Here is a 112,157-nt window from a genome sequence, read left to right on the forward strand (position 1 = left end):
CGCTGCGCGCGTGCGTGCCCTTGTCGCCGAAGACTTCGCCGATCAGTTCCGAGCAGCCGTTCGTGACGAGGTGCTGTTCGGTGAAGGTGGACGTGCTGTTGACGAGGCTCATCACCTTGACGATGCGGGTCACCGTGTTGAGGTCGCCCACGGCGGCGTGCAGCGTGCCGAGCAGGTCGATGGCGACCGCGCGTGCGGCGAGCTTGCCCGTGGCCGTGTCGACGTCCAGGCCCAGCTGGCCCACCCAGGGCTTGCCGTCGCGCTTGGCGATGTGGCCCGACAGGAACACGAGGTTGCCGGTGCGCACGAACGGCACGTACGCGGCGGCGGGAATGGCGACGGGCGGCAACTCGATGCCGAGGGCTTTCAGGCGGTCGTATACGGACATGGTTCTGCAGGGGATGGGCCGGGAGGCCGATCCTACACTCGCCCCCGCGGGCTGTCTGGGTCCGGGGAATCTCGTGGTGTGGACTCGGCTCTCCTTCTCCTGGCGTTTCGCTGCGCTCGGCCTCGCGTGGCTCGGCGGGGCCTTCGCCCACCTGCAGCTGGCGGTGCTGCCGGACCAGGGCACGCTGGCCACGCTGCTCGGCGCATCGCTGGCCGGTGGTGCGGTCGCCGCGCGGTGGCCGCACGCGCGCGTCCTGCTCGTGCCGGTGGCCGCGGTGCTGTCGTTCGCCCTGGCGTCGGCGCACGCGTCCTGGCGCCTGGCCGATGCCCTGGCGGCGTCGCTGGAGCGCGAAGACCTGGTGGTGGATGGCGTGGTGGCCTCGTTGCCGCAGGTGTCCGAACAGGGCGTGCGCTTCCGGTTCGAGGTCGAGTCCGCCCGTTTCGGGAACGAGGCGGTTCGGGTGCCGGCCGTCGTCCAGCTGGGCTGGTTCTCGGGTTGGGGCGGTGCGCCCCAGGATGCGCACGGCCGGCCCGCTCGTGCGGCCCCGGCCGACCCGTTGCCCGAGGTGCGAGCCGGTGACCGGTGGCGGTTCGCCGTGCGCCTGCGCCGCCCCCACGGGCTGCGCAACCCGCACGGCTTCGACCACGAGCTGTTTCTCTTCGAGCAGGGCGTGCGGGCCGTCGGCACGGTCCGGCCCGGGGCCGTGCGGCTGGGCGTGTCGTGGCGGCATCCGGTGGAACGGTTGCGCCAGCACGTGCGCGACGACCTGATCGCCACGGTGGCCGACCGGCGCGCGGCCGGGGTGCTGGCGGCGCTGGCCGTCGGGGACCAGTCGGCCATCGCATCGGACGACTGGCGCATCTTCCGCGACACCGGGATCAGCCACCTCGTGTCCGTGAGCGGAGTCCACGTCACGATGTTCGCGTGGCTGGCCGGGCTGCTGCTGAACGCGGCGTGGGCCCGCGCGGGACCGGCGAGCCTGTGGGTGCCGGCGCCGATGGCCGCGCGCGTGGGCGGGGTGCTGGCGGCCGCGGCCTACGCGCTGTTCGCGGGCTGGGGCGTGCCGGCGCAGCGCACGGTGCTGATGCTCGCCACCGTCACGGTGCTGCAGATGGGCGGGCGGCGCTGGCCGCTCGGGCTCACGCTGCTGGTGGCGGCCGTGGTGGTGTGTGCGGCCGACCCGTGGGCGCTGAACCAGTCGGGGTTCTGGCTGTCGTTCGCGGCGGTGGCGCTGCTGCTGGCCGCATCGCCAGAGGGCGGCGTGCGGCAGGGCGCGCCGCTGCGGCGAGCCTGGCTCGTGTTGCACGATGGCGCGCGCACGCAGGCCGTCGCCACCGTCGGGCTGGCCCCGCTGACGCTGGTGTTGTTCCAGCAGGTGTCGATCGTCGGGTTCGCCGCGAACCTCGTGGCCATTCCCGCCGTCACGCTCGTGGTCACGCCGCTCGCGCTGGGTGGCGTGGTCCTGGCGCCGTTGTGGTGGCTCGGGGCCTGGGTGATCCAGCAGTCGAACGGGCTGCTGCTCTGGCTCGCCCGCATGCCGGGTGCGGTGTGGACCGCGGCGGCCGCGCCGCCGTGGGCCCAGGTGGCGGGTGTGTTCGGCGCGGTGCTCGCGGTGATGCCGCTGCCATGGCGGCTGCGCCTGCTGGCCGTGCCGCTGCTCGTGCCGCTGGCGGCGCCCGCGGTGCCACGCCCGGCCGAGGGACGCTACGAGGTGCTGGCGGCCGACGTGGGGCAGGGCAGCGCGGTGCTGGTCCGCACGCGCACCCGGCTGCTGCTGTACGACACGGGGCCGGCGTACGGCGGCGAGGCCAACGCGGGCGAACGGGTGCTGGCGCCATTGCTGCGGGCGCGGGGCGAGGACCGCATCGACCGGCTCGTGCTGAGCCACCGCGACACCGATCACGTGGGCGGGGCCGGCCCGCTGCTCGACCGGTGGCCGGTCGGCGAGCTGCTCGGGTCGCTCGAACCAGGCCATCGCCTGCTGGGGCTCGCCTCGTCCGACCGGCGCTGCGACGCGGGCCAGTCGTGGACGTGGGACGGCGTGCGGTTCGATGTGCTGCATCCACCGGCGTCCGACCACGCCCGGCCGCTCAAGCCCAACGCCAAGTCGTGTGTGGTGCGGATCAGCGGCCCGCAGGGCAGCGTGCTGCTCGCCGGCGACATCGAACGTGCCCAGGAGGCGGGCCTCGTGGCCACGGGCGTGCCGCTCGCGAGCGACGTGCTGCTCGTGCCGCACCACGGCAGCCGCACCTCGTCCACCGCGGCCTTCCTCGATGCGGTGCGGCCGTCGGTCGCCGTGATCCAGTCCGGGCACCTCAACCGCTTCGGACATCCGGTGGCGGAGGTGCTGGACCGGTTGCGCGCGCGCGGGGCTAGGGTGGTCGAGAGCCCGTCGTGCGGTGCCTGGCACTGGGACGGCGACGGGCCGCCCACGACGGCCCGCTGCACGAGGCCCGGGACGCGGCGCTACTGGCACCACCCGGGCTGACCGACGAGGCCGGCCCGGAGGCCGTTCAGACCTTCAGCGTGCGCTCGACGTCCGTCAGCTTGTAGCGGGCCAGCGCGAGGTTGCCCTTGTTCTTGTCGAGCACGAGGTACAGGAACAGGCCGGCGTTGTTCGGCACGAGGCGGATCAGGTGGTACTGGTCGCCGAGGGTGATCAGGATGTCCTCGATGCCCTTTTTCAGGCCGAGGGACTCCATCGTCTGCAGCTTGGCGCGAACCACCTGCGAGTTGCCGGCCGCAGCCAGGTCGAGGTTGAGTCCGCTGCCGGCCTGGGCGAGGCACATGCCGCTACGGTAGTCGACGAGGGCGGCGGCGAGGGCGCCGTCGATGGACATGGCGGTGTCCATCGACTGCTTCAGGTTGGTGCTCATGGTGTCTTTCGTGCTGTCTTGCGAAGGTTGAAGAGAAGCGATTCCGTACAGGCTGGAGAGCTTGTTGAACTCTTCGATCAGCACGAACCACAGGGTTTCCGGGCTGCTGTCGGGCAGCCGGTAGGCATGCGCCACCGCGGCGTGCGCGGTGGCCATGGGTTTCAGCGTGACTTCCTCGACGATCGCGCTGGGCATCAGGAAGATGCGGATGCACGGGATGTTCGCGTCGAGGGCCTGCTGCAGCAGCCGCTCGGCCTCGCGGACCGAACCGGGGCCGGCGATGAAGACGAGCGCGCGCGGGCCGTCTTCGGCATGGAAGTCGTCGTGGGGGTGGGTGGGCCGGGTCCATTCGATCGCCGGCGCGCCGGGACCGCCGAGGGCAATGACCTTGATCGTCTCCGATGGGGACTGGATCACGCCGACCTGTGCGATCGCCTGTGAACCCAGCCGCGACGTCAGGTCGATGACCCGTACGCCTGTACTGCTCATCACTTGTTCCCGAAAAAAAGCCGCTCGTCGTTGAGCGGCGGACCGGGCAGTCTGTTTCGTGCGGCCCATCCTGACATCCCCGCACACGAGGGGGCATGGTCTTGCAATCAGGGGTTTCCCCAAATACCGCACGAAGTACCCGCCGGCGTCCGGCGTGATGTGTGACCGGTTCCATTCTGGCGACGGCTGGTGAACACCGGGCGCGCCGGATCAGGGAGAATTCCGGGATGTCGTTCGTTTCCTTCGATGCCCTCGTGCCCGTTGCCGGCGCCATCGCGGTCTCCGTGGTGGTTCTCGGCGTGTGGGGCTGGCGCCGGGCCACCGCCTCACGGCGCGAAGAGCGCCGCCGGGCCGCCGACCGGGCGCAGCGGCGCGCGCGCGCCGAAGCCTGGTGGCGCCAGCACAGCCTGAGCACCTTGCCGCATTCGCGGTTCTTCGAGTCGGTGCTCGACGATCCGCCGAGCATCTTCGCTTCCAGCCGCCCGGGCCGATAGGGCCCAGGCTAGCCGGGCTTCGGAATCCAGCGGTCGTGGTGCGGGCGGTCCTCGGCGCCGTCGAACCAGCGGGCCCGCGAGGCCCAGAAGGCGTGGGCTTCGACGTCGGCCGTGACCGGCTCGTCGAGCAGGCCCATGCGCAGCCGCACCACACCGGGCAGGTCCGTGCGTTCGCTGTAGAGCGGTGAACCACAGCGGCCGCAGAACCACCGGCGCTTGCCCGGAGTCGACTCGTACGCCGTGAGCGTGTCCGTGTCCGACGTGAAGACCACGTCGTCGCGGCGCACGGGTGCGTTCGTCGCGAACGGGGTGCCCTGGGCGCGGCGGCAGTCCGTGCAGTGGCACACCTGGACCGGGGCGAGCGGTCCGTCGATTCGGAAGCGGACGGCGCCGCAAAGGCATTGGCCGGTGATCATGGTGATGTCATCTCCTCGCTGATTTTTTTCCATTGAACCATGCGCCCCGCGTTGGACGCACCCAGGACTTCGGTGGTACACCTGTCCCCGGCGTGGTGCGCAAACGACCGTGGGACCTCCCGCTTCACCGCCACGGTTCCCTCCACGCCTGCAAGCAGTGCGCACCTCTCGTCGCGCACCATCCCGGTGATCGTGTGGCCTGGAATTTGCTAACCGTGATCTTCGAGGAGAGACCGCGAATGACTTCGAGCTTTGACGAGATGCAAGCGAGCCGCGAGGAGGTGCGCGAGCACTACCGGCTCTATGACCGTTGGCTGTCACAGCAACCCGGCGACGTGATGCGTTCACGCCGCGAAGAGGCGGAGATGATCTTCCGCCGCGTGGGGATCACGTTCGCCGTCTACGGCGCGAAGGACGAGGACGGCAGCGGCACCGAACGCCTGATTCCCTTCGACCTGATCCCGCGCGTGATTCCCGCGCACGAGTGGGCCGAGATGGAGAAGGGGCTGGTGCAGCGGGTCACCGCGCTGAACCGCTTCATCCACGACGTCTACCACGGGCAGGACATCATCCGGGCCGGCATCGTGCCCGGCGACCAGATCTTCAAGAACGCGCAGTTCCGCCCCGAGATGATGGGGGTCGACGTGCCCGAGCGCGTCTACTCGCACATCAGCGGCATCGACATCGTGCGCGCGGCCAACCCCGACGGCAGCGGCACCTACTACGTGCTGGAAGACAACCTCCGGGTGCCCAGCGGCGTGAGCTACATGCTCGAGAACCGCAAGATGATGATGCGGCTCTTCCCCGAGCTGTTCAGCCAGCACCGCGTGGCGCCGGTCGCGCACTATCCCGACCTGCTGCTCGAGACGCTGCGCGGGGTCGCCCCCGCCGCGGTCAACGACCCGACCGTCGTGGTGCTCACGCCCGGCATGTACAACAGCGCGTACTTCGAGCATGCGTTCCTCGCGCAGCAGATGGGCGTCGAACTCGTCGAGGGCCAGGACCTCTTCGTGCGCGACAACTTCGTCTACATGCGCACCACGCAGGGCCCGAAGCGCGTGGACGTGATCTACCGCCGCGTCGACGACGACTTCCTCGACCCGCTCGCGTTCCGCCCCGACAGCACGCTCGGCTGCGCGGGCCTGCTGAGCGTGTACCGCGCGGGCAACGTGACGCTGTCGAACGCCATCGGCACGGGCATCGCCGACGACAAGTCGATCTACCCGTACGTGCCGAAGATGATCGAGTTCTACCTCGGCGAGAAGCCCATCCTCAACAACGTGCCCACCTACCAGTGCCGCGAGGAGGAGGACCTCAAGTACGTGCTCGACCACCTGCCCGAGCTGGTGGTGAAGGAAGTGCACGGCGCGGGCGGCTACGGCATGCTGGTGGGCCCGGCCTCCACGAAGGAGGAGATCGCCGAGTTCCGCAAGGTGCTGATCGCCAACGCGGCCGGCTACATCGCCCAGCCCACGCTCGCGCTGTCGACGTGCCCCACCTTCGTCGACAGCGGCATCGCGCCGCGCCACATCGACCTGCGCCCGTTCGTGCTGAGCGGCAAGGACGTGCAGATGGTGCCGGGCGGCCTGACCCGCGTCGCGCTCAAGGAAGGATCGCTCGTCGTCAACTCGTCGCAAGGCGGGGGTACAAAGGACACCTGGGTGCTGGAGGCCTGAACAACATGCTGTCGAGAACCGCCGATCACCTCTACTGGATGGCGCGCTACATGGAGCGCGCAGAGAATACCGCTCGCATGCTCGACGTCAATTACCAGACGTCGCTGCTGCCCCAGAGCGCCGACGCCGCCGAGAACGGCTGGAAGGGCCTGCTCAGCATCTCCGAACTGACGGACGACTACACCTCGCGCTACGGCGCCGTCACCGACCGCAAGATCATGGACTACATGGTCGGCGACGAACGCAACCCGTCCAGCATCTACAGCTGCCTGATGGCCGCGCGCGAGAACGCGCGGGCCGTGCGCGGCACGCTCACCACCGAGGTGTGGGAGACGCAGAACCAGACCTGGCTCGAGTTCCAGCGCATGCTGCGCAACAAGAGCTTCCAGAAGGACCCCGGCGAAAGCTTCGAGTGGGTGAAGTTCCGCTCGCACCTGTCGCGCGGCGTCACCGTGGGCACCATGCTGCAGGACGAGGCCTTCCACTTCCTGCGCATCGGCAGTTTCCTCGAACGCGCCGACAACACCGCGCGCATGCTCGACGTGAAGTTCCACGCCGTCGAGAGCGAATTCTTCGGCACCACCAACGGCCAGAACGGCAAGGACCAGGAGTTCGACTTCTACCACTGGTCCGCCATCCTGCGCTCGGTGTCCGGCTTCGAGGTGTACCGCAAGGCCTACCGCAACGTGATCCGCCCCGAGAAGGTGGCCGAGCTGCTGATCCTGCGCGCCGACATGCCGCGTTCGCTCGCGGCGTGCATGGACGAGGTGGTGTCGAACCTGCACCACGTCGCCAACGAGCAGTCGGGCGAGACGCTGCGGCGTGCCGGCCGGCTGCAGGCCGACCTGAAGTTCGGGCGCATCGACGAGATCCTCGCGACGGGCCTGCATGCCTTCCTCACGCAGTTCCTCGACCGCGTGGGCACGCTCGGCATCGGCATCAGCCGCGACTTCCTCGTGCCTGTGGCCGCCTGACGGGTCGGTGCCGGATGAAACTGCACATCCAGCACGTCACCCGGTACGACTACAGCGCTCCCTTGCAGTACGCGCTGCAGTCCCTGTGCCTCACGCCGCAGGGCAGTGCCCACCAGACCGTGCACGCGTGGGCGGTGCAGGCGCCGGGCACGCTCTTCGAGGCGCGTGACGGGTACGGCAACGTCGCCCACACGTGCAGCGTCACGCGGCGGGTGATGGCGGGGGCCGTCAGCGCCATCGGCACCGTCGAGACCCACGGCGAGCCCGAGCTGGTCGACGACACCGTGCCCGGGCAGCTGTACCTGCGGCCCACGCCGTTGACGCAGCCCCACGTGCGCCTGGCCGAACTCGGCGGCCCGCTGTCGGGCGGCACCGCGCCGGACGCGGCGAAGGCGCTCGCGCTCGCGCGGGCGGTGCTGGCCCGCGTGCCCTACAAGCCGCGCACGACGACGGTCCGCACCACCGCGATGGAGGCGCTGGCCCTCGGCGGCGGCGTGTGCCAGGACCATGCCCACGTCTACATCGCCGCCTGCCGCGCGCACGGCGTGCCGGCCCGCTACGTCAGCGGCTATTTCCATGCCCCCGGCGCCGATCACCTCGCCAGCCACGCGTGGGTCGACGTGTGCGTGGACGTGCCGTCGCACCGCTGGCTGAGCGTCGACGTGACGCACGGCTGCCTCATCGACGAACGCCACGTGCGCCTGGCCGTCGGACCCGATTACGCCGCCTGTTCGCCCATCCGCGGCGTGCGCGAGGGCGGTGGCGCGGAGTCGATGCGCGTGCGCATCGACATCCGGGAAGACTCGAACGAACCCGCTTTCCCCCTGGAGCCCTGAATGTCCATCCACGTCGCGCTGAACCACGTGACCCACTACCGGTACGACCGGCCGATCCACCTCGGGCCCCAGGTGGTGCGGCTGCGCCCGGCGCCCCATTCGCGCACGCGCATCCTGAGCTACTCGATGCGGGTCGAGCCGGCCACGCACTTCATCAACTGGCAGCAGGACCCGCAGGGCAACTACCTCGCGCGGCTCGTGTTCCCCGACAAGACCACCTCGTTCCGCATCGAGGTGGACCTGGTCGCCGAGATGGCCGTGCTCAACCCGTTCGACTTCTTCCTCGAGCCGGCGGCCGAGAAGTTCCCGTTCGAGTACGCCCCCGAACTCGCCGCGGAACTGGCGCCGTACCGCATCAAGAGCGAACTGACGCCCGAGTTCAAGAAGTACCTCGACAGCATTCCGCGCACGCCGAAGGCCACCAACGATTTCCTCGTCGACCTGAACCAGCGCCTGCAGCGCGACATCGGCTACCTGATCCGCATGGAACCGGGCGTGCAGACCCCGGAAGTCACGCTCGTGAACCGCTCGGGCTCGTGCCGAGACAGCGGCTGGCTGCTCGTGCAGTTGCTGCGCCACCTGGGGCTGGCCGCGCGGTTCGTGTCGGGCTACCTGATCCAGCTCAAGAGCGACGTGAAGTCGCTCGACGGTCCGAGCGGCACCGAGGTCGACTTCACCGACCTGCACGCGTGGTGCGAGGTGTACCTGCCCGGGGCCGGCTGGATCGGCCTCGACCCCACGTCGGGCCTGCTGGCCGGGGAGGGGCACATCCCGCTCGCGTGTTCGCCCGATCCGTCGTCGGCGGCGCCCGTGAGCGGCGCGCTCGACGAATGCGAGACCGAGTTCGAGCACCACATGCAGGTCACCCGCATCTGGGAGGCGCCGCGGGTCACGCTGCCGTACACCGATGCGCAGTGGGACGACATCGTCGCGATGGGCCATGCGGTCGACCAGGATCTGCGCCGCCACGACGTGCGGCTCACGCAGGGCGGCGAACCCACGTTCGTCTCCATCGACGACCGCGACGGCGAGGAATGGAACACCGCCGCGCTCGGCCCGACGAAGCGGCTGCTGAGCGCGAGCCTGATGGACAAGCTGCGCCTCAAGTACGGCGAGGGCGGCCTGCTGCACTTCGGCCAGGGCAAGTGGTACCCCGGCGAGCAGCTGCCGCGCTGGTCGCTGAACCTGTACTGGCGCAAGGACGGCGAGCCGGTGTGGACCCGCCCGGACCTGTTCGCCGACGAGAAGAAGGACTACGGCGTCACCGAGCTGGAGGCCAGGCGTTTCCTCGACGGCGTGGCGCAGCGCCTGTCGCTCGACGCGAAACACGTGTTCCCGGCGTACGAGGACGTCTGGTACTACCTGTGGCGCGAGCGCAAGCTGCCCACCAACGTCGACCCGTTCGATGCCCGCCTGTCCGACGAACTGGAACGCGACCGCCTGCGCAAGGTGTTCACGCAGGGCCTCGAGAAGGTCATCGGCCACTCGCTGCCCGTGGCGCGCGACACCACGGGCGCGGCACGCTGGCGCACGGGGCCGTGGTTCCTGCGCACCGAACGCTGCTACCTCGTGCCGGGCGACTCGCCCATCGGCTACCGCCTGCCACTCGACTCGCAGCCGTGGGTGACCCAGGCCGACTACCCGTACACGCTGCCGCCCGACCAGACCCAGGCGTTTCCGCCGCTGCCGCCGTACCGCCGGCTGCGTTTCGCGTCGAACTTCGGCACCGAGGGGGCGCCGGCCGACACCTCGGCCGCCGGCATCGTCAGCAGCTTCGCGGAACGGTCACGGGCCGCCGCGCTGAAGGGGCATGCCGCGCCGTCGGCCGACGCCACGCCCCCGGCCCGCTTCGAATCGGCGCCGGGCATCGTGCGCACCGCGATGTCGGCCGAGCCGCGCGGCGGCCGCCTCTACATCTTCATGCCCCCCACGCAGGCGCTCGAGGACTACCTCGAACTGGTCGCCGCGGTGGAGGACACTGCGGCCGAGCTGAAGCTGCCGGTGATCCTGGAAGGCTACGAGCCACCGAAGGACCCGCGCCTGCAGGTGCTGCGCGTGACGCCGGACCCGGGCGTGATCGAGGTCAACATCCACCCCGCCCACAGCTGGGACGAGCTGGTCGACCAGGCCACGCACCTGTACCAGGCCGCGCACGAGACGCGCCTGTCCACCGAGAAGTTCATGGTGGACGGCCGCCACACCGGCACCGGCGGCGGCAACCACTTCGTGCTGGGTGGCGCGACCGTGGCCGACTCGCCGTTCCTGCGGCGGCCCGACCTGCTCGCGAGCATGGTGGCCTACTGGCACAACCACCCGGCGCTCAGCTACCTGTTCTCGGGCCTGTTCATCGGCCCCACGAGCCAGGCGCCGCGGGTCGACGAGGCCCGCAACGACTCGGTGTACGAGATCGAGATCGCGTTCGCCGAACTGAAGCGCGTGACCGCCGAACATGCCGGCCGCTGCCCGCCGTGGCTCATCGACCGGCTGCTGCGCAACCTGCTGATCGACGTCTCGGGCAACACGCACCGGGCCGAGTTCTGCATCGACAAGCTGTACTCGCCCGACGGCCCCACCGGCCGCCTGGGCCTGCTCGAGATGCGTGCGTTCGAGATGCCGCCGCACGCGCGCATGAGCCTCGCGCAGCAGCTGCTGATGCGCGCGCTCGTCTCGCGCTTCTGGCAGCAGCCGTACCAGCCTGCGCGCCTCAAGCGCTGGGGCACCGAGCTGCACGACCGCTTCATGCTGCCGCACTTCGTGTGGCAGGACCTGAACGACGTGGTCACCGAACTCAACGAGTTCGGCTACGGGTTCAAGGCCGAGTGGTTCGCCTCGCACCTGTCGTTCCGCTTCCCGAAGATCGGCGACTTCAACGCCGCGGGCATCCAGGGCGAGGTGAACCTCGCGCTGGAGCCGTGGCACGTGATGGGCGAGGAGGGCGCCGTCGGCGGCACCACACGCTTCGTCGATTCGTCGGTGGAACGCCTGCAGGTGAAGCTCACGGGCCTGGTGTCCGACCGCCATGTGCTCACGTGCAACGGCCGGGTCGTGCCGATGCACAACACCGGCAAGGTGGGCGAGTTCGTGGGCGCCGTGCGCTACCGCGCCTGGAACCCGCCGTCGGCGCTGCACCCCACCATCGGCGTGCACGCACCGCTCACGTTCGACATCGTGGACACCTGGATGGGCCGATCGCTCGGCGGCTGCCAGTACCACGTGGCGCACCCGGGCGGGCGCAACTACGAGACGGCGCCGGTGAACGCGTTCGAGGCCGAGGCCCGGCGCCTCGCCCGGTTCTTCCGCCTCGGCCACACGCCGGGACCGCTGACCGTGCCCCCGGAGGAGCGCAACCCGAACTTCCCGTTCACGCTGGACCTGCGGCGGGGCGTGGCGGGCTGACCGGCGCGGTCAGGCCGGGGCGATGGCGGGCAACCACGGGTCGCTCTCGTCGCCCCCGTAGCGCTGGGCGAGGAAGTCGACGAACGCACGGACCCGGAGGGGCAGGTGGCGGCCGGTGGGCATGGCCGCGTACAGGCGGTACGTGGCGGCCCGCCACTCGGGCAGAACGTGTTCGAGCTGGCCGGTGCGCAGGTCTTCCGCCACCGCCAGTGACAGCGCCCCGGTGATGCCCAGACCGTGGCGCACCGCGCCGATCACGAGCTCGGGGCTCGCGGAGGTGATGCGCACCGGGGTCGTGCCGAACGGCACCGTGCGCCGGTCGCCGTCGGCGCGGCGCTCGAATTCCCATTGGCGCCGCACCAGGGCCACGTCCGGGGCCAGCAACTGGTGTTTCATCAGGTCCTCGGGCGTCCGGGGGCGGCCGTGCGCGTCGAGGTAGGCGGGCGCGGCACACAGCAGCACTTCCGTGCGCGCGAGCGGCCGGGCGACGAAGTCGCCGTCGAGCGGTTCGGGGCCGTGGACCAGGAAGGTGATGTCGGCCTTCTCGTCGGGCTCCTCGAGCGGCGGCGACGCGTTCAGCTGCACCGTCAGCCGCGGGTGCAGGCGCTGGAACTCGGCGATGCCGGCCAGCAGGCTGTCGCCGAGGAAACTCGCCGGCCCGGTGAGCCGCAGCCGGCCCTGCACCTGGCCGGTGGCCGCGGTGGCGAGGGCGTCGGCGTCGTCGAGGTCGACCAGCAGCGGTCGAACGCGTTCGAGGTACTCGGCGCCGATGTCGGTCAACGTGAGGCGCCGCGTGGTGCGGTGGATCAGCCGGCAGCCGAGGTGGGTCTCCAGCTCGGCGATGGCGCGGGTCACCGCGGGTGGCGCCATGTCGAGCTCGCGCGCCGCGCCGGAGAAGCTGCCTTCGTCGATGACCCGCACGAAGATGCGCATTGCCCTCAGCTGGTCCATCGCCATCGTGTCGTTCCTGGTGACTGAAAAGAAAACGCCGCGAGGACCTTGCGGCGCTCGCGGCGTGATCGTAGCGTCAGGAGTGGATCAGCCCACCGCGACGGGGATCTTGCCGATCTTCGCTTGCCATTCTTTCGGACCCGTGTTGTGCACCGACGTGCCTTCGGAGTCGACGGCCACGGTCACCGGCATGTCGGTGATCTCGAACTCGTAGATGGCTTCCATGCCGAGGTCGGCGAAGCCGACGACCTGGGCGTGGTTGATGGCCTTCGACACGAGGTAGGCGGCGCCGCCCACGGCCATCAGGTACGCGCTCTTGTGCTTCTTGATGGCGTCGATGCCGGCCGGGCCGCGCTCGGCCTTGCCGATCATGCCGATGAGGCCCGTCTGGGCGAGCATCATCTCGGTGAACTTGTCCATGCGGGTGGCGGTGGTGGGGCCGGCGGGGCCGACCACCTCGTCGCGCACCGGGTCGACCGGGCCCACGTAGTAGATGACGCGGTTCGTGAAGTCGACCGGCAGCTTCTCGCCCTTGGCCAGCATGTCCTGGATGCGCTTGTGCGCGGCGTCGCGGCCCGTGAGCATCTTGCCGTTGAGCAGCAGCGTCTCGCCCGGCTTCCAGCTGGCGACTTCCTCGCGCGTGAGCGTGTCGAGGTTGACGCGCTTGCTCTTGTTGTAGTCGGGCGCCCACTTGACGTCGGGCCACAGGTCGAGGCTGGGCGGCTCGAGGTAGGCCGGGCCGGAGCCGTCGAGCACGAAGTGCGCGTGGCGCGTGGCGGCGCAGTTCGGGATCATCGCGACAGGCTTGCTGGCCGCGTGCGTGGGGTACGTGGCGATCTTGATGTCGAGCACGGTGGTCAGGCCGCCGAGGCCCTGGGCGCCGATGCCGAGCGCGTTGATCTTGTCGCACAGTTCGATGCGCAGTTCCTCGAGCTTGTTCTGCGGGCCGCGGGCCTTCAGCTCGTACATGTCGATGTCCTGCATCAGCGACTCCTTCGCGAGCAGCATCGCCTTCTCGGCCGTGCCGCCGATGCCGATGCCCAGCATGCCGGGCGGGCACCAGCCCGCGCCCATCGTGGGCACCGTCTTGAGGACCCAGTCGACCAGGCTGTCGCTCGGGTTCATCATGACGAACTTGCTCTTGTTCTCGCTGCCGCCGCCCTTGGCGGCGATCTGCACGTCGACCGTGTTGCCCGGCACCACGCTCATGTGCACGACGGCCGGGGTGTTGTCGGTGGTGTTCTTGCGCTCGAAGTGCGGGTCGGCCACGATGCTGGCGCGCAGCTTGTTCTCGGGGTCGTTGTAGCCGAGGCGCACGCCTTCGTTGACGGCGTCCTCGATGCTGCCGGGGAAGTCGGCGAAGCGCACGTCCATGCCGATCTTCAGGAACACGTTGACGATGCCGGTGTCCTGGCAGATCGGGCGGCGGCCCTCGGCGCACATCTTCGAGTTGGTGAGGATCTGCGCGATCGCGTCCTTCGCCGCCGGGCTCTCTTCCATCTGGTACGCACGCGAGAGGTGCTGGATGTAGTCGGCCGGGTGGTAGTAGCTGATGTACTGCAGGGCTGCGGCGACACTCTTGACGAGGTCGGCGTGGCGGATCGTGGTCGTCATGGCTTGCGGACGGTTGGCGGAGACCCGGAATTATCGCCCGTCGCGCGCGGTCCGTCTTGGTGCATGAGGCACCGGTGTGCGGCTGGCGCCGCGCCCCTGGCGAATGGCTTCGGAATCCCGAGCGGAATGCTCGGATGTGCGGCGAGTTCCCCTGGTGCGGGGAGCTCTCGCTGGACGGGTCTCGGCTCCGGACGCGGCCGCACGCCAGGTGAGTTCATCCAAGGTCCGGTGCACTACCAGTGGACCACGCAATCTCCCACCAGAGCGCTCGGGTGTGCCGCGGCGCCCGGTCGGGTGTCAGGTGGTGTAATCCGGTCGCCCCGCGCCCGTCGCCCACTTCCCGAGTGTTCCCATGATCGTCCGCCCGCGCCTGCACTGGCTGCGCATGCTCTTCATCTGGCGGGGGTCGCTGCTGCCCGACATCGCGCCGCGCCTCATCGGCCTGCTGCTGTTCTCTACGGGCGTGACCGTGCTGCACGGCCATGTCTTCGCGTGGAAGATCCCGCTGAACTTCGTGCCGTTTTCGCTGATCGGCCTCACGCTCGCGATCTTCCTGGGCTTCCGCAACAGCACGAGCTACGCGCGCTACTGGGAGGCGCGGGTGCTGTGGGGCGGCATCCTCAACGAGACCCGCTCGCTCACGCGCGGCGCGCTCACGCTGCTGGACGGTCCGGTGGAGGTGCGCCCGTTCGTGCACCGGCTGATCGCCTTCGTGCACGCGGCGCGCCACCAGTTGCGCGGCACCGACCCGCGGGCGGACTTCGCCAGGCTGCTGCCGGCCGACGAGGTGGAGCGGCTGATGGCAGCGCGCTCGAAGCCGATGGTGCTGGCCCTGATGGCGGGCGAGTGGCTGCGCGCGCAGCGGCAGGCGGGCCGGCTGGACGTGGTGCTGCTGGGGCGCCTCGACGAACACCTGAGCCGGCTGAGCGATGCGTTCGGCGGCTGCGAGCGCATCGCCGGCACACCCATCCCGTTCACCTACTCGGTGATCATCCACCGCACGATCTACCTCTACTGCGTGCTGCTGCCGTTCGGGCTGGTGGATTCGATCGGCGCGATGACGCCGGTGATCGTGGCGTTCATCGCGTACACGTTCCTTGCGCTGGAGGCGCTGGGCGCCGAGATCGAGGAGCCGTTCGGCATCGAGCCGAACGACCTGGCGCTCGACGCGATGAGCCGCAACATCGAGGGGTCGCTGCGCGAGATGCTGGGCGACCGGGACCTGCCACCGGCGCCGGAGCCGGTGGGCTGCATCCTGACCTGAGCAGTCGGCTCAGTGCCCGTTCGAGGGCACGTGGGCGGACGAGAGGATGCGGTCGGTCCAGGCGATGGCCAGCGCCGACAGCAGGAAGGTCAGGTGGATCAGCGTCTGCCACATCAGCACCTTCTCGGTGTAGTTGCCTGCGCTGATGAACGTCTTGAGCAGGTGGATCGAGCTGATGCCGATGATGGCGGTGGCGAGCTTGACCTTCAGCACCGACGCATTGACGTGGCTCAACCACTCGGGTTGGTCCGGATGGCTGTCGAGGTTCATGCGTGACACAAAGGTCTCGTAGCCACCGACGATGACCATGATCAGCAGGTTCGAGATCATGACCACGTCGATGAGGGCCAGCACCACCAGCATGATGACCGTCTCGTTGAGCTTGGGCGGCTGCACGCCGATCACCTTGCCGGTGGCGTCGAGGATCGGGGGCAGCTGGTAGCCGATGCTCGAGATCAGGGCCTCGAGCGCGGCCTTGCTGCCGAACACGGCCTCGATGAGGTGCAGCAGTTCCTGCAGGAAGTGGAAGACGTACACACCCTGGGCGAGGATCAGGCCGATGTACAGCGGCAGCTGCAGCCAGCGGCTCGCGAAGATCAGGTTGGGCAACGGGCGGAGCTTGGCGTTGACAGGGTCTTGGAGCTGGGCCATGGGTGGGGTGTCGGGAGCTGAAGCGGATGCAACGCGAAATTGTAGTGGGCGCGGTATGACAAACTGCCTTGCAGTCCGAGTAAGCGGATCGTAAGAGCCCGGCCTTACCGTGCGAGCCGGTGTGACCAACGGACCTTGGAGACTTTCATGAGCGACGCCACGACTGCCCTGTATCCCGCCCCCGATTCCGTCTCGAAGGGGGCGTTCGTCTCCGGCATGCCGGCGTACGAGAAGCTGGTCGCGGAGGCCGAAGCCGACTACGCGGGCTACTGGGCGCGACTCGCCCGCGAATTCGTCGAATGGAAGACGCCGTTCACGAAGACGCTCGACGAGAGCCAGGCCCCGTTCTTCAAGTGGTTCGAGGACGGCACGCTGAACGTCTCGCACAACTGCCTCGACCGCCAGGTGGCGGCGGGCCTCGGCGACAAGGTCGCCATCATCTTCGAGACCGACGACGGCAAGGTCTCGCGCCATACCTACAGCGACCTGCTCGCGCGCACCGCGAAGCTCGCGAACGCGCTGCGTGCGCAGGGCGTGAAGAAGGGCGACCGTGTCGTCATCTACATGCCGATGTCCATCGAGGGCATCGTCTCGATGCAGGCCTGCGCGCGCATCGGCGCCACGCACTCCGTGGTGTTCGGCGGCTTCTCGGCCCAGAGCCTGCGCGACCGCATCCAGGATGCCGGCGCCGTGCTCGTGCTCACCGCCGACGAGCAGCAGCGCGGCGGCAAGCAGCTGCCGCTGAAGGCCATCGTCGACGAGGCGCTCTCGCTCGGCGGCTGCGAGTCCGTGAAGAACGTGATCGTCTACAAGCGCACCGGCGGCAACATCGCCTGGCACGAGGGCCGCGACCTGTGGCTGCACGACGTCACCGAGAAGCAGCCCGACACCGCCGAGCCCGAATGGGTGAGCGCGGAACACCCGCTGTTCCTGCTCTACACGTCGGGCTCCACCGGCAAGCCGAAGGGGGTGCAGCATTCGAGCGGCGGCTACCTGCTGCACGCGGCGGTCACCACGAAGTGGACCTTCGACCTGCACCCGGACGACATCTTCTGGTGCACCGCCGACATCGGCTGGGTCACCGGCCACACCTACATCGCGTACGGCCCGCTCGCGCTCGGCGGCACGCAGGTGGTGTTCGAGGGCATCCCCACGTTCCCGGACGCCGGCCGCTTCTGGAAGATGATCCAGGACCACAAGGTCAGCATCTTCTACACCGCGCCCACGGCCATCCGCTCGCTGATCAAGGCGGCCGAGGGCAACGAGGCCGTGCACCCGAAGCGCTACGACCTCACGAGCCTGCGCATCCTCGGTTCGGTGGGCGAGCCCATCAACCCGGCCGCGTGGGAGTGGTACCACCAGCACATCGGTGGCGGCCGCTGCCCCATCGTCGACACCTTCTGGCAGACCGAGACCGGCGGCCACGTGATCACGCCGCTGCCGGGCGCCACGCCGCTCGTGCCGGGCTCGTGCACGCTGCCGTTCCCGGGCATCCAGGCGGCGGTGGTGGACGAGACGGGCAAGGACGTGCCATGGGGGCAGGGCGGCATCCTCGTGATCAAGAAGCCGTGGCCGTCGATGATCCGCACCATCTACGGCGATCCCGAGCGCTTCAAGAAGAGCTACTACCCGGAAGACTTCAAGGGCAAGTACTACCTCGCGGGCGACGGCGCCATCCGTGACGCCAAGACCGGCTACTTCACCATCACGGGCCGCATCGACGACGTGCTGAACGTCTCGGGACACCGCATGGGCACGATGGAGATCGAGTCGGCGCTCGTCGCGCACACCGACCTCGTGGCCGAGGCCGCGGTGGTGGGGCGCCCCGACGACACCACGGGCGAGGCCATCTGCGCGTTCGTCGTGCTCAAGCGCCCGCGTCCCACGGGCGACGAGGCCAAGGCCATCGCGAAGGAGCTGCGCGACTGGGTGGGCAAGGAGATCGGCCCCATCGCGAAGCCGAAGGACATCCGCTTCGGCGACAACCTGCCGAAGACCCGCTCGGGCAAGATCATGCGGCGCCTGCTGCGGTCGGTGGCCAAGGGCGAGGCGGTGACGCAGGACACCAGCACGCTCGAGAACCCGGCCATCCTGGACCAGCTGGGCCAGGCCTACTGATCCGGCCCCTCGCATGAAATAGGCCCCGCGTCGCGGGGCCTTCTCGTTCGTGGGCGACGGAGCCGCCGGGGATCACTTCGTGGTCATGATCCAGGTGACGAGCTGGCGCGCCTCGGCCTCGCTGACCGGCGGGTTGGCGTCCTTCATCGCGGGCATGAACACCGCGCCCCAGGCGCCGGAGCCCCCCTTGAGCACCTTCTGGGTCAGCTTGTCGACGGCGTCCTTCTGGCCGGCGTACTTGGCGGCGATGTCCTTGAACGCGGGGCCCACGACCTTCTTCTGCACGGTGTGGCAGCTCATGCAGTTTTTCTTCTGGGCCAGCTCCGGGCTGGCCAGCGCGGGCGTGCTCAGGCAGGCACCGGCCACCGCGGCCATCGAGATCGCCAGAGAAACAGCGGATGACTTCATGATTTCCTTACGTGTCGTGCGTCCGAGGTGAATTAAAGTCCGGTCACTGAACCTTCAACGCATTCTATGCGGGGGGGTTGACGCGGGTCCCGGGCGCCACAGCGGCGCGGTCGGGGACTGCCCATTAGGAGGTGGGTCCATGTATTTCGTTCTGATCGGTGTGCTGCTGCTCGTGATGAAAGTCGCGGAATTCGGTGCCGTGGCCAACTGGCCGTGGTGGGGCGTCCTGCTGCCGTTCGGCGCCGCGGTGCTCTGGTGGATGTGGGCCGACTGGAGCGGCTTCACGAAGCGCCGCGAGATGGACAAGATGGACGAGCGCGTGAAGAAGCGCCGCGAGGAGAACCTCGCCTCGCTCGGCATGGACGCCCGCGGGCGCCGCGGCAAGCGCCGCTGAAGCCCGCTCGCCCTGCAACGAGGCGGCCTGCGGGCCGCCTTTCGTTTGGGGCGTTCAGAACCGGTCGAGCACGGCGCCGGTGCTGGCGCCCGATGCGTTCTTCGCGAACTTGGCCAGCACGCCGCGGGTGTAGCGCGGTTTCGGGGCCTTCCACAGCGCACGGCGGCGCGCGAGTTCGTCGGCCGGCACGTTGAGCTCGAGGGTGAGGGTGGTGGCGTCGATCGTGATTGAGTCGCCTTCCTGCACCAGAGCGATGTTGCCCCCGGCATAGGCTTCGGGCGTCACGTGGCCCACGACCATGCCCCAGGTGCCGCCCGAGAAGCGGCCGTCGGTGATCAGGCCCACCGACTCGCCGAGGCCCTGGCCGATCAGTGCGCCGGTGGGGGCGAGCATCTCCGGCATGCCCGGGCCGCCCTGCGGGCCGAGGTAGCGCAGCACCATCACGTCGCCCGCCTTGATCTGCTGCGCCATGATGGCCGCGAGCGCCGACTGCTCGTCGTCGAACACGCGGGCCGGGCCGGTGATGGCCGGGTTCTTCAGGCCCGTGATCTTGGCCACGCAGCCATCGGGCGAGAGGTTGCCCTTCAGGATCGCCAGGTGGCCCTGCGCGTACATGGGCTTGTCGATGGGCAGGATCACGTTCTGGTCGGCGCGCGGGGCATCCGGAATGCCGGCGAGGTTTTCGGCGACTGTCTTGCCGGTGATGGTGATGCAGTCCCCGTGCAGCAGGCCGGCCTTCAGCAGCATCTTCATGACCTGCGGGATGCCGCCGGCCTTGTGCAGGTCCACCGCGAGGTAGTCGCCCGAGGGCTTCAGGTTGCACAGGACCGGGGTGCGGCGGCGCACGCGTTCGAAGTCGTCGATGGTCCACTCGACCTCGGCCGCGTGGGCGATGGCGAGGAAGTGCAGCACGGCGTTGGTGGAGCCGCCCGTGGCCATGATGACCGCGACGGCGTTCTCGATCGACTTGCGCGTGACGATGTCGCGCGGCTTCAGGTCGAGGCGCACGGCCTCCACGAGCACGCGCGCGGCCTCCTTCGCGTTCGCGACGATCTCGTCGTGCGGGTTGGCCATCGTGCTGGAGTAGGGGAGGGACATGCCCAGCGCCTCGAACGACGAGCTCATGGTGTTGGCGGTGTACATGCCGCCACACGAGCCGTTGCCGGGGATGGCCTTGCGCTCGATGGCGCAGAAATCCTCCTCGCTCATGTTGCCGGCGCTGAACTGGCCCACGGCCTCGAAGACGCTGACGATGTTGAGGTCCTTGCCCTTGTGGTGGCCGGGCAGGATGGTGCCGCCGTAGATGTAGATGGCCGGCACGTTCGCGCGCAGCATGCCCATCATGCCGCCGGGCATGTTCTTGTCGCAGCCGCCGATGACCACGACGCCGTCCATCCACTGGCCGCCGACGCAGGTCTCGATGCAGTCGGAGATGACCTCGCGGGACACCAGGCTGTACTTCATGCCCTCGGTGCCCATCGCCATGCCGTCGCTGATGGTGGGGGTGCCGAAGATCTGGGCGTTGCCGCCCGCCGCCTCGATGCCGGCCACTGCCGCATCGGCCAGGCGCTGCAGGCCGGCGTTGCAGGGCGTGATGGTGGAGTGCCCGTTGGCGACCCCGACCATCGGTTTCTTGAAGTCGCCTTCCTGGTAGCCGAGGGCGTAGTACATCGAGCGGTTCGGCGCACGCGCCACGCCCTCGGTGATGTTCTTCGAACGGCGGTTGATCTCGCTCATCGGAGTCTCCTGGCAACGGCTGGGAGGCCCAGTATCGGGGCTTCCGGGAATCCCCGTCGAATATACGCTTCGGGGCGTCGCGGGGGCGCGTTCCGCCAATTGAGCTATCGTTCGCCCTCGTCGTACCCGCTGCAACCTCCTGCCGCCCATGCTCGTTCACCCCGAAATCGATCCTGTCGCCTTGAAACTCGGCCCCGTGGCCATCCACTGGTACGGGCTGACCTACCTCGTGGCCTTCGGGCTGTTCCTCTGGCTGGCGTCGCTGCGCGTGAAGCAGCCGCAGTTCGCGTCGAAGGGCTGGACCCGCCGCGACGTGGAGGACCTGCTGTTCTACGGCGTGCTCGGGGTCGTGATCGGCGGGCGGCTCGGCTACGTGCTCTTCTACAAGGCGAGCTACTACGCCAGCCACTTCACCGAGATCTTCGCGGTGTGGAAGGGCGGCATGTCCTTCCATGGCGGGTTGATCGGCGTGATCACCGCGATGGCCGTCTTCGCGCTCACGCGCAAGCGCCCGGTGCTCGAGGTGTGGGATCTGATCGCGCCGTGCGTGCCCACCGGCCTCGCGTCGGGCCGCATCGGCAACTTCATCAATGGCGAGCTGGTGGGCCGTCCCGCGCCCGAGTCGCTGCCGTGGGCGATGGTGTTCCCGCGCGTCGACAGCGTCGCGCGCCACCCGTCCCAGATCTACCAGTTCCTGCTCGAGGGCCTGCTGCTGTTCGTGCTGCTGTGGTGGTATGCCAGCAAGCCGCGCCAGCGCGGCCAGGTGTCGGGCGCGTTCCTCGTGGGCTACGGCATCTGCCGCTTCGTCGCCGAATACTTCCGTCAGCCGGACGACTTCCTCGGGCTGCTCCAGCTCGGCCTGAGCATGGGCCAGTGGCTGTGCGTGCCGATGATCCTCGCGGGCGCCGTGATGTGGGCCTGGGCCAGCCGCCCGCAGGTGCAGGGAGCCGCGGCATGAGGCAGATCTTCCTCGACACCGAAACCACGGGCCTGAGCCCCGAGTCCGGCGACCGCATCATCGAGATCGGGTGCGTGGAGATGGTCAACCGCCGGCTCACCGGCGAGAACCTCCACTTCTACCTGAACCCCGAGCGCAAGAACCACGAGGACGCCGTCAAGATCCACGGCCTGACCGACGAGTTCCTCGCCGACAAGCCGCTGTTCTCGGCCGTCTCGGACGAGCTCATGGCGTACCTCTCCGGCGCCGAGATCATCATCCACAACGCCGGGTTCGACGTGGGCTTCCTGAACGCCGAACTGGCGCGCCTGGGCCTGCCCAAGTTCCCCGAGCACGTGGCGAACATCACCGACAGCCTGACCATGGCGCGCGAGATGTTCCCGGGCAAGTCGAACTCGCTCGATGCGCTGTGCAAGCGCCTCGAGGTCGACAACACGAACCGCACGCTGCACGGCGCCTTGCTCGACGCGGGGCTGCTGGCCGAGGTCTACATCCGCATGACCCGCGGGCAGGACTCGCTCGTCATCGATGCGGGCGATGCGGCAGGGCCGGGCGAGGTGGTCGTCGCCGCCGTCGACCTCACGCAGTTCACGCTGCCGGTGGTGCTCGCCACCGAGTCCGAGACCGAGGCACACGAGGGCGTGCTGAAAGATCTCGATAAAAGTTCAAACGGGAAGACAAAGTGGCATTTGCTTGTGGCATAATCTGAGGCTCTGCACACGACAGCAGTCGCAGCAGACCGGTGGAAGCCCAGATTCTTGGGTGGTTAGCTCAGCGGTAGAGCACTGCCTTCACACGGCAGGGGTCACAGGTTCAATCCCTGTACCACCCACCAGACAAGGCCCCGGAGTCGAAAGACTCCGGGGCCTTTTTCTTTTCCGGCGTCGTTCCGTGTGCGCATTCACGCGAACACAGGGGGGCGTACGGGCTCCCCCATTCGCAGTAGGGCCCGGGAGGGCCGACGCCCGAGCGATGGGGCCTTCCTCCAAGGGGTGTGCCATGAGCGGGCCGCCGCGAGACTTCTCCTCCAGGAACACACCGTGTCCCCGATCCCAAGGAGTTCTCATGTCCGACCCGTCCGACCTCGCGCGCCGCCATCTGTTGATCGGCAGTGCCGGCGCGGCCGCCTCGCTCGTCCTTCCCGCGGTGGCCGATGCCGCGACCAAGACCCCCTCCAAACCCGCCCACCCCGCTCACGGAGCCCCCACCATGTCCAACTATTTCACCACCCCCGACGGCACGCAGCTCTACTTCAAGGACTGGGGTGCCGGCCAGCCCATCGTCTTCAGCCACGGCTGGCCGCTGTCGTCGGACAGCTGGGAATCGCAGATGCTGTTCCTCGCGTCGAAGGGCTACCGCGTGATCGCCCATGACCGCCGCGGCCATGGCCGCTCGAGCCAGCCGTGGAACGGCAACGAGATGAACACGTACGCGGACGACCTCGCGGGCCTGCTGAACCACCTCGACGTCAAGAACGCCGTGCTCGTGGGCTTCTCGACGGGGGGCGGTGAAGTGGCGCGCTACATCGGCCGCCACGGCACCAAGCGCGTGGCCAAGGCCGTGCTCGTGAGCTCGGTGCCGCCGCTGATGCTCAAGACCGCCGCGAACCCGGGCGGCCTGCCGATCGAGGTGTTCGACGGCATCCGCGCCGGTTCCATCGCCGACCGCTCGCAGCTGTACCTCGACATCGCCGGCGGCCCGTTCTTCGGCTTCAACCGTCCGGGCGCGAAGCGCTCGCAGGGCATGGTGGATTCGTTCTGGATGCAGGGCATGCAGGGCGGCCACAAGAACACGTACGACTGCATCAAGGCCTTCTCGGAGACGGACTTCACCGAAGACCTGAAGAAGTTCGACGTGCCCACGCTGGTGATCCACGGCGACGACGACCAGGTGGTGCCCATCGACGCGGCCGGCCGTTCGTCGGCCAAGCTCGTGAAGGGCGCGAAGCTGATCGTCTACGCAGGCGGTCCCCACGGCATCACCGACACCCACAAGGAACGCCTGAACGAGGACCTGCTCGCCTTCATCAAGGCCTGATCCTCCACGCCTCCTGAACGGCCCTGCACGCGGTTGATCCGCGTGCAGGGCCGTCGTCCATCGTGGTTTCTCTCTGAATCGATCACTCGTTGTGTGCGTGCCGAAGCTGCGGGCGGCTTGAGGGTTTATCGGGATCTTTCAGATCATTACAGAAGATTAATATCGGGATCTGGAACCGGTTCCATGTTTTTCATCGATTTTTCGGTGGAAGTCGCGGCCCATCGGTCCCATGCGCTCGACACCGACATCCGGGGGGATGGCGGGAGAAGGGCGTCGTGCCCGGCGAGATCGGCCCACCAGGCCGGCCGTTCGGGTCGTCATCGCCGATACGGCGACAAGAAAACGTCACTACACACACGACGAGGAGTTACCCGTGAAAAAGAAGCGTCTGATCATTGCCCTGGGGCTGGCCGGCATCGGCACCGCCGCGATGGCCGCCCCGCCGGTCGAGTTCTCCGGCTACATGCGCGCCGGCGTGGGCGTGAACGCCCGTGGCGGCACGCAAGTCTGCTTCGGCCTGCCCGGAGCCGACACGAAATGGCGTCTGGGCAACGAATGCGACTACGTGATCGAGCCGAGCTTCAACTCGAAGATCGCCGAGTACGAAGGTTCGGACTGGCACGTGCACTTCATGCCCAGCGCGTACCGCGCCTGGGGCGACAACGAGTTCAACGTGCCCGCCGGCAAGCGCGGTGACGAACTCGTGACCCGCTTCGGCCAGGTCTACACCTACGGCAACAACATCTCGGTGCTGGGCAACGGCAAGCTGTGGGCCGGCCGCCGGTTCTACAACCGCCTGCAACTGGGCATCAACGACCAGTTCGTCGAGAACAACGACGGTGACGGCGCGGGCCTGGAAGACATCAACCTGGGCTTCGGCAAGCTGAGCCTGGCGCTGATGATGAACCCGAGCAACGCCTCGAACGACAACCGCCTGACGATCCCGCTGCGTCTGACGAACATCAAGACGAACCCGAACGGGGAACTCGCGGTGTACGTGACCGGCCAGGACAACGTCCAGACCGAGAACCAGCTGACGGGCGTGGACCCGGCCGAAGTCGCCAAGCGCGGCACGATCGGCGTGTACCACTCGCAGAACGGCGTGCTGGGCGGCAACCTGTGGCTGGGCGCGAAGTTCGAGAAGCAGGCCGACCAGAAGATCTGGCGCATCATCGGCCAGGAGCAGACGCAGTACGGCAAGACCGCGATCGACTTCATCACCGAGTACCGCAACAAGAGCGCGGACAACAACCTGGGTGACAAGTGGTTCTCGATCGGTGCGCGCACGGACACGTACATCTCGGGTCCGTTCCGCTTCCTGGCCGAGCTGGGCCACGACCAGATCAAGCCGGACGTGGGCGACACCCGCCGCCTGACGAAGCTGACGCTGGCCGGTGCGGTGTCGGCAGGCAACACGGCGGGCTCGCGCCCGACGATCCGCCTGTTCGTCACGCAAGGCTGGTGGAACGAAGCGGCCCGCCTGGCGATGGTGGCCGACAAGTCGCGCACCGCCGAGGTGTACGGCGACAAGAAGTCGGGCACGTCGATCGGCATCCAGGGCGAAGCCTGGTGGTGATCTGATGAGCGGGGCCGCAGGGCCTCGCTCATACACTGTTGAGGTGAATCGCCGGACGTGAAGCTGTTGCGGTTGGGGGAAACCAACGTGACTCTCCTCGTCTTCCGGCGCCGGCAGATCCCGGCGTCGTGATCGTCTGGCGATCTTGGGGCGAGGCCTACCGGCCTCGCCCTCTTTTAGGGTCCGCCGCGCCACCCGCGGTCGGACCCTTTCGCTTTTCTCGGGCCCGGTGAACGATGGCGGGCATGGCAAGATCGCGCCGAACTCCCGAGCGAGCGTGATGACCTCCCTGACCCTGCGGCCCGCCGAGGCCACCCGCGAAGAGCTGCCGGCGCTGGCCTGGTCGTTCCTCTACTTCTTCTCGCTGCTCGCGGGCTACTACGTCCTGCGCCCCATCCGCGACGAGATGGGCCTGCAGCTCGGCCCGAAGGCGCTCCAGGAACTGTTCACGTGGGTGTTCGTCTCGATGCTGGTGCTCGTGCCGGTGTTCGGGTGGCTCACGCGCGTGGTCCCGCGCCGCCAGCTGCTGCCGTGGCTCTACGGCTTCTTCATGCTGAACCTGCTGGCCTTCGCCTGGGTGTTCGACGCCGGTGGCCAGCAGAGCCCGGCGCTCGCCCGCGTGTTCTTCGTGTGGGTCTCGGTCTTCAACCTGTTCGTGATCTCCGTGTTCTGGAGCTTCATGGCCGACCTGTTCGACACGGGCCAGGCCAAGCGCTTCTATGGCTTCATCTCGGCCGGCGGCACGCTCGGCGCGCTGGTGGGGCCCACGCTGACGGCCACGCTGGTCGAATGGATCGGGCCGCAGTGGCTGCTGCGGGTGTCGGCCGGCTTCCTGGGCCTCGCGGTGGTCGCGATCCTGCGGCTGCGGGCCTGGGCGCGTGCCACCGGCGCCGCGGGACAGGCCGCCGACCCGGGCGAACACGAGGCGATGAAGGGCAGCATCTTCAGCGGCCTCGTCGACGTGGTGCGCTCGCGCTACCTGCTGAGCCTGTGCGTCTTCCTGCTCGGCTACACGCTGCTGTCGACCTTCCTCTACTTCCTGAGCGCCGACGCCATCCCGAAGGCGGTGACCAACAGCCTCGAGCGCACGAAACTGCTCGCCCAGGTGGACCTCGCGGTCAACGTGCTCGCGCTCGTGCTGCAGGTGGTCGCGTTCAAGGGACTCATCACGCGGCTCGGCACGCGTTTCGTGCTGGGGCTGCTGCCGCTGGTGTCCGTGGCGGGGTTCGTGGTGCTGGCGCTCGCATGGCCGGCGCTGTGGGCGCTGGTGGCGTTCGGGGTGGTGCGCCGCGCCGGGGAATACGCGCTGACGAAGCCGGCCCGCGAGACGCTCTACAACGTGCTGCCGCCCGACCAGAAGTACCGCGCGAAGAACGTGATCGACACGCTGGTGCACCGCACGGGCGACACGGCGTCCGCCTGGATCTTCGGTGGCCTGCGCGGCCTGAGCCTCACGGCGCCCCAGATCGCCTGGGTGTCGGCCGTGATCGCGGTGGGGTGGTGGATCGTGTCGCAGTCGCTCGGGCGGCGGGCCCAGGCGCTGCAGGCCGAGGCGGAGGCCCGGCCTGTTCCGAAGGCTACGACTGTTCCTTGTTGACGAGGTCGTGCAGGTTCATCGGGGTGCTGATGAGGTGCCCCATGCGCCGCGCCTTGGTGTCGAGGTAGCCGTGGTTGTGGGGGTTCTGCCCCACGATCAGTTCGACCCGTTCGGTGACCACGGTGCCGAGCTTGCGCAGCGCGTCCACCTTGCCCGGGTTGTTCGTCATCAGCTTCACGCTGGCCACGCCCAGGGCGGCCAGCATGTCGTGGGCCATGTGGTAGTCCCGGGAGTCGTCGGGCAGGCCCAGCAGGCGGTTCGCATCGACCGTGTCGGCGCCGGCCTGCTGCAGCGCGTACGCGCGGATCTTGTTCACGAGCCCGATGCCGCGGCCTTCCTGGCGCAGGTAGATCAGTGCGCCCCGGCCTTCCGCGGCGATGGCCTCGATGGCGCTCTGCAGCTGCGGGCCGCAGTCGCACTTGAGGCTGAAGAGGGTGTCGCCGGTGAGACATTCGGAGTGCACGCGGGTCAGTACCGGCTTGCCGTCAGCGACGTCGCCCATGGTCAGCGCGGCGTGTTCCTGGCCGGTGGAGGGGTCGGCCACGCCATGCAGTTGGAATTCGCCCAGCTCGGTGGGAAGCCAGCACGAAACCAGGCTCGGGAGGGTGCTCATGGAAAGTGTTCGAGTTGTGTCGCGTGGCGGGCCGGGGCACCACCACGGGCCCCGGGCAGTGCGGGGCGTGTGAAGCGGAAAATCGTGTCCAAGGTCGACATTGTCCACCCGATTGGGGCCGGGCCGCTCCGCGGTGGTGCAATCGCCCCGTACGGCGGGGGCGCTATGCTCTCGGGCGTCCTGCACCCCAGATGGAGATCGCCGTCCCATGTTCAAGCTCTTCACCGCCCCCGGCACCTGCGCGCTGGCCGTCCACATCGCCCTCGAGGAGGCCGCAGCAAAGCACGAGATCGCCTGGGTGGACCTGAGAAGCAACGCCCAGCGTTCTCCCGACTACCTGAAGCTCAACCCGAAGGGCCGGGTGCCCGCGCTCGCCACGCCCGAGGGCGTGCTGACCGAGACCCCGGCGCTTCTCGCCTTCATCGGCCAGTCGTTCCCGGATGCGCACCTCGTGCCCGCGTCGCCATACGAGTTCGCGCGCCTGCAGTCGGTCACCAGCTACCTGTGCTCGACGGTGCACGTGGCCCACGCCCACCGTCCCCGCGGCATTCGCTGGGTGGAGGCGGCCGACACCGAGGCGCTGGAGGCGATGCGTCGCAACGTGCCGCGCACGATGGGTGAATGTTTCGAGTACATCGAGAACGAACTGTTCGCCGGCCCGTGGCTGATGGGCGAGCAGTACACCGTGGCCGACCCGTACCTGTTCACCATCGCCGGCTGGCTGGAGTCCGATGGGGTCGATCCGTCGCGGTTCCCGAAGGTGCTCGGCCACACGCTGCGCATGAAGGAGCGCCCGGCCGTGGCGCGGGTGCTGGCGCAACTGCCCGCGTGATCCGGGCCCTGGCGGTCGCCGCGATCCGCGGCTACCAGCGGTTTCTCTCACCGCGCAAGGGGTTCCGCTGCGCCTTCGGCGTGCACACGGGTCGCGGCTCGTGCTCGGGCGTCGGCCTGCGGGCCTTCCGCCGCGCCGGGGTGTGGCGGGGCTTCGCCCTGTTGCGGCGCCAGTTCGACCGGTGCACCATGGCTGCAGCGGACCTGCGCGAGGCGGGCGTCTACCGCCGCCTGCGCCCGCTGGCCGCCCAGCGGGGCGACTGCGACGTGGGGTGCGACGGCTGCCCCGACAATCTGTGCGGCGACCTGGTGGCCGGGGCTTGCGACGTGCTCGACTTCGCCGACTGCTGTGATCGCAACCAGCGCCGCGAGGCCGATGTGAAGCGCCGCGCGGAGGCGGCCCGCGAGCGGGCGCGCCAGCGCCAGGCGGAGCGTGAGGCGCGGCGGCGCGCCGGAGGAACACGAGGATGACGAACGACGTCGATGCAGTGGTGGTGGGCGCCGGCGCGGTGGGCCTCGCGACGGCCCGCGCGCTCGCGCGCGCCGGGCTGGAGACGCTCGTGCTCGAGGCGGAGACGGCCATCGGCACCGGGGTCAGCTCGCGCAACAGCGAGGTGATCCACGCCGGCCTGTACTACCCGGCGGGTTCGCTGAAGGCCCGGCTGTGCGTGGCCGGCCGCGACCAGCTCTACGACCTCTGCGCCACCCATGGCGTGGCGCACCGGCGCTGCGGCAAGCTCGTGGTGGCCACCGACGACGGCCAGCTGCCGGCGCTGGAACGCCTGCTCGCGCAGGCGCGGCGCAACGGCGTGTCGGACGTGGTCCGCATCACCCGCGAGGAGGCCCTGGCGCTGGAGCCGGAGGTGTCGTGTGTCGCGGCGCTGTGGTCGCCGTCCACCGGCATCGTCGACAGCCACGGCCTGATGCTCGCGCTGCAGGGCGACCTGGAGCGGGCAGGCGGCTCGGTGGCACTGGCCTCGCCGGTCGACTCGGCCGTGTGCGGCGCCGGCCAGCACGTGCTGCACGTGGGCGGTGCCGAACCCATGACCCTCGCGGCCCGGTACGTGGTGAACGCGGCCTCGCTCGGCGCCGTGGCGCTGGCGCGCGCGGCCGCGGGGCTGCCGCAGCACGGCGTGCCGCACGCGCGGCGCTGCAAGGGCAACTACTACGCGCTGGCGGGCCGGGCGCCGTTCACGCACCTCGTGTACCCGCTGCCGCAGGACGCCTGGCTGGGCGTGCACCTCACCCTCGACCAGGGCGGGCAGGCCCGCTTCGGCCCCGATGTGGAGTGGCTGCCCGACGCGCCGGACGCCCCCATCGACTACCGCGTGGACCCGGCCCGCGCCGACGCCTTCTACGCCGACGTGCGCCGCTACTGGCCGGGCCTGCCGGACGGCTCGCTGGTGCCCGCCTACAGCGGCGTGCGCCCGAAGATCCACGGTCCCGAGGATGCGGCGCCGGACTTCCTGCTGCACGGCCCCGCGGACCATGGCGTGGAGGGATGGATCGACCTGTTCGGCATCGAGTCGCCGGGCCTGACCTCGTGCCTCGCGCTGGCCGACGAGGTGCTCGTGCGCCTGGGGATTCAGCCCGGCTGAACGTCCGTGGCGACCACCCAGCGGTCGTCGACCAGCAGCTCGTGCGGGTTGAACTGGGCCTTGTAGGCCATCTTCTGGCTCTCTCGGATCCAGTAGCCGAGGTAGGCGTACCGCAGCTTGAGCAGCCGCGTCTGCTCGATCTGCCACAGCACGTTGTAGGTGCCGTAGCTGGTGCGTTCCTCGGGCTCGTAGAACGTGTAGACCGCCGAGAGGCCGTCGTTCAGGATGTCGAGGATGGAGACCATCTTGAGCGCGCCGAGGCCCTGGCCGTCGGGCGAGGGCTCGCGGAACTCCACGAGGCGCGAGTTGACGCGGCTCTGCAGCAGGAACTGCGTGTACTGGTCGACGCTGTCGTTGTCCATGCCGCCGCCACTGTGCCGGCCGGCCTGGTAGCGCAGGTACAGGTCGTAGTGCTCGGGCACGAAACACAGGCGCAGCACGCGCGCCTTCAGGTTCCCGTGCGCCTTCCAGGCCCGGCGCTGGCTGCGCGACGGCTGGAAGGCCGCCACCGGCACGCGCAGCGGCACGCAGGCGCGGCAGCCGTCGCAGAACGGGCGGTACGTGAACATGCCGCTGCGGCGGAAGCCGTTGGTGACGAGGCCCGAGTAGGCGTCGGCGTGGATCAGGTGGCTGGGCGTGGCGACCTGCGAGCGCGCCATGCGCTCGGGCAGGTAGCTGCAAGGGTAGGGCGCTGTCGCATAGAACTGCAGCGACGACAGCGGGAGTTCCTTGGGGTGCGTCACGGGCCGGTGTCCTGGGGATGCAGGTCGGTGGGGCCGTCCAGCAGGTCCCACATCGCCGCATCATAGGACCAATCGGGGATCGCCGGTCCGCCCGTGCGGGGGGGGAGTTCGAGTTCGAAGGCCGCGCGGCTGATTTCCCGACCGCCCAGCGAGGCGAGGTGCCCGGTGCGCTGCTGGCAGTCGATCAGCCCGATGCCATGGGCCCGGCAGAAGCAGATCAGGGCCGCGAAGGCGATCTTGGAGGCGTCGGTGCGCCGCGCGAACATCGATTCGCCGTAGACCATGCGGCCGATGTTCACGAGGTACAGGCCACCGGCCAGCTCGCCGTCGATCCACGTCTCCACGCTGTGGGTGACGCCCAGGTGGTGCCAGTGGCAGTAGGCCTCGATCATCTCCGGCACGATCCAGGTGCCGGCCTGCCCCTCGCGCGGGGCGTGGGCGCAGGCGGTGATCACGGCGCGGAAGTCGCTGTCGAAGCGCACCTCGCGGCCCTTCGTGCGGGCGAACTTGCGCACGGTCTTGCGCAGCGTGTGCGAGAGGTGGAACTCGTCGACGTACATCACCATGCGCGGGTCGGGCGACCACCACAGCACCGGCTGGTCCTCGCCGTACCAGGGGAACACGCCCTTGCCGTAGGCCTCGCGCAGCCGCGCCGGCGTGAGTTCGCCGCCGGCGGCCAGCAGGCCCGGTGCCTCGGACCCTTTCGGCAGGGCCTGGTGGGGGTCGGGCAGCGGGTCGGCCGCGTCGTGCAGCCACGGGATCATGGCGTGGCCTCCGTCAGGGGGCGCCGTCGCGCGAGGGGCGAGCCATGGCGGACGGCGACGACTTCGGACATCACCGACAGCGCGATCTCGGCCGGCGTGCGCCCCCCGAGGTCCAGGCCGATGGGGCCGCGCAGGCGGGCGATCTGGTCCGCGGACAGGTCGAACTGCCCGAGCCGCTCACGGCGGTCGGCATCGTTGCGGCGCGAACCCAGCGCGCCCACGTAGAACGCGGGGGACTTCAGCGCCTCCAGCAGCACCAGGTCGTCGAGCTTGCGGTCGTGGGAGAGGGCGGCCACCGCGGTATGGGCATCCAGGCCCAGCGCCAGGGCGACGTCGTCGGGCATGCCCCGGTGCAGCGTGGCGCCCGGGATGCGCCAGGCGGCGTGGTAGCTGTCGCGCGGGTCGCAGGCGTGCACCTCGAAGTCGAGGGAGAGGGCCATCGTGGCCACGGCCTGGGACAGCTGCCCCGCGCCCACCACGAGGAGGCGCCAGCGCGGGCCGTGCAGGGCCCGGAGGGTCGAGCCGTCGAAGGAGAAAGTGTCGTCGCGACCGGCGGTGGCGAGCGAGACCGATCCGTCGGCGAGCGACAGCGTGCGCCGCACCCGCTCGTGGCGGCTCACGCGGTCCATCACCTCGGTCACCCACGTGGTGTCGCGCAGGGGTTCCACCAGAACCCGCAGCCGCCCGCCGCAGGCGAGCCCGGCGCGGGCGGCCTGTTCGGACGTCACGCCGTAGGCCAGCACCTCCGGCCGATCCCCGTTGCCGCCGGACCGCACCCGTTCGACCAGGTCGTCCTCCACGCAGCCGCCCGAGACCGACCCGGCCACGGCCCCGTCGCCGCGCAGCACGAGCAGCGCACCCGGCGGGCGGGGCGCCGAGCCCCAGGCGTCGACGACGGTGACGAGCCAGACGGCATGGCCGGCAGCGAACCAGTCGCGGGCCAGCGAGAGGGCGGAGAGGTCGAGGGAGTCCATCCGTGACGATGGTAGCGCGTCACCTCATTCCGGCAGTTCGGAGCAGAACTCGCCGTCGTCGACGAGGCACTGGCCGTTGCTCTCCACCGTGTCGCCCGCGGCCGCGCCCCGTGTGACGAGGCGGCTGCTGGAGAGACGCGCCGCCTCGGCGTTCGGCAGCATCACCCACATCTGGCCGCGGTGGCGGGTGCTGCGGGCCATCTGGCCGGCCTCGGCGCCGAAGCCCCAGAAGTAGTCGGCGCGCAGCGCGCCGCGGATGGCTCCGCCGGTGTCCTGCGCGAACACCAGGCGCTGCACCTGCACGCGCGAGCCGCTCGGGGGCGGCGCGCTCAGGTACATCGGGTAGCCGAGCGGCGTGACCCGCGGGTCCACCGCCACCGACCGGCCGGCGGTCAGCGGCACGCCCAGGGCGCCCGGCGGGCCCTCGCTGTTCGGGCGGCGGTCGGCCGAGACCTTGAAGAAGACATAGCTCGGGTCGGTGTTCAGCCGCGCCGGGGCGGGCGGGGCGCGCCGGGGTTCGACGGCGGCGGACTGCGGCCGCGCAGCCGGGGCCGGGGTGGTGGCTGCCGGCGTGGAGGGTTTCGCCGCCGGCTTGCGGGCGCCCTTGAGCAGTTCGTCCACGAGCGGGTCCCCGGCGGCGGACGCCTGGGCCGGGGCGGCGGCAGGCCGGCCCCCGCGCGTGACCACGGCGCCGTCCACCGGCGCCTCGTCGTCGCCTTCGATCACGAAGGTCTCGGGCGTCTCGCCCGCGGCCCCGCGGGTCACGGGTTTGGCCTTCGGCACCACGCGCAGCGGCCGGAACGGGTGGCCGTTCTGCTCGGCGTACTGCACGCGCAGCACCGAGGTGTCGGGCATCAGGATGCGGCCGGAGCCCTGCACCTGCATCGCGTACAGGGCGAGCGGGTCGTTGACCCACGCGAGCACCGGCGCGTCCACGCCGCCGGGCAGGCCCAGTGCCTCGAGCTCGGCACGGGTGTAGTACGGCTCGACACGCGCCTGTGCGCCATCCACCAGTCGCAGGCGCAGCTTGCGGTCGCGGTCGTCGAGCACGAAGCGGCGCAGGTCCATCGCATAGGTGCCCGGCCCGGTGCCGGTGGTCAGCACGAGGCGGTCGCCCTGCGGGCGCACCCGCACGATGCCGCCGCGCTGGGCCGCGGGCACCTGGCCCCAGTCGAGGCTGTAGAGGCCGCGCGGCACGCCGAGCACGGGGTAGACGTACTCGCCGCCGCGCGTGGCCTGGCCCTCGAGCAGCGGTTCGAAGTAGCCGGTGACGTCGCCCTCGGGCGTGGCGTCGGTGTTGAGGATGCGCAGCACGGTGAAGTGCGCCTCGAAGAAGGCGCGCATCGCCTTTTCGGTGGGGGGCACGGCGGCGGAGGCGGCGCACAGCTCGCGCCATTCGGCGCGCTTCTGCAGCGGGCCGCACGAGTTGCGGAAGGCGCCCCAGCCGGCGCGGATGTCGTCCTGCTGCCAGCCGGGCAGTTCGTCGAAGCCCGAGAGCTTGAACATCGCGTTGCGGGTGCGCACCTCCTTCGGCACGGCCCGGGCGGTCTTGGCGGCCGGGGCCTTGGCCGGGGGGCGGGCGGACGGGGTGGGTGAGTCCGGGGCGACCGCCACCGCCCGGGGGACTTCGGCGGGCGCGGTCGCCGGCGCGTCGCCGGTGGGCGCGGGCGGGGCGGCGCAGCCGGCCAGCACGAGGAGCAGGGCAGGGAGCAGGGCTCTGTCGGTCATGGCGCGGCCGGGCAGTCGGAAGATCCCGAGTCTGGACCGGCGCCACGCGCGGGCCAACTGACCTTCGTCAATCCGTGCCGCGCGGGGTGGCACGGCTGTGTCGTCGGCGCATTACCTAAGTCACGCGCCGCCCCGTGGGGGCCCCGGTATTCTCCATGCGGCTCGATCGCGTCCGCCCCGGGGCGGGCCTGCGCGCCGCCGAATCCGAACCGGTCCCGGACCCCATGCCCATGCAACGCCTCGCCTCCACCTTCCGTTCGACCCGCGCGCGCCTGGCCGCCGCCGCCGTGCTGGCCGCCGTGCTCGCCGGCTGCGGCTCCGCCCCCGTGATCCTGCCGCCGGCCAAGACCACGCTGGTGTCCACCGCCATCGTCGGCCCGAACGTGAACCCCGATTCGCGCAAGCGCCCGTCGCCGGTCATCGTGCGGGTGTACGAGCTGAAGTCCACCGCGCTGTTCGAGTCCACCGACTTCGTCACGCTCTTCGAGAAGGACCAGGCCACGCTCGGCGCCGAGCTGCTGTCCCGCGAGGAATTCGTGCTGCGGCCGAACGACGTGAAGGCCGTCAACAAGACGCTCGGGGCCGACGCCAAGTTCATCGGCGTGGTGGCCGCGTTCCGCGACCTCGAGCGCGCCCGCTGGCGCGTGGCCGCGCCCGTGGTGGCCGGCAAGACCAACACCATGAAGATCAAGATCGACGACGTCAACGTCACCATCACCCGCGACGAGTGAGCGGGGCCGCTCTTTCCCGCACGTCGTTCCGAAATTCTCTTCCGGGCACAACAACATGAGCTGGCGCGCCAAGGTCGTCTGGTCTTCGGGGATGTTCCTGCAGCCCCACCATTTCCAGCAGGAAACCCGCTACCTCGAACGGCTGGTGGACGCCCGCGTGCGCACCCTGTCCCCGTTCGCCTGGGGCTTCGCCGAACTCGAGCTCGACGAGGGGCTGCTGGCCCTGGGCAAGGTGGGCCTGGCGCGCGCGTCCGGCCTGCTGCCCGACGGCACGCCGTTCGCGATGCCGCTGCTCGATCCGCTGCCGTCCCCGCTCGAGGTGCCGCCCGACTCGAAGGGTGAGGTCGTCTACCTCGCCGTGCCGCTGCAGCGCGAGGGCCTGAACGAGGTCGACTTCGGCACGGCCGACGCCGGTGAACTCGCCCGCTTCGACGCGGCCGAGGAAAACGTGCGCGACAACACCGACGCGTCCGACGAACCCACCACCATCCAGACGGGCCGCCTGCGCGCGCGCCTCGTGCGGGCGAAGGACGCCACCGATGCCTACGCGCTGCTGGGTGTGGCCTTCGTGGCCGAGCGCCGCAGCGACGGCCAGGTCACGCTCGACCGCCACTACATCCCGCCGCAGGTCAACCTCGACACGTCGGCCCAGCTCTCGGCCAGCAGCGCGCTGCTGCACGGCCTGATCCAGCAGCGGGCGCAGGCACTCGCCGCGCGCATGGGGCAGCTGAGCAGCGGGGTGTCCGAGCTGGCCGATTTCCTGATGCTGCAGACGCTCAACCGCAACGAGCCCATCTTCAGCCAGCACACCGCCACGCCCAATGCGCATCCGCGCGAGCTGCACCGCGACTGCCTGCGCCTGGCCGGCGACCTGGCCACGCTCGCGAGCAACACGCGCCGCCCGCCGGTGTTCCCGCCGTACCGCCACGACGATTTGCGCGGCACCTTCACGCCGGTGTTCGACGAGCTGCGGCGCATGCTCACGTCGGTGCTCGAGCAGAACGCCCTGCAGATCGAGCTGGTCGACCGCAAGCACAACGTGCGCACCGCCGTCGTGTCCGACCTGGAACTCGTGCGCAACGGCACCTTCGTGCTGGCCGTCAACGCCCAGGTGCCCGGCGAGCAGCTGCGCCAGCGTTTCCCGGCCACCACCAAGCTGGGCCCGGTCGACAAGATCCGCGACCTCGTGAACCTGCAGCTGCCCGGCATCGGCCTGCGGCCGCTGCCGGTGGCGCCGCGGCAGCTGCCGTTCCACGCGGGCTTCTTCTATTTCGAACTCGACCGCTCCGACGACCTGTGGAAGCTGATCGAGACCAACGGCAGCATGGCGATGCACATCTCGGGCGATTTCCCCGGGCTGGAACTCGAACTGTGGGCCATCCGCAAGTGACAACCGGCACGGCGCGGCCGCGGGCCCGCCGGTGACCTGAAAGCCTCCCGATGAGTACACCGACACCGGATGACCCGTTTGCCGACCTCGACGGCGGCCGCACGTTCATCATGCCCACCCCGGGCGGCCGCGGCGCGCCGCCGGCCACCACCGCCGCGCGCGGGCCGCTGCCCACCGGCGCCGACGTGGCGCCCGACATCGGCCTGCCCGAGAGCGGCCTGAACCCGCTCGTCGCGCTCGCGAACCCGCTGCTCGCGCTGGTCCCGCAGATCCGCTCCACCACGCGGCTGGCCGATCCCGGTGCGCTGCGCGAGTCCATCGCCCAGGGCCTGCGCGAATTCGAATCGCAGGCCCGCGCGCGCAACATCGCACCGGAACGCGTGCTGGCCGCGCGCTACGTGCTGTGCACGCTGCTCGACGAGGTGGCCGCCACCATGCCGTGGGGCGCCTCGGGCCAGTGGGGCCGCCACAGCCTGCTCGCGATGTTCCACAACGAGACGGGCGGCGGCGAGAAGGTCTTCCAGCTGATGGCCAAGCTCGCGGAGAACCCGCAGGCCAACCGCGACCTGCTCGAACTCATCTACGCCGCGCTGTGCCTCGGCTTCGAAGGGCGCTACCGCGTCGTCGACGGCGGCAAGGCGCAGCTCGAGGCGGTGCGCGAGCGCCTCGCCCAGATCCTCGGCAAGGAGCGCGGCGGCTACGCCCCGGCGCTCGCGCAGAACTGGCGAGGCGAGAAGCCGCCGCGCCGCACCATGCTCACGTGGCTGCCGCTGTGGGTCACCGCGGCGGTCGTGGCGCTGCTGCTGCTGGCCGTCTACTGGTTCCTGTCCGCGCGCCTCAGTTCGGAGTCGGACCCGGTCTTCGGCCAGATCCAGGAGTTGCGCCTGCTGCCACCCACGCCGCCGGTGAAGCTGCCGGCGCCCACGCCGCGCCTGGCCCAGTTCCTCGTCAGCGAGATCAAGGCCGAGCTGGTCACGGTGCGCGACGAGGTGGACCGCAGCGTGGTCATCGTGCGCGGCGACGGGCTGTTCGCACCTGCGAGCGCCACGCTCACGAAGGAACGCGAGGCGCTGATGAAGCGCATCGCCGACGCGCTCACGAAGGTGCCGGGCCAGGTGCTCGTCACCGGCCACACCGACAACGTGCGCATCCACACCGCGCAGTTCCCGTCCAACTGGCACCTGTCGGAAGAGCGTGCGAAGACCGTGCGCGACATCCTCCAGGCCGACGGGGTCACGCCCGACCGGCTGAAGGCCGAAGGCCGCGCCGACGGCGAACCCGTGGCGGCCAACGACACCGCCGCCAACCGCGCGCTGAACCGGCGCGTCGAGATCACCTTGTTCGTCCAGCGGGGCGGTGCCGCCGCCGCTGCCGCCGCGGCCCAGGGAGCCGGTTCATGAAGAAGATCCTCGGTGTGCTGTTCAACCCGTGGCTGCTGCTGGTCCTCGGGCTGGTGGCGCTGTCCATCGTCATCTGGATCGTGGGCCCGCTCGTGGCCATCGGCGCGGTGCGTCCGCTCGAGACCCCCACCGCGCGCTGGCTGCTGATCGGCGCCATCGTGCTGCTCGTCGTGCTGCGCAAGCTGTGGCAGTTCTGGCGTGCGCGCAAGACCAACGACAAGGTCGTCGACCAGTTGCTCGCGCCCGCCAAGGCCGCGTCCAACGACCCGGCCGACGCCGAGCTGAAGACGCTGGGCGAACGGTTCGCCACCGCGCTGCAGACGCTCAAGCGCGCCAAGTTCGACCAGGGCAAGACGGGCCTCGCCGGCGCGTGGAGCGGCCTGTCGTCGCGCGTGGGCAAGCGGTACCTCTACGAGCTGCCCTGGTACGTCATCATCGGCGCGCCGGGTTCGGGCAAGACCACCGCGCTGATCAACTCCGGGCTCAAGTTCCCGCTCGCCGAATCGATGGGTGAACACGCCGTGCGCGGCGTGGGCGGCACCCGCAACTGCGACTGGTGGTTCACCGACCAGGCCGTGCTGATCGACACCGCCGGCCGCTACACCACGCAGGACAGCCACAAGGCCCAGGACAGCAAGGCCTGGGAAGGGTTCCTCGACCTGCTCAAGAGCGCCCGCCCGCGCCAGCCGCTCAACGGCGTGCTGGTCACGGTCTCGGTCACCGACCTGCTCACCCGCAATGCCGCCGAACGCGCGCAACACGCCGCGGCCGTGCGCCAGCGCGTGCAGGAGCTGCACCAGCAGCTGGGCATCCGCTTCCCCATCTACCTGCTGGTCACCAAGTGCGACCTGCTGTCCGGCTTCATGGAGACGCTGGGCGAGGTGGACAAGGACACCCGCGCCACGCCGTGGGGCATGACCTTCAAGCTCGACAAGAACCAGCACACCGACCTGTCGGTGTTCGGCACCGAGTTCGACGCCCTCGAGAAGCGCCTCACCGACGGCCTGATCGACCGCCTGCAGCTCGAGCGCGACCCGCAGCGCCGGGCCCGCATCTACGGCTTCCCGCAGCAGTTCGAGGCGCTGCGCGGCTTGCTGAAGGACTACCTGGAGCAGGTGTTCTCGCCGTCCCAGTTCGAGGCCCACCCGCTGCTGCGCGGCGTGTACTTCGTCAGCGGCACGCAGGAAGGCACGCCCATCGACCGCATGCTCGGCCGCATCGCGCGCACGTACCGGCTCGAACGCACGGTGGTGCCGCCCAACCTCTCCAGCGGCCGCAGCTTCTTCCTGTCGCGCCTGCTGAGCGAGGTGGTGTTCGCCGAAAGCGCGCTCGCCGGCACCGACCTGAAGTGGGAACGCCGCCGCGGCTGGCTCGCCGTGGGCGCCTATGCGCTGGTGGCGGCCGTGACCGCCATCGCGCTGGTCGCGTGGGGTGTCAGCTACGTCAACAACCAGACCTACGTGGCGAAGGTGGGCGGCACCGTCAACGACGTGCGGACGCTGCTGCAGTCCACGCCCAACCGCGCCTCGCCCGACCTGCTGGTGCTGCTGCCGGCGTTGGAGGCCACGCGCGACCTGGCCCGCGCCAGCATCGGCGACTCGGTGCCGGTGTCGTACGGCTTCGGCCTGTACCAGGGCCGCAAGCTCGATTCGGCGTCGCAGCAGGCCTACCGCCGCATGCTGGTCGACGCGGTGCTGCCGCGCATCGCGCTGGGCATCGAGGACCGGCTCAAGACCGGCCTCGACAACCCCGAACTGCAGTACGAGGCGCTCAAGGCCTACGTGATGCTGTTCGACCCGTCGCGCTTCGATCCCGCCGCGCTCAAGCTGTACGTGATGGCCGACTGGGAGACGAACCTGCCGCGTTCGGTCACCACCGAGCAGCGCGCCGCGCTCGAATCGCACCTCGACGCGCTGCTGGCCGAAGGCCAGGCGGTGTCGCCGCTGCCGGAGGACAAGCAGCTCGTCGCGCAGACGCGCGCGCGCCTCGTGTCGTCGCCGCTCACCGAACGCATCTACCGGCGCCTGAAGCGCCAGGGCGTGGGTGGCGACTTCCCCGAGTTCACCGTGGCCAAGGCCGCCGGCCCGGGCGCCGCGCTCGTGTTCACGCGGGCCAGTGGCCAGCCGCTGACGAAGGGCGTGCAGGGCCTCTTCACGTACGACGGTTACCACAAGGGTTTCCAGCGCGAAGTGGAGCGCGTGTCGCGCCAGCTCGCCGACGAAGAAGGTTGGGTGCTCGGCGTCAACGACACCGGCCGCCAGAACACGTTGCGCAACAGCGAGGTGCAGGAGCAGCTCACCGACGAGGTGCGCCGCCTGTACCTGACGGACTACGCCGCCACGTGGGAGCAGTTCATCGCCGACGTGCGCATGCTGCCCACGCCGAACCTGGCGCAGGCGGTGCAGATGTCGCGCGTGCTGTCCGCGCCCGACAACCCGCTCGTGCCGCTGCTGCGCGGCATGTCGCGCGAAACCACGCTGATCGACAACCGCGACGTGGCCGCGGCCGCCGAGAGCAAGGCGCGCGACGCCATCCAGCGGTCGCGCGAGGAACTGCTGCGGCTGCTGGGCAACCGTGCCTCCACGGCCTCGCCGCTGCCCCCGGGCGCGAAGATCGAGAGCCTCGTCGACGACCGCTTCGTCGCGCTGCGCAACCTCGTGTCGCCGTCCGGCGGCGAGAAGGGCGGTCCGGCCCCCATCGACCAGACCATCGGCCTGATCGGCGAGGTCTACACGCTGCTCAACGCCTCCGACACCGCGGTGAAGGGCGGCAACGTGCCGCCGCCGTCCGACGTGCCGAACAAGGTGAAGGCCGAGGCCGCGCGCCTGCCCGAGCCCGTGCGTTCGCTGCTCAACACGCTGTCGGTCAGCGGCACCAAGGCCGCGCTCGACATCACGCGCAGCAACCTCGGCAACGCGCTGAACGCCGAGGTGGGTGACTTCTGCCGCCAGGCCATCAACGGGCGCTACCCGTTCGAGCGCAACGCCAGCCGCGACGTCACCACCGAAGACTTCGCCCGCGTGTTCGCGCCGGGCGGGCTGTTCGACGCGTTCTTCCAGAAGAACCTCGCCAACTTCGTCAACACCACGACGAAGCCGTGGAGCTTCAAGTCGATCGACGGGGCTTCGATGGGCGCCGACACCGCCACGCTGGCGCAGTTCCAGAACGCGGCCGTCATCCGCGACACGTTCTTCCGCGCCGGCGGCAACGTGCCGGGCCTGCGCCTCGACTTCAAGCCGCTGGAGATGGACGCCACCATCACGCAGTTCACGCTCGACATCGACGGCCAGGTGGTCAAGTACGCCCACGGCCCGCAGATCCCGATGTCGGTGCAGTGGCCGGGCCCGCGCGGCACGGGCCAGGTGCGCATCGCGCTCACGCCCGTGTCCACCACGGGCGGTCTGTCGGGCACGGTGAACGAGGGCCCGTGGGCGCTGTTCAAGCTCTTCGACAAGCAGCAGATCGAAGGCGCGGGTGCGCCCGAGCGTTTCAAGGCCACGTTCACGGTCGACGGCCGCAAGGCGGTCTTCGTGGTGTCGGCCAGCAGCGTGCGCAACCCGTTCCGCCTGCCCGAGATCGACAACTTCCACTGCCCGGGGCGCCTGTGAGCAGCACGGGCTTCGGCGATCTGCTGGTGGGGGCGGGCGAGGGCAGCGGCGCGGCCGGCTGGTTCGGCAAGCTGTCGGTCCTCGGCGACTTCGCCCACCGGCGCCTGCCGCAGCCCTTCGTCGACGTGCTCGACGACTGGCTCTCGCGAGGCATGGAAGCCAGCCGCGCGCAGCTCGGAGACGAGTGGCTCGACGTCTACCTGACCGGGCCGCTGTGGCGCTTCGCGCTGTCGCCGGGCGTGGTCGATCCGCAGTGGTGGTTCGGCGTGATGATGCCCAGCGTCGACAAGGTCGGGCGCTACTTCCCGCTCGTGGTGGCGCGGTCCGCGGCCATGGCGCCGGAGTCGGCGTCCGGTGTCGCCGGCCTCGACCGCTGGTTCCACCACGTGTCGGCCGCCGTGCTGGGCACGCTGCAGCCCACGGCCACGCTGCAATCGTTCGACGACGCGCTGACGGCCGCCCCGGTGTGGCCCGACGCGCTTCCCACGCGCCGCCCCGACGTCGCCCACCTGCCGGGCCGCGACCGCTATTCGCTCGACGGCGAGGCGGTGTTGGCACAATGGGTGGCCGGAATGGGCCTGCGCGAAGCCATGCAGGTCTGCGCCGGCAAGAGCCTGTGGTGGCCCGACCATGCCAACACACCCGACACCAGCCTGAGCATCACCGCGGGCCTGCCCGAGCCCACGCACTTCGCGTTGATGCTCGAAGGCGAGTGGTGAATCCGCAGCCGTAGCCGTACCGACCATGAGCGATCCGTCCGCGCCCGTCCCTCCGACTCCTCCGGCCCCCGGAGAGGAGCCCACGATGGTGCTGGCGCGCGACGCCGCGGCCGTGCCGCCGCCACCCCCCGGCGACAACCCGCTGCCCATCGGCCACAAGCTGCAGGAGTACGTGATCGAGGGCCTGATCGGGGAGGGCGGCTTCGGCATCGTCTACCTCGCGCGGGACACCCAGCTCGGCCGGGTGGTGGCCCTCAAGGAATACATGCCGTCCTCGCTCGCGTCGCGTGCGCACGGCGGCGTGGTGTCGGTGCGGTCCGAGCGCCAGCGCGAGACCTTCGAGCTCGGCCGCCGCAGCTTCGTGAACGAAGCCCAGCTGCTGGCCGCGTTCGACCAGCCGTCGCTCGTGAAGGTGTACCGCTTCTGGGAGCAGAACGGCACGGCCTACATGGTGATGCCGTACTACCAGGGCCCCACGCTCAAGCAGTGGTTGCTGGAGCACGGCTCACCGTCGGAATCGTGGCTGCTCGCGCTGCTGGCCCCGGTGATCGACGCGCTCGAGGTGATGCACCACAACCGCTGCTACCACCGCGACATCGCCCCCGACAACATCCTGCTGCTGCAGCAGCAGGGCACCCAGGTGGGTGGCACCGACGCCGTGCGCCCGGTGCTGCTCGACTTCGGCGCCGCGCGGCGCGTCATCAGCGACGCCACGCAGGCGCTCACGGTCATCCTGAAGCCGGGCTACGCGCCCATCGAGCAGTACGCCGAGTCGTCGTCGATGAAGCAGGGCGCCTGGACCGACGTCTACGCGCTGTGCGCGGTGCTGTACGCCGCGGTCACGGGCCGCGCGCCCACCCCGTCGGTGAGCCGCATCGTCAGCGACGAACTGGTGCCGGCCGTCGAGGCGGGCGCCGGGCGCTTCACGCCCGAGTTCCTCGCCGTGATCGACGCGGGCCTGGCCGTGCGGCCGGAGCACCGCCCGCAGGACATGGCCGCGCTGCGCGCGATGATCACGTCCGTCTCCCCGCCGGTGGCCCGCCGCGCGAGCGACCGCGGCGGTGAACGCAGCGCGCCGCTGCCGCTCGTGGACCTGCCACCGCCGCCCGCCCCGAAGCCACCGCCGTCCGACGGATTCTTCGACAAGACCGTGGTGGTGGATCGGCCGGACAGCCGGCCGGCGCCGCTGAGCGCACCGGCGCCGCTGGCGTCGCCGACTCCGTCGCCCGCGTCCGCGCCGTCTTCCTCGTCGAAGACCCCCCTCGTGGCCGGTGGCGCCGTCGCGCTGCTGCTCGCCGCAGGCGGCGCGTGGTGGGCGATGAGCCCGAAGCCGCAGCCTCCGGCCCCCGCGCCCGTCGTGGCTGCGACCCCTGCACCCACGCCGGCCCCCGTGGCCCCGCCGCCTCCGGCCCCCGCACCGCCTCCGGCCGAACCGTTCACGGTGGTCGCCGGCCTGCAGGACATCGTCCGGCACGCCGACCCGCTGCTGGGTGTCAACGTGCTGGCCGACAAGTCCTCGCTGACCATCGGCCGCGACCGCCTGCAGTTCCGGGTCAAGTCGAAGGAGGCGGGCTACCTCTACGTGTTCCTGAGCGGCACCGACAAGTCCCACTTCTACCTGCTGTTCCCGAACGAGATCGACAAGAACAACCGCATCGAGGCCAACACCGAGGTGGTGCTGCCACGAAAGAGCTGGGCGATCACGGCGGGTGGTCCCGCAGGCACGAACCACATCGTGACCGTGGTGTCGCGCCACCCACGCGACCTGGGGGCCGTGGGGCTGCGTGGGGCGGGCGACGAGATTCCGGAGTTCGATCTCGCGAAGGCCGAGCAGCTGTGGGCCGCACGCCAGCCGGGCGAGAGCCCGTTCGTGGGCAAGGCGGTGTGTGATGCCGGGGCCGCGTGCGACTCCGGATATGGCGCGAGCCTGCTCGAGGTGGACGAGGTCGCCAAGGGCAAGTGACGCGGGTTGCCGCCCGCGCCCTTGCGTTGCGTCCCGGCGAACGCCGGGATCCACCGGATGCAGTCGCCCCCCCCCCCGATGAAGGGCCGCCTCCAGTCGCCAGGCCCGTGCCCCGAATGGAAATCCATGAACAGGCCTGAAGACTTCGAGCTGATCTCGTTCTTTGGTGTTGAACCCGTTCTTCGAGTTCGCGCTGTACCCTGGGACTTCAATGGCTTGACTTTCAAGGCCGTCCGAGGTGTCGAGCAGGTGGAGTGCCACATCGAAATGGACGTCGGCGCCGTCTCGATCCGATGGCATTCCGGTGACATCGAACGAGTCGCCGTGGAACTCAAATGGGTCGACAGCATCAGCCTCTTTCGATCCATCACCGGCGAAGTGCTGCTGATCAACGGGGTCGCGCAGAACCCCGACGTGTCGATCGAGTTGCAACTGGATCCCACCGTCTTCGTCCGTGTGCATGCTCGACCGAAACATCCTTGATCGCGCTGGGTGATGCGGCTTCCGTGAACGCGGACATCGCGACCCGAACGGGACGGGCAGAAAAGCGGAGCGGGGAAACAAAAAGGAGGAGCCTGGGCTCCTCCTTCAAAGCGCGGGTCAGAACGGGAAGTCGGCCTTCTTGATCTTCACCATGCGGCCATCTGCGTGATGCCACACGATGCCTTCGATCGGCTTGTCCCGCAGGTACGCCATCAGGCCGGCGAAGTTCCGCGGCGCGTCCGCGAGCACATCCTCGCCGTGCGGGATGAGCACGTGCTCGGTGAGGTTCTCCGGATTCGCGCCATGGCGGGTGCCGATGCGCGGTCCGCAGACCTCGTAGGTGCCGTCCGGGACGCCTTGCGGGTACCGCACGACCGCCGCGTCCACCGCCTCACGGATGTAGCGCGAGTCCGGGCCATCGGTCGCCACCCAGCCCGGCCAGTGTCCGCTGACCGGATCCGGGCCCGGCTGAGCCGGGATGAACCCTGCCGGTGGCGTGCGACCGGCCTTGGCGTCGTACCGCTTGAACACCGAACCGTCCTTGACCATCACGGCAAGCCCATCCCACTTGCGGGTGGCCTTGCCTTCACCGTCGAGCACCCACTGCGCGTCGGGAACGACTTCGTCCCGGACCTTGCGGTTGCCTTCATGGTTGCGCTGGAACAGCGAGATGATTTTCTTCATGGGATCCCCTTGACTTGGTTGATGATTTTCGAATCCCACCGCCCGCCATCAAGGTGCCCGCTCCTGGAAAGCCGAGATTCACCCGGCCTTCCAACGGCGGACGTGGAGTGTAGCCATGACACGGAAAAGACGCACCTGGGACCTTCGCGGTCGCAGGAGAGCGTGGCGTTCCGGGCTGGTTTGCGCAGATCGATTCGGGGTGGCCCGGTTCAGCGCAACGCCTGAACCTCCTGCGCCGCCGGTGCCGCCGGCGTCTTCTGCAGCAGCCACACGAGGCCCAGCGCCACCAGGGAGGCTGCCACCACCACGTACCCGACCACATCGAAATGCTGCAGCCGCCCGTCGGCCCCCTGCACGACGATGTGCCCGGCGATCACCGAGGCGATGCCCCCCGACAGCTGCTGGATCGACGCGCTGATGGCCGTGAACGCGCCCCGCTGCGCCGTCGTGGGGATGCCGGCCACCATGGCCTGGAACGGGATGACGCGGGAGAAGATGCCCACGAACATCACCGCGTTGACGAGCACCAGCATCGGCAGCGAGATGGGGCCGAGGTGGGTGTAGAGCAGCACCATGACCAGGGTCACGGCCGTGCCTGCTGCGAACACCTTGAACTTGCCGACGGCGTCGGCGGCACGGCCGATCAGCGGACCGAAGCCGATGGTGCACAGCCCGGTGATGAGGTAGACCGTGGGCAGGCTGTGCATGCCGATGCCGAGGTTGTTCACGGCGAAGGCGCTGCTGAAGGGCATCAGCATGAAGCCGCCCGTGGCCACGAGCGCGGTGGTGGCGAAGGCCACGAGGTACCGCGGTTCGGTGAGCGTGTGGCGCAGGTGCACCCACGGGCTGCGTGACTGCGGTTCCTTCAGGTGGTCGGCCACCGGTTTCATCTTCCAGGCCACCACGAGGCCACCCACGGCGCCCAAGGCCGCCATCGCGAGGAAGGGGACCTGCCAGTTCCAGTGGTTCGAAAGGTACAGGCCCACCGGGATGCCCAGCACCTGGCTGGCGGCGAAGGCCGTCTGGATGATCCCCATCACGCGGCCGCGCATCGAGGGCGGGAACAGGTCGGCCGAGATCGCGAGCACCACCGACCCGATCACGCCGCCGAACAGGCCGGTGACGATGCGGGCGGCCAGCAGGCTCTCGAAGCTGGTGGCGAGGCCGCACCACGCGGTGCCCAGCACGAAGCCGCCGTAGAAGAACAGCAGCAGCTTCTTGCGGTCGAAGCGGTCGGCGAAACCCGCGGTCAGCAGGCCGGCGGCGCCGGCGCTGAAGGCGTAGCCGGAGACGATCAGGCCGAACTGCCGCGGGTCCACCGACAGGGCCGGCATGATGAGCGCCCCCAGGGGCGCCATCAGCATGAAGTCGAGGATGACGGCGAACTGCAGGAAGGCCAGCATGCCGACCACGAGCTTCTGGTAGCCCGTGAAGGTCGACGAGGGCGAGGGCAGGGTGGGGGTCATTCGGTTCTCGGTTGACGCTCGGTCTCGGGGCGACCGCAACGGCCGCGTCCGCCGCGGCGGAACTGGGCGCGCTCTTCCTCTGTCATCGCGTCCCACCGGGCCCAGGGGCCTCGTCGTCCGCGCCAGCCGCCGTGCCCGCGGAAGCCGCCGAAGAGGATGCGGCACAGCACGAGCAGCCCGAGGGCGTGAGGGTAGTCGATGGTGCCGGCGTCGGGTAGTGCCACGGGCACCACCGCGTTCCACAGCAGCATCACCATGCCGCCCAGCGCGGCCACGCCCGCCACCACCAGCACCGCGCCGCCCAGGTACCTCACCTTGAATCGCATGATGTCGCTCCTTCAGAAATCGAGTTCGTCGTAGACCACCTGCAGGCGCGCCCGCAGGTGAAGCACCGCATAGCGCTTGCGCGCCAGCAGCGTGTTGATGGAGACGCCGCTTTCGGCGGCCATCTCCTTGAAGCTCCAGCCGTCGAGTTCGTGGGCCACGAACACCTCGCGCTGGTTCTCCGGCAGTTCGTCGAGCGCCGCGTCCAGCGCGGTCAGCAGCACCGATCGCGCATAGGCCGCTTCAGGCCCCGCCTCGGTCGAGGGCAGGGCCAGGTCGAGTCGGCAGTCGGCGTCGTCGTCCTTGACGTCGCCATGGCCCTCGCCGGGCAGTGCCAGTTCCTTCTTCTTGCGGAACCGGTCGATGATGCGGAACCGCGCGACGCGGTAGAGCCAGGCGGTCGCCTGCTCGACGGGGGCGGGCAGCCGGTACGCCTCCACGAACTGGTGGAAGACGTCCTGCAGGATGTCCTCGGCCTCCGCCGGATCGCGCACCCGGCGCCGGATGAAGTTCCCCAGGCGGGAACGTTCGCGCAACACCGTGGCGGTGAGGTCGTCGGTGTCTCGTCGGGTCATCGCGGGTGAGGGCGCTGGCAGCTCCATGCCGCTGAAGACGTTTCAGGCGCGGCGATATTGTGGGGCGGCCGAAAAGACTATGCTCTCCGACGTCCAAGGAGAAATCTCGTGGTCAACAACACCTTCAAGCCCGGCTACCTGAATTCGCTCATGACCGCCGGAGCGAACCTCGAACTCCCGTACAACGACCTGGCCTCCCACGCCAACGACCGGATGGCCGCGGCGCTGGAGATGGCGAAACACGCGCGGGAGACCCAGCGGCACCTCAAGTTCACCGGCATCAGCGCGGGCCTGCCGGGCATCAAGCACCTCGCCGAGGAAGGCGCCGGCTACGTCACCTTCGCCCTCGTGTACTGACCTCGGACCGCCGGCACGGTGCCGTCGTCAGTCGGGCAGCACGTGCCCGAAGAAGTAGCGGCGCCCCGGCTCGTACCGGCCGGTGCCCCCCAGGTCCTCGAACTCCTCGATCACGGCGAGCGCCTGCAGCGGCTGCAGGATGCCGTCCTCGTAGAAGCCGGAACAGTCCACCCCCGTGGTGGCCTCGAACCGGTGCCGCCAGTACGGATCGAAGCGGCCGCCCTCGGCCAGCCGCTGGCGCATGACCGCCACGAGCCGCTCGACGGAGAACACGTCGCCGAACATCACGACGGCATCGGGCGAGCCCGTGCGGGCCGCGACCACGGCCGCCTGCCGGCGCACGTGGTCCGCGTAGGCCTCGACGTCGTCCAGTCGGCCGATGTCGCCCAGCGCGCCGGGCTCCGGCTCCAGCATCACGGACAGCATCTGCACGAGCGCGGGCGCGTCCTCGAAATCGGCCAGCTTGACGAGCGCCTCCAGCAGGACCGGCACGCTCGACAGGTGCCCCGCGATCGCGAGGGTGCGTCCCAGGTCGACCGAGTAGGTGGGGTCGAGGATCGCCGTCACGGCCGGGTGCAGGCTCTCGAGGACACGCCGGTCTCCGATGTCGCCCATCAACTCGGCGCACGCCGCGCCCAGCATCCAGTCGGCCTCTTCGTAGATCGCCGGCAGCTGGCCGACACCCGAGAAGTCGCCTTGCTTCGCGCGAGCGAGGACCTGCTCGAAGCCCGACCACGCGTCCGCTTCGTCCTCCGACGCGTCGCCGCCGGGGAAGCCGTGGTAGCCGGCGCCTTCCCAGTCGAGTTCCATGAAATCGTGTCGCATCGCGGGCTCTCGGTCCTCAGGTCACGCCCAGCGCCGCGCGCCCGGTTTCCAGTTCTTGTCCGTTCCTGGTGTCGAGCATGCCGTCCACCTCCTTGCGGTTCGCGCACTCCCGGAAGTGCGACTGGGGGCGACGGTGCCTCGGCATTGGAGGTCCGAACCCGCAAGCTGCCAATCCCCACGTTGATCGACGTCTGCGGCGGGGGCGCCGCCGGAGCGCCTTCGCAAGTTTGTTCGACAAAGAAACGAACTCCGGGTTTCCCCCGGCGGCGAAATGATGGGCGCACCTCATACTGCGGCCGGGCCGGAGATCACGGCCCGGCCGCGAGCGTCGAGGCGGGTGTCGGCGCGATCCAATCTCCTGGGGAAACGACATGAAGAACGTGCGACAACTGTGGGCCGGCGTGGCCCTGAGCGTGGTGGCGAGCGCGGCTTTCGCCGAGACGACCGTCGGGGTGAGCTGGTCCAACTTCCAGGAGGAACGCTGGAAGACCGACGAGGCCGCCATCAAGGAACAGCTGGCGAAGCTGGGCGCGAAGTACGTCAGCGCCGACGCGGGCGGTTCGCCCGAGAAGCAGCTCTCCGACGTCGACAGCCTGCTGGCCAAGGGCGCCAACGCGCTGATCATCCTGGCGATGGACAAGGACGCCATCGTGCCCGCGCTCGCCAAGGCGAAGCAGCGCAAGGTGCCGGTCGTCGCGTACGACCGCCTGATCGAGCAGCCCGGCGTCTTCTACATCACCTTCGACAACAAGGAGGTGGGCCGCCTGCAGGCGAAGGCCGTGCTGGCCGCCAAGCCCAAGGGCAACTACGTGATGATCAAGGGCTCGCCCACCGACCCGAACGCCGACTTCCTGCGCGCGGGCCAGCAGGAAGTGCTGGCCGACGCCATCAAGAGCGGCGCGGTGAAGGTGGTGGGCGAGGAGTACACCGAAGGCTGGAAGCCCGAGGTGGCACAGAAGAACATGGAGCAGATCCTCACGCGCAACGGCAACAAGGTCGATGCGGTGGTGGCCTCGAACGACGGCACGGCCGGCGGTGTCGTGGCGGCGCTGTCGGGCCGCGGCATCCGCGGCGTGCCGGTGTCGGGGCAGGACGGTGACCACGCCGCGCTGAACCGCGTGGCGCTCGGCACGCAGACGGTGTCGGTCTGGAAGGACGCCCGGGTGCTGGGCAAGGAAGCCGCGTCCGCCGCGGTCGCCCTGGCCGGCGGCAAGAAGGTCGACGGCGCGGTGACGTGGGCCGAAGGCGAGAAGAAGGTGCCGATGACCTCGAAGTTCCTGAAGCCCGTCGCGATCACGTCGGCCAACCTCGGCGACGTCGTGACGGCCGGCTGGATTCCGAAGGCCGACCTGTGCCGCAACGTGGCGGCGGCCACCGCGCCCGCGGCCTGCAAGTGATCGTCCCGCGGCGGACCTCGTCGGTCCGCCGCCCCTCACGCCCATGCTGAACCAACTCCAGATCAGCGCGCTCGACCTGCGCCTGAGCATCATGGCGGCCGTGCTCGTCGCGATGGCCGTCGTGTTCCATGCGCTCAGCGGCTCGTTCCTGACGCCCGAGAACCTCTACAACCTCGCCCAGCAGACGGCCGTGGTGGGCATCGTCGCGACCGCGGTGGCGCTCGTCATCGTGGCCCGGCACATCGACCTGTCGGTGGGCTCGGTGCTCGGGTGCGTCGGCGTGCTGATCGCGTTCCTGCAGTACAGCAAGGGCTGGCACTGGGTGCCCGCGTCGCTCGCGGGGCTCGGCCTCGCGCTGCTCGTCGGGCTCTATCACGGATGGCTCACGGCCTACATCGGCGTGCCGTCGTTCGTCGTCACGCTCGGCGGCCTGATGTCGTTCCGTGGCGCGGCCTTCCTGGTGGCGGACGGCAAGACGCAGCCGGTCACCGATCCCGCGTTCCTCGCGCTGGGTGGCGGCCTGGACGGCGCGCTCGGGCCGGCCTGGAGCTGGGCCCTCGGCGCGGTGCTGGCCGCCGTCATCGTCTGGAACATCGTGGCGCGACGCAGAAGACGCGCCGGCCACGGCTTCGAGATGCGTCCGCTCTGGTTCGACGTGGTGCTGGGCGCGCTGTTCGTCGGCGTCGTGTTCGGCTTCGTCGGCATCACCTGCGCGTACCAGCTGGACGGCAAGCCCGAGGCGCAGGGCATCCCCGTGCCGGTGGTGATCTGGGGCGCGGTGGTGATCGGCATGGCCTTCCTCGTGCGGCGCACGCGCTTCGGCCGTTACGTGTACGCGATCGGCGGCAACCCCGAGGCGGCACTGCTGGTGGGCATCCCGGTCCGCCGCGTGATCCTGAAGCTCTTCCTGCTGCTGGCCGCGCTCGTCACGGTGGCGGCGGTGGTGTCGGTGGCGCGCCTGAACGCCGGCACGAACTCGCTCGGGACGAACATGGAACTGTACGTGATCGCCGCGGCGGTCATCGGCGGCGTGGCGCTGTCGGGCGGCAGCGGCACCGTGCTCGGTTCGGTGCTGGGCGCGCTCGTGATCCAGTTCCTCGAGAGCGGACTGCTGCTGCTCGACGTGAGCATCGGCACCCGCATGGTCATCATCGGGCAGGTGCTCATCGCCGCGGTGGTGTTCGACGTGTTGTACCGCCGCTGGAGCGGCGAACGGATGACCTGATGACCGCAGCCACTCCCCTGGTCGACCTGCGTGGGATCCACAAGGCCTTCGGCGGCGTGCGTGCCGTCGACGACGTGTCGCTGCAGCTTCGCGCCGGCGAGGTGGTGGCCCTGCTGGGCCACAACGGCGCTGGCAAGAGCACGCTGATGAAGATGCTCGCGGGCGCCTACCCCATCGACACCGGCGAGATCCTCGTGAACGGCACGCCGGCCCGCATCGGCAGCCCGTCCGAATCGCAGGCGCTCGGCATCGAGACCATCTACCAGACGCTGGCCCTGGCCGACAACCTCGACAGCGTCGCGAACCTGTTCCTCGGCCGCGAGCTCGTGACCCGCTGGGGCACGATGGACGACGACGCGATGGAGGTGGCCGCGCGCGAGGTGTTCCGCAAGCTCAACCCGAACTTCACGAACATCCGCGTGCCGGTGCGGCTGCTGTCGGGCGGGCAGCGCCAGGTGGTGGCGATCTCGCGGGCGCTGTACTTCAACGCGCGCGTGCTCATCATGGACGAGCCCTGCGCCGCGCTCGGCCCGCACGAACGCTCGATGGTGGCCGACCTCGTGCGGCGGCTGAAGGCCGACGGGGTCGGCATCTTCCTGATCACCCACGACATGTCGGAGGTGTTCGATCTGTCCGACCGCTACGCGGTGATGAAGAACGGCCGCCTCGTGGGCGAGGGCCGGTCGGCCGACACCCACGAGGACGAGTTGCTCGCGCTGGTGATCACCGGCAAGCGGCCGGGGAACGGCCGCGCGCCGGTCTGACGGTCACTTCGCCACGAACGCGTCGCGGGCCAGCACGGCCAGGTCGCTGTAGTTGCTGAACATGCCGTCCATGCCCATGTCGAGGTACTTGCGGTACTCGGCCGGGGCTTTCGTGGCGTCGGCCACGGCGAAGGTCCAGCCGTGCACCTTCAGGCCGGCGGCGTGGGCCTGGTCGATGAACTCCTTCGAGATCGGGTAGCCGGCCGCGTCGTAGTTGATCGCCGGGGCGATGCCATCGGCGAAGCTCTTCACGTCCTCGAACGTCAGCAGCTTGATGCCGGTGCCGCTGATCACGCCCATCTTCGCGACGCCGTTCTCCATCTTGGCCACACCCAGCAGCATCAGCGGCACCTTGATGCCCTGCGCGTTCTGCTTGACCTTGAGGCTGCGCACGGTGGCATCGCTGAACGACTGGATGAACACCTTGCTGCCGGCCGCCGTGTAGCCGCTGGCCTTCAGCGAGGCGAGGATCGCGTCCTCCATCGCCGGGTCTGCCTGCTTGGCCTCGGGGTAGATGCCCACGGACGCGTGCGTCTTCGCGAACGCGAGGAATTCGTCGAACGTGGGCACGCGGTACGGTTCGGCCATCGACGGCGTGAAGCCGGGGTAGGTGGCCGACGCGGTGCCGGCGGGCACCACGGTCAGCGTCTTGATCTCGGCCAGCGTGAAGTCCGAGACCTTGTAGCCGCCATTGCGGGCCGTGAAGAGCGTGGCGACGTTGGTGGTCCGGTTGAGTGTGTCGTCGTGCATCGCGACGAGCTTGCCGTCCTGCGTGAACTGCAGGTCGGGTTCGATGTAGTCGGCCTTCAGCTTGATCGCGAGCTCGTAGCCGCCGAGGGTGTGTTCGGGCAGGTAACCGCTGGCGCCGCGGTGGGCGATCACGAGCGGGGCCGGCGTGGTGGCCACGGGCGTCGTGGTGGCGGGAGTGTCGTCGCCGTCACCGCCGCAGGCGGAGAGGAGGGCGGTGCCGAGGACGAGGGCGAGCAGGGTGGGGTACTTCAAGGGAAGGTCTCTTCTCAGGGAGGAAAGCCCGCGAGGTTAGGCAGTGGTCGTGACCGCGCCGTGACGGTTTTTGGTCAGGACGTGACACCGCACGCGGATTGGGTCACCATCGCGCGGAACCGTTTCCTTCCGAAAGCCACGCCATGCTCGACAACCAGCAACAGTTCGCCAGCGACAACTACGCGGGCATCTGCCCCGAAGCGTGGGCCGCGATGGCCGAGGCCAACGCCGGCCATGCGCCCGCCTATGGCGACGACACCTGGACCCAGAAGGCCTCCGACGCCTTCCGCACGCTGTTCCAGCGCGACTGCGAGGTGTTCTTCGTGTTCAACGGCACCGCCGCGAACTCGCTCGCGCTCGCGTCGCTGTGCCAGTCGTACCACAGCGTGATCTGCGCCTCGACCTCGCACATCGAGACCGACGAGTGCGGCGCCCCCGAGTTCTTCTCCAACGGCTCGAAGCTGCTGGTGGCGCCGTCGGTCGACGGCAAGCTCACGCCCGAGGCCATCCGCACGATCGCCACGCAGCGCAGCGACATCCACTTCCCCAAGCCGCGCGTGGTGACCGTCACGCAGCCCACCGAAACCGGCGTGGTGTACCGGCCCGAGGAACTGCAGGCCATCTCCGACGTGTGCCGCGAGCTGGGCCTCGTGCTGCACATGGACGGCTCGCGCTTCTCGAACGCCTGCGCGGCGCTCGACTGCGAGCCGGCCGACATCACCTGGCGCGTGGGCGTCGACGTGCTCTGCTTCGGCGGCACCAAGAACGGCATGGCCGTGGGCGAGGCCATCCTCTTCTTCAACCGCCCGCAGGCGGAAGACTTCGACTACCGCTGCAAGCAGGCCGGTCAACTCGCCTCGAAGATGCGCTTCCTGTCGGCACCCTGGGTGCGCATGCTGGAGACGGGCGCGTGGCGCGCGCGAGCCGGCCACGCCAACGCGTGCGCCCGCCGCTTGGTCGACCAGATCGCCGACATTCCCGAGCTGCCGCTGATGTTCCCCGCAGACGCCAACGGCGTGTTCCTGAAGATGGCGCCGCCACTCGTGGACGCGCTGCGCGCGAAGGGCTGGAAGTTCTACACCTTCATCGGCGGCGGCGTGAGGCTGATGTTCGCGTGGGACACGCTGCCCGAACGGGTGGACGCGCTGGCGGCGGACCTGAGGGCGGTGGCGGAGGCGTCGCGGGACTGACGGCGCGCCACCGCACCGAGGCAGCCCTTGACCGGCTTCCGTCGAATAATTAATATCCGTCTGGTCGGAAATTAATTGAAACGGAAACACGCGTGGGCCGGACCAGAGTCATCGATCGGGACCTGCTGCTGGATGCCGCAGAGGTGGTGGTCGCCCGCGACGGGGCCGCGAAGCTGACGCTGGAGTCCGTGGCGGCGCAGGCCGGTGTCAGCAAGGCCAGCGTGGTGTACGACCACAAGACCAAACAGGCGCTGATCGGGGCCCTGGTGACCCGGGCCCTCGAGCGCGACAACGCCTTCAACCACGCCGCTGCCGAGCAGCTCGGCGACGTCGATGCACGAGTCGTTCGTGGCCGCATCGTCGCGGCGGCCGATCCTTTGCCACCCCAGCAGCGTGCGGTCGCGCTGACGCTGTGCGCGGCGCTGGCGCAGGACGTTTCCCTGCGCCAGGCCATGCAGGCCAACCAGGCGGCGGTCATCGATGCACTGCAGCGCGACGCCGCGGAGCCCCGCAACGCGTTGCTCGCCTACCTGGCGCTCGAGGGCCTGAAGCTGCTCGAGAGCCTCGACTTCCATACCTTCCCGACAGCGGAGAGAGACCGCCTGCTGCGGGAGATCGGCGGGCTGGTGGATGGCATGCCGCCGGCCCCCGCGCAGGCATCGGCCAAGCGCCGGCGCTGACTCCCCTCCGCGTTTTCTTCCCTGCCGGACGACGGGTCGCCCGACACGTCCGCGCCTTTCCACGCCCATTCCGGTTTCCATGAACAACAGCACGTCCTCGCTTTCTTCCGCTGCATCGCTTCCAGCCCGTCTGTTCCTGACCGGGGGCAGCGGGTACGTCGGCCGCAACCTGATCCGGCATTTCACCGCACTTGGCGTCGACGTCCGCGCGCTGGTGCGCAGTGCCGAGGCACGCCGGGTCGTCGAGGCTGCGGGCGCCCGTGCCGTCGAAGGCGACCTGTTCTCGCCGGACCTGCGGGCCGGCATGGCCGGATGCCCGGCGCTGGTCCATGCGGCGGCCGACACCCGGCACGGCCTGCCTTCGGCCGCCCAGCACCGGACGAACGTCGACGGCACGCGGCACGTGCTCGTCGCGGCGCGCGAGGCGGGCATTCGGCGCGTGGTGCACCTGAGCACGGAGTCGGTTTTGCTGGATGGCGGGGCGCTCGTGCAGGCGCGTGAGGAGTCCGTACCTCCGCGGCGTCCGGTGGGAGGCTACTCCGCCAGCAAGGCGGAAGCGGAGCGCATCGCCCTCGCGATGAGCGGCGAGGGGTTCGACGTGGTCGCGGTCCGTCCCCGCTTCGTCTGGGGTCGTGACGACACCACGGCCTTGCCGCAGTTGCTGGACGCGGTCGATGGGGGCAGGTTCGCCTGGATCGATGGCGGGCGCTACCGGACGTCGACGACCCACGTTGCCAACCTGGCCCACGGCATCGAGCGCGCGTTGCTCGCGGGCGTGCCGGGCGAGTCGTACTTCATCACCGATGCCGACGACGTGGAGTTCCGTGCCTTCGTCGGGGCGATGCTGGCCACGCAGGGACGGACGGTGCCGGACAAGGTGGTGCCGGGCTGGCTGGTGCGAGGGATCGCCGCTGCGGGCGAGGGGGTGGCGCGGCTGACCGGGGGGCGGTGGCAGCCGCCCGTCACCCGGCAGGTGCTCGCGACCTCGGCGGTCGAGGTGACCCTCGACATCGGCAAGGCCCGCCGGGAACTGGGCTATGCGCCACCGGTCAGCCGGGAGCAGGGACTGCTGGAACTCCAGTCTGCCCGCGCCGGCTGATCCGTGCGATCAGATCGCCACGCCCTGCACCGACTCTGCAAGGGGCTCGAGGGCGGCCATCGTGTCGGCATCGAGCCGGATCGCGGTCGCCGCCACGTTCTCCTCCAGTCGAGTGCGTCGGCGGGTGCCGGGGATCGGCACGATGGTGGCGTGCATCTGCGCCGCCTTCTGTTGGAGCCAGGCGAGCGCCAGCTGCGCACTGCTGACGCCTCGGGCGGTGGCCATGGCGTCGAGTGCAGCCACGAGCCGCGCGTTCGCGGCGCGGTTCCCGGGCTGGAAGCGCGGGAAATGCTGTCGGCTGTCGTCGGGCGACAGCGTGGTGGAGAACGCCTGGCCGGTCAGCAGGCCCCGGCCCAGCGGGGCGTAGGGGACCAGGGTCACGCCGAGCGACACGGCCGTTGGAACGACCTCGTCTTCGATGTGCCGGCTGAACACCGACCATTCCGACTGCAGCGCCGCGATCGGGTGGATGGCGTGGGCCTCGCGCAGTTCCGTCGCGCTGACCTCGCACAAGCCCAGCGCCCGAACCTTGCCCGCCGCGACCAGCTCGGCCATCGCACCGACCGACTCCTGGAGCGGAACGTCCGGTGCGCGCCGGTGCATGTAGTACAGGTCGATCACGTCGACACCCAGGCGCTGCAGGGAGCGGTCAACGGCGGCACGGATGTACTCCGGGCGGTTGCAGAGGCTCCAGTCGTCGGGATGCTCCGGCGTGCGGGTGTAGCCGAACTTGGTGGCGATCACCACGCGGTCGCGGTTCGCTCGGACGAAGGGTGCGAGGAACGATTCGTTGGCGCCGAGGCCATACATGTCGGCGGTGTCGAACAGGGTGACGCCGAGGGACAGCGCCCGCGCCAGTGTCGCGCTCGCCTCGGCGGTGTCCGTGACACCGTAGAACTCGCTCATGCCCATGCAGCCGAGGCCTTGGCTGCCCACCCAGGGGCCGTCCTTGCCCAGGCGGGTTCGTGTCAGTTCGAAAGAGGGGTTCTGCATCCGATGGACTCCTGTCTTGAAAGTCCACGGTTATAAGTACGCAGTGCGCTACAGGGTCAAGGGGGCCAGATGTTGATGTCCGAGTTTGCCCGGGCCACCGGGCTGTCGCCGGAGACGGTTCGTTTCTATGTCGGCCGCGGGCTGCTCAGGCCGAGCCGCAGCGCTGTCGGGGGCTCCAATCCCTACCAGGTGTTTTCGGCCGACGACGTGACGACGGCGAGGATGATCCTGCTGCAGAAATCGCTGGGCTATTCGCTGGCCGAGATCGCCGAACTCAACGAGGCGTACCGGTCCGGGGCACGCTCCGCCGCACGCACGGCGGAAGTGCTCCGCGCGCAGATCCGCAAGCTGGAGGGCCGGCGTACCGAGCTGGACACCGCGCTGGATTTCCTTCGAGAGAAGCTGGCCTGGACGGAGGCCGGGAAGCGGGGCAAGGCGCCACGGCTCGGATCGCTCGACGGCCACTGTCCGGACTGAGCTCCCGGGGCAGGCCGCCCGCAGTGGTTACGATGCGGGGTGCACCGTCGTGCGTCACCCGGAGTCCGAACCATGTCCACCTACGAAAATGCCACCGTCGTCCGCGAGCGCATCATCGTCCATGGCCACCCGGGTGAACTGCACATCCGCCTGTTGCACGGCGAGAACGGGGACGCCGGGCGCAAGTGCATCCATCGCATCCAGATGGGGCCGGGCGGGCGGCTGCAGTCCGACATCGTGTACCTCTACGACACCACGGTGCCGGCCGAGAAGGTGGAACTCGACTTCGAGGTGCTGGCCCGCGGTGGCCTGGTCTCGGTCGGGCAACTGCACCACACCGAATTCATGCTGAACCGTGGCGTGCGCCACGCGCGTTCGCAGGGCTGACCGGCTCACGCGATGCGCCGCGGGTAAAGTACCGCGGGTCGAACAGGCCGGAGGCCCATGAAGAAGAACAGGCAATGGACCGCGGCGGGTGCCGCGGTGATGGCGGCAGCGCTGTCGGGGTGTGTCACCGTGGAGGTGCCCAACGTCGTGTCGGACACGGCCAAGGTGGGGAAGGACGTGTACCAGGCGTACCGGGCTTCGAAATCGGACGCGCCGAAAGCGGCGTCCGCTGCGGCCACACCTGCGTCCGCCGTCGCGGTGCCGGCGCCCGCCGAGTTCGTGCAGAACACCTATGTGGGGCGCGACGACCAGACGATCGCCGAGATCAAGCGGCGGTGTGTGGAGGAGGCCGGTGCCAAGCTCGAAGCGCTGGCGGGCCGGCCCGCGGGCTACACCGTGGTGGAGAACACGGTGGTGACCATCCAGCAGGCCACGGTGGCGAACTGCCGGCTGGTGGTGACGCGCGGCTGAACGCCGCCGCGCGCGAGGACGCTCAGCGCAGGTTCGTGACGATGGTGACGCGCCGGTTCTCCGGCGCGGACGGCACCTTGCGGTTCAGCAGGTCGCGGTCGCCGCGGCCTTCGGCCTTCAGGCGTTCGGCGGCGATGCCGTGGGTGTTGATCAGGTACTCGCGCACGCTGTCGGCGCGCTGCTGCGACAGCGTGAGGTTGCCGTCGGCGTCGCCGCGCGGGTCGGCGTGGCCTTCGACGTTGAAGTTGTACTCGGCGAGGCGGTCGTTCTTCAACGCGGCGGCCACCACGTCGAGCTGCTTCTTGGCGGGCGCGGTGAGTTCGGCCGAGTTGGTCTCGAACGTGATCAGCAGCGACGCACTCGGCTTGCGTGCGGGCACGGTGGGTGCGCCGTCGCGCGTGACCTTCAGGCTCCGGGTGACCACGGGTTCGGGGTCGGGCGTGAGCGCGTCGACCAGGTTGGTCTCGGTGACCTTGTTGCCACGCAGCACCTGTTCGCCGGCCGGGGTCTCGGCGGCGGCCGTCGCGGCGCACAGGACCAGCGCCAGCGCGATCACGGAAGAGGGGGAACGGTTCATGATGGATGCCTCCAGAAAGCTGCCGGGCGCGTCGAGGCCCCGTGCAAAGGGAGATTGTCGCCTGCCTGCGGTGCATGGCGCGTGACACCGGCGATCATCGGGTGAAACCGCATCACAGCGGCACCCCCACTCGGGTGGTCTCGGCCGGATCGCCGATCCAGACCGCGATGGCGCTGTAGTTGTCCTGGCCCTTGAGCCGGGCCTGCTGCACGTCCTCGGCCATCAGGTCGAGCCAGTGCTGCGGCGACCGGGCGCTCGCGAACGCGGTCTCGATGTCGTGCGGCTCGAAGTGGTCCCACCAGCCGTCGGAACACAGCAGGAAGGCATCGCCGTCGGCGATGGGCACGAAGGTCTCGACCGTGTTGGGCTCGACGGCCTCGACCGTGCCCATGGCGCTCAGCAGCTGGTTCTTGCGCGGGTGGTCGCGGGCCTCCGCACGCGACAGGTAGCCGGCGTGCACCATGCGCTGCACGACGCTGTCGTCGTCGGTGACGTCGCACACCTGGCCGTGTCGCAGGTGGTAGAGGCGCGAGTCGCCCACGTGGGTCCACAGGGCCTGGGCGCGGCGGGTGTCGATCCACAGCGCCACCAGGGTGGCGTGCATGCGCTCGTGCCCCTTGCGGCCTTGCTGCTGGTCGCCGAGGGCGGCGTGGGTGTCGGTCACCAGGTGGGTGAGGTAGTCGGGCGAGGCGTGGGGCGCCGACTGCAGCCCGTGCGCGACCAGGCGCACGACGAGGTCGGACGCGATGGCGCCGCCCCGGTGGCCTCCCGCGCCGTCGGACAGCACGGCGTACCAGAACGAGCCCGCACGCCCGTGGCGCAGGTCGTCCTCGTTGTGGGCGCGGTCCCCGACTTCGCTTCGCGAAGCGATCTCGACATGCAGCATCAGCGGTCCTGGTGAAGGCTTCTCAGACGTCCGGGTGGCGGGCGCTGTCGAGCCGGTCGAGCTGGTCTTCGTAGGCACGCACGAAGGCCTTGCCGAACAGTTCGTGGAAGTCTTCCTCGGCGTCGCCCTGGATGCGCTTGAAGTGCTGCAGGTACAGCTCCCAGAGCTTCGCGCGGCGGTTCATCGGGAGCAGCGTGTCCATCATGCCGCCGGCGCCCAGCTTGTTCTCGAGCTGGGCCGGCTCGAAGCGGGACAGCACCCCCTCGAGCGCGGCCCGCATGCCGGCCATGGTGCCGATGGCGTGGCCCAGCAGGTCGTCCATCACGTCGTTCACCGCCTGCGGGCCGACCATGAAGCCGCGCATCGGCGGCTGCAGCAGCTGCTCGATGGCCGCGCCGGCGTCGGGCGAGAACTTCAGCGGGTTGTTGTTGCGCGACTGGATGGTGGTGACCTGGGCGCGCAGCTCCTGCTTCGCGGCCGCACGCACGGCCACGAGCTTGAGCGTGCCGTCGACCGAATGCCGCAGCACCTGGCCGATCATGCGCATCTGCTCGGGGTTCAGGCCCTGCGGCAGTTTCATCTGGATGCCGGCGCCTTCGCAGAACGCGGCCCACAGCGCATCGGGGGCCGCGGCGGGGCCGGCGGCCACCGGTGCGACGGGCGCGGACGGCGGCAGGGACGTGGGCATGCGCGCGTGCGCGGGCGGCGTGGGTGCGACGAGCGGGGTCAGCGGCATCGGGGCCGAGATCTCGGGGTCGTCGTCGTCACCGGGCAGCGGGCGCGACACCCGCATGGCCGGCATCGTGGTTTCGGCCAGCTCCGGCGGGAACGGCGGACGGCGCGGGGGCGCGGCGCCACCGGCCGGGGACACCGGGCGCGGGGCCGGGGCGGGTGGCGGGATGCCCGGGCGCGGCGGCGGTGCGTCGCGGCCGATGGGGCGCATGCCGGGGATGGTGCCGGGTTCGTCCTTCACCGCGGGCGGACGGTAGGCCCCCTTCAGCTCGGGCGTGTGGTCGGGCGCGGCGGAGCGGGCCGGCGGCGGCGGGGCGGCCGGCGTGTTGAACATCGCCAGCGGATCCTGCGACGGGGCGCTGCCGCCGGGGGCCGCGGCGGGCGACAGGAAGTCGGCCAGCGGGTCCTTGCCGGCCGAGGGCGACTTGCCGAGGCCGAACATGTCGTCGAGGCTGTTGCCCGGCGCGGGACTCGGGCTGCCGAAGAGGTCGCCGAACGCGGAGTCCGGGATGTGGGCGGACGGGGCGGGCGAGGGCGACGGCGTGCCGCCCATGAAGCCGCCGACGCCGGCGCCACCGGCGGGCGGGGGCGGCGTGAGGTCGGCGAACGGGTCGAAGTCGTCGGGCAGGCGGGCCGACGGCGCCGCGGGCACGGGGGCCGCGTAGGCGGGGGGCGTGGGCGAGGCCATGGGCGCCGGCGCCGGCGCGGGCGTGGCCGGGCCGAGCAGGTCGGCGAACGGGTCGCTCGGCGAAGCGGCGGCGGGTGGCGCGCCGAAGAGGTCGGCGAACGGGTCCGCCGTGGGCGACGCGGTGGGCGGGGCGGGCATCGGCACGGGGGCCGGGGCCGGTCGCGGCGCGGGACGCGGCTGGGGCGGATTCGTGCGCGATTCGCCGGCCGACGAGCGGATCACGGTGCGGCCGTCGACTGCAGGCGGGCGCGACTGGGTGGGGACGTTGAACGTGACCCGCATGGCGTAGGCGCCGATCACGAGTTCGTCGCCCTCGTTGACCGCGGAGCCCTCGCCGGGCGCGATCGGGCGGCCGTTCACGAGGATGGCGTTGGCGCTGCCGACGTTGCGGATGGAGAACGCACCATTGCTGAACCACACCTCGGCGTGGAGGCGCGAGATGTGGCGTTCGGGGTCCGGGAGCGCGAGCGTGTTGGTGTCCGACCGGCCGATGGTGCCGCCGCGTTCGTCGAATCGCCCGGTGATGGGCTGCGAGAGCGGCTCGTTCTTCAGGGTGTGAGCTTGGATCACCAGGTTCATGAGAGGCTCCGAATACCGGGGGGCGCGATCTGTTCTGTCGCACTCGCCCGAGGTTCGTTTATCCCGGCAAACGCCGCTCCCGGCAATCAACGAAAGTCATACCGCGACTCAGGGTGTGAAATGCAGCCAGAGTGCCACGGCCGAGAAGATGCCGCCGAGCAACAGCCAGGTGCGCCCCTGGGGATGGAAGCCTCCGGCCCGCACGCAGCGGACGATGCCGAGCACGAGGAACAGCGGGCCGAGGATCGCGAAGAGGGTGGGGACGTGGAGCATGGGCAAGGGGGGGCTGGGAGGTGTCAGGCGCCGGACAGGTCGGCGACGAGCCGCTGCTGGCGCCACGCGGGCGCGGCGGTGTTGAACCGCGGCGAGCCGGGCTGGAGCAGCGTGAGGAGTTCCGCCGCGTGCACGCGCTGCCGCTGGAAGCCGTCGCGCAGCACGTCGAGCGCGTGCCGCCGCGTGGCCGGCGCACCGACGAAGTGGGGTGTGCCGGCCGCGAAACGCGCGGCGTGGGTGGACCACCACGCCGCGATGCGTTCCGGCACCGGCCAGGGCAGGCTTTCGTCCTCGTCGAGGGACACGTCGGCGTCCTCGGGGTCGTCGTCGGGACCGGCAAACCCTTCCGGCGCATGGCCGTCGAGGTCGAGCGCGGCCAGGTCGGCGCCGGTGATCGACGAGAACGATTCGCCAGCGAGGCGTGCAAGTTCGGGGACGGCCATCTGCCGGATGAGCCACGGCACGTAGAACGGGTCGCCGCAGAGGCCGGCGCAGCGCACCAGCAGCCGCTGCGAGGCCGGGTCGCCGCTCAGCGCCTTGAGGAGCGCGTGGACGTCGGCCGAGGCGGCCACCTTCACCCAGCACGACAGTGCCGGCTCCCGCCAGGGGCCGGGCGCGGTGGCCAGCGTGCGCAGGGCGTCGAGGGTCGCCTGGCGGTCGCCGAGCCGCAGCGCGGCCCGCGCGGCCTCGAAGCGCACGCGCTCGTCCGGATCGGCGAGCGCGCGCAGCGCGGCCGGCAGCAGGTCGGTGCGGCCGAGCGCGCCGGCCGTGCGCCAGGCCGTGGCGCGCAGGCCGGGGTCGACGTCCGAAGTGGCCAGGTCGAGCAGGCCGCCCGGGTTCACGCCATGGCGCCGGCACGCCTCCAGCCCCGTCGCGCGGCGCATCGGCACGTGCGAATCGAGCAGGGGCTTGGTGATGCCGCGCAGCTGCGCGGCCGGCACCCAGCCGAAGGCGGCATCGAGCGCGTCGCGCGTGCCCGGCTCGGCTTCGGCCAGCGACAGCAGCCGCTCCAGGAAGGCCATGTCCCGCTGGCCCAGCGCCTGCACCGTGGCCGTGAACACCTCGCCGGGGAAGGGGGACGAGAGGGCCTCCTCGCAAAAGCGGGTGCCGGCCGGCCCGGCGATCGACAGCCCGTCGACGTGGGCGCGCAGGCGTTCGTCGAGGCGGGCGAGCTGGTGCAGGCGCGCGTGAGGCGCGTCGAGCAGCACGGCCCGCTGGCCGTACAAGGTGGCGGCCATGTCCTGATGCTGCATCACCACGGCGGGGATCACGGGTGTCTCGGGAGGCATGGGTCGGTGAGGGAAAGGTCGGGCGCGTTCACGCGGGCTCAGGTGTTGTCGGGGTGGATGATTTCCTTCCACGACTGGCCGTCGAAGACCAGGATGTCGGCGCGGCCGACGGCCCACAGCAGGCCGTCCTTCGCGTGCAGCCGGTGCACGGTGAATTCGCGGCCGAGTCCGGTGTCGACCGGGCGGACGGTATCGCCGTCGAGCCAGGCCAGCACGTCGCTGCCGGCGAGCCAGGTCTTCCCGCCGAACACCTCGATGCTGTACCAGTTCCCGGTGAAGGACGGGTCGGCGATGAGCTGCCACGCGTTGAAGCGGCCGTGCAGGATCACGCCCTTGTCCCCCGCGATCCAGACCTCGTCGGCGGACACGCACCGCACCGCGCCGAGGTGCACGGTGGTGGGGCTGTCGTCCTGCTGCCAGGCCTGGCCGTCGTGGAACCAGATCTCGCCTTTCCAGCCCACGGCGTAGACGTGGCGCGCATCGACGCCGTCGAGGTCGAAGAAGCCGGTGCCGGTGTCGCGCGTCAGGATGTCGTCGGCGATGGACGTCCAGCCGGCGCCGTCCTGGCGGTACACCTGCCGGCCATAGCCGCAGACGAACAGATCCCCGTCGATGTTCTTGATGGCCTCGACGTAGCCGAGGGTGGGCTGGAAGTTCAAGCCGGCCCCCGGGATCTGCTCGACCCTCACCTGGCCGCCGCTGATGTGCGCCACCTCCCCGTTCTTGCCCAGCACCCACCAGCCGCGCCGGGCGGGGTCGTCCGATGTGCGGTGGGTGATCGACTTGCACTGGAACTCGAGGTCGTGCGTGCCCCACGTGCCGTCGAGGTAGCCGTACATGCGGCAGAACATCGCCTTCGGGTCGAGCATGTCGGGGAACGAGAGCAGGCCGAGCAGGCCCTTGCGGCCGGAGTAGCCGGTGAGGAAGGTGACGGCGGTGGAGGTGGATGGCATGGGGATCTGCGGGAGAAAGGTCAATCGGGCGCCGGACCGCTGACGCGGGACTTCGGCACGAAGCCGGGCGGCGTGCGGTTGCCGCCGGAGTCGGCGCGCAACATCAGCTTGTCGGACTTGCCGGGTCCCACGTCGAGGCCCATCTGCTTGTGGGCGGCCTCGCTCTGGGCCTTCAGGCAGCCCTTGTCGCACTGGGTCACCTGGGACACGGCCTCGCTGCCGGCGTCGTTCGCTTCCTCGAAGCTCCACGAGCCGGCGCTCTTCTTCTCGACGGGAACCCCCGCCTTCATCTTCTGCTTGCCGCCGGGCGTGAGCGCCGGCGACTTGTCCATCTTGTTGTCCTCGAGCACGTCGACGATGGCATGGATGCGGCCGTGCTGCATCAGCTGCCCGTCCGCCTGCTTCTCGCTCTTGGTGCCGCCGCTCACGCAGATGCAGGGCGCCTTCATGTCGTCGTAGTTGTCGGTGCCGGGGTAGCGGTCGCCGGAGCCGCTCTTGCGTTCGCCGGACGGCAGGAAGCAGTGGGCGGGCACGATGTGGTGCGGGGTCTTGTCGGCGCAGCAGCCGAAGTCGAACGGCACGAGGCTGCAGTCGAACTGGTCCTTGCAGTCGTCGTCGTCGCACATCTTCGACGTGGCGCCGGACTTGTTGTAGAACGCGTTCTGGCCCGCATCGGCCTTGATCACCGCGTCCCAGTCGACGAGGCTGTCGTCCTTCAACGCGGCCGCCTGCGTCGCGCCCGGCTTGCGGTGGTCCTTGCGGGTCTGCTGCGTGGTGTTCGCCTTGACGTGTTTCTCCACGCAGTCCTGGGTCTTCTTCGCCTGGTCCTGGCAGGCCTGCGTGGCGGTGCTCATCGCCATTGCATCGAGGTGGACCCACGGGGGCGTGTTGGGGCCCTGCGACGCGTGGTTGTGTGTGGTCAGGTCGAGGTGCCGCACCACGTTCTCGCCCTCCACCTTCACGTCCATCGACCACATGGTGAAGTACACCTTCCCCATGATCTTGCTCGTGACCACGCCCTTCTTCGGCGCCGAGCCCGCCTCGTCGCCCGTGCTCTTCTTGAAGTACGACTTGTTCTTCAGCATCACCTCCTTGCCACTGATCTTGACCGTGGTGGAGCCGTCGCTGGTGTCGCTGGCCATCCCCGTGTTGGGGTAGGGGATGGGCACGCCGGGCGGGGTGGCGGGGGTGAGGGGCGGCGTGAAGCACACGTCCGGGAAGGCGCAGATGGACTTGCCCGCCGCGGCCTTGCACGAGACCTCCATGTTGTTGGCGTAGACCTGGTTGCTCATGGCGCCCCCGCGAATCGCAGCACGGCCGCGGCGCGCTGGCCGCGGTCGCCGGTGAACTGCGCGATGACGTTCGGCCCGGGGGCGTAGCGCTTGCGGCACGCCGCGTCGGCCACCACGAGCGTGGCGATGCCCGCCGCGCTGCCGGTTTCGCCGAGGGACTCGGCCGGATGCCAGAGGTCGAAGTCGGCCTTGCGGCGGCGCAGCGTGCGCGACAGCGCGAGCGCGGCTTCCTTGAAGTAGTACTGCTCCCCGGAAATGTCCGTGATGCGGAAGTCGAGATCGTGCATGTCGCAGCCTGCCGCGGCGAGGGCGTCGGTGATGGCGCGTGTCAGGCCGTCGGCCCGCAGCGGTTCGCCGGAGTCGATGGCGGCACGCTCCACGCCGAAGCCCACGCCGGTGCAGCGCAGTTCCGCCTGCGGTCCGGGGGCGCGCAGCAGCACGGCTGCGCCGCCCTCGCCGGGCATGAAACCGTTGGAGTTGTAGGCCGTCAGCAGGCGATCGGCCTCGTTGAAATGGCGCATCGCCGGCGCGGTGAGCAGGCTGTCGGCCGCGACCACCAGCACCTCGGGACAGGCGGGGTCGGCCAGCAGCCGCGACGCGTGGGCCAGCGCGATGGCGGCACCCACACGGCCATGGGCCACGACGGCCGAAGCCTCGGCGAACTTCATGCCGAGCAGGTCCTGCACGGCCTCCAGCAGGTGGGTGTCGAGGTCGGGCGGGCGGCCGGGCCGCTCGGGTTCGGCCACGCACAGCAGCACGGGCAGGCGAGACCACGCCGCGCGCGGCGTGTCGCGCAGGCAGTCCCCGATGGCGCGGGCGGCGAGGTGGGCGAGCCGGGTGAGGCCGCGCCAGGGGGCGCCGAGCGGCACCTCGTGGCCCACGATCCAGTTGCCCGCGTTGTCGGCGAATCGGGTCTCGTGAGGGTTCGTGAGTTTCGCCCGCAAGGCGGCGCACGAGGCCTCCGCGCTGAGGCCGACACTGGAGACGAGGCCCGTGCGGTGCACGGCGAGGGGAGGGAACGCCATGCTCACGCGCCCTCCCGGGTGGCGGCGGGTTCCATCGGCACCATGATGACCGGGATGGGGAAGGCGACCTTGTCGCGCTGCTGCCACCACTCCCGGCCCTTCTTGCCCACCAGGATCTGCGACACCTCGAACATGTTCTTCTTCAGCGGGCGGGTGACCCGCCACGTGAGGGTGAAGCGCTGGTGGTCGGGTTCGATCAGCACGGTGTCCAGCACGGCCGTGTGGTCCTCCCGTTCGCCGCGTTTCGGGAAGACGTGCACCGGCGCCACGAGCGGCGGGATGGTGAAGCGCGTCAGGCCCTCCGGGGTGAGGTTGGACAGCACCACCTCGACGGGCCCGTCCTGGAACAGGGACTTCGGCACCTGCTGGTCTTCCGGCGCGGCCTGGTAGTGGCGTTCGTCGAAGTCGGGCGGCAGGAACGGGAAGTGTTCGTCGCGCCAGGCCTCGTCGTAGGTGCCGGCCAGCGCGGCGCGCGGGCTCCAGCCGCGGCCGACCGGACCGAACGACATGGGCCGGTAGTCGCCGTCGGGATCGGTCACGCCGCGCCCCGATTCCTCGGTGAGCGGCAGCGGCTGGCCGTTGACCCATTCCTTCTGGAGGTGCTTGTGGAAGCCCCGCCCCGCAGGGTTCGCCATGAAGGCGGCGTGTTGCGCGGGGTCGTCGTGGCGCAGGTCGGTGCCGCCGTAGGCCACGTCGTACGAGATGGGCTGCGAGACGAACGGCTGCGGCGCGGTGGCCCGGAGTGTCGCGACGCCGCAGTCCCAGTGCCGGGGCCCCACGACGGAGAAGCTCTTGCTCCACGGCCCCACCCGCACGCCCACGTCCACGCGCGGTGCGGGCCGGCCGTACGGGGCGTAGGCGGTGCCGAGCAGCAGGATGTCGCACCGGGGCTTACGCGGCGCGAAGTCGGCCTCGAGGACGGGCGACGAGCGGCCGGGCTCGCCGGTGAAGGTGTCGGCCATCACCAACGGCATCTGCTGCTCGTGGAGCGCGAAATGCCCGGCGGGTTCGTCGGGCCGCGGAAAGCGGAAGGTGCCCTTGACCACGACCACGAGCAGCTCGCGGCCGCTCGGCTCCAGGCCCATGTTGTAGCCCGCGACCATGCGGGTGGCGTTGATCAATTGCATGAGACGGGCACGGGCCTCAGTTGAGCTGCACGGAGCCGCCCTTGACCCGGTTCACGCCCGTCGAGTGACTCGACACGTAGGTGCCGCGGATCAGCACCTTGCCGGCCTTCGTGAGCGTGATGCTGGCGTCACCGCACTGGAGCACCAGCTGGTTCGTGGCGCGCACGACCAGGCGTTCGCCATCGGCATCCACCTGCACGCGGCCGGCGGTCTCCGCCGGTGGTGTGGCGGCCCCGCGCAGCACGCCCGTCACGATCGGGCGCAGCGGGTCGCCGCCCTCGAACGCCAGCAGCACCTCGCGGCCGACGTGGGCCGCATGCAGGTCGGGCACGCAACGCGCAGGCAGCGCGGCCGTGCCCGGCTGGCCGGGGTAGCGCACGAGCGGGGTCTGGCCGCCGTCCACGATCGCGACGAGTTCGCCCACGATTGCCTCGGGCAGCGGCGCGGTCGTGCGGACGGGGCGTGCGAGGAGGAGCGGCGCCAGCGTGTCGTCGGCCTCCAGCAGGGTGGAGATGGGGGTGTCGATCGAGTCTCGAGGGCCCATGGTGGTTTCGTTCCTCCGGTCACGGGGTGGCCGTTCAGGCCGACAGGTCGGCCGCCAGCCAGCCCTGCGGATCGTCGAAGCGCCGCAGCCAGGCCTCGAGCACCTCCGGCCGCGCCAGCGGGCCGGCCAGCGGCCGGTGCGTGGCGAGGCGGAGCGGGGCCAGCAGGCGGTCGAGCTCGGCGTACGGGGCGAGGTCGTCCTGGCCGTTGATGTCGCCGGTGAGGGGGCGGGGGCCTGCGGCAAGCGCGAGCCCGTGGAGGCCCTGCCGCGCATAGACGCCGCTGCGGGCGCGGGGCTCCACCGCGTTCGCCAGGGCCTCGATGGACAGTCCGGCCTGCGTGAGGAACGCCGGCCCGAGCAGCACGAGCCAGTTGACCGACGGCATGCCGGCGAGGGCGTCCCACTGCAGCGAGGACAGGTGCTGGACCTGGGTGGCCCAGTGCCGTTTCGCGAGCACGGCCATGCGCTGGCCGCCGGCGTCGGGGCTGCCGCCGGTGAACTCGAAGGCGTAGCCGCCCGCGCCCCACCACACGGGCAGGTGCTGCAGCACGAGGTCGCCCAGCGCGGCCAGCTCGGTCGCGGACACGGGGTCGTCGAACACGAAGCGCAGGTGGCTCGCACGCTCCAGGCCCCGCACGGGGGGCAGGCCCAGCCAGTCGAGCGTGGCCCCGGCCGAGGGCGAGCCGGGTTGTTCCGCGAGGGCCAGGGGCCAGGGGCCGGGATGGTCCGGGACGAGGCCGAAGCGCTGCGACAGCGGCGGCGTGTCGGCCGCGCCCAGCGTGCGCCACTTGTCCTCCGCGCCGAGCCGGTAGGCCTTCAGGCGCTGGCCCGCGGGGAGTTCGCGCAGGCGCGCCCACAGCGTGTCCAGCGCCGCGGCGTGGGGCGCGAGCGGCCCCCGCACGAAGACGAGCAGCGCGGGGCGCATCGCCACGTCGGCGCGGGCCGGGGCGATCTCGTGGCGGATCTGCAGCGCGTCCACGGGCAGCGTCTCAGTAGTCCATGCCCCACCACGCGTCGTCCTCGCCCAGGCGAGGGTCGTGCACGATGTAGTTCGGCACTTCCTGCGCGGGTTCGATGAAGAACACGCGCCCGCGTCCGGGCGAGATGCTGGCGGTGGAGAAGGTGTCGCGGATCATCCGCACGTCGTTGCCGAACAGCTCGGCCACGCCGTCGCCGGTGGCGAACAGCAGGCGGTCGTCGAGCGGTGCCATGTCGATCAGTTCGATGGGGTAGCGGCCGAACTCCGAGAAGCCCGCGCGCGAGCCGTGCAGCAGCCGGCCATCGTCACCCGCGGTGGAGATGAAGACGGTGCCGTCGGGCAGGGCGTGCACTCCGGTCAGCGATTCGTTCCCGTTGTCGGGGCCCGGTGGGCGCAGGGGCGTCCACCCGTGGCCGTCGAAATGCAGCAGCGTGCCGAGCGGACCCACCGCGTAGACGTCGTTCGCGCCGGTGCCACCGAACGCCTCGATGGAATCGTTGCCGGCGGCCGATCCGTCGTGGTCCTGGGACCAGGCCTTGCCGTCCCAACGATAGATGTCACCGTCGTAGGTGCCCGCGAAGACCTGGTCGTCCGATGTGCCCCAGAGCGCGGTGATGTTGGGAAACAGTCCGTTGCTGCGCTGCGCCGGCAGTGAGGTCGCGGTCCACTTGGGGCCGGACAGCGTCTTGAAGTCGACTCCGGTGCCGGCCGCCGGCCAGCGCACCTTCGCGGTGGTGCCGACGTTGCCATCGGCGCTGGCGACCCACAGCTTCCCTGCGGGCGATTGCCAGAGCACGCGCAGCGTGTCGTTGGTGGCGAGCAGCTGGGTGGGGCGCGCTTCCTCGTCGCTGCGGCCGGTGGCGCTGTAGACATGACCGATGGCACTCGCGATGTCGGTCTCGTCGTACATGATGAACAGCATCGCGATGCCATCATCGGTCTCGACGACGTCCAGGATTTCGGTCTTTTCCATGGGATCTCCGGATGAGGGTGTTCTGGGCCGCATCAGCGCTTGCGCTTCTTGCCGACCTGCTGGGCCGCGGCAGCCGCCTCGGCCTTCTGTTCCTTGGTCGCCTTCCACGGATTGCGCAGCATCGTGTCCTGGCTGACCTTTGGGTCCATCTTGTCGAAGGACTCCGCGGCGGCCGAACGGATGCACTTCGCCGCGGCGTCGATGAGGCTGTTGCGGTCCAGCTTCTTGTCCTTGATCTTGCGCTGCGGCTTGGCCTTCTTCAGTGCGTCCTTGGCGCCTTTCTCGTACTCCTTCAGCCAGTCCTTCAGGGGGGCTTCCTCGCCGGCGAGGTCCTTCATCTGCGAGAACTGGCGCATCGGGTCGGTGAGCCGCTTGTGCTCCTGGCCGGCCTTCTGGCCGTCGCGCACCATCCAGGTGGTGGCGCCGGACGTGGAGTATCCCTCGCAGCCCTTGACCTTCTTGCCGCCACGTCCGCTCTTGTGGAAGGCGGAGGTGGGCACGATGTGTTCCGCCTGGAAGCCGTCCAGCGAACCCACCAGCTCGGCGTGCGAGCCGAACTTGATGGGCGGGTCGAACTGGGCGCAGATGGCCTCGCAGGACATGCTCTTGCCCGCGCCGCCCCCCGCGCTCTTGACCACCACCGCCTTGACCATCCCTGCCGTTGCTGTCATGGGCGTCCTACATCTGGTTGCCCATGCCCTGGCTGCCCGTGTAGACGACGCCCTTGCCTTCCATGATCACGTTCGGGCTGCCGTCCAGCATGTAGGCGCTGGAGCTGGTCTTGAAACTGACGACTTCCTTCTGCGAACCGGGCTCGTTGCCGACGCAGCTCGACACCACCGAGTCGAGGTTGAAACACGGCTTGCCGCCGATCTGCACGGATCGGGTGTCGGTGTTCAGCGACCCGGTGCCCGTGGGCGTCATGATGGGGTAGGGGATCGGCACCGGGCTCGGCGCGGCCGGCGTGATGCACACGCTCGGGTTCATGTAGATGATCTTGTGGCCGGTGGATTCGCCGGCCACGTCGCGGTTGTTGGCGGTGACACTCATGCGGGGATCTCCGTGGGACGCGACGCCAGCAGCATCGCGCCGCGCGCGCCGCGTTCCGAGCAGCCGGTGATGATGGCCGTCTGGTCGCAGGCATGGCCGGTGTGCCACGACTGCGCGGCCAGCGTGGCCAGCAGCGGCATCGCCGCGGCGCCCGCATCGCCCAGTTCCTTCAGGGGCATGTGCAGCTCGGCCTCGAGCCCGAGCACGTCGCCGAAGCGCGTGATGACGTTCTGCAGCGCCTGCGTGGCGTACACCTCGTGGGTGTTGTCGAGCAGCCAGTAGTTGCTGCGCACGATGGCATGGCGCAGCGGCTCCACGGCGTTGTCGAGCGCGGTGCAGAGGCCGGTGGCCAGGCTCTGCGTGTCGCTGCCGACGGGGTGCGGCTCGCGGGCCAGGCCCACGCTCAGCAGGTTGACGAGGGCGTCGCCGCCGGCCGGCGCCAGGGCCACGAACGCGGCGGCTTCGCCCGGGCGGATGCCGTCGACGTTCTCGGCGGTCAGCAGCCGGTCGGCCTGTTCGAGGGCCTGGAGCACGTCCCAGTCGTGCTGGCTGTCGACACCCCCCCACACCACCCGCGTGCCACGCGACAGCAGGTCGAGGGCGCGGCGCAGCGCGAGCGCTCCCGCGGCCCGGCCGAACGGGAAACACTCGATCTCGGCGTGCGCCAGTTCGACGGGCAGCGCGCGGCGCAGCCCGTCGCGCACGGCCTGTCCCTCGGGGACCAGGTCGAAGCCGTTGTCCACCGCGGCCAGGCGTTCGGGCAACGCCAGCAGGATCGTGAGCGGGGCGTCGCCGGCCGCGGGCAGTTGCGGCAGCAGCCTGAGCAGCGCGTGCGCGGCCAGGGCCACGAGGCGGTCGGCGCCGGCCAGCGTGGCGGGCAGCGCCGGCGAATGGCACAGCATCACGCGTCCGCCGGCCGCGTCGATGAAATGGGAGAGGCTGACGTTGACGACCCCCGCGCGCAGCAGCAGCGCGGTCTCGGCAGCGCTTTCGCCGAGCGGGGTGATGGCCTCCCAGGCCACGAGGCCGGCGAGGGGCGTGATGCCGCGGTAGGCCGTCACGAGAGGAACTCCTTCGCACGCACCCGCACGGCGGTGAAGCGGTCGCGCATCTTCGCCGGGCAGCGGTAGAGGCCGCGCCAGACCAGTTCGAGCACCATCGCGTCGGTGTCGAGCACCACGGTGTCGAGGTGCGGGCGCTGCGGCAGCCACTGGCCATCGATCTGCGCCTCGATCAGCACCAGCCATTTCGGCAGCAGGAAGTCGAGCGCGCCGCCGGCGTGCACGCCGGCGGCGCGCACGCGTTCGCCGCCGCGCAGCGGGGTCTCGAAAACGAGGCCGGGGGCGGCGAAGTGCTCGTGTTCCTCGCGGTAGTCGGCAGGCCGTGCGGGGTACACCGACTTGAGCCACGCGGCGTCGTACGTGCCGGCGCTCAGCCGGCGCGGTTCGAAGTGGCGGCCGATGGCGCCGCAGCCGGCCGGCGTGGTCCGGGTGCCCGCCGCCGTCACGGGTTCGTCGGGCGATTCGATCTGCGGGGCCGGCTGGCCCACGAGGCGGTCGACCTGGTGCGCCACGCCGGAGCCGACCGGATTGAGCGGGTCTTCGAGCGGTTTCGCGGGATCGGTGACATCGAGCCCGCCGTACGCGCGGGACCAGGCGAGCGGCACGGGCACCATCGGGCCGCTGGGGCCGGGCACCACGCTCATGCGCGACCGCTCCCACACGCGGGGGCCGTGCACGCGGAGCACCTTCACGCGGTCGGCGATGCCCACCGCGACGTTGACGAACCGGTCGGTCTGGCCGGGGCGCGGCACCGCGTGGCCGCTCAGCACGAAGTCGGTGCCGGGCTTGGCGGGGTAGAAGTCGCCCGGCAGGCGGATGTCCGCGACCTCGGGGGCGCCCCACAGTTCGTCGCCGAGCCGGATCTCGCGCGGCACCTCGGCCGGCCGCAGGCCCACGCCCGGCACGATGTCCCAGGAGGCCTTGACCCCCACGAACCGCGCGTGCGCGCCTTCGCGGTCGAGGATGGGCAGCACGCTCGCGTGGAAGCCGCTCTCGTTGAAGAGGATGGGCTCGTCCATGGTCAGTGCAGGGCCTCGGTGGTGGCGGCCTGGCCGTCGGGCGAGGCGCACCAGGCCTCGAGCCGGTCGAGCGAGCCGGCCTGCACCGCGACGAAGTCGTACGCGCTGAAGCGGGGAGCGGCGGACGCGGTGGCCGCGCCGAGTTCGAGGTAGACCTCCTGCCGTGCCAGCCGCTGCACGGGGCCGCTGCGCAGCAGCGCGACGAGCACCGCGGGATTCAGCGGTCGCCCGCCGCGGTAGCGCAGGTGCGGCGAGAAGTGGGCGGCGCGCCGCTCCCACAGCGTGCGGGCGACCGAGGCGCCCTGGCCGTCGGCCAGGGCGATGCCGGCGATCTTCCACAGGGACATGCGCGCCTCGGCGGCATCGGCCGGTGCGAGGCCGGGCCGCTCGAGGGCGGCGATCAGGTCGGGCACGAGGGCGATGTGGCCGAGGGTGCCGGCGGCGCGCAGCGCGGGCAGCGGTGCGGGCGACACGAGCGCGGCGGCGATGCGCTCGGCATCGCTGGCGAAGCCGAACATCGCGAGCAGGTTGAGGGCGTCGGCCCAACCGGGCCGGTCCTCGGCGAGTTCCGCGGCGCGCCGGTACGCGATGCGAAGCCGGTGGCCGAGGCCCGCGCGCAGCACCGGGATGGCGATGGGTTCGTGCGGGCTGTGCAGCAGCGGGGCCAGTGCGGCCTCGGCCTGGCCGAGGGGCAGGCGCGGCATCGGGGCCCATGCGGCGGCGGCGGCCACCCCGGGGCTGGGATCGGCCAGCGCGGCCTGCCAGTCGCCGGCAGCCAGCGCGCCGCGAAACGACAGCACCCGCACCGCGGCGGCCCGCACGCGCGCCTCCGCGTGGGTCAGCAGCGGGGTCATCGCGCGGTGCAGGTCGGCGTTCGGGCCGAGGCTCAGCGCCTCGATGGCTGCCGACATCTCCTCGGGGTGCCGCGTGGTGGCCGTGACGAACAGCGTCTGCAGCGGCTTCAACCAGCCCGGCCCGTCGACGGAGCCCAGCACGAAGAGCGAGGCGAACACGCGGGCCGGATCGGGCACGTCGGGGTCGAGGGCGAGGTCGACCGCCTGGGCGAGCGCCGTGGGCCCGAGGCCCACGATGGCGTCGACCTGGGCCAGCAGCCGGCGTTCCGAGGCGAGTGGGGTCTGCCAGGTTTCGCCCGCGAGCGGTTCGCGCGCCGAACGCAGGGTGCCGAGCGTGCCGAGGCATTCGATGACGGCGCGGCGCCGGAAGTCGGCGGTGCCACCGGCCCGTGCCGCGGCCCCGAGGCCGCGCTCGGACGCCGTCGCGAGGGCGAGCGCCTGCCGGGGCGGGCCCACGTCGACTTGCTGGACGTCGAGGGCGCGGGGCGCATCGAGGGGGCGGATGGGCACGTCGGCGGCTCAGTTCAGCTTGATCAGCGGCGACAGCAGGCGCAGCAGCCGCTGCGTGCGTGTGGTGAAACTGGTGCCGGTGATTTCGATGTCGCCGTCGGCGGTGAGACGGATCTTCGCGTGGCGGTTGCGCAGCACGATGTCGTCCTGGGCCTCGAGCACCAGGGTGCGCGGCCGCGCGGCGAGGGCGTCCGCCGGCACCACGCCTTCGGCGCCGGGCCGCGGGGTGTACACGACGCCCATCACGAGCGGGCGGGACGGATCGCCGCCGTCGAACATCAGCACGACGGGCCGGCCCGCCATGGACGGCAGCAGCTCGACGACGGACCGCGCGGGCACCGGCGCCGGGTGGTGGGGCGACGTGACGAGCGGGGACCCGTCGAGTTCGTCGAAGCCCGCCAGCTCGCCGGTCACGGCGCCGTGGAACAGCTCGGGCGAAGGGCCGAGCGAACGCGCCGCGAGCAGCACCTGCAGCGGCGCGTCGGCCGCGGACTCGACGGCGGGGGCCGCAGGCACGGTCTGGAACGGAAGGCGGTCTCGGCTGCTCATGGGATTCCTCCGGGGCGGTGGGGGCCGCCGGTCAGTTCTGCAGGATCTTCGAGCCCTTCATCACCACGTCGCTGCTCGCCTTGACGGTGATCTTTCCCGAGCCCTCGAGGGTGATGTCCTTGCCCTTGATGACGATGGTGCCGTCCTTCTTCATCACGATGCTCGCGCTGCCGGTGGTGATGGAGATGGAGTCCGCGGCGTTGATCGCGAGGTTCTTGCCGACCTTCAGGGTGTCTTCCCCGCCGACGGTGGTCGCGCGGTCCTTGCTGATGTCGCGCTTCTCGCCGCCGCCCACCTGGGTGCCGAGGTTCTTGCCGACGTCGAGCGAGCAGTTGACGCCCACGCTCGTCGACTGGTTCGCCCCGACCGTGATGGACTGCATCGCGCCGATGGCGACTTCCTGGGCGGCGCCGATGGCGATGGTTTCGTTGATGCCCACCGCGTGCGTGCGCTGCAGGGCCACCGTGGCGGTTTCGCTGGCGCCCACGGTGATGGTGCGGTTGGCGCCGATCGAGATGGTCTCGTTCGCCCCCACCGTCTCGGTGCGGTTCACGCCGATGGTGATGGTCTCGTTGTTGCCGACCATCTCGGTGCGGTTGACCCCGATGGTGATGCTCTCGTTGTTGAGCACGGTCTCGGTGCGGTCGTGCTTGACCGTCACGGTCTCGTCGTGGTCGATGGTCTTCGTGCGGTCGTGGCCCACCGAATGGGACTCGTCGTTCTCGACCTCGATGCGCTGGTCCTTCTCGGCGTGGATCCAGACCTCTTCCGAACCCTTCTTGTCCTCGAAGCGGATGGCGTTCGCGTTGTCGTACGCGCCGCCCTTCGACGAACGCGTCAGGATGCCGCTCTGCGTCGCGTTGGCCGGCAGGTCCCACGGGGGCATCTGCTCGGCGTTGTAGACGCGGCCGGTGATCAGCGGCTGGTCCGGGTCCCCCTCGAGGAAGTCGACCACCACCTCCTGGCCGATGCGCGGGATGTGCATCATGCCGAAGTTCTTGCCGGCCCACGGCTGCGACACGCGCACCCAGCACGAGCTCTTCTCGTTCTTCTTGCCGTAGCGGTCCCAGTGGAACTGCACCTTCACGCGGCCGTACTTGTCGGTGTAGATCTCCTCGCCGGACGGGCCCACGACCACCGCGGTCTGCGGCCCCTGCACGAAGGGGCGCGGCGTGCGGCGCGGCGGACGGAACTGCTGCGCGTCGGGGATCGCGGAGAGGTCGCACGTGAAGCTGCCGGCGTCGCCGCCGGAGTCGAAGTTGCCCACGTGGGCCTGCACGTCCATCGACGTGACGAGGTACTTGATGTTCTGGTCGTCGCGCGGGTGGTCCTTGAGCTCGACGTTGCAGCCCACCGCGAGGCCCAGCGCATTGGACGTGCCGCCCACGCGCAGGTAGCGGGCCTGGTGCTCCTCCATGCGGTTGTCGACGTACTGGGTGCCGTCGGCCTTCTGGATGTAGTCGCCCTGGAAGTCGAAGACCTCGTAGTCGCCGAGTTCGTGGCTGCGCTTGTGGGTCGTCTCGACCTCCAGCGACGTGGAGGGGCGTTCGAAGTCGTAGCTGGTGAGCACCGTCTTGCCGGTCTTGACCGCCTCGGCGAACGACCAGTTGGAGATGTACTCCTTGTCGGGGGCGCTCGCGGCGTTCTCGACATAGGACATGGTTTCGTAGCCGGGCGCGGCGTCGTGGGCGCTGGACGAATCGACCAGGATCAGCTTGTGCGCCCCGTCGGTGTGCTCGAAGTACCAGTAGATGCCTTCCTGCTCGAGCAGGCGGGCGACGAAGTTGAAGTCGCTCTCGCGGTACTGCACGCAGTACGTGCGGGGCGTGTACGTGCGGAACAGCTTGGTCTCGAAACTCGCGATGCCGTGGTCGCCGAACACCTTCTTGACGATGTCGGGCACGGACATCTCCTGGAAGATGCGGCAGTCGCTCGTGCGGGTCAGGAACCACAGCCAGGGGCGCACGGTGGCGCGGTAGCCGTGGTACCGGCCGCGGTGGGCGCCGAGGCCGAACCGGGTGACGTAGCCGTTGAAGTGGCGCTTCGCGCCGTCGCGCATCTCGACGTTCACCGTCACCAGCTGGCCCAGCAGGTCCTGCGGCTTGATGTCGGACTTCTCGCTCAGCAGCGACAGTTGCATCTCGCCCAGCGCGCTGAGGCCGGCCGAGACCGACATCGACTCGAAGAACAGGTCGGCGCCCGGCAGCGGCGTGGTGATGGTGATGGGATTGGCCATGGGTGCGGCTGCGGGGACGCAGGGCAGTGCGTTATGCCGGTCAGGGTACGGGAGGGGCCGGGCCCGGAAAAGCGACGAAAGTCATGTGGCGGGTGCCCGGGATCGCCCGCCTGAAGGGGGGGCTCAGCCCGGGACGGCCAGCCGCGCCTTCACCGCGTTCCAGTCGTCCTCGAAACCGGCCATGCGCACCCGGTGGAGGAGCGGCCGCAGGGGGCGCGCGAGGCGCGCGACCGCACCGTCCTGCCGGGCGAGGTGCGCGGTCACGAGGCGGCGCACCTCGTCGTCCGTCCAGCCGGTCCAGTTGCCCGCGAACACGTTGGCGTGGAAGACCGGAGCCACCTCGTCGCGCAGGATGCGGTCGAGCGTGGCGACCGGCAGTCCGGTGGCACGCAGTGCGTCCGCCATGCGGTCGCGTGCGGCGTCGTCGAATTCGGTGTCGACGAACAGTTCCGACAGCGCGCACCAGGCCGGCAGGCGCGCCGCGACATCGGCCTCGGACAGCATGGGGTCAGCGGCCCGGCGAGGGCCACAGTTCGCCGAACGCGAGGTCGGCCCCGAAGGCGAACGCCATCGCGCCGACGATGGCGAGGGCGCCCACGCAGACGGGCGCGGTGGCCGCGCAGACGCCGGTCGCCACCGCCGCGGCGCCCACGGCATAGCCGCCGGCCGCGCCCGCGGCCATCAGCGTGCCCTGGCGGGTGGTTTCGCGGGGCTTGTCCTCTGCCGCGGCGATGTCGGACAGGGCCAGCGCGAGCGACAGCACGAACAGGCCGCGGCCGGCCGTGCGCAGCGTGCGCGCCTGGGCATTGATGCCCGCGTTGGGTTCGCCGGACTTCTGGATGATCTTGAGCCACACGCTCGACTGCTGCTGCTCGGAGAGCTGCGCGAACGGCCGGGAGAACAGCTCGCCGGCGTACTTCTCGCACAGTTCGGCGAGGGTCTTGCCGTGCTGCTTCAGCGAGCGTGCGTACGCGAGCACCGTCGGGCTCGTGCGGGCCCGCATCATGTCCATCGCGGCGTTGCGCAGCAGGTTCGCCTGCGCCGCGCCCTGGCCCGGGGTCATCGTGCCGCGCCGCACGGCGTCCAGGATCTCCTGGGCCGCCTTGCGTGTGGTCTCCTGGTAGGCGACCCGCACGCGGGCATCGACCTGGGTGCTGAGCCCGAAGTGCGCGGCGGTGGCCTGCAGCGCGTCGAGGGCGCGTTCGAGTTCGCGCATCTCGCCGGCGCCGCTGCTGCGCTGCGACGGGCCGTGGACCAGGTCGGGAGAGAAGAATCCGGGCATGGCGGCGGGCCTCGCGGGGGTCAGGCGCGGCGGCGGGCCGCCACCAGCCAGCCGACGACCGGGTTGCCGCCCTCCTGGCGCAGGGTTTCGCGGGTGATCTCGAGCACGTCGAAGCCCGCATCGGCCAGGGTGCGCTCCAGGTGGTGCCGCGCATGCGCGTACCGCCCGTTCGGCAGGATGCGGAACGGCGTGTCGCCCGCGTCCTCCAGCGCCTCGACGGTGAACACGAGCGTGCCGCCCGGGCGCACCGACGTGCCGCTCGCGCCCATCAGCGCGGTGAGGTCGCCGAAATAGCACAGCGTGTCGGCCGACAGCACCACGTCCCACTGCCCCGGGGACTCCCGCAGGAACTCGGTCAGTTCGGCCTTGTAGAGGTCGGTGTAGACGCCCTTGGTCTTCGCGTGGTCGATCATGCCGCGCGACAGGTCGACACCGCCCAGCACCCGCGACCACGGCGCGATCAGCGGGCCGCACAGGCCGGTGCCGCAGCCCGCGTCGAGCACGACGAACTGGCGCGCCGGGGGCGGCAGGTGGCGCGCGAGCATGTCGGCGCACAGCTGCGGGGCCCGGTACTGCAGGCGCTCGTTGAGCTGGGTCTCGAAGCTGTCGGCGAAGCGGTCGAACGTGTACTCGACGTAGTTGTCCGGCGCGCGGTCCGGCACGTCCTGGCCCGAGCAGGCCGCATGCATGTGCCGGGCCATCGGATGGTCGGGCTCCTCGTCGAGCCACTGGCGGAACACCTCGGCGGCCTCGTCGATCTTGCCCATCGTGTAGTAGGTCATGCCGAGCAGCTTGCGGCCGTCCGGATGGCCGGGCATCAGCTCGATGGACCGGCAGTAGTACGTGATGGCGCCCTTCACGTCCCCGAGGTCGGAGAGCAGCAGCCCCATGTTGTTGTGGGCGTTCAGGTGGTTCGGGTCGAGCTCGATGGCGCGCAGGTAGGCCTGGCGGCCTTCTTCGTGCCGCTTCTCGGCGCGGTACAGCGCCCCCAGGTTGTTGTACAGGTCGGCAGACCCCGGCGCGAGCTGCAGCGCGCGCTCGTAGGCGAGGGTGGCGCGCGCGTTGTCGAGGTTGCCCGCGTGGATGTTGCCCAGGTTGAGGTGGAAGCCCGGGAAGTCCGGCTGCAGCGCGATGGCGCGTTCGATCGACGCGACCCCTTCCTCGCTGCGGCCGGTGGCGTGCATGGCCATGCCGAGCAGGTGCAGCGCATCCGGATGGTCGGGTGCGACCTCGAGGATGCGCCGGTAGAGCTGCTCCGCCCCCTCCAGCTGCCGGTTCTGGTGGAGTTCGATGGCCATCCGGAGCGCCTCGTCGAGGCTCACTTCCTTCGGCGTGTCGGTGGCGGTGTCGTTGGTCATGCGGGTTCCGGTTCAGTCGAACGTGTAGGCGAAGTCGTTGCCGGCCACGTCGACCTTCACGCCGCCGATGGCCTTGCCTTCCATCATGCGCGTGAGGAACTCGCGGCTGATGTCCGGCAGCATCGTGTTGGTCAGGATCGAGTCGATCATGCGGCCGCCCGACTCGCTCTCGGTGCAGCGCGACACGACGAGCTTGACCACGTCGTCGGTGTACGTGAACGGGATCTTGTAGCGGGCCTCGACGCGCTTCTTGATGCGGTTGAGCTGCAGCTTGACGATCTGGCCCAGCATGGCATCCGACAGCGGGAAGTACGGGATCGTGACCAGGCGGCCCAGCAGCGCCGGCGGGAAGATCTTCAGCAGCGGCTCGCGCAGGGCCTTGGCCAGGCCTTCCGGCTCCGGCATCAGGTCCGGGTCCTTGCACATCGTGGCGATGAGGTCGGTGCCGGCGTTCGTGGTCAGCAGGATCAGCGTGTTCTTGAAGTCGATGAAGCGGCCTTCGCCGTCCTCCATGAAGCCCTTGTCGAACACCTGGAAGAACATCTCGTGCACGTCCGGGTGGGCCTTCTCGACCTCGTCGAGCAGCACCACCGAGTATGGCTTGCGCCGCACGGCCTCGGTCAGCACGCCACCCTCGCCGTAGCCCACGTAGCCCGGGGGCGCGCCCTTGAGCGTGGAGACGGTGTGGGCCTCCTGGAACTCGCTCATGTTGATGGTGATGAGGTTCTGCTCGCCGCCGTACAGCGCCTCGGCCAGCGCGAGCGCCGTCTCGGTCTTGCCGACGCCGGACGTGCCGGCCAGCATGAACACACCGATGGGCTTGCTCGGGTTGTCGAGGCCGGCGCGCGAAGTCTGGATGCGCTTGGCGATCATCTCCATCGCGTGGTCCTGGCCGATCACGCGCTGGCTCAGCAGGGAGGCCACCTTCAGGATGGTCTCCATCTCGTTGCGGGCCATGCGGCCCACGGGGATGCCGGTCCAGTCGCCCACGACGCTCGCCACCGCCTGGTAGTCGACCGTGGGGAGGATCAGCGGGGTTTCGCCCTGCAGCGTGGTGAGTTCCTGCTGTACCTGCTGCAGTTCGGCGAGCTTGGCCGCGCGTTCGGTGTCGGAGAGTTTCGGCAGGTCGGCGGCGGCGGGGCTCGCCTCGGCCGACTGCTCGAGCTTGCTGCCGGTGCCCTCGACGTGGCCCGCGGCGCCTCGCAGTTCACCGCGCAGCGCGAGCAGCTTGTCGACGAGCGCCTTCTCGGCCGCCCAGCGGGCGTTCAGCTTCTCCAGGCGGTCGCGTTCGATCGCCAGCTGTTCGGTGACGGTGGCGGCGCGTTCGGTGGTCTCGACGCCGATGGCGGCCTCGCGGCCGATGATGCCCTGTTCGGTCTCCAGCGCCTCGATGCGCTTGCTGCAGTCGTCCACCTCGGCCGGCGTGGCGTGCAGGCTCACGGCCACGCGCGCGCAGGCGGTGTCGAGCAGGCTGACGGACTTGTCGGGCAGCTGTCGTGCGGGGATGTAGCGGTGCGAGAGCCTGACCGCGGCTTCGAGGGCCTCGTCGAGGATCTGCACCTTGTGGTGCTTCTCCATCGTGGACGCCACGCCGCGCATCATCAGGATGGCCTTCGGCTCGTCGGGTTCGTCGACCTGCACGCTCTGGAAGCGGCGGGTGAGGGCGGGGTCCTTCTCGATGTACTTCTTGTACTCGGCGAAGGTGGTGGCGCCGATGGTGCGCAGCTGGCCGCGCGCGAGCGCCGGCTTGAGCAGGTTGGCGGCGTCGCCGGTGCCGGCCTGGCCGCCGGCGCCCACGAGGGTGTGGGTCTCGTCGATGAACAGGATGATGGGCTTGGCCGAGGCCTGCACCTCGTCGATCACCGAACGCAGGCGCTGCTCGAACTCGCCCTTCATGCTGGCGCCGGCCTGCAGCAGGCCCACGTCGAGCGCGCGCAGTTCCACGTCCTTCAGCGACGGCGGCACGTCGCCGCGGGCGATGCGCTGCGCGAACCCTTCGACCACGGCGGTCTTGCCGACCCCGGCCTCGCCGACGAGGATGGGGTTGTTCTGGCGGCGGCGCATCAGGATGTCGACCACCTGGCGGATCTCGTCGTCGCGGCCGACGATGGGGTCCATCTTGCCGCCGCGGGCCTGTTCGGTGAGGTCCGTCGTGAAGCGCTTGAGGGCTTCCTGCTTGCCCATCGCGGCCGGGGCGATGGCGTCGCTGGCTTCGCCAGGGGCCGCACTGCCGTCGGTGGCGCGCTGGCCCTGTTCGGGCGACTGCGCGAGCAGCGTGCCGAACTTGTCGGCCAGGTCGTCGAGCTTGATGCGCTCGAACTGCTTCGAGATGGACAGCAGCGCGTTGCGCAGCGAGGGTGTCTTGAGCGCGCCGATGACGAGGTAGCCGGTGCGCACCTGCGAGTCGCCGAACATCAGCGAGCCGTACACCCAGCCGCGCTCGACGGCGTTCTCGACGAAGCTCGACAGGTCGGTCACGGACGAGGCGCCGCGCGGCAGCTTGTCGAGGGATTGGGTCAGGTCGGCCACCAGCTGCGCGCCGTCGAGCTCGTAGTGCTTGACGATGCGGTGCAGGTCGCTGTCGTTGCCGTTGAGGATCTGGTAGATCCAGTGCTGCAGTTCGACGTACGGATTCCCCCGCAGCTTGCAGAACACGGTGGCGCCTTCGATGGCCTTGTAGGCGAGCGGGTTGAGCTTGCCGAAGAGGGTGGTGCGACTGATTTCAGCCATGGTGATGTCCCTGGGTTGGAGAGTTCGTCGAACGTCGTGAGGGGTTCAGGTGAAGGTCGCCCCGGTCGACCGGCGGGCCCTTGCGGCCGAGCCAGGCCGTGCGGCCGAGGGCCGCGTCGCGGCCCAGCTGCAGCGGCGGCACCTCGGTGCCTTTCAGCACGAGGTGCACGTCCCACAGCATCTCGAAGCCGAGCAACTGGCGCATCCAGTCGCGCAGCGCGATGAGCGAGGGCTGTCCGGGCAGGAAGGACCGGTACTGCGCGAGCGACAGCGGGCCGATGTGCAGCCGCACCTTGTACTGACGGTCCCACACCTTGCTGCCGGCCACCACGTTGACGCCGAGCGCGGCGCCGCGGCGGTTGCCGGGGCTGCCGAGGCGCGTGCGGTCGGCCTGGCGCAGCGGCATCCAGTGGCCCACGTGCGATTCGAGCGTCATCGGCACCTGGAAGTACTGGCGCAGCACCTTCGTGACGGCCTCGGGGTGGCGGGTGGCGCGGCCGAGGTGGCCGGCGGCGAAACGGCGCGCCCGGTCGGGCACCGCGTCGAGGCCGCGCAGGGCCTGCGGGGCCTGGCCGATCAGCGCGCTCACCCACTTGGCGAACTGGTCGTCGCGTTCGCGGTCGGCCTGCACGGTGGGCTGCGCCTGCGACCACGCGCGGTAGAACAGCAGCAGCATGCGGTGGTGGAACACGTCGGCGAACCGGGCGAGCGTGGCGTCGCCATGGTTGCGCAGCCGGTCGCGCGTGTACTCGGTCAGGTGCAGCGGCATCGGGCCCATGGGGCCGAAGAGACCGAAGAAGCGCACGCCCATCCGCGGGCGGCCGCCCGCGGCGGTGTCGAACGACATGATCGCGGCCGGCGCGAAGTCGAGTTCGGGGTTCTGGCCGAGCCGCACGGGCTCGGCGCTCGGGCGCAGCGCGGTGCCCAGGCGGGCCTCGTCGGGCCACAGCGCGTCGATGCGGCGCAGCGCGGCGAAGAAGTCGTGGTGCCACGGCTCGCGCGCGAGGTCGTCGAAGAACCGCGCGCGGCGCTCGTGCAGCGCGCGGGCGTCGTCGGCTTCGGGCGCGAGGGTGCCGTCCATGGTCAGAGCACCGTGCGGGTACCGATGCGCGGGGCGTTTCGCATGATCTCGCCGCGCGAGGCCGAGCGCACCACGGTTTCGCAGAAGCTGTTCGTGGACGCCTGGCGCGCGAAGAAGCGGTCGAGCACGTGGCCGAGCAGGAAGGCGCTGGTGCCCTGGAAGCCCAGTTCGTCCACGGTGACCACCACCTCGACGCCGCAGCCGAACGTGAGCGGGCCGGGGAAGGGCAGGCGGCGCACCACCGTCTTCGCCTCGACGGCCTGGATGCCTTCGACCTGCTTCTGCCAGGCGACGTCCTGGTCGGGACCGTGCAGCGCGAGCAGGCTGCGCAGCGCCGCGGCGGCGCGGGCCGGGTCCTCGCCGGCGATGCTGAGGTAGTTGAGCGTGAGCAGGCTCACGAGGGACCAGCCGATGTCGCCGCGGGCCAGGCGCTGCACCGGCCGCGTGGGGCCGCGCAGCGTCTCGATGCGGCCGGCGGGGCCGGCGGTGTCGAGGGTCCAGGTGGTGGCCGCGCCGGGCAGCATCGTGGGCAGGTCGCGGTTGGTCACGAGCGCGGACAGCGACAGCTGGCGCACCTCCTCGCGGTACGGCGCGTGCGATGCGTCCACCAGCGACAGGAAGGCCTCCTGGCCGATGTAGGCCGAACGCGGCCCCTCGACGCGCTGCTTCGACGACAGCAGCCGCGGTTCGCGCAGCACGGTGTAGTAGGCCGAATGGCGGTGGGCGGCCTCGTGGAAGGTGGCGTACAGCGGCAGGAAGCGCTGCTCGGCCACCTGGCCGGTGCCGAAGCCGGTGACCGACTCGAGGGTGTGCACCTCGTAGTCCATCGGCCGCGTGCGGTCGGGCACGGCGTGGTGTTCCCAGGCGCCGGGGCCGAGCTGGATGCGGTCGAGGCGCTTCGGGAAGAGGTTGATGGCCGGGGTGCAGTAGAGCGCGAAGCTCTGCGCGTCGACGAGCGATTCGAGGGCGGCTTCGCCGCGGTTGAACAGCACGACGACCTCGACCTCGGACGCGTCGACCTTCGCGAGGCGGCGACGCAGGTCGGTCAGTTCGACGAACAGGAAGCGGTGCGGCATGGCCGCGTACTCCTGCAGCAGGCGGTAGCCGCTGAAGCCGCGCACGGTTTCCGGCAGCAGGGCCTGGTCGTCCTCGTAACCCACCGGCTGGACGGACGAGCCGTCGGAGAAACCCTGCAGCGCGCCGCGCGACGGGTGGCCGATCCAGGTGCCGTGGGTGGCGCCGAGCAGCAGCTCGTGCAGGCGGAACGCCACGTCGTCGGGCGCGGAGATGTAGAGCGGCAGGCGGTCGAGCCCGAGCTGGCTGAACTTCGCGCCGCCGTGGGCCTTCAGGCGCAGGCGCAGGCCGCCGCGCACGGCGCGCGGGGAGGGCAGCTGCGAGAGCGGCAGGTCGGGCGCGTGCGTGAAGTACTGCACCGTCTCGATCTGCACCGGCCACAGCGTCACGTCGTGGGCCGAGCGGAACTCGCAGCGGGTGTTCTGGCCGCGCACGGTCTCGCTCGTGAGCAGGCTGTGCCGCTTCACGGTGAAGCCACGCGACAGGTTGGGGTCGAGCGGGTCGGGCCGCAGCCGCGCGATCATCATCGACGGCACGGGCGACAGGAAACCCGGGTACACCGTCTCCAGCAGGTGCTGGATCAGCTGCGGGTACTCGGCGTTGAGCTTGAGCTGCACGCGCGCCGACATGAAGGCGAAACCTTCGAGCAGGCGTTCGACGTAGGGGTCGGTGACCTCGACGCCGTCCATCGACAGGCGCGCGGCGATCTTCGGGAATTCGGCGGCGAACTCGGCGCCCACCTCGCGCAGGTGGGCGAGCTCGTCGTTGTAGAGGCGCAGGAGGTTCGGGTCCATCGCGTGGGGTCAGGTCTTGCGCTTGAGGGACGAGGGGCTGGCGTCGCGGACCTGGATCTGGCCCGCTTCGAGGTCCACCTGGGTGCGCAGCAGCAGTTCGAGCGGCACGGGCTGCGCCCACATCAGGCCGCGGATCTCGAACTCGATCACGTTGTGGGTGTCGAGCACGCTCGACGCGTCGAGCGCCTTCACCTCGAGCGAGTCTTCCATCACGCGCGGCTCGAAGCGCACGATGGACTGCTTGATGGTGCGCTCCAGCAGCGGCACGTCGATGCGCGAGGCGAGGCTGCCCGACATGGGCGGCAGACCGAAGTTCAGCACCGATTCGTCGACGTGCGGGAACCGCGAGCCGATGCCCGGCATGGGCTTGACCGAGTTCAGCAGCCAGGACAGGTCGCGGAGCACCGCCTCGCGGATCTGAGCCTTGGTCATCACGCGGGTGTCCTCGGCCTCGACCGAGGACAGCGGCGCGAGGTCGGTCAGGCGGTCGAGCAGCGTGGGCTGCAGGCGGTCTCGGGCATCCTGGGAGGCCATCGGCGTGGGCGTGATGAAGGGGTCAGGCCGCGGCGTCGGCCGTGGGTTCGTCGTCCTCGGCCACCGGCGCGGGCTGCAGCAGGATCTCGCGGGCCTGCAGGATGCCGGTGTCGCCGTTGTCGGTGGTGAAGACGCGCTGGCCGAGGCCCGCGAAGTGCGGCTCGGCGAGTGGCAGCCAGTCGGTGCGGCGGGCAAGGCGGATGGCGCCGTCGGCGTGCGTGGCGCTGCCGGGGTAGCGCGTGGGGATCAGCGCGACGGTGGAGCCGCCGTTCACGAACTCGAGCTGTGCGGCGGCCCAGACCAGGTCGCGCAGGTCGGCGGGTTCCTCGATGACGATCTTGACCAGCGCGTTGAGCGGCACCCACGAATAGCGGCCGTTGATGACGGCCTCGAGCACCGGGCCGAGGCGGGAGTCGCCGTCGGCGATCCATTCGAACGGCGTGCCGTCGACGGTGCCGGGCGTGGCCGGGGCGGCTTCGAGCGCCTCGTTGCGCAGGCGGGCAGCGCCGGCGGCGTCGCCGCGGGCCTCGACCTGCAGGGCCTCGACGAGCAGCGCGACCCACATCGCGGGACGGCCGAACACCATGGGCGTGTTCTTGCCGGCGAACACGGCCTCGCGCAGCGACTCGCACTTGAGCGCCTCGCGGTAGGTGCTGACCATGGGCAACGTGGACGGATCGAGTTCCATGCACACGTCGAGCTGGTTCAGCGCGCGCGGCCATTGGCCCAGCACGCACAGCAGCTGGAACAGGAACACGCGGAGCTTCGGATCGTCGGCCTTGGCGCGCACGGCGTCCTGGAGGCTCTTGAGGGCGGCGTCGACGTTGCCGTCGCGCAGGGCTTGTTCAGCAGTCTGGACCGGGGTCATGGGGTGCTCCGTGGAGGGATCAGGCGGGCAGGACTTCGGTTTCGAAGGTGTTGACGCCCTTGCCGCCGCCGGTCTTGTCCTGGGCGCGGTACTCGACCTGGACCTTGAAGAACGCGAGGCGCACTTCCTCGAGCAGCACGGGGATGTCGTCCTTCTCGCTGCCGAGGCGGTGGGACACCACACGCGCCTTCTCGATGGTGATGGTGAGGAACGAGACGGGCGAGCTGCCGCCGGCCTTGCGGACGGTGAGCACGGCCTTCTTCAGCACCTCGTTGTTGCGCAGCGCGGACATCAGCCCCGTGGAGGCGCTGTCGACGCGCTTGCGGATGACGAGCTCCTTGAGCGTGGTGCGGGCGGTGCTGGCGCCGAACGCGGTGGCGTTCCCGTCCATGCCCCACTCCCAGCCGACGAGCTCGATCTCGTCGATGTGGCCGGCTTCGGCGGATTCACCCTTGATCGGGCCCTGCTTGGTCCCGTCCACCTTGAGGAACATGTCGGCCTTGGACATCTCGACTCCTGCTCGGCCTGCGGGAGGCCGCGTGTGTGTGTTCTTCGGACAGTTCTTGGGACACGGGGCGGGCCCCTCCGGATGGAGGCGCCCGCCGGTTCAACCGTAGCGGGTCCATGCCCGGTGCAGCTCCGGGCGCGCTGCGGCAGGGGCCACAACGCCAAAAGACACGATGCCCGCGAAGGCATCGTGCCGACGGCGCGTGGCCGGGGAACGATCGATCAGCCCACCGGCTTGTTGGCGGTGATGTCCCACGCCGCCGTGGAGGTCGTGCCCTTGCCGCCGGTATCGGCCTGCGTGGTGTACTCGACCTTGAACTTCGCGAAGTTCAGGCTGACGTTTTCGGTCAGGCGGTCTTCACCGCCGCTGCCGCCGGTGGAGAGGGAGGACACCAGCACGCTGTCGAGCGTGATCTTGATGTACTCGAGGGGCTTGTCGCCGGCCTTGCGGACGGTGAGCGTGGCCTGCTTGATGTGCGTGCCCTTGCAGGCGGCGAGCATCAGCGCGGTGGACGACGCGTCGACGTACTTCGTCAGCGAGATGTCCTGGACGCTGACCTTGCCGGCGCCGCCGCCCCCGCCTTGCGAGAACGTGCCGCTCTGGCTCAGGCCCCAGCTCCAGGCCAGGATGTCGATCGACTCCTTGTGGGCCGCGTCTTTCGACTCGCCCTTGATGTCGCCGATCTTGATGAACATGTCTACTGCCATGAGGCTTCTCCTAGATGTGAATGGACCCGCTGAGGTACTGCTGGAAAGGCCGGCATGAAGGGCCACGTGGACGGGGTTGTGACCACGTGCCGCCGGTTTTTTCGAGCCCGGTCAACGCCCCTCGCGAGGCGCCGCCCGGGCGGCGATCGGGGTGTCAGGCCGCCTTCTGCGACGGCAGCTTCGACACCAGGCGCAACGACACCGTCAGCCCTTCGAGCTGATAGTGCGGGCGCAGGAAGAACTTGGACGAGTAGTAGCCGGGGTTGCCCTCGACTTCCTCCACGACCACTTCGGCGGCCGCGAGCGGGCGGCGGGCCTTGGTGTCCTCGGACGAGTGGGCCGGATCCCCGTCGACGTAGTTCATGATCCAGTCCTGCAGCCAGCGCTGGACTTCGTCACGCTCCTTGAACGAGCCGATCTTGTCGCGCACGATGCACTTCAGGTAGTGCGCGAAGCGGCAGGTGGCGAACAGGTACGGCAGGCGCGCGGCCAGGTTGGCGTTGGCGGTAGCGTCCGGATCGTCGTACTCGGCCGGCTTCTGCAGCGACTGGGCGCCGATGAAGGCCGCGAAGTCGGAGTTCTTGCGGTGCACCAGCGGCATGAAGCCGTTCTTCGCGAGTTCGGCCTCGCGGCGGTCGCTGATGGCGATCTCGGTGGGGCACTTCATGTCCACGCCACCGTCGTCGGTCGGGAACGAGTGGGTGGGCAGGCCTTCGACCGCACCGCCGGACTCGATGCCGCGGATGCGCGAGCACCAGCCGTACTCCTTGAAGGAGCGGTTGATGTTGACGGCCATCGCGTAGGCCGAGTTGGCCCAGGCGTACTTGGTGTGGTCGGCGTTGCCGGTGTCTTCCTCGAAGTTGAACTCCTCGACGGGGTTCGTCTTCGCGCCGTACGGCGTGCGGGCAAGGAAACGCGGCATGGCCAGGCCGATGTAGCGCGCATCGTCGGACTCGCGCAGCGAACGCCAGCCGGCGTACTCGGGCGTGGTGAAGATCTTGGTCAGGTCGCGCGGGTTCGCGAGTTCCTGCCACGAGCCCATCTGCATCAGCGACGGGTCGGCCGCGGCGATGAACGGGGTGTGCGCGGCGGCCGAGACCTTGGCCATCTCGCCCAGCAGTTCCACGTCGGGCGGGGTCTGGTTGAAGTAGTAATCACCGACCAGGCAGCCGAACGGCTCACCGCCGAACTGGCCGAATTCTTCTTCGTACACGCGCTTGAAGATCGGGCTCTGGTCCCAGGCCGTGCCCTTGTAGCGCTTGAGCGTCTTGCCGAGATCCTGCTTGGAGATGTTCATCACCCGGATCTTCAGCATCTCGTCGGTTTCGGTGTTGTTGACGAGGTAGTGCAGGCCGCGCCACGCGCTTTCGATCTGCTGGAAATCGGCGTGGTGCATGATCACGTTGATCTGGTCGCTGAGCTTCTTGTCGAGCTCGGCGATCATGGCCTCGATGGACGCCACCACGTCCTTGCCGATCAGCTGGGTCTGGGACAGGGCCTGCTGCGCGAGGGTCAGCACGGCGGTTTCCACCGCCGACTTGGCCTCGTCGCTCTTGGGCTTGAATTCCTTGTTCAGCAGCGAGGCGAAATCGCCCCCCTGGAACTCGACGCCCTGCAGCGCCGACGACTGGTTCTGTGCTTCTGCCATTTCGGTCTCCGTCTGGGCCTGCGGGTTATTCGGACTTCGCTTCGGCGCCGTCGTCGGTCGCCTTCTTGGCGCTGGCGAGGCTCGACAGCAGGGCCGGGTCGGCGATCACCTTCGCGAGGAGTTCCTCGGCGCCGGTCTTGCCGTCCATGTACGTGATGAGGTTGGACAGCTGCTCGCGGGCGGTGAGCAGCTTGTTCAGCGAGTCGACCTTGCGGGCCACGGCGGCCGGCGAGAAGTCGTCCATGCTGTTGAAGGTGATGTCGACGCTCATGTTGCCTTCACCGGTGAGGGTGTTGGGCACCTGGAAGGCGACGCGCGGCTTCATCGACTTCATGCGGCTGTCGAAGTTGTCGACGTCGAACTCGAGCAGCTTGCGGTCGGCGACCGGGGGCAGCGGCTCGGAGGGCTTGCCGGACAGGTCGGACAGCACGCCCATCACGAATGGGAGCTGGACCTTCTTCTCCGCACCGTAGAGCTCCACGTCGTACTCGATCTGGACACGGGGTGCACGGTTGCGTGCGATGAACTTTTGACTGCTGGTGGCCATGATGGGGCTCCTCTACGCTGGGTTCAGGATGCGGTTGGGGCTGAAACGTCGGTACAACGTCGGGTCACTCGTCGATGCGGCCGGCGAGGTTCTCGATCTGGGCGAAACCATCCGGGGCGATGTCGCGGATGATGTCCATGAAATTCTTGGTCATGAGGCGCTGCGCCCGGCGGATCAGCAGCGGCGCCGGGTTGGTGGGCTCGTTCTTCTCGATCCACTCGCACACGCGGTCGAGGGTCTTGATGACGTCGTCGCGGTTGCGCAGGCTGCCCGGGGTGCCCACGCGGGTGGTGGTGGCGCTGCCGGAGTCGCCGTCGTCGCCCTCGGCGTCGGCCGTGCCTTCGGCCGCACCGCCACCGGACGCGGCGGCCTCGGCTTCCGTGGCGGCGTTGGCCACCCAGCGGGTGAGCAGCTGCAGCGGCTTCAGGTCGGGGCCCTCGCTGCCCACCTTGTCGGTGAGCACCGTGTCGATGCGCTGCAGCTCGGCCTGGGGCTGCTTCAGGCGGGCGAGCAGTTCGCCGTCGTTCGCCTGGCCCTGGGCCAGCCCGTCGAGGATGGCGCCCTGGGACGGCACGGACTCGTCGGAGCGCGGGTCGGCCTTGCCGGCGGCCAGTTCGATCTGGCGCACCGTGAGCGGCGAGCGGCCACCCAGCACCGAGGCGGCGCGGAAGTCGGCGAGGCCGGTGGCGCCGTCGACCAGCGGGGCCAGGGCGTTCAGCCGCATGGTGGGGTCGTTGTTGTCGTCGGCGTCGAGCAGCGGGTAGACGTGGTCCCAGTGCTGCTCGAGCAGGCCGGCGATCAGCGCGAGGGCGTCGTTGTAGCCTGCCACGCCGTGCAGGCGGGCGGCCGAGCGGGCGAGCAGCACGGCGACGCGGAGGTCGCGGGTGCGTTCGGCCAGGCCGCGGGCGCCTTCGAAGACGGCGCGCCAGTCGGCCTCTTCCGCGGCGATGACGGTGTCGCCGAACTGCTGTTCGGGCTTGCCGCGGGACGCCTCTTCCAGGGCCAGGAAGGCCGGGTCGTACTCCAGGTCGGGACCGCAGGGAGCGTCGTCGCCCAGCGGTGCGAGGAGTTCATCGACGGGCAGGAGGCTCATGGGTGGGTGCCGGGCAAGGCGATTTCAGTGGTGTGCGGTACTTTAGGAAGCGGGCTGTCTTCCAACATCAGCCGAAAGTCACTTCGAGGAAACCGGGGGGCCAGAACCCCCCGGTCGCGGGATCGCGGAGCGAAGTAAACGCCGGGCCGCCCCAAGTTTCCTTGCTCCCCTCGGGGGGGCGGGCCGGGCTTTGCGCGGACCTCGGGGCCTCATCAGAACGCGGCGCACTGCCCCCCGCTGGCAACGTCGAGGCACCCCGACAGCTGCGGCTGGTTGCGCACCTTGCCCCACTCGGAGGCGAGCGGGTCGGACCCGCTCTCGCGGGCGACGCTCTCGCTGATGACCGACTGCGCCGTGCAGATGAACGGCGTGGCGAGGTTGCGGCCGTAGACGTCCGACCGGTACTCCGCCAGGAAGGCGGAGCGGATCATCTCCCGGCCGTCCTCCAGGCCGGTCGAGGGCGGGGGCGGCGGGGGCGGGGCACCGGCCGCCAAGGTGAACGTGCCCGGCGTGTAGTTGACGATGTAGCCCGTGGGCGAGGTCAGCGTGCCCTGGGTGATGGCGTAGTCGCCCGCCGGGCTCGCGCTGGTGGCGGTGGTGCCCAGGGCGCCGGCCAGGGCCGTGGCGGCGTCGTCGCCGGCGAGCAGGCCCGAGCTGGTGTACGTGAACGGCGGGAACGCGGCGCCGGACGTGCCCTGGACGTTGTCGGCCACGATGGTGACCGTGGGCCGGTCGGGGAACAGCGCCTGGTTGCCGGTGGCCGGCGGGGTGATGCCCGACAGGGTGCAGGTGGGGTACGTGCACCCGTAGTAGTTCACCCGGGCGCCGTCGACCCAGCTGATGGCCCGGGACCAGATCTGCACCCGGGGCCCGGAGAGGGTGGTCTCGGTGTCGACCGTGACCGAGTCGGGCGAGACCAGGGCGAGCGTGCCCCCGGCACCCGTCATGGTGACGTCGTGCGTGACGTCGACGGTGCTGCTGGAGCGCAGCGTGGCCGACGTGACGGCGGTGCTGGCGTTGGGCTGGCGGGAGGCGAAGGCTCCCGCGTCGAACGTGGGCAGGGCGGTGCCGGTTGCCACGTGGAGCGCCGTGTCGACCAGCAGGTCGACCTGGCCCGGGGCGGCGAGCGACACGGTGCCGCCCACGGTGTTGCCCGGCCCGGCGAGCGCGAAGTTGCCGCCGCCGCCGATCAGCAGCGTGCGGTCCACGGCGATGCCGCCGGCCTGGGTGACGGCCCCGGCGCTCAGCAAGCCGAGGTCGCGCACGTCGATGCCGGTACCGAGGGTGATGCCGGCCGAACCGGCGCCTTCGTTCTGGAGCGTGATGGTCTGGGCGCGTTTGCCCGCCAGCGCGCCATTCTCGACCGTGATGCGGCCGGTGTGCGTGCTGGAACCGATCACGAAGCCGCTGTCGGCGCGGAACGCGGTGCCGAAGTGCAGCGGGTCGATCACGAAGCCCGAGGTCACGTCGCCGCCCGGACCCACGAGGATGCCTTCGGCGGCGGCGTCGGCGATCTGGCCGGTGGCGCTCACCGAGACGGGCCGGAAGTTGACCACCCCGGTGGTGAGCACGTCGGTGGCCGTCGGGTTGGTGTCGAGGCCCAGTGCGAGCGCGAGGCCGTCGGAACTGATGGCGCCGATGCTGACGTTGGCGAGGGTCGGGATGTTCGTGGACGTGCCGTCGCGGATGGTCAGGCCGCCGGCCTCGACGTCGCGGAAGGTGATGCCCGCGCCGGTGGAGTTGGCGGCTTCGCCCGCGATCTGGATGGTGCCGGTGCTGTTGGCCCCCGTGTTGATGCGCAGGCCGCTGTACTGCAGGCCGGTGGCCGCCGGGTAGGTGCCGGCGACGCCGGCATCGTCGCCGCGGCCCGCGAGGGTCACGGAGCCCTGTCCGGACGAGATGCTGACGTTGTCGAGGTCGAGCCCGACGGCCTGCACGCTCAGCCCGTTGGTGCGGGTGGCCACCCCGCGCACGTCGATCGTGCCGGTGGTGGTGCTGAAGAAGCTGTCCTGCACGGAGGTGCCGGCACCCTGGCTGGCCTGGCCGAGGATGGTGATGTCGTTGCCGCTCAGGAACGAGAACGCCGTGATCGAGACCCCGTTCTCGTTCGCGCCGGCCGCGGACCGGCCGCGCACGGTGATGTTGCCGGCGGTGCCGTTGGCCGTGGTGGTGTCGATGGAGGCGCCGCTGAGCAGGACACCGCCCAGCTGGGCGTTGCCGGCCGCGTAGCCGGTGGCGGGGTCGACGCCGCCGCTGATGGTCACGTTGCCGCCGCCGGTGGTGATGCGGCTGCTGTTGATCAGGGCGACGCCGCCGGTGCCGTTGCCGTCCAGGTCGCTGAACAGGTTCACGTTCAGCGGAGCGGTGTCGGTGCCGCTGATCGCGGCGCCGTCCATCGTGATGCTGTCGTGCGCACGGAGCGTGAGCGACGTGGCCGCGCCTGCCGTGGTGCGCGAGATGGTCGTGCCGTTGACGATGGTGATGGTGCCGGCCTGGTTGCCGATGCCCGTGGTGCCGGTGTTGATCTCGACGTTGGTGCCGGCGTTCAGCGCGCTGCTGATGTCGTCCGCGTTGATCTGCGCGTCCGGGGCCGTGGGTGTCCACGTGGGCCCGGAGGAGGTCGGTGCGGTGTTCGAGATGGTGACGTTGAACGGGTCGATCGTCCACGTGCCGGCCGCGCCGCCGGCCGCGCGGGCGCTGGCGTCGATGCGGCCGGCGTAGATGTCGCCCAGGACGCCCAGCCGCGTGGTGATCGCCTGGCCCGAGGTGTCGATCCGCCCGCCGTTGCCGCCCTGCAGTCCGCCGCGTGCGGTGAGCGTGCCGTAGACCTCGGCGACGCCGTAGTCGCTTCGGGCCGCCGGGGCCGTGGCGCCTGGGTTGCGGTAGTTCGCGGCCACGGTGATGCGGCCGCCATTGCCGGAGGCCGTGGCGTCGGCCGACAGGAGGTTGCCCGCACCCACCTGCGCGCCGCGCGTGGTGGCGTCGCCGATCGCGATGACCCCGCCGCCGGCACTGCCGCTGACGTCGATGGTCGCGCCGGTCAGGGTCGGCAGCGCCGTGAGATTGAAGCGTTCCTCCATCGTCAGGAAGCCGCCACGCAGGGTCACCGAGCCGCCGGTCTGGCCCGCACCCGTGCCCATCGCGGCGATGACGCTGCTGTCCGTCAGGTACACGCTGCTGGAGGGGCCGTCACCGGCGTCCACCAGCACCGAGCCGGCCGCACCCGTGGTGGAACCCACGTTGATGACCCCCCCGAGCGTGATGCTGTCGCTGTTGGCCGTCGTCCGCTGGCCCCGGTTGCCGATCACGACCGAACCTCCTTCGGCGGTGATGCGCGAGTCGACATCGGTGCTGACGAAGCTCGCCGACGTCGAGGCCTGGGTGACGACCAGGTCGATGAAGCCGCTGGTGGTGGCGGGCAGGACCACGTTCGCGAGACTGCCGGTGCTCATCGCCACCCGGCCTCGCAGGGCGTCGACCACGCCGTTGTGCGTGACGCGGCTGGTGTCGACGAGCACGACCGAGCCGCCGCCGGCCGGGTCGGCGGTGATGGTGGCGCCGGTCTCCACGGTGATGCCGGCGAGGTTGTTGCCGCCCAGGGGAATGGTCGTGGTGGCGGGGTTGACGAGCAGCTCGTAGTTGTTCGCCGTCATCGACGCGTCGATGTCGAGCGTGCTGGCCACGAGCGAGCCGACATTGATCTGCGCGCCGGCGCCGAAGGTGATGCCGGCCGGATTCACGAGGAAGACGCGGCCGTTCGCGCTCATCGTGCCGTAGATCTGGCTCATCGGGGCGTTCGCACCGACCACGCGGTTGACGAGCACGCTCTGCGCGTTCGGCTGCACGATGTTGACGCGGGCGGCCGAGCCGATGTCGAAGCTCTGCCACTCGATCACGCCGCGGGCCGCGTTCTGGTTGATGTTCATGACCGGCGCCCCGGCGGTGCCGGTGTTCGCGCCGATGGTGGCGTTGCGCGGGGTGAAGGCGCCGTTGACGACGGGCAGGGCGTTGGTGGCGGGCGGGGTCTGGGCCAGGGCGCTGCCGGCGGCCAGCATGGCGGCGAAGGCGACCGGCAGCAGGCGCGTCGCCGGGGCCTTGCGGCGCGGGGAGAGGGTCGGGTTCATGGACGGCTCCTAGAACGAATGCTGGATCTGCACGAGCAGCAGGCTGCGGCCCGTGTCGTCGGTGTCCGACAACACCGGCTCGCTCTTGCCGCGCACCCCGAGGGTGGCCTTCAGCGTGAACAGCTCGGGGTTGGTGTACTGCAGGCCGAGGCCTGTGCCGTGCAGCGTGCGGGTGTTGTCCTCGACGGAGGCGCCCGGCTCCTTGCGGGCGCGGCCGTGGCCGAGGTCGTAGAACAGGAAGGTGCTCCACTGCGGGTTGACCCACCAGCGCACCTCGGTGTTGAGGATCGCCCCCTGGTCCGACGGCGCCTCGGCCGCGGGGTACGAGCGCACGCCGCGCGGGCCGCCGAGGGTCATCTTCTCGGCGTTGTCGAGGTTCTGGCTGGCGGCCTGGCCGGCGAGGCCGAGGTACAGCGAGAAGTTCTGCGTGAGCGACTGCAGTCGCGTGGCCTGGCCCGTGAGCTTCGTGAAACCCCCGAGCGTGGTGGTGTCGATGCTCTCCTGCACGGTGGCGCTGGTGCGCAGCCGGCCGAACATGAGCCCGGCGAAGCCGCCGTTGTAGCCGCCGCCCCAGAGGCCGTCGCGCGATTCGAACGAGACCTGCGCGGTGGCCGCGGTGATGCGCTTGTCGGACGATTCGTCGAAGAACTCGTCGTACAGCTTCTTGTGTTCGGCCGACAGGCGGCCCACGACGTTCAGGTCGCGGCTGCGGATGAAGGGGTACGACAGCGACGCGTCGACCACGTCCGCCGTGCCCAGCGCGCCGTCGAACGAGTCGTTGAGCTCGTAGTTGACGCGGGAGTAGCCCACGCCGGCGCGCCAAGGCGTGGGGCCGATGGGTGCCTCGTAGCCGATGCGGCCCACGAGGTTGCCGCTGCCCTGGGACGCGACGAGCCGCAGGTCGAGGTTGTCGCCGATGCCGAGCGGGTTGTTCCAGCGCGCCAGCGCGCCGATGCGCGCCTTGCCGCTGATGTCGGTGCCGTGGTTGTCGGCGTCGACGCTCGCGTCCCACGACCGGCCCGCTTCGGTCTGCACCGCGACGCTGTACGCGTTCTCGTCGCCGGTGGGGGTCAGCGTGGCCTTGGCCTTCACGCCGGGCCAGTCGTTGAGCGTGTACATCGCGCGGTCGAGCTGGCGCAGGTCGAGTGGCTGGCCGGCGGCGACACCGTTGCGTTCGAGCACCGCGCGCGTGCGGGCGTCGGGGATGGGGGGCTTTTCGGGGTTCTCGACGATCAGCCGGGCGATGCGGGGCTCCGAGATGGCGACGAGCAGCACGCCGCCAGCCAGGTTCTGGCTGGGGAAGGCGACGCCGGCGAGCCCGAGGCCACGGTCCTCGTAGACGCGGCGCACCGCGGCGGCGATGGGACCGAGTTCGGCGGAGGAGATCTCCTTGCCGATGAACGGGGCCACGGCCTGCTGCAGCACGTCGGGCGGCACGGCGGTGGTTTCGGGGAACTGCACGCGGGTGAGGGTGAAGCGCGCCGGGGCGGCAGCCTCTGCGGGCGCCTGCGCGGCGGCGGGGAGGGCGGCGAGCGAGGCGAGCGCTGCGGCCACGCACAGGGCGAGGGGGTGTTTCATGCGGAGGTCCATCAGCGGGCCGCCTGGGCCGGGGTGGCGGCGACGAGCAGGCGCCCGTTGCCGATCACGTTGAACGGAGCCCAGAAGAACGGGTGGGCGAACCGGCGGTTCTTCTGCACCTCGAGCTGGGCCTGCTGCATGCTGCCCATCAGGTCGCGGCCGGCGGCCATGTCCTTGTAGAGGCGGTTCATCAGCACGTCGGTGGACTCGTCGGCCACGGGCCACAGCGACGCGATGATGCTGGTGGCGCCGGCCGACAGGAACGACCGGGTGAAGCCGATGATCTCGTCGCCGCGGGCGACCTTGCCGAGGCCGCTCTCGCACGCCGACAGCGTCACGAGCTGCACGCCCTTCAGGTCGATGTTGTAGATCTCGCGGGCCTCCAGCAGGCCGGGTTCGAGCGGCGACGAGGCGAAGAGGATGCGCGAGAACATCGGGTCGACCTCGTCGACCTCCGCGTGCGCGGCGACGTGCAGCACGGCGGACCGGTTCGCCGTGGAACGGAAGCGCGCCTTCGTGGCCTCCTGCTGCAGGAACACCTGGCTGTTGCCGAAGAGGCGCGACACCTCGACCACCTCGCGTTCGGCGCCGGGCAGCGGCACGTTGCGGTCGGTGGTGGGGTTGCCGAAGCCGAGCAGCGAGGCGTCCGGGGCGTTGCCGCGGCCGAGCAGGCGGGCGCCGACCGCCGACGAGGGCCACACGGCCAGCGCCGAGCGTTCGATCAGGTAGCCCTTGCCGTCGTGCAGTGCCTGGAAGGGCAGGTAGTGCAGCGGGCCGTGCGGCACCACGTAGACCCGCGGCCGCCCGGCGAGGTTCACGTCGCCGGTGAGCATCTTGTAGGTGGCCTGAGCGACGGCGGCGGTGTCGCGGCGGCGCTCGACGATGCTGCGGCGGAAGGCTTCCACCTGCGCGGCCATCGCCGCCTCGCCGGTGGGCAGGATGGAGGCCGACAGGCCCGTCTTCGTGACGACCCACACGATGGTGCGTTCGGGCAGCACGTGGTACTGAAGCACCGCCTCGTCGGCGGCCAGCGCCTTCTGCAGGTCGGGCAGCGAGACGCGCTGGTTCGCGAAACTGTCGGTGGCCCGGTCGCGCACCGCGTCGAGCAGCTGGCGCGAGCGCGAGGCTTCGGACAGTTCCCAGGCGGCCTCGAAGTTGCGCGTCTCGACGCTCAGCGCGAGCGCGGTGTCGAACACGGACTGCACGTTGCCGAACAGGCCCGTCTTGAACTCGTCCGAGATGAACTTGCCGCGCAGCTGGTCGGCCTGGCGCACGGTGTCGAGGTAGGCGGCCAGCGCCGCGGGGCGGTCATTGCGGGCGAGCTCGACGCGGCCGATGCCTTCGGTGGCCCACATGCGGTGGTAGGCGCCGTCCTGGCCTGCGAGGCCGTCCGTGGCCACGGCCTTGAACAGCGCGAGCGCCTCGTCGGGCTTGCCGGCGGCCAGCTGGGCGTTGGCGCGGCTGCGGCGGTAGTACGGGCCGATCTTGTCGGCCTCGCTGCCGGCGAGGCGGTCGAGCTGGGCGAGGGCGTCGAGCGGGCGGCCCGCGCCGGTGCTGGCGTTGGCCAGCGACACGAGCACGAGCGGGCGGTAGCGGGGGCTCGCGAGCGCGAGGGCCTCGTTGTAGGCGGCCACGGCCTCGTCGAACTTGCCGCGGCGCGCGGCCACGTCACCCAGCACCTTGTGGGCCGGGGCATACGACTGCTGCGGGTCATTGACCTTCAGCTTGAGGGTGGCGCGGGCGTAGCGTTCGGCCTCGTCGAGCAGCCCGGCGTAGCTGTAGGCGATGGCGAGGTCGCGCTGGGCGACGGCCTGCAGGTCCTCGTTGGGGCCCACGTTGCCGAGGTGCAGGGCCTTGCTGGCCGCGCGGATGCTCTGGCGGAACTCACCCTGCTCGGCGAGGGCGATGGCCGCGCCGCAGTAGGTGTAGCCGTCGAGCTTGATGACGTCGCGTTCGAGGAGGGCCTTGCCTTCCGCACTGAGGGCGACGAGGGTCTCGGCATCGCGCTGGCGGGCGAGGGCGCTCGCCATCACGGGGCTCACGGGCGCGAGGCCCGGGGCGGTCGCCTGCCCGTGGGCCGGGGGCGAGGCCAGGGCCGCCACCCCGGCCATGCAGGCCGCCCATCGTGCCAGTCTGAATCGAGTTCGCGTCGGTGCCACGGTCCATCCCTTCGGAAAGGCAAAGCAGCGAGCATCCTAGGGGCCCGCGTGAATTGTTCACAAGTGACCAAGGTGAGTGCCCGGTCAGCCGCGGAGTCTCAGGGCGATCCGGTGATCAGGGAATCCCCCGAAGTACGGTGTGCAGGTCACGGGTGCGCACCGGTTTGAACAGCACGCGGTGCCCGCTTTCGTGCGCCCGCTTCACCTGCTCGGGCGAGGTGTCGCCGGTCATCAGCAGGGCGGGCAGCGGGGCGCCGTACGCCTCGCGCACCCGCTCGATCGCGCCGATGCCGTCTTCCTTGTTGGCCAGGCGCAGGTCCGAGATGACGAGGTCGATCACGCCCGCGTGGCGCCTCACCTCGGTGCAGGCCTCCTGGATGTTGCCGGCCGTGAGCACCTGGTAGCCCCAGGTCTGGAGCAACTCGCGCATGCCGGTGCGGATGCTCTCTTCGTCGTCGATCAGCAACACCGTGCGGTCCTCGTCGATGGGGGACGGCACCGTGTCGGCACCCAGCACGACGCTGTCCATCTCCGCCATCTCGGTGGGCTTGAGCAGGATGCGGAACACCGTGCCGTGGCCCGGGCGCGAATGCACCTCGAGGCTGTGGCCCATCAGCAGCACGAGGCGCTTGACGATCGCGAGTCCCATGCCGAGGCCGCGAGAACGGTCGCGGCCGGGGTTCGTGACCTGGTAGAACTCGTCGAACACGCGGGGCAGTTCGTCCTCGGGGATGCCGATGCCGGTGTCCCACACCTCGATGCTGTCCTGGCCACCGCGGCTGCGCACCACCACCACGACACCGCCCTCGCGGGTGTAGCGGATGGCGTTGTGGATCAGGTTGCTCAGCACGCGCTGCAGCAGTTGAGGGTCGCTCGTGACGATCTTGCCGCCCGGCTTGAAGCGCAGCGACAGGCCCAGCTCCTCGGCCTGGCCGCTGCAGTGCATGTGCAGCACGCGGAACAGGTCGCGGATGGGGAACGACTGCAGGTTGGCCTCGATCACGCCGGCGTCGAGCTTGGAGATGTCGAGCATCGCGCTGAACGACTGCTCCAGCGCGTCGATGGCGCGCATCATGTTCTTCACGGTGGGCTGCAGCGCCGTGCCGTTGAGGTGCTTGTCGAGTGCCCCGGCGAAGAGGCCCAGCGCGTGCATGGGCTGGCGCAGGTCGTGGCTGGCCGACGCGAGGAAGCGGCTCTTCTCGCGGTCGGCGCGTTCCACGAGCACCACCTGCTGGCGCAGCGCGCGCACGAGCGCGTCGTTGTCGAGCTTGGTCTGCAGCGCGGTCTTCAGCAGGCGGTGCATCGAGGTGGCGAAGAAGATCGCCATCGATCCGAAGCCGATCACGAGCACCGCGACGCTGACCTGCACCGGACCGCCCCGCTGCAGCATCAGCAGCACGAGCGGCAGCAGCAGCGGCACGACCCACAGGTAGATGGCCGGCTGCACCGCCGACACCACGTGCGCGCCGATGCCGGCCATGCCGAGCAGGGCCAGCACCCACACGGTGACGATGAGCAGGCTGGGCTCGTGCTGCACCACCATCAGCGCGGACATGCCCCAGGCGAGCGACGACAGGAACAGGCTGGTCTGGTACCGGTTGAGCCACGTGGCCGATTCGACGAGCGCGGCGCGCCCGCGGCGGTGGAACGCGCGGGCCACGGCCCACTGCACGGCCTGGGCGCCGTGCACCAGCAGGCCCCACCAGACGGCCTCGGGGCGGCGGGTCAGCAGCCAGTCGCCCACCCACAGCACGGCGGCGAGTGCGAAGGCCACGATCAGCTGCTGGCGCGAACGCATCAGCAGGCGTTCGAGCTGCGTCGAGCGCACGCGGGCGCGGCGCCGGTCGAGGGCGAACTCCAGCCCGCCGTCCGGGTGCGGCAGCGTGGCCGCGGGGGAAAGCCGGAACGTCACGTCAGCGGAACAGGCTGATCAGGTGGGAGCGCGACTTGACGTCGAGCGCCAGCAGGATCGTGGAGACGTAGTTCTTGATGGTGCCCAGGGACAGCCCGGTGGCCGTGCTGATCTCCTGGTTGGAACAGCCCGAGAGCACGAGCTCGAGGATCTCGAGGTGGCGCGGGCCCAGCTCGGCGACCCGGTCGTAGCGCGACGAGTTGGGGAACCGCGGGAACCGTGCGCCGCCCAGTTCGTTCGGCACCGGGCGCCCGAGCAGGCCCAGCACGATGTCGGACATGGCGCGGGCGTCCTGGCCCTTCGTGACGTAGCCCACCGCGCCGAGCGCACGCACGTGGCCGATCACGAACTCGTCCTGCGTGCCGCTGATGACGGCCACCTTCGCGAGCGGGAAGGTCTCGACGAACTGCTTGAGGCCCTGCAGCCCCTTGCTGTCGGGCATGTTGAGGTCGAGCAGCACGAGCGCGATGTCGGGCTCGTTGCGGTAGATGTCGATGGCGTCGCTGAGGTTGCCCGCCTCGAACAGCCGCAGGTTCACGTGCTCGATGGAGCGCAGGCTCGTCACGATGCCCACGCGCAGCAGGGCATGGTCGTCCACCACGAGAACCTTCAGCGGGGCGTCGGCGGCGTCGGTGGACGCCAGGCGGTCGGGCACCGTGTCGTTCGACGTGTCGGTGGCGGCTGGACTGGTTGGACTCATGAAAGGGACTGCGTATCGAACGGGTCGGCCAAACGGCGAACCACCCGGACCGGCGAGGCGGCTCGGGTGGAACGAGGGGACGGGGGACGAACGATTGCGATGGTAAGCGGTGCCGGAGCCCCCGCTCGTCCGTATTGTTGGGGGGTTGACTCCCTAGAACTAGGGGGTTATCCGGGGCGAAGCCATGAAAGGTGTCACACGGCGGAACGGGACGAAGTCACTATCATTCCTTGTCATCGCCTCAACCCCTGCCCATGCCGCGTCCGCCCCGCCCCCGATCCGCCTGGACGCCCCGCCGCCGACGTGGGGCCGCGCTCCAGCTCGTTTTCGGCGGCCTGCTGCTGATGGTGGTGCCGGTCTTCCTGGGCGAATCGGCCGTGGCCCAGGGTTTTCGCACGCTGGCGCCCGTGGCCTGGCTGATGGCCGTGGCGGGGGCGGTGCTGCTGCTCGTGTACCGCGAGCCGCGCAAGAAGCCCGCGCCACCGGCACCTCCCTCGGGCGCCGTGCCGCTGCATCCGGAGCCGGTGCGCCAGGCCGCCGTGGCCCGGCCGCTGGTGCGCCCCGAACTCGATCCGCTGGACTGGGTGGTCGACACCCAGTCGCCGCAGGAGGCGGCGCCGCGCAAGCGGTGAGGGAATGACCCGGGCGCCGTTCAGCGCGCCACGTGCAGGCGGGCCGGGCCCGCGTCCACCCGGCCGATCACCGCGGCGTCGGCGAAACCCTCGCTGCGGAAGACCTCCAGCACCGCATCGACGGCGGCGTCCGAGCAGCTCACCAGCAGGCCGCCGGACGTCTGCGGGTCGGTGACCAGCGGGCGGGCCGTGGCGGGCAGGTCGCCGTGCAGGTCGACCTGGGCGCCGTAGCCGTCCCAGTTGCGGGCCGAGGCGCCCGTCACGAAGCCCTCGGCCACGAGCGTCTCCACGCCGGCCAGCTTCGGCACGCGGTGCCAGTCGATGGCGACCGACACGCCGGCGCCCCGCGCGAGTTCGAGCGCGTGGCCGGCGAGCCCGAAGCCCGTGACGTCGGTCAGCGCGTGCACGCCGTCGAGCGCGGCCAGGCGAATGCCCGGCGTGTTCAGGCGGGTGGTGGTGTCGATCATGCGCGCGTAGCCATCGGCGTCGAGCCGGCCCTTCTTGAGGGCGGCCGACATCACGCCGACACCCAGCCCCTTGCCCAGCACGAGCAGGTCGCCCGGCCGCGCGTCGGCGTTGCGGCGCACGCGGTCGGGGTGCACGAGGCCCATCACGACGAGGCCGTAGATGGGTTCGACCGAGTCGATGGTGTGGCCGCCGGCGATCGGGATGCCGGCGGCGCGGCAGACGGATTGCCCGCCCTCGACGATCCGGCCGATGACGTCGAGCGGCAACTGGTTCACGGGCATCGCGACGAGGGCCAGCGCCATGATCGGGCGGCCGCCCATCGCGTAGACGTCGCTGATGGCGTTGGTGGCGGCGATGCGGCCGAAGTCGAACGGGTCGTCGACGATCGGCATGAAGAAGTCGGTGGTGGCGATCAGCGCCTGCGAGTCGTTCAGGCGGTACACCGCGGCGTCGTCGGCGGTCTCGATGCCCACCATCAGCTCGGGCGGGATCAGCCCGCCGCCGCCGTGGCGCAGGATCTCGGACAGCACCCCGGGCGCGATCTTGCAGCCGCAGCCGCCGCCGTGGGAGAAACTGGTGAGGCGAAGGGGGGAGGTTGTCTCGGTCATGCGGCGATTGTCTCAGCGCGAGGCAAATGCAGGCATCATCCGGGGTTCTCCTCGCGGCTTCCACGTTCCACCCATGACCTCCTCCATCACCCGCGCCCTGGGCGCCACCCTCCTCGCCGTCGCCTCGCTGTCCGCGCACGCCGACGTGCTGCGCGTGTCCGCGATCCCCGACGAGGCGCCCACCGAGCTGCAGCGCAAGTTCAAACCCCTGGGCGACTACCTGAAGAAGGAGACGGGGCTCGACGTGCAGTTCACCCCGGTGACCGACTATGCAGCCGTGGTCGAGGGCCTTGCCACGAAAAAGATCGACCTCGCCTGGCTGGGCGGGTTGACGTTCGTGCAGGCGAAGCTGCGCACGCAGGGCGGCGCGGTGCCCATCGTGCAGCGCGCCGAGGACGCGAGGTTCACGAGCCGCTTCATCGTGCCGGCCGCCAGCACGGCCAAGACCCTCGCCGACTTGAAGGGCAAGACCTTCGCGTTCGGCGCGCCGGCGTCCACGTCGGGCCACCTGATGCCGCGCCACTTCCTGAACCAGGCCGGCGTGGTGCCGGAGCGCGACTTCAAGGCGGTGGCGTACTCGGGCGCGCACGACGCGACCGTGGCCTTCGTGGCCTCGGGCCGGGCCGAGGCCGGCGTGCTGAACGCGTCCGTGATGGACAAGCTCGTCGAGGCGAACAACCCCAATGCGGCGAAGGTGCGGGTGCTGGCCACCACGCCGCCGTACTACGACTACAACTGGACCGTTCGGCCCGAGCTCGACCCGGCCGTGGTGCGCAAGATCACCGACGCCTTCCTGAAGCTCGACCCGGCGAACCCGGCCCACAAGGAGATCATGGACCTGCAGAAGGCCTCGCGGTTCGTGCCCACGTCGGCGGCGAACTACGACGGCATCGAGGCCGTCGCCCGCGATACCGGCCTGATCAAGTGACGGGGCGGGGCAGGGGAGCGTGACGGTGGCCCTTCGTCTGTCGGGGGTCGGGGTGGTGCATCCGGGCGGTCGCCGGGCGCTCGAGGCGGTGGACCTGTCCGTCGCGGACGGTGAACGCATCGCGCTGATCGGCCCGTCGGGGGCGGGCAAGACGACGCTGCTGCGGGTCGCGGGCGCGTCGCTGCGTCCCACGGACGGCCGTGTCGAACTGCTCGGCACCGAACCCTGGGGCCTGGGGGCGGGTGCATTGCGCCGGCTGCGCGCGCGCATCGGTGCCGTGCACCAGGCGCCGCCGCTCCCGCCGCGCCAGCGGGTGGTGACCGCGGTGCTGGCCGGGCGGCTCGGGCAATGGACGGTGGGCAAGGCGCTGTGGTCCCTCGTCCACCCCGCCGACACCGCGGGCGCGCACGACGCGCTCGAGCGGCTGGGGCTCGCGGACCGGCTGTTCGACCGGTGCGACCGCCTCTCCGGCGGGCAGCTCCAGCGTGTCGCGGTGGCGCGGGTGCTGTACCAGCGGCCGGACCTGCTGCTGGCGGACGAACCGGTCTCGTCGCTCGATCCGGCAACGTCGGAGCTGCTGGTGTCGCGGCTGGTCGCGCAGAGCGAGGCCACCGGCGCGGCGCTGGTGGCCTCGCTGCATGCGGTGGACCTCGCCTTGAAGTGGTTCCCGCGGGTGGTGGGCGTGCGCGCCGGCCGCGTGATGTTCGACCTGCCGGCCGGGGACGTGACGCCCGCGCGGCTGCAGGCCCTGTACGAAGGCGAGGCCGCGGCCACGGCGTCCGAGGGCGCGCTGGTGGACGCCGCCGCCGCTCCGGCGATGTGCCGATGACCCGCTGGCCCGATCCGGATGCCCGCCGGCGCGGCACCTTCGTCGTGCTGGCCGTGGTGGTCGCCTGGCCGCTGCTCGTGCTGGCCGAGTTCAAGCCGTGGCAGCTGTTCGATGGCGGCAACCTCGCGGTGATGGGCGGGTTCCTCGCGGGCTTCCTGCCGCCGTCCACCGATCCGGCGTTCCTCGCGCTGCTCGGACGGGCCACGCTCGAGACGCTCGCGATGGCGACGGCGGGCACGGCCCTCGCGTGGGTCATCGCCGTGCCGTTCTCGTTCGTGATGGCGCGGTCGCTGTCGGTGTCCCGCATCGGACCGGCGCGTCGGTCGGTGGTGGGAGCCGCCGTGCGTGGGCTCGCGCGTGGCGTGATGATGGTGCTGCGGGCGATCCCCGAGGTCGTGTGGGCCCTCGTGATCGTGCGGGCGCTGGGCCTCGGGCCCGCGGCCGGGGTGCTCGCGCTCGCGATCACCTATGGCGGCATGCTCGGCAAGGTGTACGCGGAGATCCTGGAGTCGGTGGACGCCCGGCCCGCCCGTGCGCTGCTGGAGGCCGGCGCCTCGCGGCGCATGGCGTTCGCCTACGGGCTGCTGCCGGGCGCGGCGCCGGAGCTGGTGTCGTACACCGTGTACCGCTGGGAGTGCGCGGTGCGGGCCTCGGTGGTGATGGGGTTCGTGGGGGCCGGCGGACTGGGTCAGCTGATGGACCAGTCGATGAAGATGCTCAACGGGGGCGAGGCGAGCATGATCCTCGCCACGTTCCTGCTGCTCGTGCTGCTGGCCGACGCGTTCAGCGCCGGGCTTCGGCGGGTGCTGGCATGAACGGCTTCGCGTCGTCGCGCTGCCGCGGCTGGGCCGCTGCCGGGATGGTGCTCGGCGCCGTCGTCGCGAGTTTCGTGTACCTCGGGCTCGACCTGCGGGGATTGTTCGCCGCCGAGTCGATGCGGTCCATGGGCCGCTTCATCGGGGAGTTCCTGTCCCCGGACCTGTCGGGCCCGTTCGTCGCCACCACGGCACGCGCCGCGCTGCAGACGCTCGCGGTGTCGGCGGTGGGCACGGTGCTCGCCGCGCTGGGCGCGGTCGTGATCGCCTTGCCCGCGGCGGGGCGCTGGGGCGGACCGGCCGCGGTGGCTGCGCGGTTCGTGCTGAACCTGCTGCGCAGCGTGCCCGAGCTGGTGTGGGCCGCGCTGATGGTGCTGGCCGCGGGGCTCGGCCCCTTCGCCGGTGTGCTGGCGCTCGCGCTGCACACCCTGGGGGTGCTCGGCCGGCTCTTCGCCGAAACGCTGCAGAACGCCCCGCGTTCTTCCGAAGCCGCGCTGCGCGGCGCGGGTGCGCCGCGCGTGGCCGCGCTGGCGTACGGCATGCTGCCTCTGGTGGCACCGCAGTGGCTGGCCTACACGCTGTACCGCTGGGAGATGAACATCCGCATGGCCGCGGTGCTCGGGTTCGTCGGCGCGGGCGGGCTCGGGCAGATGCTCTACTTCCACCTCTCGCTCTTCCAGCAGGCGCAGTCGGCCACGGTGCTGATCGCGATGTTCGTGCTGGTGTTCGCCGTCGATGGTGCCAGCGCCCGCCTGCGGCGCGGCCTCGCGCCGGCACATGCCTGACCCTCTCATCCGGACCCTCCCGTGACCGCCAAGACCTACACCGTGGACGACCTCGCCGGCTTCGACGTGATCATCGACGCCCGCTCGCCCGCCGAATACGCCCTGGACCACATCCCGGGGTCGATCAACTGCCCCGTGCTGGACGACGAGGAGCGCCGCATCGTCGGCACCACGTATGTCCAGGTCTCGGCCTTCGAGGCGCGCAAGATCGGCGGCGCCATGGTGGCCCGCAACATCGCCCGCCACCTCGACGAACGCTTCCGCGGCTTCGATGCGAAGTGGCGCCCGCTCGTGTACTGCTGGCGTGGTGGCATGCGCAGCGGCAGCTTCGTGAACGTGCTGCGGCTCGTGGGCTGGGACGCGCAGCAGCTCAAGGGCGGCTACAAGGGCTGGCGCCACCACGTGGTGGACCGCCTGCCGGTGCTGGCCGACGCGCTGCAGTGGCGCGTGCTGTGCGGCCCCACGGGCAGCGCCAAGACGCGCGTGCTGCAGCACCTGGGCCACCTCGGCGAGCAGGTGGTGGACCTGGAAGCGCTCGCCGTGCACCGCGGCTCCGTGCTGGGCGAGGTGCCCGGCCGCCCGCAGCCGTCGCAGAAGGGGTTCGAGACGCAGCTGTTCGACGTGCTCTCGCGGCTGGATCCGTCACGGCCCGTGTGGGTCGAGGCGGAAAGCCGGCGCATCGGGCGCATCACCGTGCCGGAGGCGCTGACGGAGGCGATGTTCCGCAGCCCGCTGGTGGAGATCGTGGCGCCGGTGGCGCCGCGCGTGGACTTCCTGCTGCGCGACTACGCCTGGCTGGTGGAGAGTCCGGAGGCGCTGACGTCGCGGCTGGCCGCGCTGAAGGGACTGGTGGCGAACGCGGAGCTGGCCGAGTGGCAGGCCTGGGCGGCCAGCGGGCAGCTGGTGCCGCTGCTGTCGGCGCTGCTGGCGCGGCACTACGACCCGCTGTATGCGCGGTCGCTCGGACGGTGCTGGCAGCAGCGGGCGAGTGCGCGGCAGGTGCTGGCGGACGATCTGTCGGCGGAAGGCATCGAGCGGTTGGCGGAGCGGGTGGCGCGGCAGGCTTGAAGGCCCTCATGCCGACGGCGCGGCCGCCGTGGTGACCGTGGGCACCTTCCACCCCGCATCGGCGATGAACCGGCTGGGCGCCCGTGCATGGGCGAGCAGGCTCAGCTGGCTGCGGGCGCGGGTGATGGCCACGTAGAACAGGTTGCGTTCCTCGTCGTCCGGCGTGTCACGGTCGGGGAAGGTGTCCTGGCGCAGGAAGGGGATCATCACCTGCTCGTATTCGAGGCCCTTGGCGGCCTCCACCTGGGCCAGCACGAGGCAGTCGGCGGCGCGGCGTTCGCGCTGCTGCCGCTCGAAGGTGTTCAGGCTCTGGAAGAACGCGGCCGCGGACGGATGGCCCTCGGCCGAGCGCTGCAGTCCGGCGAGGTTGGCTTCGATGGCTCGCAGCGGTCCCGCACCCACCAGCACGCGCGACGCGAGTTCGCGCGGCTGCAAGGCCGCGAGCAGCGCGGCCAGCAGGCCGTCGCCCTGGTGGTCGCGGGCCACGGCGACCGCGGCCTCGAGGCGCTGCCGCACCGCCGGCACCGCGTTGCGGAGCACCTGGTTGTCGAAGAACACCGGCAGGATGGTGGGGTCGTCGGTGACGGCGCGCACGGCATGGGCCAGCAGCGCGGCGGGTTCGTCGCGGTCGCTTTCGCGCGTGGTGATGGTGATGTCGCCGAAGAACACGAAAGCCTCGACGATGCGCCGGCGGGTGTCGGGGTCGTCGATGCTGGAGAAGTCGCGCGTGGCCACGGCCAGCAGGCCGCGCACGAGCAGCACCTCGGGGCGCATGAGGTAGCTGTCGAAGCCCGCGGTGACGTAGGGCAGGCCGGCGCGCAGCAGTGCATTCTCGATGGCGACGGACTGGTGCGGATGCCGCAGCAGCACCGCGAACTGCGAGAGTCGGTGCGCCTTCCCGCTGCGCCATGCCTGGGCGGCCGAGACGACGTGGGCCTCGCATTGGCCGGGGCCGTCGTAGGGCGTGACGGTGACACGCGTGTCGCCGTCGGCATGCGAGGCGTAGGGCTTGCCCGCCAGGCGCGAAGCGCCTTGGGCGAGGCGCGAGCCGAAGCGGTACGAGGCCGTGAGCGGGCAGCGGCGTACCTTGCGCCGGCCCTGGTCTTCCAGCGCATCGCCCATGAAGCGCGCGTCGGCGCCGGCCACCTTGTGGATGACCTGGTCGCGGTCGCCCGCGCCGCAGAAGAAGGCCTCGCGGTTGCTGGTGAGGATGCGGTCGAGGATGACGAACATGCTCTGGTTCAGGTCGTGCATCTCGTCGAGCACCAGGGTGCGGATGCCCACGGGCCAGCCGGGCGCGCCGCGTTCGAGGTTGTCGGACCAGATGAGCTGGGCCAGGTCGTACGTGGCGTCGCCGGGGCCGCGGAACAGCGGGTGGTCGACCGAGCCGCGGCGGCGCTGGTTCTCGTAGACGCGGAAGGCCTTGAGCAGCGCGTAGTTGCGGCCCAGGTCGTCGGCGGTGTCCGGGGTGAGCGGGCGTTCCTCGAGGTCGGTGTCGAGCTGCATCGTGCCCTTGAGGTGGTGGGCCTCGCGCAGGAATTCCTCGACCAGGGCATCGCCGGCCGCCGGGAACATCAGGCGGTCGGGGTGGCGTTCGTTGGCGTTGTCCTCCACCAGCTGCAGCGCGGCGAGCACGTGAGGCCGCAGGCCCTGCGGCGTGAGCAGGTGCTCGGGTGTGTCGCCCTCGACACGCCGCAGCACGGCGGAGGCGAACTGCTCGAAGGTGCCGATGCGGAAGCGCCGGGTGGTGTCGTACGGCACGCCCAGCTTCTTCAGCGCGGCCCGCAAGGCGTCGCACGCGGGTTCGGTGTAGGTGAGGGCGATGATCTTCTCGGGCGGGACACCCCATGCGGCGGACTCGGCCATGCGCAGCGCGAGCGTGGTGGTCTTGGCGGCGCCGGCGTTGGCCTCCACCACGATGTACTTGTCGGTGGCGGACTGGATGGCCAGCTGCTCGGGCGTGGGACGCAGGGTGTGGGGGGTGAAGCGGGGGCCGGTCACGGGAGGGTCGTCGAGAAGGGTGAAGCCGGATTGTCGGCTCAGTCCGCGAGGGCCCCCAGCCAAATGGGGGCCGAAACCCCGCCTTTTCGGAGATTCGGGGCGGCCGGTTCGTCCCTACACTGGGAACCTTCAAGGCGACAAACCGGCTGCAACACTGGGCAGATCCTCGGAACCCGTCACCGACGCCGACAACCGTTTCCGCACCGAAGGGCGCGGTTCCCGGACCAGCAAGGGCCACCTCGGTGGCCCTTTGCTATTCCCGGAGCGCAAAGGGTTGCAGCACGGGCGACAGCACGGCCCGGCGATCTGGGCCAGAATCGACCGGTTCTCCTCCCCGTTCTCCCCGGAGTCGCCATGTCCGCATACCCCTCGCTCTCCCTCTACATCAACGGCCAATTCCTCTCGGGTGAAGGCCGCAAGACCCAGGACGTCTTCAACCCCGCCAACCAGCAGGTGATCGGCCAGCTGCCGCACGCCTCCAAGGCCGACCTGGACCTGGCCCTGCAGTCCGCCCAGAAGGCGTTCGAGACCTGGCGCAAGAGCTCGCCGCTCGATCGCTCGAACATCCTGCGCAAGGTGGCCGCGCTCACGCGCGAGCGCGCGGAAGACATCGCCCGCAACATCACGCTCGACCAGGGCAAGCCGCTCGGCGAAGCGCTGGCCGAGGTGCGCAGCTGCGCCGAACACGCCGAATGGCACGCCGAGGAAGCCCGCCGCATCTATGGCCGCGTGATCCCGGCCCGCCAGCCGAACGTGCGCCAGCTCGTCATCAAGGAACCGGTGGGGGTGTGCGCCGCGTTCACGCCGTGGAACTTCCCGTTCAACCAGGCCATCCGCAAGATGGTGGCCGCCATCGGCGCGGGTTGCACGCTGATCCTCAAGGGCCCGGAAGACTCGCCGAGCGCCGTGGTGGCGTTGGCCCAGCTGTTCCAGGACGCCGGCCTGCCGCCGGGCGTGCTCAACATCGTGTGGGGCGTGCCGTCGGAAGTCTCCACGTACCTGATCGAGTCGCCCATCGTGCGCAAGATCTCGTTCACGGGCTCGGTGGCCGTGGGCAAGCACCTGTCGTCGCTGGCCGGTCTGCACATGAAGCGGGTCACGATGGAGCTGGGCGGCCACTCGCCGGTGCTGGTGTTCGACGACGCCGACATCGAGCCGGCCGCCGAGATGCTCGCCCGCACCAAGCTGCGCAACGCGGGCCAGGTGTGCGTGTCGCCCACGCGCTTCTATGTGCAGGAGAAGGCGTACGACAAGTTCCTCGCCAAGTTCCTCGACGTGATCAAGAGCGTGAAGGTGGGTGACGGCCTCGAGAAGGGCACGCAGATGGGGCCGCTCGCGTTCGACCGCCGCGTCACCGCGATGCAGTCGTTCGTGGACGACGCCAACCGCCGCGGGGCGAAGGTGCTGACGGGCGGCGAGCGCATCGGCAGCGTGGGCAGCTTCTTCGCGCCCACCGTGGTGACCGAGATCGGCGACGACTCGATGCTGATGACCGAGGAGCCCTTCGGCCCCATCGCCCCGGTGGTGCGCTTCAAGGACACCGACGAAGGCATCCGCCGCGCCAACAGCCTGCCGTTCGGCCTGGCCTCGTTCGCGTTCACGGGCTCGCTGAAGACCGCCAACCGCGTGGCCAACGAACTGGAGGCCGGCATGGTGAACATCAACCACTTCGGCATCGCGCTGTCCGAGACGCCGTTCGGCGGCATCAAGGACAGCGGCATCGGCAGCGAAGGCGGGATGGAGACCTTCGACGGCTACCTGACCACCAAGTTCGTCACCGAGGTGTGACGGCCGCGGACGCGTGTTCCGCCAGGAACTG

Annotated in this window: 101 protein-coding genes and 1 tRNA gene (2 of these 102 running past the window's edge); 42 read left to right on the top strand and 60 right to left on the bottom strand. The window is 70.3% G+C overall.

Annotation, left to right across the window (positions count from 1 at the left end):
* Positions 1-388, bottom strand: the 5' portion of a protein-coding gene (locus tag A4W93_RS12320) for a RidA family protein (RefSeq protein WP_085750882.1). 68 nt of this gene lie to the left of the window's left edge; 388 of the gene's 456 nt are visible here — the first part of the coding sequence; its start codon is at positions 386-388; its stop codon lies beyond the left edge, outside the window.
* Between the two features lie 76 nt (positions 389-464).
* On the opposite strand from A4W93_RS12320, the gene A4W93_RS12325 reads away from it, so the two are divergent.
* Positions 465-2,876 (top strand): DNA internalization-related competence protein ComEC/Rec2, encoded by a 2,412-nt coding sequence (locus A4W93_RS12325; protein WP_237357772.1) that lies wholly within the window; start codon positions 465-467, stop codon positions 2,874-2,876.
* 25 nt (positions 2,877-2,901) lie between these two features.
* Here A4W93_RS12325 and A4W93_RS12330 read toward each other — a convergent pair whose 3' ends face one another.
* The gene (locus tag A4W93_RS12330) at positions 2,902-3,264 is read right to left on the bottom strand and encodes a hypothetical protein (RefSeq protein WP_407081715.1); all 363 of its coding nucleotides are present in this window, start codon (positions 3,262-3,264) and stop codon (positions 2,902-2,904) included.
* A 716-nt stretch (positions 3,265-3,980) separates the two neighbouring features.
* Here A4W93_RS12330 and A4W93_RS12335 point away from each other — a divergent pair.
* The gene (locus A4W93_RS12335) at positions 3,981-4,247 is read left to right on the top strand and encodes a hypothetical protein (protein ID WP_085750883.1); all 267 of its coding nucleotides are present in this window, start codon (positions 3,981-3,983) and stop codon (positions 4,245-4,247) included.
* A gap of 8 nt (positions 4,248-4,255) precedes the next feature.
* Here A4W93_RS12335 and A4W93_RS12340 read toward each other — a convergent pair whose 3' ends face one another.
* Positions 4,256-4,663, bottom strand: a complete 408-nt coding sequence (locus tag A4W93_RS12340; protein ID WP_085750884.1) for a GFA family protein — start codon at positions 4,661-4,663, stop codon at positions 4,256-4,258.
* Between the two features lie 239 nt (positions 4,664-4,902).
* On the opposite strand from A4W93_RS12340, the gene A4W93_RS12345 reads away from it, so the two are divergent.
* From A4W93_RS12345 to A4W93_RS12360, 4 genes are read left to right on the top strand one after another with little or no spacing between them, the layout of a single operon-like run.
* Positions 4,903-6,339, top strand: coding sequence for a circularly permuted type 2 ATP-grasp protein (locus A4W93_RS12345; RefSeq protein ID WP_085750885.1), 1,437 nt, complete (start codon positions 4,903-4,905; stop codon positions 6,337-6,339).
* A gap of 5 nt (positions 6,340-6,344) precedes the next feature.
* Positions 6,345-7,313: an alpha-E domain-containing protein gene (locus tag A4W93_RS12350; RefSeq protein WP_085750886.1), complete on the top strand. Its 969-nt coding sequence runs from the start codon at positions 6,345-6,347 to the stop codon at positions 7,311-7,313.
* Positions 7,314-7,327: 14 nt separating this feature from the next.
* Positions 7,328-8,149 carry a transglutaminase family protein gene (locus tag A4W93_RS12355; RefSeq protein WP_085750887.1) on the top strand — a complete coding sequence of 274 codons (822 nt, stop codon included), beginning with the start codon at positions 7,328-7,330 and terminating at the stop codon, positions 8,147-8,149.
* Positions 8,150-11,545 carry a transglutaminase family protein gene (locus A4W93_RS12360; protein WP_085750888.1) on the top strand — a complete coding sequence of 1,132 codons (3,396 nt, stop codon included), beginning with the start codon at positions 8,150-8,152 and terminating at the stop codon, positions 11,543-11,545.
* Positions 11,546-11,554: 9 nt separating this feature from the next.
* On the opposite strand, the gene A4W93_RS12365 is transcribed toward A4W93_RS12360, so the two are convergent.
* Positions 11,555-12,502 carry a LysR family transcriptional regulator gene (locus tag A4W93_RS12365; RefSeq protein ID WP_237357773.1) on the bottom strand — a complete coding sequence of 316 codons (948 nt, stop codon included), beginning with the start codon at positions 12,500-12,502 and terminating at the stop codon, positions 11,555-11,557.
* Positions 12,503-12,583: 81 nt separating this feature from the next.
* Positions 12,584-14,110, bottom strand: coding sequence for a fumarate hydratase (locus A4W93_RS12370; RefSeq protein WP_085750889.1), 1,527 nt, complete (start codon positions 14,108-14,110; stop codon positions 12,584-12,586).
* A 352-nt stretch (positions 14,111-14,462) separates the two neighbouring features.
* Here A4W93_RS12370 and A4W93_RS12375 point away from each other — a divergent pair, with 352 nt between their 5' ends.
* Positions 14,463-15,374, top strand: coding sequence for a bestrophin family protein (locus A4W93_RS12375; protein WP_085750890.1), 912 nt, complete (start codon positions 14,463-14,465; stop codon positions 15,372-15,374).
* Between the two features lie 9 nt (positions 15,375-15,383).
* Here the strand turns inward: A4W93_RS12375 and A4W93_RS12380 are convergent, their stop codons facing one another.
* Complete coding sequence (locus A4W93_RS12380) at positions 15,384-16,025, bottom strand: TIGR00645 family protein (RefSeq protein WP_085750891.1); 642 nt, start codon at positions 16,023-16,025, stop codon at positions 15,384-15,386.
* 147 nt (positions 16,026-16,172) lie between these two features.
* On the opposite strand from A4W93_RS12380, the gene acs reads away from it, so the two are divergent.
* Positions 16,173-18,143 (top strand): acetate--CoA ligase, encoded by a 1,971-nt coding sequence (gene acs, locus A4W93_RS12385; RefSeq protein WP_085750892.1) that lies wholly within the window; start codon positions 16,173-16,175, stop codon positions 18,141-18,143.
* Between the two features lie 72 nt (positions 18,144-18,215).
* On the opposite strand, the gene A4W93_RS12390 is transcribed toward acs, so the two are convergent.
* A complete protein-coding gene (locus tag A4W93_RS12390; protein WP_085750893.1) occupies positions 18,216-18,551 on the bottom strand; it encodes a c-type cytochrome in 336 nt (111 codons plus the stop codon).
* A 139-nt stretch (positions 18,552-18,690) separates the two neighbouring features.
* Here A4W93_RS12390 and A4W93_RS12395 point away from each other — a divergent pair, with 139 nt between their 5' ends.
* A complete protein-coding gene (locus A4W93_RS12395; RefSeq protein ID WP_085750894.1) occupies positions 18,691-18,945 on the top strand; it encodes a TIGR04438 family Trp-rich protein in 255 nt (84 codons plus the stop codon).
* Between the two features lie 54 nt (positions 18,946-18,999).
* Here the strand turns inward: A4W93_RS12395 and ilvD are convergent, their stop codons facing one another.
* Positions 19,000-20,682, bottom strand: coding sequence for a dihydroxy-acid dehydratase (ilvD, locus tag A4W93_RS12400; RefSeq protein ID WP_085750895.1), 1,683 nt, complete (start codon positions 20,680-20,682; stop codon positions 19,000-19,002).
* A gap of 148 nt (positions 20,683-20,830) precedes the next feature.
* Here ilvD and lgt point away from each other — a divergent pair, with 148 nt between their 5' ends.
* The 6 genes from lgt (at position 20,831) to A4W93_RS12430 (ending at position 26,850) form a co-directional block, all read left to right on the top strand.
* Positions 20,831-21,640 (top strand): prolipoprotein diacylglyceryl transferase, encoded by an 810-nt coding sequence (gene lgt, locus A4W93_RS12405; protein WP_085750896.1) that lies wholly within the window; start codon positions 20,831-20,833, stop codon positions 21,638-21,640.
* The gene (gene dnaQ / locus A4W93_RS12410) at positions 21,637-22,344 is read left to right on the top strand and encodes a DNA polymerase III subunit epsilon (protein WP_085750897.1); all 708 of its coding nucleotides are present in this window, start codon (positions 21,637-21,639) and stop codon (positions 22,342-22,344) included. Before lgt ends, dnaQ begins: the two co-directional genes overlap by 4 nt.
* 56 nt (positions 22,345-22,400) lie before the next feature.
* Positions 22,401-22,475: transfer RNA gene (locus A4W93_RS12415), tRNA-Val, on the top strand.
* A 230-nt stretch (positions 22,476-22,705) separates the two neighbouring features.
* Entirely contained in the window at positions 22,706-23,677 is a 972-nt protein-coding gene (locus A4W93_RS12420) for an alpha/beta fold hydrolase (RefSeq protein WP_157782148.1), read from the top strand.
* A gap of 373 nt (positions 23,678-24,050) precedes the next feature.
* Positions 24,051-25,253 (top strand): carbohydrate porin, encoded by a 1,203-nt coding sequence (locus tag A4W93_RS12425; protein WP_085751263.1) that lies wholly within the window; start codon positions 24,051-24,053, stop codon positions 25,251-25,253.
* A 280-nt stretch (positions 25,254-25,533) separates the two neighbouring features.
* Positions 25,534-26,850: an NTP/NDP exchange transporter gene (locus A4W93_RS12430; protein ID WP_085750900.1), complete on the top strand. Its 1,317-nt coding sequence runs from the start codon at positions 25,534-25,536 to the stop codon at positions 26,848-26,850.
* Here A4W93_RS12430 and ribA read toward each other — a convergent pair.
* A complete protein-coding gene (gene ribA / locus A4W93_RS12435; protein WP_085750901.1) occupies positions 26,831-27,463 on the bottom strand; it encodes a GTP cyclohydrolase II in 633 nt (210 codons plus the stop codon). The genes A4W93_RS12430 and ribA overlap by 20 nt on opposite strands.
* A gap of 208 nt (positions 27,464-27,671) precedes the next feature.
* Here ribA and A4W93_RS12440 point away from each other — a divergent pair, with 208 nt between their 5' ends.
* Genes A4W93_RS12440 through A4W93_RS12450 form a run of 3 tightly spaced genes read left to right on the top strand, consistent with a single transcriptional unit; the run spans position 27,672 to position 29,892 of the window.
* Positions 27,672-28,295: a glutathione S-transferase family protein gene (locus A4W93_RS12440; RefSeq protein ID WP_085750902.1), complete on the top strand. Its 624-nt coding sequence runs from the start codon at positions 27,672-27,674 to the stop codon at positions 28,293-28,295.
* The gene (gene yidD, locus A4W93_RS12445) at positions 28,292-28,765 is read left to right on the top strand and encodes a membrane protein insertion efficiency factor YidD (protein WP_157131643.1); all 474 of its coding nucleotides are present in this window, start codon (positions 28,292-28,294) and stop codon (positions 28,763-28,765) included. The genes A4W93_RS12440 and yidD overlap by 4 nt, the downstream gene beginning before the upstream one ends.
* Complete coding sequence (locus A4W93_RS12450; protein WP_085750903.1) at positions 28,762-29,892, top strand: NAD(P)/FAD-dependent oxidoreductase; 1,131 nt, start codon at positions 28,762-28,764, stop codon at positions 29,890-29,892. Before yidD ends, A4W93_RS12450 begins: the two co-directional genes overlap by 4 nt.
* Here A4W93_RS12450 and A4W93_RS12455 read toward each other — a convergent pair.
* From A4W93_RS12455 to A4W93_RS30405, 4 genes are read right to left on the bottom strand one after another with little or no spacing between them, the layout of a single operon-like run.
* Positions 29,880-30,635, bottom strand: coding sequence for an arginyltransferase (locus A4W93_RS12455; RefSeq protein WP_085750904.1), 756 nt, complete (start codon positions 30,633-30,635; stop codon positions 29,880-29,882). The two genes, A4W93_RS12450 and A4W93_RS12455, sit on opposite strands and share 13 nt — an antisense overlap.
* A complete protein-coding gene (aat, locus tag A4W93_RS12460) occupies positions 30,632-31,399 on the bottom strand; it encodes a leucyl/phenylalanyl-tRNA--protein transferase (protein ID WP_085750905.1) in 768 nt (255 codons plus the stop codon). Before aat ends, A4W93_RS12455 begins: the two co-directional genes overlap by 4 nt.
* Positions 31,396-32,373, bottom strand: coding sequence for an XdhC family protein (locus A4W93_RS12465; RefSeq protein WP_085750906.1), 978 nt, complete (start codon positions 32,371-32,373; stop codon positions 31,396-31,398). Before A4W93_RS12465 ends, aat begins: the two co-directional genes overlap by 4 nt.
* Positions 32,374-32,397: 24 nt before the next feature.
* Positions 32,398-34,101: an MltA domain-containing protein gene (locus A4W93_RS30405; protein WP_085750907.1), complete on the bottom strand. Its 1,704-nt coding sequence runs from the start codon at positions 34,099-34,101 to the stop codon at positions 32,398-32,400.
* A gap of 230 nt (positions 34,102-34,331) precedes the next feature.
* Between A4W93_RS30405 and tssJ the strand changes: the two genes are divergently transcribed.
* From tssJ to A4W93_RS29635, 7 genes are all read left to right on the top strand, one after another.
* On the top strand, positions 34,332-34,832 hold the full coding sequence (tssJ, locus tag A4W93_RS12475; protein ID WP_085754150.1) for a type VI secretion system lipoprotein TssJ: 501 nt from the start codon (positions 34,332-34,334) through the stop codon (positions 34,830-34,832).
* A gap of 55 nt (positions 34,833-34,887) precedes the next feature.
* Positions 34,888-36,222: a type VI secretion system baseplate subunit TssK gene (tssK, locus tag A4W93_RS12480; RefSeq protein WP_085750908.1), complete on the top strand. Its 1,335-nt coding sequence runs from the start codon at positions 34,888-34,890 to the stop codon at positions 36,220-36,222.
* A gap of 50 nt (positions 36,223-36,272) precedes the next feature.
* Complete coding sequence (locus tag A4W93_RS12485; protein WP_085750909.1) at positions 36,273-37,622, top strand: DotU family type VI secretion system protein; 1,350 nt, start codon at positions 36,273-36,275, stop codon at positions 37,620-37,622.
* Entirely contained in the window at positions 37,619-41,230 is a 3,612-nt protein-coding gene (gene tssM, locus A4W93_RS12490; RefSeq protein WP_085750910.1) for a type VI secretion system membrane subunit TssM, read from the top strand. Before A4W93_RS12485 ends, tssM begins: the two co-directional genes overlap by 4 nt.
* Entirely contained in the window at positions 41,227-41,949 is a 723-nt protein-coding gene (gene tagF, locus A4W93_RS12495) for a type VI secretion system-associated protein TagF (RefSeq protein WP_157782149.1), read from the top strand. Before tssM ends, tagF begins: the two co-directional genes overlap by 4 nt.
* A 25-nt stretch (positions 41,950-41,974) precedes the next feature.
* Positions 41,975-43,912, top strand: a complete 1,938-nt coding sequence (locus A4W93_RS12500) for a serine/threonine-protein kinase (protein ID WP_085750912.1) — start codon at positions 41,975-41,977, stop codon at positions 43,910-43,912.
* A 126-nt stretch (positions 43,913-44,038) separates the two neighbouring features.
* Positions 44,039-44,395: a hypothetical protein gene (locus A4W93_RS29635; RefSeq protein WP_157131644.1), complete on the top strand. Its 357-nt coding sequence runs from the start codon at positions 44,039-44,041 to the stop codon at positions 44,393-44,395.
* Positions 44,396-44,512: 117 nt separating this feature from the next.
* On the opposite strand, the gene A4W93_RS12510 is transcribed toward A4W93_RS29635, so the two are convergent.
* The 4 genes from A4W93_RS12510 to A4W93_RS12525 form a co-directional block, all read right to left on the bottom strand.
* Positions 44,513-45,079 (bottom strand): DUF5565 family protein, encoded by a 567-nt coding sequence (locus A4W93_RS12510; protein WP_085750914.1) that lies wholly within the window; start codon positions 45,077-45,079, stop codon positions 44,513-44,515.
* A gap of 209 nt (positions 45,080-45,288) precedes the next feature.
* Entirely contained in the window at positions 45,289-46,545 is a 1,257-nt protein-coding gene (locus tag A4W93_RS12515; RefSeq protein ID WP_085750915.1) for an MFS transporter, read from the bottom strand.
* Positions 46,542-46,871: a hypothetical protein gene (locus A4W93_RS12520; protein WP_085750916.1), complete on the bottom strand. Its 330-nt coding sequence runs from the start codon at positions 46,869-46,871 to the stop codon at positions 46,542-46,544. The genes A4W93_RS12515 and A4W93_RS12520 overlap by 4 nt, the downstream gene beginning before the upstream one ends.
* Before the next feature lie 12 nt (positions 46,872-46,883).
* A complete protein-coding gene (locus A4W93_RS12525; RefSeq protein WP_085750917.1) occupies positions 46,884-47,444 on the bottom strand; it encodes an RNA polymerase sigma factor in 561 nt (186 codons plus the stop codon).
* 108 nt (positions 47,445-47,552) lie between these two features.
* On the opposite strand from A4W93_RS12525, the gene A4W93_RS12530 reads away from it, so the two are divergent.
* Complete coding sequence (locus tag A4W93_RS12530; protein WP_085750918.1) at positions 47,553-47,801, top strand: hypothetical protein; 249 nt, start codon at positions 47,553-47,555, stop codon at positions 47,799-47,801.
* Between the two features lie 27 nt (positions 47,802-47,828).
* Here the strand turns inward: A4W93_RS12530 and A4W93_RS12535 are convergent, their stop codons facing one another.
* Entirely contained in the window at positions 47,829-48,626 is a 798-nt protein-coding gene (locus A4W93_RS12535) for a hypothetical protein (RefSeq protein WP_157131645.1), read from the bottom strand.
* 371 nt (positions 48,627-48,997) lie between these two features.
* On the opposite strand from A4W93_RS12535, the gene xylF reads away from it, so the two are divergent.
* From xylF to A4W93_RS12550, 3 genes are read left to right on the top strand one after another with little or no spacing between them, the layout of a single operon-like run.
* On the top strand, positions 48,998-50,023 hold the full coding sequence (gene xylF / locus A4W93_RS12540) for a D-xylose ABC transporter substrate-binding protein (protein WP_085750920.1): 1,026 nt from the start codon (positions 48,998-49,000) through the stop codon (positions 50,021-50,023).
* A 43-nt stretch (positions 50,024-50,066) separates the two neighbouring features.
* Entirely contained in the window at positions 50,067-51,248 is a 1,182-nt protein-coding gene (locus A4W93_RS12545; RefSeq protein WP_085750921.1) for a sugar ABC transporter permease, read from the top strand.
* A complete protein-coding gene (locus A4W93_RS12550; RefSeq protein ID WP_085750922.1) occupies positions 51,248-52,012 on the top strand; it encodes an ATP-binding cassette domain-containing protein in 765 nt (254 codons plus the stop codon). Before A4W93_RS12545 ends, A4W93_RS12550 begins: the two co-directional genes overlap by 1 nt.
* Positions 52,013-52,015: 3 nt before the next feature.
* Here the strand turns inward: A4W93_RS12550 and A4W93_RS12555 are convergent, their stop codons facing one another.
* A complete protein-coding gene (locus A4W93_RS12555) occupies positions 52,016-53,014 on the bottom strand; it encodes a glycerophosphodiester phosphodiesterase family protein (protein ID WP_157782150.1) in 999 nt (332 codons plus the stop codon).
* A gap of 143 nt (positions 53,015-53,157) precedes the next feature.
* On the opposite strand from A4W93_RS12555, the gene A4W93_RS12560 reads away from it, so the two are divergent.
* From A4W93_RS12560 to A4W93_RS12570, 3 genes are all read left to right on the top strand, one after another.
* Positions 53,158-54,204: a threonine aldolase family protein gene (locus A4W93_RS12560; RefSeq protein WP_085750924.1), complete on the top strand. Its 1,047-nt coding sequence runs from the start codon at positions 53,158-53,160 to the stop codon at positions 54,202-54,204.
* Positions 54,205-54,296: 92 nt separating this feature from the next.
* Positions 54,297-54,884: a TetR family transcriptional regulator gene (locus tag A4W93_RS12565; protein ID WP_085750925.1), complete on the top strand. Its 588-nt coding sequence runs from the start codon at positions 54,297-54,299 to the stop codon at positions 54,882-54,884.
* Positions 54,885-54,963: 79 nt separating this feature from the next.
* Positions 54,964-55,983: an NAD-dependent epimerase/dehydratase family protein gene (locus tag A4W93_RS12570; protein WP_085750926.1), complete on the top strand. Its 1,020-nt coding sequence runs from the start codon at positions 54,964-54,966 to the stop codon at positions 55,981-55,983.
* A 9-nt stretch (positions 55,984-55,992) separates the two neighbouring features.
* Here the strand turns inward: A4W93_RS12570 and A4W93_RS12575 are convergent, their stop codons facing one another.
* Entirely contained in the window at positions 55,993-56,976 is a 984-nt protein-coding gene (locus A4W93_RS12575) for an aldo/keto reductase (protein ID WP_085750927.1), read from the bottom strand.
* Between the two features lie 69 nt (positions 56,977-57,045).
* Between A4W93_RS12575 and A4W93_RS12580 the strand changes: the two genes are divergently transcribed.
* The 3 genes from A4W93_RS12580 (at position 57,046) to A4W93_RS12590 (ending at position 58,311) form a co-directional block, all read left to right on the top strand.
* Entirely contained in the window at positions 57,046-57,453 is a 408-nt protein-coding gene (locus tag A4W93_RS12580; protein ID WP_085750928.1) for a MerR family transcriptional regulator, read from the top strand.
* 72 nt (positions 57,454-57,525) lie between these two features.
* Entirely contained in the window at positions 57,526-57,840 is a 315-nt protein-coding gene (locus tag A4W93_RS12585; RefSeq protein WP_085750929.1) for a hypothetical protein, read from the top strand.
* A 57-nt stretch (positions 57,841-57,897) separates the two neighbouring features.
* Complete coding sequence (locus A4W93_RS12590) at positions 57,898-58,311, top strand: hypothetical protein (RefSeq protein ID WP_085750930.1); 414 nt, start codon at positions 57,898-57,900, stop codon at positions 58,309-58,311.
* 22 nt (positions 58,312-58,333) lie between these two features.
* Here the strand turns inward: A4W93_RS12590 and A4W93_RS12595 are convergent, their stop codons facing one another.
* From A4W93_RS12595 to A4W93_RS12770, 37 genes are all read right to left on the bottom strand, one after another.
* Complete coding sequence (locus A4W93_RS12595; RefSeq protein WP_085750931.1) at positions 58,334-58,888, bottom strand: OmpA family protein; 555 nt, start codon at positions 58,886-58,888, stop codon at positions 58,334-58,336.
* A 112-nt stretch (positions 58,889-59,000) separates the two neighbouring features.
* On the bottom strand, positions 59,001-59,774 hold the full coding sequence (locus A4W93_RS12600; protein WP_085750932.1) for a PP2C family protein-serine/threonine phosphatase: 774 nt from the start codon (positions 59,772-59,774) through the stop codon (positions 59,001-59,003).
* A 22-nt stretch (positions 59,775-59,796) separates the two neighbouring features.
* Complete coding sequence (gene tagH, locus A4W93_RS12605; RefSeq protein WP_085750933.1) at positions 59,797-61,773, bottom strand: type VI secretion system-associated FHA domain protein TagH; 1,977 nt, start codon at positions 61,771-61,773, stop codon at positions 59,797-59,799.
* 108 nt (positions 61,774-61,881) lie between these two features.
* Positions 61,882-62,046, bottom strand: a complete 165-nt coding sequence (locus A4W93_RS29640; protein WP_157131646.1) for a hypothetical protein — start codon at positions 62,044-62,046, stop codon at positions 61,882-61,884.
* Between the two features lie 23 nt (positions 62,047-62,069).
* Positions 62,070-63,335, bottom strand: a complete 1,266-nt coding sequence (locus A4W93_RS12610; protein ID WP_085750934.1) for a TIGR02270 family protein — start codon at positions 63,333-63,335, stop codon at positions 62,070-62,072.
* A 38-nt stretch (positions 63,336-63,373) separates the two neighbouring features.
* Entirely contained in the window at positions 63,374-64,288 is a 915-nt protein-coding gene (locus A4W93_RS12615; RefSeq protein WP_085750935.1) for a WD40/YVTN/BNR-like repeat-containing protein, read from the bottom strand.
* Positions 64,289-64,308: 20 nt separating this feature from the next.
* A complete protein-coding gene (locus tag A4W93_RS12620; protein ID WP_085750936.1) occupies positions 64,309-65,580 on the bottom strand; it encodes a PAAR-like domain-containing protein in 1,272 nt (423 codons plus the stop codon).
* Positions 65,577-66,605, bottom strand: coding sequence for a 3-oxoacyl-ACP synthase (locus A4W93_RS12625; protein WP_085750937.1), 1,029 nt, complete (start codon positions 66,603-66,605; stop codon positions 65,577-65,579). Before A4W93_RS12625 ends, A4W93_RS12620 begins: the two co-directional genes overlap by 4 nt.
* A 2-nt stretch (positions 66,606-66,607) precedes the next feature.
* Positions 66,608-67,732 (bottom strand): DUF2169 family type VI secretion system accessory protein, encoded by a 1,125-nt coding sequence (locus A4W93_RS12630; RefSeq protein ID WP_085750938.1) that lies wholly within the window; start codon positions 67,730-67,732, stop codon positions 66,608-66,610.
* Positions 67,733-67,748: 16 nt separating this feature from the next.
* Positions 67,749-68,276: a DUF6484 domain-containing protein gene (locus A4W93_RS12635; RefSeq protein ID WP_085750939.1), complete on the bottom strand. Its 528-nt coding sequence runs from the start codon at positions 68,274-68,276 to the stop codon at positions 67,749-67,751.
* 34 nt (positions 68,277-68,310) lie between these two features.
* Positions 68,311-69,255: a type VI immunity family protein gene (locus A4W93_RS12640; protein ID WP_085750940.1), complete on the bottom strand. Its 945-nt coding sequence runs from the start codon at positions 69,253-69,255 to the stop codon at positions 68,311-68,313.
* A gap of 10 nt (positions 69,256-69,265) precedes the next feature.
* Positions 69,266-70,228 carry a beta propeller repeat protein gene (locus A4W93_RS12645; protein WP_085750941.1) on the bottom strand — a complete coding sequence of 321 codons (963 nt, stop codon included), beginning with the start codon at positions 70,226-70,228 and terminating at the stop codon, positions 69,266-69,268.
* 32 nt (positions 70,229-70,260) lie between these two features.
* Positions 70,261-70,899 (bottom strand): hypothetical protein, encoded by a 639-nt coding sequence (locus A4W93_RS12650; RefSeq protein ID WP_157131647.1) that lies wholly within the window; start codon positions 70,897-70,899, stop codon positions 70,261-70,263.
* A 7-nt stretch (positions 70,900-70,906) separates the two neighbouring features.
* Positions 70,907-71,278 (bottom strand): PAAR-like domain-containing protein, encoded by a 372-nt coding sequence (locus tag A4W93_RS30035; RefSeq protein WP_085750943.1) that lies wholly within the window; start codon positions 71,276-71,278, stop codon positions 70,907-70,909.
* Complete coding sequence (locus A4W93_RS12660; RefSeq protein ID WP_085750944.1) at positions 71,275-72,339, bottom strand: hypothetical protein; 1,065 nt, start codon at positions 72,337-72,339, stop codon at positions 71,275-71,277. Before A4W93_RS12660 ends, A4W93_RS30035 begins: the two co-directional genes overlap by 4 nt.
* Positions 72,336-73,358: a DUF2169 family type VI secretion system accessory protein gene (locus A4W93_RS30040; RefSeq protein ID WP_085750945.1), complete on the bottom strand. Its 1,023-nt coding sequence runs from the start codon at positions 73,356-73,358 to the stop codon at positions 72,336-72,338. The genes A4W93_RS12660 and A4W93_RS30040 overlap by 4 nt, the downstream gene beginning before the upstream one ends.
* Before the next feature lie 2 nt (positions 73,359-73,360).
* Positions 73,361-74,722, bottom strand: coding sequence for a hypothetical protein (locus A4W93_RS30045; protein ID WP_085750946.1), 1,362 nt, complete (start codon positions 74,720-74,722; stop codon positions 73,361-73,363).
* A 9-nt stretch (positions 74,723-74,731) separates the two neighbouring features.
* Positions 74,732-75,271 carry a DUF6484 domain-containing protein gene (locus A4W93_RS12675; protein ID WP_085750947.1) on the bottom strand — a complete coding sequence of 180 codons (540 nt, stop codon included), beginning with the start codon at positions 75,269-75,271 and terminating at the stop codon, positions 74,732-74,734.
* 31 nt (positions 75,272-75,302) lie between these two features.
* A complete protein-coding gene (locus A4W93_RS12680) occupies positions 75,303-77,507 on the bottom strand; it encodes a type VI secretion system Vgr family protein (RefSeq protein ID WP_085750948.1) in 2,205 nt (734 codons plus the stop codon).
* 123 nt (positions 77,508-77,630) lie between these two features.
* Entirely contained in the window at positions 77,631-78,011 is a 381-nt protein-coding gene (locus A4W93_RS12685; protein WP_085750949.1) for a DUF7079 family protein, read from the bottom strand.
* A 4-nt stretch (positions 78,012-78,015) separates the two neighbouring features.
* Entirely contained in the window at positions 78,016-78,789 is a 774-nt protein-coding gene (locus tag A4W93_RS12690) for a hypothetical protein (protein ID WP_085750950.1), read from the bottom strand.
* 20 nt (positions 78,790-78,809) lie between these two features.
* Positions 78,810-80,147: a tetratricopeptide repeat protein gene (locus A4W93_RS12695; RefSeq protein ID WP_085750951.1), complete on the bottom strand. Its 1,338-nt coding sequence runs from the start codon at positions 80,145-80,147 to the stop codon at positions 78,810-78,812.
* Between the two features lie 12 nt (positions 80,148-80,159).
* Positions 80,160-82,877: a type VI secretion system ATPase TssH gene (gene tssH, locus A4W93_RS12700; RefSeq protein WP_085750952.1), complete on the bottom strand. Its 2,718-nt coding sequence runs from the start codon at positions 82,875-82,877 to the stop codon at positions 80,160-80,162.
* The gene (gene tssG / locus A4W93_RS12705) at positions 82,870-83,958 is read right to left on the bottom strand and encodes a type VI secretion system baseplate subunit TssG (protein WP_085750953.1); all 1,089 of its coding nucleotides are present in this window, start codon (positions 83,956-83,958) and stop codon (positions 82,870-82,872) included. Before tssG ends, tssH begins: the two co-directional genes overlap by 8 nt.
* A 2-nt stretch (positions 83,959-83,960) precedes the next feature.
* Positions 83,961-85,826 (bottom strand): type VI secretion system baseplate subunit TssF, encoded by a 1,866-nt coding sequence (gene tssF / locus A4W93_RS12710; protein WP_085750954.1) that lies wholly within the window; start codon positions 85,824-85,826, stop codon positions 83,961-83,963.
* Between the two features lie 9 nt (positions 85,827-85,835).
* Positions 85,836-86,360, bottom strand: coding sequence for a type VI secretion system baseplate subunit TssE (gene tssE, locus A4W93_RS12715; protein ID WP_085750955.1), 525 nt, complete (start codon positions 86,358-86,360; stop codon positions 85,836-85,838).
* A gap of 22 nt (positions 86,361-86,382) precedes the next feature.
* On the bottom strand, positions 86,383-87,228 hold the full coding sequence (locus A4W93_RS12720; RefSeq protein WP_085750956.1) for a type VI secretion system accessory protein TagJ: 846 nt from the start codon (positions 87,226-87,228) through the stop codon (positions 86,383-86,385).
* A 19-nt stretch (positions 87,229-87,247) separates the two neighbouring features.
* Entirely contained in the window at positions 87,248-87,736 is a 489-nt protein-coding gene (locus A4W93_RS12725) for an Hcp family type VI secretion system effector (protein ID WP_085750957.1), read from the bottom strand.
* 221 nt (positions 87,737-87,957) lie between these two features.
* The gene (locus tag A4W93_RS12730; protein ID WP_085750958.1) at positions 87,958-88,443 is read right to left on the bottom strand and encodes an Hcp family type VI secretion system effector; all 486 of its coding nucleotides are present in this window, start codon (positions 88,441-88,443) and stop codon (positions 87,958-87,960) included.
* A 154-nt stretch (positions 88,444-88,597) separates the two neighbouring features.
* The gene (gene tssC / locus A4W93_RS12735) at positions 88,598-90,091 is read right to left on the bottom strand and encodes a type VI secretion system contractile sheath large subunit (RefSeq protein ID WP_085750959.1); all 1,494 of its coding nucleotides are present in this window, start codon (positions 90,089-90,091) and stop codon (positions 88,598-88,600) included.
* Positions 90,092-90,116: 25 nt separating this feature from the next.
* A complete protein-coding gene (gene tssB / locus A4W93_RS12740; RefSeq protein ID WP_085750960.1) occupies positions 90,117-90,638 on the bottom strand; it encodes a type VI secretion system contractile sheath small subunit in 522 nt (173 codons plus the stop codon).
* 64 nt (positions 90,639-90,702) lie between these two features.
* Complete coding sequence (gene tssA / locus A4W93_RS12745; protein ID WP_085750961.1) at positions 90,703-91,731, bottom strand: type VI secretion system protein TssA; 1,029 nt, start codon at positions 91,729-91,731, stop codon at positions 90,703-90,705.
* 212 nt (positions 91,732-91,943) lie between these two features.
* Complete coding sequence (locus A4W93_RS12750; RefSeq protein ID WP_085750962.1) at positions 91,944-95,855, bottom strand: beta strand repeat-containing protein; 3,912 nt, start codon at positions 95,853-95,855, stop codon at positions 91,944-91,946.
* A 9-nt stretch (positions 95,856-95,864) separates the two neighbouring features.
* Positions 95,865-97,433, bottom strand: coding sequence for a ShlB/FhaC/HecB family hemolysin secretion/activation protein (locus tag A4W93_RS12755; protein WP_157782151.1), 1,569 nt, complete (start codon positions 97,431-97,433; stop codon positions 95,865-95,867).
* Between the two features lie 11 nt (positions 97,434-97,444).
* Complete coding sequence (locus A4W93_RS12760; RefSeq protein WP_085750964.1) at positions 97,445-99,544, bottom strand: CHAT domain-containing protein; 2,100 nt, start codon at positions 99,542-99,544, stop codon at positions 97,445-97,447.
* Between the two features lie 163 nt (positions 99,545-99,707).
* Entirely contained in the window at positions 99,708-101,504 is a 1,797-nt protein-coding gene (locus A4W93_RS12765; RefSeq protein WP_085750965.1) for an ATP-binding response regulator, read from the bottom strand.
* A 1-nt stretch (position 101,505) separates the two neighbouring features.
* A complete protein-coding gene (locus tag A4W93_RS12770; RefSeq protein WP_218919196.1) occupies positions 101,506-102,204 on the bottom strand; it encodes a response regulator transcription factor in 699 nt (232 codons plus the stop codon).
* Positions 102,205-102,458: 254 nt separating this feature from the next.
* Between A4W93_RS12770 and A4W93_RS12775 the strand changes: the two genes are divergently transcribed.
* On the top strand, positions 102,459-102,836 hold the full coding sequence (locus A4W93_RS12775; protein ID WP_085750966.1) for a hypothetical protein: 378 nt from the start codon (positions 102,459-102,461) through the stop codon (positions 102,834-102,836).
* A gap of 20 nt (positions 102,837-102,856) precedes the next feature.
* Here the strand turns inward: A4W93_RS12775 and selD are convergent, their stop codons facing one another.
* Complete coding sequence (gene selD / locus A4W93_RS12780) at positions 102,857-103,912, bottom strand: selenide, water dikinase SelD (RefSeq protein ID WP_085750967.1); 1,056 nt, start codon at positions 103,910-103,912, stop codon at positions 102,857-102,859.
* Positions 103,913-103,985: 73 nt separating this feature from the next.
* On the opposite strand from selD, the gene A4W93_RS12785 reads away from it, so the two are divergent.
* The 5 genes from A4W93_RS12785 to mnmH are packed head-to-tail and all read left to right on the top strand — an operon-like array spanning position 103,986 to position 108,337.
* Complete coding sequence (locus A4W93_RS12785) at positions 103,986-104,840, top strand: putative selenate ABC transporter substrate-binding protein (protein WP_085750968.1); 855 nt, start codon at positions 103,986-103,988, stop codon at positions 104,838-104,840.
* Positions 104,841-104,865: 25 nt separating this feature from the next.
* Positions 104,866-105,669, top strand: coding sequence for a phosphonate ABC transporter ATP-binding protein (locus tag A4W93_RS12790; RefSeq protein WP_085754152.1), 804 nt, complete (start codon positions 104,866-104,868; stop codon positions 105,667-105,669).
* Positions 105,666-106,484, top strand: coding sequence for a PhnE/PtxC family ABC transporter permease (locus A4W93_RS12795; protein ID WP_085750969.1), 819 nt, complete (start codon positions 105,666-105,668; stop codon positions 106,482-106,484). The genes A4W93_RS12790 and A4W93_RS12795 overlap by 4 nt, the downstream gene beginning before the upstream one ends.
* A complete protein-coding gene (gene phnE / locus A4W93_RS12800; RefSeq protein WP_099959899.1) occupies positions 106,481-107,269 on the top strand; it encodes a phosphonate ABC transporter, permease protein PhnE in 789 nt (262 codons plus the stop codon). The genes A4W93_RS12795 and phnE overlap by 4 nt, the downstream gene beginning before the upstream one ends.
* A 21-nt stretch (positions 107,270-107,290) precedes the next feature.
* Positions 107,291-108,337 (top strand): tRNA 2-selenouridine(34) synthase MnmH, encoded by a 1,047-nt coding sequence (mnmH, locus tag A4W93_RS12805; RefSeq protein WP_085750970.1) that lies wholly within the window; start codon positions 107,291-107,293, stop codon positions 108,335-108,337.
* Positions 108,338-108,343: 6 nt separating this feature from the next.
* Here the strand turns inward: mnmH and A4W93_RS12810 are convergent, their stop codons facing one another.
* Entirely contained in the window at positions 108,344-110,338 is a 1,995-nt protein-coding gene (locus A4W93_RS12810; RefSeq protein WP_169726533.1) for a 3'-5' exonuclease, read from the bottom strand.
* Positions 110,339-110,692: 354 nt separating this feature from the next.
* On the opposite strand from A4W93_RS12810, the gene A4W93_RS12815 reads away from it, so the two are divergent.
* Positions 110,693-112,126 carry an NAD-dependent succinate-semialdehyde dehydrogenase gene (locus A4W93_RS12815; protein ID WP_085750972.1) on the top strand — a complete coding sequence of 478 codons (1,434 nt, stop codon included), beginning with the start codon at positions 110,693-110,695 and terminating at the stop codon, positions 112,124-112,126.
* Here A4W93_RS12815 and A4W93_RS12820 read toward each other — a convergent pair.
* Positions 112,113-112,157, bottom strand: partial view of an alpha/beta hydrolase gene (locus A4W93_RS12820; protein ID WP_085750973.1) — the 3' end only. 786 nt of this gene lie beyond the right edge of the window; only the last 45 of its 831 coding nucleotides appear in the window; the start codon falls outside the window, past its right edge; it ends in the stop codon at positions 112,113-112,115. The two genes, A4W93_RS12815 and A4W93_RS12820, sit on opposite strands and share 14 nt — an antisense overlap.

The organism is Piscinibacter gummiphilus (assembly GCF_002116905.1).
GTDB lineage: Bacteria > Pseudomonadota > Gammaproteobacteria > Burkholderiales > Burkholderiaceae_C > Rhizobacter > Rhizobacter gummiphilus.

What these genes read in the sequence shown, in the direction of transcription:
- A4W93_RS12330 (WP_407081715.1), bottom strand. Translation starts at nt 3,264, where the DNA reads ATGAGCACCAACCTGAAGCAGTCGATGGACACCGCCATGTCCATCGAC.
- A4W93_RS12335 (WP_085750883.1), top strand. Translation starts at nt 3,981, where the DNA reads ATGTCGTTCGTTTCCTTCGATGCCCTCGTGCCCGTTGCCGGCGCCATC.
- A4W93_RS12340 (WP_085750884.1), bottom strand. Translation starts at nt 4,663, where the DNA reads ATGATCACCGGCCAATGCCTTTGCGGCGCCGTCCGCTTCCGAATCGAC.
- A4W93_RS12345 (WP_085750885.1), top strand. Translation starts at nt 4,903, where the DNA reads ATGACTTCGAGCTTTGACGAGATGCAAGCGAGCCGCGAGGAGGTGCGC.
- A4W93_RS12350 (WP_085750886.1), top strand. Translation starts at nt 6,345, where the DNA reads ATGCTGTCGAGAACCGCCGATCACCTCTACTGGATGGCGCGCTACATG.
- A4W93_RS12355 (WP_085750887.1), top strand. Translation starts at nt 7,328, where the DNA reads ATGAAACTGCACATCCAGCACGTCACCCGGTACGACTACAGCGCTCCC.
- A4W93_RS12360 (WP_085750888.1), top strand. Translation starts at nt 8,150, where the DNA reads ATGTCCATCCACGTCGCGCTGAACCACGTGACCCACTACCGGTACGAC.
- A4W93_RS12365 (WP_237357773.1), bottom strand. Translation starts at nt 12,502, where the DNA reads ATGGCGATGGACCAGCTGAGGGCAATGCGCATCTTCGTGCGGGTCATC.
- A4W93_RS12370 (WP_085750889.1), bottom strand. Translation starts at nt 14,110, where the DNA reads ATGACGACCACGATCCGCCACGCCGACCTCGTCAAGAGTGTCGCCGCA.
- A4W93_RS12375 (WP_085750890.1), top strand. Translation starts at nt 14,463, where the DNA reads ATGATCGTCCGCCCGCGCCTGCACTGGCTGCGCATGCTCTTCATCTGG.
- A4W93_RS12380 (WP_085750891.1), bottom strand. Translation starts at nt 16,025, where the DNA reads ATGGCCCAGCTCCAAGACCCTGTCAACGCCAAGCTCCGCCCGTTGCCC.
- acs (WP_085750892.1), top strand. Translation starts at nt 16,173, where the DNA reads ATGAGCGACGCCACGACTGCCCTGTATCCCGCCCCCGATTCCGTCTCG.
- A4W93_RS12390 (WP_085750893.1), bottom strand. Translation starts at nt 18,551, where the DNA reads ATGAAGTCATCCGCTGTTTCTCTGGCGATCTCGATGGCCGCGGTGGCC.
- A4W93_RS12395 (WP_085750894.1), top strand. Translation starts at nt 18,691, where the DNA reads ATGTATTTCGTTCTGATCGGTGTGCTGCTGCTCGTGATGAAAGTCGCG.
- ilvD (WP_085750895.1), bottom strand. Translation starts at nt 20,682, where the DNA reads ATGAGCGAGATCAACCGCCGTTCGAAGAACATCACCGAGGGCGTGGCG.
- lgt (WP_085750896.1), top strand. Translation starts at nt 20,831, where the DNA reads ATGCTCGTTCACCCCGAAATCGATCCTGTCGCCTTGAAACTCGGCCCC.
- dnaQ (WP_085750897.1), top strand. Translation starts at nt 21,637, where the DNA reads ATGAGGCAGATCTTCCTCGACACCGAAACCACGGGCCTGAGCCCCGAG.
- A4W93_RS12420 (WP_157782148.1), top strand. Translation starts at nt 22,706, where the DNA reads ATGTCCGACCCGTCCGACCTCGCGCGCCGCCATCTGTTGATCGGCAGT.
- A4W93_RS12430 (WP_085750900.1), top strand. Translation starts at nt 25,534, where the DNA reads ATGACCTCCCTGACCCTGCGGCCCGCCGAGGCCACCCGCGAAGAGCTG.
- ribA (WP_085750901.1), bottom strand. Translation starts at nt 27,463, where the DNA reads ATGAGCACCCTCCCGAGCCTGGTTTCGTGCTGGCTTCCCACCGAGCTG.
- A4W93_RS12440 (WP_085750902.1), top strand. Translation starts at nt 27,672, where the DNA reads ATGTTCAAGCTCTTCACCGCCCCCGGCACCTGCGCGCTGGCCGTCCAC.
- A4W93_RS12450 (WP_085750903.1), top strand. Translation starts at nt 28,762, where the DNA reads ATGACGAACGACGTCGATGCAGTGGTGGTGGGCGCCGGCGCGGTGGGC.
- aat (WP_085750905.1), bottom strand. Translation starts at nt 31,399, where the DNA reads ATGATCCCGTGGCTGCACGACGCGGCCGACCCGCTGCCCGACCCCCAC.
- A4W93_RS12465 (WP_085750906.1), bottom strand. Translation starts at nt 32,373, where the DNA reads ATGGACTCCCTCGACCTCTCCGCCCTCTCGCTGGCCCGCGACTGGTTC.
- A4W93_RS30405 (WP_085750907.1), bottom strand. Translation starts at nt 34,101, where the DNA reads ATGACCGACAGAGCCCTGCTCCCTGCCCTGCTCCTCGTGCTGGCCGGC.
- tssJ (WP_085754150.1), top strand. Translation starts at nt 34,332, where the DNA reads ATGCAACGCCTCGCCTCCACCTTCCGTTCGACCCGCGCGCGCCTGGCC.
- tssK (WP_085750908.1), top strand. Translation starts at nt 34,888, where the DNA reads ATGAGCTGGCGCGCCAAGGTCGTCTGGTCTTCGGGGATGTTCCTGCAG.
- A4W93_RS12485 (WP_085750909.1), top strand. Translation starts at nt 36,273, where the DNA reads ATGAGTACACCGACACCGGATGACCCGTTTGCCGACCTCGACGGCGGC.
- tssM (WP_085750910.1), top strand. Translation starts at nt 37,619, where the DNA reads ATGAAGAAGATCCTCGGTGTGCTGTTCAACCCGTGGCTGCTGCTGGTC.
- A4W93_RS12500 (WP_085750912.1), top strand. Translation starts at nt 41,975, where the DNA reads ATGAGCGATCCGTCCGCGCCCGTCCCTCCGACTCCTCCGGCCCCCGGA.
- A4W93_RS29635 (WP_157131644.1), top strand. Translation starts at nt 44,039, where the DNA reads ATGAACAGGCCTGAAGACTTCGAGCTGATCTCGTTCTTTGGTGTTGAA.
- A4W93_RS12510 (WP_085750914.1), bottom strand. Translation starts at nt 45,079, where the DNA reads ATGAAGAAAATCATCTCGCTGTTCCAGCGCAACCATGAAGGCAACCGC.
- A4W93_RS12515 (WP_085750915.1), bottom strand. Translation starts at nt 46,545, where the DNA reads ATGACCCCCACCCTGCCCTCGCCCTCGTCGACCTTCACGGGCTACCAG.
- A4W93_RS12520 (WP_085750916.1), bottom strand. Translation starts at nt 46,871, where the DNA reads ATGCGATTCAAGGTGAGGTACCTGGGCGGCGCGGTGCTGGTGGTGGCG.
- A4W93_RS12525 (WP_085750917.1), bottom strand. Translation starts at nt 47,444, where the DNA reads ATGACCCGACGAGACACCGACGACCTCACCGCCACGGTGTTGCGCGAA.
- A4W93_RS12535 (WP_157131645.1), bottom strand. Translation starts at nt 48,626, where the DNA reads ATGCGACACGATTTCATGGAACTCGACTGGGAAGGCGCCGGCTACCAC.
- xylF (WP_085750920.1), top strand. Translation starts at nt 48,998, where the DNA reads ATGAAGAACGTGCGACAACTGTGGGCCGGCGTGGCCCTGAGCGTGGTG.
- A4W93_RS12545 (WP_085750921.1), top strand. Translation starts at nt 50,067, where the DNA reads ATGCTGAACCAACTCCAGATCAGCGCGCTCGACCTGCGCCTGAGCATC.
- A4W93_RS12550 (WP_085750922.1), top strand. Translation starts at nt 51,248, where the DNA reads ATGACCGCAGCCACTCCCCTGGTCGACCTGCGTGGGATCCACAAGGCC.
- A4W93_RS12560 (WP_085750924.1), top strand. Translation starts at nt 53,158, where the DNA reads ATGCTCGACAACCAGCAACAGTTCGCCAGCGACAACTACGCGGGCATC.
- A4W93_RS12570 (WP_085750926.1), top strand. Translation starts at nt 54,964, where the DNA reads ATGAACAACAGCACGTCCTCGCTTTCTTCCGCTGCATCGCTTCCAGCC.
- A4W93_RS12575 (WP_085750927.1), bottom strand. Translation starts at nt 56,976, where the DNA reads ATGCAGAACCCCTCTTTCGAACTGACACGAACCCGCCTGGGCAAGGAC.
- A4W93_RS12580 (WP_085750928.1), top strand. Translation starts at nt 57,046, where the DNA reads ATGTTGATGTCCGAGTTTGCCCGGGCCACCGGGCTGTCGCCGGAGACG.
- A4W93_RS12585 (WP_085750929.1), top strand. Translation starts at nt 57,526, where the DNA reads ATGTCCACCTACGAAAATGCCACCGTCGTCCGCGAGCGCATCATCGTC.
- A4W93_RS12590 (WP_085750930.1), top strand. Translation starts at nt 57,898, where the DNA reads ATGAAGAAGAACAGGCAATGGACCGCGGCGGGTGCCGCGGTGATGGCG.
- A4W93_RS12595 (WP_085750931.1), bottom strand. Translation starts at nt 58,888, where the DNA reads ATGAACCGTTCCCCCTCTTCCGTGATCGCGCTGGCGCTGGTCCTGTGC.
- A4W93_RS12600 (WP_085750932.1), bottom strand. Translation starts at nt 59,774, where the DNA reads ATGCTGCATGTCGAGATCGCTTCGCGAAGCGAAGTCGGGGACCGCGCC.
- tagH (WP_085750933.1), bottom strand. Translation starts at nt 61,773, where the DNA reads ATGAACCTGGTGATCCAAGCTCACACCCTGAAGAACGAGCCGCTCTCG.
- A4W93_RS29640 (WP_157131646.1), bottom strand. Translation starts at nt 62,046, where the DNA reads ATGCTCCACGTCCCCACCCTCTTCGCGATCCTCGGCCCGCTGTTCCTC.
- A4W93_RS12610 (WP_085750934.1), bottom strand. Translation starts at nt 63,335, where the DNA reads ATGCCTCCCGAGACACCCGTGATCCCCGCCGTGGTGATGCAGCATCAG.
- A4W93_RS12615 (WP_085750935.1), bottom strand. Translation starts at nt 64,288, where the DNA reads ATGCCATCCACCTCCACCGCCGTCACCTTCCTCACCGGCTACTCCGGC.
- A4W93_RS12620 (WP_085750936.1), bottom strand. Translation starts at nt 65,580, where the DNA reads ATGAGCAACCAGGTCTACGCCAACAACATGGAGGTCTCGTGCAAGGCC.
- A4W93_RS12625 (WP_085750937.1), bottom strand. Translation starts at nt 66,605, where the DNA reads ATGGCGTTCCCTCCCCTCGCCGTGCACCGCACGGGCCTCGTCTCCAGT.
- A4W93_RS12630 (WP_085750938.1), bottom strand. Translation starts at nt 67,732, where the DNA reads ATGCAATTGATCAACGCCACCCGCATGGTCGCGGGCTACAACATGGGC.
- A4W93_RS12635 (WP_085750939.1), bottom strand. Translation starts at nt 68,276, where the DNA reads ATGGGCCCTCGAGACTCGATCGACACCCCCATCTCCACCCTGCTGGAG.
- A4W93_RS12645 (WP_085750941.1), bottom strand. Translation starts at nt 70,228, where the DNA reads ATGGAAAAGACCGAAATCCTGGACGTCGTCGAGACCGATGATGGCATC.
- A4W93_RS12650 (WP_157131647.1), bottom strand. Translation starts at nt 70,899, where the DNA reads ATGACAGCAACGGCAGGGATGGTCAAGGCGGTGGTGGTCAAGAGCGCG.
- A4W93_RS30035 (WP_085750943.1), bottom strand. Translation starts at nt 71,278, where the DNA reads ATGAGTGTCACCGCCAACAACCGCGACGTGGCCGGCGAATCCACCGGC.
- A4W93_RS30040 (WP_085750945.1), bottom strand. Translation starts at nt 73,358, where the DNA reads ATGGACGAGCCCATCCTCTTCAACGAGAGCGGCTTCCACGCGAGCGTG.
- A4W93_RS12675 (WP_085750947.1), bottom strand. Translation starts at nt 75,271, where the DNA reads ATGAGCAGCCGAGACCGCCTTCCGTTCCAGACCGTGCCTGCGGCCCCC.
- A4W93_RS12680 (WP_085750948.1), bottom strand. Translation starts at nt 77,507, where the DNA reads ATGGCCAATCCCATCACCATCACCACGCCGCTGCCGGGCGCCGACCTG.
- A4W93_RS12685 (WP_085750949.1), bottom strand. Translation starts at nt 78,011, where the DNA reads ATGCTGTCCGAGGCCGATGTCGCGGCGCGCCTGCCGGCCTGGTGCGCG.
- A4W93_RS12690 (WP_085750950.1), bottom strand. Translation starts at nt 78,789, where the DNA reads ATGCCCGGATTCTTCTCTCCCGACCTGGTCCACGGCCCGTCGCAGCGC.
- A4W93_RS12695 (WP_085750951.1), bottom strand. Translation starts at nt 80,147, where the DNA reads ATGACCAACGACACCGCCACCGACACGCCGAAGGAAGTGAGCCTCGAC.
- tssH (WP_085750952.1), bottom strand. Translation starts at nt 82,877, where the DNA reads ATGGCTGAAATCAGTCGCACCACCCTCTTCGGCAAGCTCAACCCGCTC.
- tssG (WP_085750953.1), bottom strand. Translation starts at nt 83,958, where the DNA reads ATGGACGGCACCCTCGCGCCCGAAGCCGACGACGCCCGCGCGCTGCAC.
- tssF (WP_085750954.1), bottom strand. Translation starts at nt 85,826, where the DNA reads ATGGACCCGAACCTCCTGCGCCTCTACAACGACGAGCTCGCCCACCTG.
- tssE (WP_085750955.1), bottom strand. Translation starts at nt 86,360, where the DNA reads ATGGCCTCCCAGGATGCCCGAGACCGCCTGCAGCCCACGCTGCTCGAC.
- A4W93_RS12720 (WP_085750956.1), bottom strand. Translation starts at nt 87,228, where the DNA reads ATGACCCCGGTCCAGACTGCTGAACAAGCCCTGCGCGACGGCAACGTC.
- A4W93_RS12725 (WP_085750957.1), bottom strand. Translation starts at nt 87,736, where the DNA reads ATGTCCAAGGCCGACATGTTCCTCAAGGTGGACGGGACCAAGCAGGGC.
- A4W93_RS12730 (WP_085750958.1), bottom strand. Translation starts at nt 88,443, where the DNA reads ATGGCAGTAGACATGTTCATCAAGATCGGCGACATCAAGGGCGAGTCG.
- tssC (WP_085750959.1), bottom strand. Translation starts at nt 90,091, where the DNA reads ATGGCAGAAGCACAGAACCAGTCGTCGGCGCTGCAGGGCGTCGAGTTC.
- tssB (WP_085750960.1), bottom strand. Translation starts at nt 90,638, where the DNA reads ATGGCCACCAGCAGTCAAAAGTTCATCGCACGCAACCGTGCACCCCGT.
- tssA (WP_085750961.1), bottom strand. Translation starts at nt 91,731, where the DNA reads ATGAGCCTCCTGCCCGTCGATGAACTCCTCGCACCGCTGGGCGACGAC.
- A4W93_RS12750 (WP_085750962.1), bottom strand. Translation starts at nt 95,855, where the DNA reads ATGAACCCGACCCTCTCCCCGCGCCGCAAGGCCCCGGCGACGCGCCTG.
- A4W93_RS12755 (WP_157782151.1), bottom strand. Translation starts at nt 97,433, where the DNA reads ATGAAACACCCCCTCGCCCTGTGCGTGGCCGCAGCGCTCGCCTCGCTC.
- A4W93_RS12760 (WP_085750964.1), bottom strand. Translation starts at nt 99,544, where the DNA reads ATGGCCGGGGTGGCGGCCCTGGCCTCGCCCCCGGCCCACGGGCAGGCG.
- A4W93_RS12770 (WP_218919196.1), bottom strand. Translation starts at nt 102,204, where the DNA reads ATGAGTCCAACCAGTCCAGCCGCCACCGACACGTCGAACGACACGGTG.
- A4W93_RS12775 (WP_085750966.1), top strand. Translation starts at nt 102,459, where the DNA reads ATGCCGCGTCCGCCCCGCCCCCGATCCGCCTGGACGCCCCGCCGCCGA.
- selD (WP_085750967.1), bottom strand. Translation starts at nt 103,912, where the DNA reads ATGACCGAGACAACCTCCCCCCTTCGCCTCACCAGTTTCTCCCACGGC.
- A4W93_RS12785 (WP_085750968.1), top strand. Translation starts at nt 103,986, where the DNA reads ATGACCTCCTCCATCACCCGCGCCCTGGGCGCCACCCTCCTCGCCGTC.
- A4W93_RS12795 (WP_085750969.1), top strand. Translation starts at nt 105,666, where the DNA reads ATGACCCGCTGGCCCGATCCGGATGCCCGCCGGCGCGGCACCTTCGTC.
- phnE (WP_099959899.1), top strand. Translation starts at nt 106,481, where the DNA reads ATGAACGGCTTCGCGTCGTCGCGCTGCCGCGGCTGGGCCGCTGCCGGG.
- A4W93_RS12815 (WP_085750972.1), top strand. Translation starts at nt 110,693, where the DNA reads ATGTCCGCATACCCCTCGCTCTCCCTCTACATCAACGGCCAATTCCTC.